This is a genomic window from Pseudoalteromonas sp. MEBiC 03607 (assembly GCF_004792295.1).
GTDB lineage: Bacteria > Pseudomonadota > Gammaproteobacteria > Enterobacterales > Alteromonadaceae > Pseudoalteromonas > Pseudoalteromonas lipolytica_C.
Genome location: NZ_SRRY01000001.1, coordinates 2,855,172 through 2,970,514, shown reverse-complemented (window position 1 = coordinate 2,970,514; position 115,343 = coordinate 2,855,172). Strand labels below are relative to the sequence as shown.

At 40.7% G+C, this 115,343-nt stretch carries 101 protein-coding genes and 19 tRNA genes (2 of these 120 cut by a window edge); 62 read left to right on the top strand and 58 right to left on the bottom strand.

Going from position 1 to position 115,343, the window contains the following annotated elements:
* Together E5N72_RS13660 and E5N72_RS13655 are read left to right on the top strand one after the other, a co-directional pair.
* Positions 1-1,896 carry the 3' portion of a PilC/PilY family type IV pilus protein gene (locus E5N72_RS13660; RefSeq protein ID WP_135925575.1) on the top strand. Its footprint begins 1,278 nt before the window's first position, so the window shows 1,896 of its 3,174 coding nt (coding positions 1,279-3,174); its start codon lies beyond the left edge, outside the window; it ends in the stop codon at positions 1,894-1,896.
* 166 nt (positions 1,897-2,062) lie between these two features.
* Positions 2,063-2,512: a type IV pilin protein gene (locus E5N72_RS13655; RefSeq protein ID WP_135925573.1), complete on the top strand. Its 450-nt coding sequence runs from the start codon at positions 2,063-2,065 to the stop codon at positions 2,510-2,512.
* A 5-nt stretch (positions 2,513-2,517) separates the two neighbouring features.
* Here E5N72_RS13655 and E5N72_RS13650 read toward each other — a convergent pair whose 3' ends face one another.
* Together E5N72_RS13650 and E5N72_RS13645 are read right to left on the bottom strand one after the other, a co-directional pair.
* Entirely contained in the window at positions 2,518-3,054 is a 537-nt protein-coding gene (locus tag E5N72_RS13650) for a GspH/FimT family pseudopilin (protein ID WP_135926297.1), read from the bottom strand.
* Between the two features lie 69 nt (positions 3,055-3,123).
* The gene (locus E5N72_RS13645; protein ID WP_135925571.1) at positions 3,124-3,708 is read right to left on the bottom strand and encodes a GspH/FimT family pseudopilin; all 585 of its coding nucleotides are present in this window, start codon (positions 3,706-3,708) and stop codon (positions 3,124-3,126) included.
* A gap of 138 nt (positions 3,709-3,846) precedes the next feature.
* On the opposite strand from E5N72_RS13645, the gene E5N72_RS13640 reads away from it, so the two are divergent.
* Positions 3,847-4,185 carry a P-II family nitrogen regulator gene (locus E5N72_RS13640; protein ID WP_135925568.1) on the top strand — a complete coding sequence of 113 codons (339 nt, stop codon included), beginning with the start codon at positions 3,847-3,849 and terminating at the stop codon, positions 4,183-4,185.
* A 328-nt stretch (positions 4,186-4,513) separates the two neighbouring features.
* Here E5N72_RS13640 and E5N72_RS13630 read toward each other — a convergent pair whose 3' ends face one another.
* Positions 4,514-5,272 carry an outer membrane protein assembly factor BamD gene (locus tag E5N72_RS13630; RefSeq protein ID WP_135925563.1) on the bottom strand — a complete coding sequence of 253 codons (759 nt, stop codon included), beginning with the start codon at positions 5,270-5,272 and terminating at the stop codon, positions 4,514-4,516.
* Between the two features lie 138 nt (positions 5,273-5,410).
* On the opposite strand from E5N72_RS13630, the gene rluD reads away from it, so the two are divergent.
* The 3 genes from rluD to clpB all read left to right on the top strand — a co-directional run bounded on the left by rluD (position 5,411) and on the right by clpB (position 9,790).
* Complete coding sequence (gene rluD / locus E5N72_RS13625; RefSeq protein ID WP_135925561.1) at positions 5,411-6,388, top strand: 23S rRNA pseudouridine(1911/1915/1917) synthase RluD; 978 nt, start codon at positions 5,411-5,413, stop codon at positions 6,386-6,388.
* Positions 6,389-6,393: 5 nt separating this feature from the next.
* Positions 6,394-7,116: a peptidoglycan editing factor PgeF gene (gene pgeF / locus E5N72_RS13620; protein ID WP_135925559.1), complete on the top strand. Its 723-nt coding sequence runs from the start codon at positions 6,394-6,396 to the stop codon at positions 7,114-7,116.
* 97 nt (positions 7,117-7,213) lie between these two features.
* Positions 7,214-9,790, top strand: coding sequence for an ATP-dependent chaperone ClpB (clpB, locus tag E5N72_RS13615; RefSeq protein WP_135925557.1), 2,577 nt, complete (start codon positions 7,214-7,216; stop codon positions 9,788-9,790).
* Between the two features lie 59 nt (positions 9,791-9,849).
* Here the strand turns inward: clpB and E5N72_RS13610 are convergent, their stop codons facing one another.
* Positions 9,850-11,397: a PAS domain-containing methyl-accepting chemotaxis protein gene (locus E5N72_RS13610; RefSeq protein WP_135925554.1), complete on the bottom strand. Its 1,548-nt coding sequence runs from the start codon at positions 11,395-11,397 to the stop codon at positions 9,850-9,852.
* Between the two features lie 393 nt (positions 11,398-11,790).
* Between E5N72_RS13610 and gshA the strand changes: the two genes are divergently transcribed.
* Positions 11,791-13,365 (top strand): glutamate--cysteine ligase, encoded by a 1,575-nt coding sequence (gshA, locus tag E5N72_RS13605; RefSeq protein ID WP_135925552.1) that lies wholly within the window; start codon positions 11,791-11,793, stop codon positions 13,363-13,365.
* A gap of 136 nt (positions 13,366-13,501) precedes the next feature.
* A complete protein-coding gene (locus tag E5N72_RS13600; RefSeq protein ID WP_135925550.1) occupies positions 13,502-14,110 on the top strand; it encodes a hypothetical protein in 609 nt (202 codons plus the stop codon).
* Positions 14,111-14,157: 47 nt separating this feature from the next.
* Here E5N72_RS13600 and E5N72_RS13595 read toward each other — a convergent pair whose 3' ends face one another.
* From E5N72_RS13595 to ccsA, 3 genes are all read right to left on the bottom strand, one after another.
* Positions 14,158-14,997 carry a mechanosensitive ion channel domain-containing protein gene (locus tag E5N72_RS13595; protein ID WP_135925547.1) on the bottom strand — a complete coding sequence of 280 codons (840 nt, stop codon included), beginning with the start codon at positions 14,995-14,997 and terminating at the stop codon, positions 14,158-14,160.
* A 167-nt stretch (positions 14,998-15,164) separates the two neighbouring features.
* The gene (locus E5N72_RS13590) at positions 15,165-16,433 is read right to left on the bottom strand and encodes a CNNM domain-containing protein (protein WP_135925545.1); all 1,269 of its coding nucleotides are present in this window, start codon (positions 16,431-16,433) and stop codon (positions 15,165-15,167) included.
* Between the two features lie 61 nt (positions 16,434-16,494).
* Positions 16,495-17,298 carry a cytochrome c biogenesis protein CcsA gene (gene ccsA, locus E5N72_RS13585; protein WP_135925543.1) on the bottom strand — a complete coding sequence of 268 codons (804 nt, stop codon included), beginning with the start codon at positions 17,296-17,298 and terminating at the stop codon, positions 16,495-16,497.
* Between the two features lie 242 nt (positions 17,299-17,540).
* Here ccsA and ffh point away from each other — a divergent pair, with 242 nt between their 5' ends.
* The 6 genes from ffh (at position 17,541) to tyrA (ending at position 22,530) form a co-directional block, all read left to right on the top strand.
* Entirely contained in the window at positions 17,541-18,917 is a 1,377-nt protein-coding gene (gene ffh, locus E5N72_RS13580; RefSeq protein WP_135925540.1) for a signal recognition particle protein, read from the top strand.
* A gap of 243 nt (positions 18,918-19,160) precedes the next feature.
* Positions 19,161-19,409, top strand: coding sequence for a 30S ribosomal protein S16 (gene rpsP, locus E5N72_RS13575; protein ID WP_036967110.1), 249 nt, complete (start codon positions 19,161-19,163; stop codon positions 19,407-19,409).
* Positions 19,410-19,426: 17 nt separating this feature from the next.
* Entirely contained in the window at positions 19,427-19,960 is a 534-nt protein-coding gene (rimM, locus tag E5N72_RS13570) for a ribosome maturation factor RimM (protein ID WP_135925538.1), read from the top strand.
* On the top strand, positions 19,960-20,727 hold the full coding sequence (trmD, locus tag E5N72_RS13565; RefSeq protein WP_135925535.1) for a tRNA (guanosine(37)-N1)-methyltransferase TrmD: 768 nt from the start codon (positions 19,960-19,962) through the stop codon (positions 20,725-20,727). Before rimM ends, trmD begins: the two co-directional genes overlap by 1 nt.
* A gap of 33 nt (positions 20,728-20,760) precedes the next feature.
* Positions 20,761-21,120 carry a 50S ribosomal protein L19 gene (gene rplS, locus E5N72_RS13560; RefSeq protein ID WP_054551733.1) on the top strand — a complete coding sequence of 120 codons (360 nt, stop codon included), beginning with the start codon at positions 20,761-20,763 and terminating at the stop codon, positions 21,118-21,120.
* A 276-nt stretch (positions 21,121-21,396) separates the two neighbouring features.
* Positions 21,397-22,530 carry a bifunctional chorismate mutase/prephenate dehydrogenase gene (gene tyrA, locus E5N72_RS13555; RefSeq protein ID WP_135925532.1) on the top strand — a complete coding sequence of 378 codons (1,134 nt, stop codon included), beginning with the start codon at positions 21,397-21,399 and terminating at the stop codon, positions 22,528-22,530.
* A 77-nt stretch (positions 22,531-22,607) separates the two neighbouring features.
* On the opposite strand, the gene nhaB is transcribed toward tyrA, so the two are convergent.
* Positions 22,608-24,188, bottom strand: coding sequence for a sodium/proton antiporter NhaB (nhaB, locus tag E5N72_RS13550; RefSeq protein WP_135925530.1), 1,581 nt, complete (start codon positions 24,186-24,188; stop codon positions 22,608-22,610).
* Between the two features lie 266 nt (positions 24,189-24,454).
* Here nhaB and fadR point away from each other — a divergent pair, with 266 nt between their 5' ends.
* Positions 24,455-25,168: a fatty acid metabolism transcriptional regulator FadR gene (gene fadR / locus E5N72_RS13545; protein ID WP_054561887.1), complete on the top strand. Its 714-nt coding sequence runs from the start codon at positions 24,455-24,457 to the stop codon at positions 25,166-25,168.
* 116 nt (positions 25,169-25,284) lie between these two features.
* Here fadR and bcp read toward each other — a convergent pair whose 3' ends face one another.
* Positions 25,285-25,764, bottom strand: coding sequence for a thioredoxin-dependent thiol peroxidase (bcp, locus tag E5N72_RS13540; RefSeq protein ID WP_135925528.1), 480 nt, complete (start codon positions 25,762-25,764; stop codon positions 25,285-25,287).
* A 10-nt stretch (positions 25,765-25,774) separates the two neighbouring features.
* Positions 25,775-26,308 (bottom strand): ACT domain-containing protein, encoded by a 534-nt coding sequence (locus E5N72_RS13535; RefSeq protein WP_135925526.1) that lies wholly within the window; start codon positions 26,306-26,308, stop codon positions 25,775-25,777.
* Positions 26,309-26,676: 368 nt separating this feature from the next.
* Between E5N72_RS13535 and bamC the strand changes: the two genes are divergently transcribed.
* Together bamC and E5N72_RS13525 are read left to right on the top strand one after the other, a co-directional pair.
* A complete protein-coding gene (gene bamC, locus E5N72_RS13530) occupies positions 26,677-27,738 on the top strand; it encodes an outer membrane protein assembly factor BamC (protein WP_135925523.1) in 1,062 nt (353 codons plus the stop codon).
* Between the two features lie 70 nt (positions 27,739-27,808).
* Entirely contained in the window at positions 27,809-29,176 is a 1,368-nt protein-coding gene (locus E5N72_RS13525; protein WP_135925521.1) for a YjiH family protein, read from the top strand.
* A 30-nt stretch (positions 29,177-29,206) separates the two neighbouring features.
* Here E5N72_RS13525 and E5N72_RS13520 read toward each other — a convergent pair whose 3' ends face one another.
* Together E5N72_RS13520 and E5N72_RS13515 are read right to left on the bottom strand one after the other, a co-directional pair.
* A complete protein-coding gene (locus tag E5N72_RS13520; protein WP_135925518.1) occupies positions 29,207-29,353 on the bottom strand; it encodes a DUF2897 family protein in 147 nt (48 codons plus the stop codon).
* Positions 29,354-29,392: 39 nt separating this feature from the next.
* Entirely contained in the window at positions 29,393-29,929 is a 537-nt protein-coding gene (locus tag E5N72_RS13515) for an acyloxyacyl hydrolase (protein ID WP_135925515.1), read from the bottom strand.
* Between the two features lie 238 nt (positions 29,930-30,167).
* Between E5N72_RS13515 and E5N72_RS13510 the strand changes: the two genes are divergently transcribed.
* Positions 30,168-30,761, top strand: coding sequence for an ABC transporter substrate-binding protein (locus tag E5N72_RS13510; RefSeq protein ID WP_135926296.1), 594 nt, complete (start codon positions 30,168-30,170; stop codon positions 30,759-30,761).
* Positions 30,762-31,009: 248 nt separating this feature from the next.
* Entirely contained in the window at positions 31,010-32,347 is a 1,338-nt protein-coding gene (locus tag E5N72_RS13505) for an ankyrin repeat domain-containing protein (protein ID WP_135925513.1), read from the top strand.
* Between the two features lie 86 nt (positions 32,348-32,433).
* On the opposite strand, the gene E5N72_RS13500 is transcribed toward E5N72_RS13505, so the two are convergent.
* The 5 genes from E5N72_RS13500 to E5N72_RS13480 are packed head-to-tail and all read right to left on the bottom strand — an operon-like array spanning position 32,434 to position 35,970.
* Complete coding sequence (locus tag E5N72_RS13500) at positions 32,434-32,889, bottom strand: DUF2069 domain-containing protein (protein WP_135925510.1); 456 nt, start codon at positions 32,887-32,889, stop codon at positions 32,434-32,436.
* Positions 32,886-33,440, bottom strand: coding sequence for an NAD(P)H:quinone oxidoreductase (wrbA, locus tag E5N72_RS13495; RefSeq protein WP_135925508.1), 555 nt, complete (start codon positions 33,438-33,440; stop codon positions 32,886-32,888). Before wrbA ends, E5N72_RS13500 begins: the two co-directional genes overlap by 4 nt.
* A complete protein-coding gene (gene arsC, locus E5N72_RS13490) occupies positions 33,440-33,787 on the bottom strand; it encodes an arsenate reductase (glutaredoxin) (RefSeq protein WP_135925505.1) in 348 nt (115 codons plus the stop codon). The genes wrbA and arsC overlap by 1 nt, the downstream gene beginning before the upstream one ends.
* A 55-nt stretch (positions 33,788-33,842) precedes the next feature.
* Positions 33,843-35,303: a M48 family metalloprotease gene (locus E5N72_RS13485; protein WP_135925502.1), complete on the bottom strand. Its 1,461-nt coding sequence runs from the start codon at positions 35,301-35,303 to the stop codon at positions 33,843-33,845.
* Between the two features lies 1 nt (position 35,304).
* Positions 35,305-35,970, bottom strand: coding sequence for a hypothetical protein (locus E5N72_RS13480; RefSeq protein ID WP_135925500.1), 666 nt, complete (start codon positions 35,968-35,970; stop codon positions 35,305-35,307).
* Between the two features lie 365 nt (positions 35,971-36,335).
* Here E5N72_RS13480 and E5N72_RS13470 point away from each other — a divergent pair, with 365 nt between their 5' ends.
* Together E5N72_RS13470 and E5N72_RS13465 are read left to right on the top strand one after the other, a co-directional pair.
* Entirely contained in the window at positions 36,336-37,403 is a 1,068-nt protein-coding gene (locus E5N72_RS13470; RefSeq protein WP_135925495.1) for an AI-2E family transporter, read from the top strand.
* A gap of 118 nt (positions 37,404-37,521) precedes the next feature.
* On the top strand, positions 37,522-39,777 hold the full coding sequence (locus tag E5N72_RS13465; protein WP_135925492.1) for an aminotransferase class V-fold PLP-dependent enzyme: 2,256 nt from the start codon (positions 37,522-37,524) through the stop codon (positions 39,775-39,777).
* 71 nt (positions 39,778-39,848) lie between these two features.
* Here the strand turns inward: E5N72_RS13465 and E5N72_RS13460 are convergent, their stop codons facing one another.
* The gene (locus E5N72_RS13460) at positions 39,849-40,880 is read right to left on the bottom strand and encodes a LacI family DNA-binding transcriptional regulator (RefSeq protein WP_135925490.1); all 1,032 of its coding nucleotides are present in this window, start codon (positions 40,878-40,880) and stop codon (positions 39,849-39,851) included.
* Positions 40,881-41,228: 348 nt separating this feature from the next.
* On the opposite strand from E5N72_RS13460, the gene pgi reads away from it, so the two are divergent.
* The 5 genes from pgi (at position 41,229) to E5N72_RS13435 (ending at position 50,183) form a co-directional block, all read left to right on the top strand.
* Entirely contained in the window at positions 41,229-42,875 is a 1,647-nt protein-coding gene (pgi, locus tag E5N72_RS13455) for a glucose-6-phosphate isomerase (protein ID WP_135925487.1), read from the top strand.
* A 280-nt stretch (positions 42,876-43,155) separates the two neighbouring features.
* Positions 43,156-44,628, top strand: a complete 1,473-nt coding sequence (gene zwf, locus E5N72_RS13450) for a glucose-6-phosphate dehydrogenase (protein ID WP_135925485.1) — start codon at positions 43,156-43,158, stop codon at positions 44,626-44,628.
* Between the two features lie 5 nt (positions 44,629-44,633).
* Positions 44,634-45,344: a 6-phosphogluconolactonase gene (gene pgl, locus E5N72_RS13445; protein WP_135925482.1), complete on the top strand. Its 711-nt coding sequence runs from the start codon at positions 44,634-44,636 to the stop codon at positions 45,342-45,344.
* 653 nt (positions 45,345-45,997) lie between these two features.
* A complete protein-coding gene (locus E5N72_RS13440) occupies positions 45,998-48,595 on the top strand; it encodes a TonB-dependent receptor (RefSeq protein WP_135925479.1) in 2,598 nt (865 codons plus the stop codon).
* 76 nt (positions 48,596-48,671) lie between these two features.
* Positions 48,672-50,183, top strand: a complete 1,512-nt coding sequence (locus E5N72_RS13435) for a tryptophan halogenase family protein (protein ID WP_135925476.1) — start codon at positions 48,672-48,674, stop codon at positions 50,181-50,183.
* A 38-nt stretch (positions 50,184-50,221) separates the two neighbouring features.
* On the opposite strand, the gene E5N72_RS13430 is transcribed toward E5N72_RS13435, so the two are convergent.
* The gene (locus E5N72_RS13430) at positions 50,222-50,932 is read right to left on the bottom strand and encodes a DUF6445 family protein (RefSeq protein ID WP_135925474.1); all 711 of its coding nucleotides are present in this window, start codon (positions 50,930-50,932) and stop codon (positions 50,222-50,224) included.
* Positions 50,933-51,175: 243 nt separating this feature from the next.
* On the opposite strand from E5N72_RS13430, the gene E5N72_RS13425 reads away from it, so the two are divergent.
* Positions 51,176-51,880: a SapC family protein gene (locus E5N72_RS13425; RefSeq protein ID WP_135925472.1), complete on the top strand. Its 705-nt coding sequence runs from the start codon at positions 51,176-51,178 to the stop codon at positions 51,878-51,880.
* 124 nt (positions 51,881-52,004) lie between these two features.
* Positions 52,005-53,039 carry an isoaspartyl peptidase/L-asparaginase gene (locus E5N72_RS13420; protein WP_135925470.1) on the top strand — a complete coding sequence of 345 codons (1,035 nt, stop codon included), beginning with the start codon at positions 52,005-52,007 and terminating at the stop codon, positions 53,037-53,039.
* Positions 53,040-53,095: 56 nt separating this feature from the next.
* Here E5N72_RS13420 and queF read toward each other — a convergent pair whose 3' ends face one another.
* Positions 53,096-53,941, bottom strand: coding sequence for an NADPH-dependent 7-cyano-7-deazaguanine reductase QueF (gene queF / locus E5N72_RS13415; protein ID WP_135925468.1), 846 nt, complete (start codon positions 53,939-53,941; stop codon positions 53,096-53,098).
* Between the two features lie 59 nt (positions 53,942-54,000).
* Here queF and syd point away from each other — a divergent pair, with 59 nt between their 5' ends.
* Positions 54,001-54,546: a SecY-interacting protein gene (gene syd, locus E5N72_RS13410; protein WP_135925466.1), complete on the top strand. Its 546-nt coding sequence runs from the start codon at positions 54,001-54,003 to the stop codon at positions 54,544-54,546.
* A 55-nt stretch (positions 54,547-54,601) separates the two neighbouring features.
* Here syd and E5N72_RS13405 read toward each other — a convergent pair whose 3' ends face one another.
* The 3 genes from E5N72_RS13405 to E5N72_RS13395 form a co-directional block, all read right to left on the bottom strand.
* On the bottom strand, positions 54,602-55,375 hold the full coding sequence (locus E5N72_RS13405; protein ID WP_135925464.1) for a Zn-ribbon-containing protein: 774 nt from the start codon (positions 55,373-55,375) through the stop codon (positions 54,602-54,604).
* Positions 55,375-55,641 (bottom strand): hypothetical protein, encoded by a 267-nt coding sequence (locus E5N72_RS13400; protein WP_054553723.1) that lies wholly within the window; start codon positions 55,639-55,641, stop codon positions 55,375-55,377. Before E5N72_RS13400 ends, E5N72_RS13405 begins: the two co-directional genes overlap by 1 nt.
* Positions 55,642-55,842: 201 nt before the next feature.
* Positions 55,843-56,073 (bottom strand): DUF2789 domain-containing protein, encoded by a 231-nt coding sequence (locus E5N72_RS13395; protein WP_135925461.1) that lies wholly within the window; start codon positions 56,071-56,073, stop codon positions 55,843-55,845.
* 147 nt (positions 56,074-56,220) lie between these two features.
* Between E5N72_RS13395 and E5N72_RS13390 the strand changes: the two genes are divergently transcribed.
* Positions 56,221-56,868, top strand: coding sequence for a GNAT family N-acetyltransferase (locus E5N72_RS13390; RefSeq protein WP_135925458.1), 648 nt, complete (start codon positions 56,221-56,223; stop codon positions 56,866-56,868).
* Between the two features lie 688 nt (positions 56,869-57,556).
* On the opposite strand, the gene E5N72_RS13385 is transcribed toward E5N72_RS13390, so the two are convergent.
* Together E5N72_RS13385 and E5N72_RS13380 are read right to left on the bottom strand one after the other, a co-directional pair.
* Entirely contained in the window at positions 57,557-57,856 is a 300-nt protein-coding gene (locus E5N72_RS13385) for a DUF3301 domain-containing protein (RefSeq protein ID WP_063706982.1), read from the bottom strand.
* The gene (locus E5N72_RS13380; protein WP_135925456.1) at positions 57,857-58,885 is read right to left on the bottom strand and encodes a DUF3549 family protein; all 1,029 of its coding nucleotides are present in this window, start codon (positions 58,883-58,885) and stop codon (positions 57,857-57,859) included.
* Positions 58,886-59,011: 126 nt separating this feature from the next.
* Here E5N72_RS13380 and E5N72_RS13375 point away from each other — a divergent pair, with 126 nt between their 5' ends.
* The 11 genes from E5N72_RS13375 (at position 59,012) to msrB (ending at position 69,507) form a co-directional block, all read left to right on the top strand.
* Positions 59,012-59,326, top strand: a complete 315-nt coding sequence (locus E5N72_RS13375) for a YqcC family protein (RefSeq protein WP_135925454.1) — start codon at positions 59,012-59,014, stop codon at positions 59,324-59,326.
* A 1-nt stretch (position 59,327) separates the two neighbouring features.
* Complete coding sequence (gene truC, locus E5N72_RS13370) at positions 59,328-60,101, top strand: tRNA pseudouridine(65) synthase TruC (RefSeq protein ID WP_135925452.1); 774 nt, start codon at positions 59,328-59,330, stop codon at positions 60,099-60,101.
* A complete protein-coding gene (locus E5N72_RS13365) occupies positions 60,088-60,534 on the top strand; it encodes a flavodoxin (RefSeq protein WP_135925442.1) in 447 nt (148 codons plus the stop codon). The genes truC and E5N72_RS13365 overlap by 14 nt, the downstream gene beginning before the upstream one ends.
* Before the next feature lie 117 nt (positions 60,535-60,651).
* A complete protein-coding gene (locus E5N72_RS13360) occupies positions 60,652-61,383 on the top strand; it encodes an RNA methyltransferase (protein ID WP_135925440.1) in 732 nt (243 codons plus the stop codon).
* A gap of 60 nt (positions 61,384-61,443) precedes the next feature.
* Positions 61,444-64,845 (top strand): AAA family ATPase, encoded by a 3,402-nt coding sequence (locus tag E5N72_RS13355; protein WP_135925438.1) that lies wholly within the window; start codon positions 61,444-61,446, stop codon positions 64,843-64,845.
* Between the two features lie 36 nt (positions 64,846-64,881).
* Positions 64,882-65,607 carry a cell division protein ZipA gene (gene zipA / locus E5N72_RS13350; RefSeq protein WP_135925435.1) on the top strand — a complete coding sequence of 242 codons (726 nt, stop codon included), beginning with the start codon at positions 64,882-64,884 and terminating at the stop codon, positions 65,605-65,607.
* An 82-nt stretch (positions 65,608-65,689) separates the two neighbouring features.
* Positions 65,690-67,711: an NAD-dependent DNA ligase LigA gene (gene ligA / locus E5N72_RS13345; protein WP_135925433.1), complete on the top strand. Its 2,022-nt coding sequence runs from the start codon at positions 65,690-65,692 to the stop codon at positions 67,709-67,711.
* Positions 67,704-68,048, top strand: coding sequence for a DUF3392 family protein (locus E5N72_RS13340; RefSeq protein ID WP_135925431.1), 345 nt, complete (start codon positions 67,704-67,706; stop codon positions 68,046-68,048). The genes ligA and E5N72_RS13340 overlap by 8 nt, the downstream gene beginning before the upstream one ends.
* Positions 68,045-68,533 carry a DUF2919 domain-containing protein gene (locus E5N72_RS13335; protein ID WP_135925429.1) on the top strand — a complete coding sequence of 163 codons (489 nt, stop codon included), beginning with the start codon at positions 68,045-68,047 and terminating at the stop codon, positions 68,531-68,533. The genes E5N72_RS13340 and E5N72_RS13335 overlap by 4 nt, the downstream gene beginning before the upstream one ends.
* 9 nt (positions 68,534-68,542) lie before the next feature.
* Positions 68,543-68,995 (top strand): hypothetical protein, encoded by a 453-nt coding sequence (locus tag E5N72_RS13330; RefSeq protein ID WP_135925427.1) that lies wholly within the window; start codon positions 68,543-68,545, stop codon positions 68,993-68,995.
* 68 nt (positions 68,996-69,063) lie between these two features.
* Entirely contained in the window at positions 69,064-69,507 is a 444-nt protein-coding gene (gene msrB, locus E5N72_RS13325) for a peptide-methionine (R)-S-oxide reductase MsrB (RefSeq protein WP_135925425.1), read from the top strand.
* Here msrB and E5N72_RS13320 read toward each other — a convergent pair.
* The 10 genes from E5N72_RS13320 to E5N72_RS13275 all read right to left on the bottom strand — a co-directional run bounded on the left by E5N72_RS13320 (position 69,504) and on the right by E5N72_RS13275 (position 75,843).
* A complete protein-coding gene (locus E5N72_RS13320) occupies positions 69,504-71,453 on the bottom strand; it encodes an ATP-binding protein (RefSeq protein ID WP_135925422.1) in 1,950 nt (649 codons plus the stop codon). The genes msrB and E5N72_RS13320 overlap by 4 nt on opposite strands.
* Positions 71,454-71,455: 2 nt before the next feature.
* Positions 71,456-72,826 (bottom strand): extracellular solute-binding protein, encoded by a 1,371-nt coding sequence (locus tag E5N72_RS13315; RefSeq protein WP_135925420.1) that lies wholly within the window; start codon positions 72,824-72,826, stop codon positions 71,456-71,458.
* Between the two features lie 7 nt (positions 72,827-72,833).
* Positions 72,834-74,468 (bottom strand): tetratricopeptide repeat-containing response regulator, encoded by a 1,635-nt coding sequence (locus E5N72_RS13310; protein WP_135925417.1) that lies wholly within the window; start codon positions 74,466-74,468, stop codon positions 72,834-72,836.
* A gap of 479 nt (positions 74,469-74,947) precedes the next feature.
* Positions 74,948-75,023, bottom strand: a tRNA-Val gene (locus tag E5N72_RS13305).
* A 177-nt stretch (positions 75,024-75,200) separates the two neighbouring features.
* A tRNA-Val gene (locus tag E5N72_RS13300) sits at positions 75,201-75,276 on the bottom strand.
* A gap of 52 nt (positions 75,277-75,328) precedes the next feature.
* Positions 75,329-75,404: transfer RNA gene (locus E5N72_RS13295), tRNA-Val, on the bottom strand.
* A gap of 39 nt (positions 75,405-75,443) precedes the next feature.
* Positions 75,444-75,519 (bottom strand) — tRNA-Val (locus E5N72_RS13290).
* A 36-nt stretch (positions 75,520-75,555) separates the two neighbouring features.
* Positions 75,556-75,631: transfer RNA gene (locus tag E5N72_RS13285), tRNA-Val, on the bottom strand.
* 23 nt (positions 75,632-75,654) lie between these two features.
* A tRNA-Val gene (locus E5N72_RS13280) sits at positions 75,655-75,730 on the bottom strand.
* A 37-nt stretch (positions 75,731-75,767) separates the two neighbouring features.
* A tRNA-Val gene (locus tag E5N72_RS13275) sits at positions 75,768-75,843 on the bottom strand.
* Positions 75,844-76,499: 656 nt separating this feature from the next.
* Here E5N72_RS13275 and E5N72_RS13270 point away from each other — a divergent pair.
* The 13 genes from E5N72_RS13270 (at position 76,500) to E5N72_RS13210 (ending at position 84,550) form a co-directional block, all read left to right on the top strand.
* A tRNA-Ala gene (locus E5N72_RS13270) sits at positions 76,500-76,575 on the top strand.
* Positions 76,576-76,614: 39 nt separating this feature from the next.
* Positions 76,615-76,690, top strand: a tRNA-Glu gene (locus E5N72_RS13265).
* Positions 76,691-76,817: 127 nt separating this feature from the next.
* Positions 76,818-76,893: transfer RNA gene (locus tag E5N72_RS13260), tRNA-Glu, on the top strand.
* Between the two features lie 78 nt (positions 76,894-76,971).
* Positions 76,972-77,047, top strand: a tRNA-Glu gene (locus E5N72_RS13255).
* Between the two features lie 78 nt (positions 77,048-77,125).
* Positions 77,126-77,201, top strand: a tRNA-Glu gene (locus tag E5N72_RS13250).
* A 78-nt stretch (positions 77,202-77,279) separates the two neighbouring features.
* Positions 77,280-77,355: transfer RNA gene (locus tag E5N72_RS13245), tRNA-Glu, on the top strand.
* Positions 77,356-77,433: 78 nt separating this feature from the next.
* A tRNA-Glu gene (locus tag E5N72_RS13240) sits at positions 77,434-77,509 on the top strand.
* Positions 77,510-77,767: 258 nt separating this feature from the next.
* A tRNA-Glu gene (locus E5N72_RS13235) sits at positions 77,768-77,843 on the top strand.
* A 220-nt stretch (positions 77,844-78,063) separates the two neighbouring features.
* Entirely contained in the window at positions 78,064-79,011 is a 948-nt protein-coding gene (locus E5N72_RS13230) for an HlyD family efflux transporter periplasmic adaptor subunit (RefSeq protein WP_135925415.1), read from the top strand.
* Positions 79,008-79,934 (top strand): ABC transporter ATP-binding protein, encoded by a 927-nt coding sequence (locus E5N72_RS13225; protein ID WP_135925412.1) that lies wholly within the window; start codon positions 79,008-79,010, stop codon positions 79,932-79,934. Before E5N72_RS13230 ends, E5N72_RS13225 begins: the two co-directional genes overlap by 4 nt.
* Before the next feature lie 2 nt (positions 79,935-79,936).
* A complete protein-coding gene (locus E5N72_RS13220) occupies positions 79,937-81,085 on the top strand; it encodes an ABC transporter permease (protein ID WP_135926295.1) in 1,149 nt (382 codons plus the stop codon).
* Positions 81,086-81,152: 67 nt separating this feature from the next.
* On the top strand, positions 81,153-82,316 hold the full coding sequence (locus tag E5N72_RS13215) for an extracellular solute-binding protein (protein WP_135925409.1): 1,164 nt from the start codon (positions 81,153-81,155) through the stop codon (positions 82,314-82,316).
* Positions 82,313-84,550 (top strand): ATP-binding protein, encoded by a 2,238-nt coding sequence (locus E5N72_RS13210; protein ID WP_135925407.1) that lies wholly within the window; start codon positions 82,313-82,315, stop codon positions 84,548-84,550. Before E5N72_RS13215 ends, E5N72_RS13210 begins: the two co-directional genes overlap by 4 nt.
* A 14-nt stretch (positions 84,551-84,564) precedes the next feature.
* Here the strand turns inward: E5N72_RS13210 and gloA are convergent, their stop codons facing one another.
* Together gloA and E5N72_RS13200 are read right to left on the bottom strand one after the other, a co-directional pair.
* Positions 84,565-84,963 carry a lactoylglutathione lyase gene (gloA, locus tag E5N72_RS13205; protein ID WP_054553771.1) on the bottom strand — a complete coding sequence of 133 codons (399 nt, stop codon included), beginning with the start codon at positions 84,961-84,963 and terminating at the stop codon, positions 84,565-84,567.
* 219 nt (positions 84,964-85,182) lie between these two features.
* On the bottom strand, positions 85,183-87,090 hold the full coding sequence (locus E5N72_RS13200; protein WP_135925404.1) for an aminotransferase class V-fold PLP-dependent enzyme: 1,908 nt from the start codon (positions 87,088-87,090) through the stop codon (positions 85,183-85,185).
* A gap of 249 nt (positions 87,091-87,339) precedes the next feature.
* Between E5N72_RS13200 and E5N72_RS20755 the strand changes: the two genes are divergently transcribed.
* A complete protein-coding gene (locus E5N72_RS20755) occupies positions 87,340-87,663 on the top strand; it encodes a hypothetical protein (RefSeq protein ID WP_240704526.1) in 324 nt (107 codons plus the stop codon).
* Between the two features lie 6 nt (positions 87,664-87,669).
* On the top strand, positions 87,670-88,875 hold the full coding sequence (locus tag E5N72_RS13195) for a serine carboxypeptidase (protein WP_240704525.1): 1,206 nt from the start codon (positions 87,670-87,672) through the stop codon (positions 88,873-88,875).
* 120 nt (positions 88,876-88,995) lie between these two features.
* Here the strand turns inward: E5N72_RS13195 and nth are convergent, their stop codons facing one another.
* From nth to E5N72_RS13135, 12 genes are all read right to left on the bottom strand, one after another.
* Positions 88,996-89,628, bottom strand: coding sequence for an endonuclease III (gene nth, locus E5N72_RS13190; protein ID WP_054553695.1), 633 nt, complete (start codon positions 89,626-89,628; stop codon positions 88,996-88,998).
* 38 nt (positions 89,629-89,666) lie between these two features.
* Positions 89,667-90,365 (bottom strand): electron transport complex subunit E, encoded by a 699-nt coding sequence (locus E5N72_RS13185; RefSeq protein WP_105175132.1) that lies wholly within the window; start codon positions 90,363-90,365, stop codon positions 89,667-89,669.
* On the bottom strand, positions 90,365-91,000 hold the full coding sequence (rsxG, locus tag E5N72_RS13180; RefSeq protein WP_135925401.1) for an electron transport complex subunit RsxG: 636 nt from the start codon (positions 90,998-91,000) through the stop codon (positions 90,365-90,367). The genes E5N72_RS13185 and rsxG overlap by 1 nt, the downstream gene beginning before the upstream one ends.
* Complete coding sequence (gene rsxD, locus E5N72_RS13175) at positions 91,000-92,055, bottom strand: electron transport complex subunit RsxD (RefSeq protein WP_135925399.1); 1,056 nt, start codon at positions 92,053-92,055, stop codon at positions 91,000-91,002. The genes rsxG and rsxD overlap by 1 nt, the downstream gene beginning before the upstream one ends.
* Positions 92,052-94,625 (bottom strand): electron transport complex subunit RsxC, encoded by a 2,574-nt coding sequence (rsxC, locus tag E5N72_RS13170; RefSeq protein WP_135925397.1) that lies wholly within the window; start codon positions 94,623-94,625, stop codon positions 92,052-92,054. The genes rsxD and rsxC overlap by 4 nt, the downstream gene beginning before the upstream one ends.
* Positions 94,626-94,633: 8 nt before the next feature.
* Positions 94,634-95,188, bottom strand: coding sequence for an electron transport complex subunit RsxB (rsxB, locus tag E5N72_RS13165; protein WP_054563643.1), 555 nt, complete (start codon positions 95,186-95,188; stop codon positions 94,634-94,636).
* A 1-nt stretch (position 95,189) separates the two neighbouring features.
* The gene (gene rsxA, locus E5N72_RS13160) at positions 95,190-95,771 is read right to left on the bottom strand and encodes an electron transport complex subunit RsxA (protein WP_135925394.1); all 582 of its coding nucleotides are present in this window, start codon (positions 95,769-95,771) and stop codon (positions 95,190-95,192) included.
* A 177-nt stretch (positions 95,772-95,948) separates the two neighbouring features.
* Complete coding sequence (locus tag E5N72_RS13155) at positions 95,949-97,892, bottom strand: EAL domain-containing protein (protein WP_135925392.1); 1,944 nt, start codon at positions 97,890-97,892, stop codon at positions 95,949-95,951.
* Positions 97,893-98,075: 183 nt separating this feature from the next.
* Positions 98,076-98,152: transfer RNA gene (locus E5N72_RS13150), tRNA-Asn, on the bottom strand.
* A 29-nt stretch (positions 98,153-98,181) separates the two neighbouring features.
* A tRNA-Asn gene (locus tag E5N72_RS13145) sits at positions 98,182-98,258 on the bottom strand.
* A 19-nt stretch (positions 98,259-98,277) separates the two neighbouring features.
* Positions 98,278-98,354: transfer RNA gene (locus tag E5N72_RS13140), tRNA-Asn, on the bottom strand.
* Positions 98,355-98,375: 21 nt separating this feature from the next.
* Positions 98,376-98,452, bottom strand: a tRNA-Asn gene (locus tag E5N72_RS13135).
* Between the two features lie 1,066 nt (positions 98,453-99,518).
* On the opposite strand from E5N72_RS13135, the gene E5N72_RS13130 reads away from it, so the two are divergent.
* The 4 genes from E5N72_RS13130 to E5N72_RS13115 are packed head-to-tail and all read left to right on the top strand — an operon-like array spanning position 99,519 to position 104,480.
* Entirely contained in the window at positions 99,519-100,898 is a 1,380-nt protein-coding gene (locus E5N72_RS13130) for an MATE family efflux transporter (protein ID WP_135925389.1), read from the top strand.
* Positions 100,895-102,889 carry an excinuclease ABC subunit UvrB gene (gene uvrB, locus E5N72_RS13125; protein WP_135925387.1) on the top strand — a complete coding sequence of 665 codons (1,995 nt, stop codon included), beginning with the start codon at positions 100,895-100,897 and terminating at the stop codon, positions 102,887-102,889. The genes E5N72_RS13130 and uvrB overlap by 4 nt, the downstream gene beginning before the upstream one ends.
* A gap of 5 nt (positions 102,890-102,894) precedes the next feature.
* Positions 102,895-103,824: a class I SAM-dependent methyltransferase gene (locus tag E5N72_RS13120; RefSeq protein ID WP_135926294.1), complete on the top strand. Its 930-nt coding sequence runs from the start codon at positions 102,895-102,897 to the stop codon at positions 103,822-103,824.
* Entirely contained in the window at positions 103,824-104,480 is a 657-nt protein-coding gene (locus E5N72_RS13115) for a tRNA (adenine(22)-N(1))-methyltransferase TrmK (RefSeq protein WP_135925385.1), read from the top strand. The genes E5N72_RS13120 and E5N72_RS13115 overlap by 1 nt, the downstream gene beginning before the upstream one ends.
* Positions 104,481-104,495: 15 nt before the next feature.
* On the opposite strand, the gene E5N72_RS13110 is transcribed toward E5N72_RS13115, so the two are convergent.
* The 9 genes from E5N72_RS13110 to E5N72_RS13070 all read right to left on the bottom strand — a co-directional run bounded on the left by E5N72_RS13110 (position 104,496) and on the right by E5N72_RS13070 (position 112,554).
* Positions 104,496-104,738 (bottom strand): hypothetical protein, encoded by a 243-nt coding sequence (locus E5N72_RS13110; protein ID WP_058583760.1) that lies wholly within the window; start codon positions 104,736-104,738, stop codon positions 104,496-104,498.
* A 231-nt stretch (positions 104,739-104,969) separates the two neighbouring features.
* A complete protein-coding gene (locus tag E5N72_RS13105; protein WP_135925383.1) occupies positions 104,970-105,857 on the bottom strand; it encodes a DMT family transporter in 888 nt (295 codons plus the stop codon).
* 72 nt (positions 105,858-105,929) lie between these two features.
* A complete protein-coding gene (locus E5N72_RS13100) occupies positions 105,930-106,088 on the bottom strand; it encodes a DUF2496 domain-containing protein (RefSeq protein ID WP_135925381.1) in 159 nt (52 codons plus the stop codon).
* Positions 106,078-106,356: a late competence development ComFB family protein gene (locus tag E5N72_RS13095; protein ID WP_135925378.1), complete on the bottom strand. Its 279-nt coding sequence runs from the start codon at positions 106,354-106,356 to the stop codon at positions 106,078-106,080. Before E5N72_RS13095 ends, E5N72_RS13100 begins: the two co-directional genes overlap by 11 nt.
* A 47-nt stretch (positions 106,357-106,403) precedes the next feature.
* On the bottom strand, positions 106,404-107,297 hold the full coding sequence (locus tag E5N72_RS13090; RefSeq protein WP_205994319.1) for a histone deacetylase: 894 nt from the start codon (positions 107,295-107,297) through the stop codon (positions 106,404-106,406).
* Positions 107,294-107,902, bottom strand: coding sequence for a primosomal replication protein (locus E5N72_RS13085; RefSeq protein WP_135925374.1), 609 nt, complete (start codon positions 107,900-107,902; stop codon positions 107,294-107,296). Before E5N72_RS13085 ends, E5N72_RS13090 begins: the two co-directional genes overlap by 4 nt.
* The gene (locus tag E5N72_RS13080) at positions 107,903-108,679 is read right to left on the bottom strand and encodes a TSUP family transporter (protein WP_135925372.1); all 777 of its coding nucleotides are present in this window, start codon (positions 108,677-108,679) and stop codon (positions 107,903-107,905) included. It lies immediately after the preceding gene.
* Complete coding sequence (gene dinG, locus E5N72_RS13075) at positions 108,679-110,754, bottom strand: ATP-dependent DNA helicase DinG (protein WP_135925370.1); 2,076 nt, start codon at positions 110,752-110,754, stop codon at positions 108,679-108,681. Before dinG ends, E5N72_RS13080 begins: the two co-directional genes overlap by 1 nt.
* 87 nt (positions 110,755-110,841) lie before the next feature.
* Positions 110,842-112,554, bottom strand: coding sequence for a tetratricopeptide repeat-containing sulfotransferase family protein (locus E5N72_RS13070; RefSeq protein ID WP_135925368.1), 1,713 nt, complete (start codon positions 112,552-112,554; stop codon positions 110,842-110,844).
* Between the two features lie 68 nt (positions 112,555-112,622).
* Between E5N72_RS13070 and E5N72_RS13065 the strand changes: the two genes are divergently transcribed.
* Both E5N72_RS13065 and E5N72_RS13060 read left to right on the top strand, forming a co-directional pair.
* The gene (locus E5N72_RS13065; protein WP_135925365.1) at positions 112,623-114,971 is read left to right on the top strand and encodes a DNA polymerase II; all 2,349 of its coding nucleotides are present in this window, start codon (positions 112,623-112,625) and stop codon (positions 114,969-114,971) included.
* Positions 114,972-115,225: 254 nt separating this feature from the next.
* Positions 115,226-115,343 carry the 5' end (the start) of a TonB-dependent receptor gene (locus E5N72_RS13060; RefSeq protein ID WP_135925363.1) on the top strand. It continues 2,741 nt past the right edge of the window, so the window shows 118 of its 2,859 coding nt (coding positions 1-118); it begins with the start codon at positions 115,226-115,228; the stop codon falls past the right edge of the window.

Below are 115,343 nucleotides of genomic sequence, written 5' to 3'. Positions count from 1 at the left end.
AGCGTTCCTTATGCACAGGGAAGGCGGGTTATATTATCAAATCTAAAAGGGAATGTACTACGTCATTTTTCTGGTTGGAATGCAATAGATTACTACGGTAGTGTTGAAAAGGCAGCTGAAGCATTCGGTGTTAGTGGGGCAACCAGACAAGAGTTGTATGATCTTGCTTTCTGGTCGCGTGGTGTAGATGTAGATGATGAAGATAAAGATGGATCTACCAGTGATTCGCGTAATGACATATTCGGTGATCCATTGCATTCAAAACCTGTAACGATTGATTACGGTAATGATGATATCCGAATTTTAATTGGCACTAATGCTGGGTACTTGCATATGTTCCAAGATAAAAATGATGTATTAAGCGAAAGTTGGGCATTTATACCTAGAAGTCTATATAAAATTATTAAGCCGCTACGTGATAATCAAGCAGACACAAAAGTCTATGGTGTAGACGGACCTATCTCTGTTTTCTTTGATGATAAAAATGGAGACGGTGTTGTTAATGATAGTGATCGTGTTTGGGCATTCTTTGGTTTAAGACGAGGCGGTAATTATTATTATGGCCTTGATATTACAAATCCTAATTCTCCTAAATTATTGTGGGATGAGCCTATCAAAGGGGGAACTGGTGACTTTTTAGAGCTTGGTCAAACCTGGTCAAAGCCAATCGTAACCTACATTAATTTAGCAGGTTATGAGGACCGCCCTGTATTAGTTTTTGGGGGCGGATATGACACAAATAAAGATAATGTTTCGCGCTCCAATGATAGTAAAGGGCGGGGTATATTTATTGTTGATGCGCAAACAGGTAAGAAAATTTGGGCTCTGACTCCAACTGAAAATGGCTTTTTAGGAAAGCACAGCATTGCTTCTGATATTAGCATTCTTGATTCAGATTATGATGGCTATGTAGATAGATTGTATGCAGCGGATACAGGTGGAGATATATGGCGTGTTGATATGCCCTCAAATAACCCTAATGATTCACAAAAACCATGGACGCATTTTAAATTAGCGAGCCTAGGTGGTGCTTTGTCTACTCAAGATCGTCGTTTTTTCTATAAACCAATGATTGCTCGTACAATGTTCAGCAAAGTATCAGAAACCACTTTTGAAGGGAAAACGATTAAAACGCGAATTGATACGCCATTTGACGCAGTATTAATTGGTAGCGGAAACCGCGCTAAGCCTCTTTCTTCGACAGCCAACGATCAACTTTTTATGATCCGTGATATTAATACCGTGACAAAATCATTTAAAGGTGCTGATGTACCTGACGTGATCACTCAAGCAGACTTAATGAATGTAGATTCGGATCCTTTTGGCAAAGCTATTGACGATGTCGAAAAATTCACAGAACTAGAAGTAACGCTCGGGGAGTTTAAAGGTTGGTACTATAACTTGCCGGCTTCGGGAGAAAAGTCACTAGCTGCAAGTACGGTTATTGGTGGTGTAGCTTATTTTACTAGCTTTTCTCCTGCGACAGCCACTGCAAATCAATGTTCACTGACTGGTGGGTCTGGCGGTCTTTATGCTTTTCATTTACATTATGGCACCAAAGTCTATGACAGTTTAAAATTCACAACTTCGAACGATGTTCCAGACACGCCTCAACTTTATTTTGGCGTTGGTGATAGTTGTGTCGATGGAAATAGCGATGGTTTTTGTGATGACAATACTAGCGAAAAAGTGAGAGAACAAAGCCAGTTTTTATCGATTGGACCTGGAGTTAAGGGCGCTCAAAACCCATTCAAAGTACAAGAAATCTTAGGCCCTGGGTTAACAATTGAAAACGGTAAAATAAAACTTGTTAGTGATAAAGTGCCAATTGGTTTTGGTTTTAAAACCCAACAGATGTATATTTATAAACAAGAAAAACGTGATCTAACTTACTAGTAAAAATTAATTAATTTGATTATTCGCTGCAGTGCTAAAGTTTGATTATGGTTTTATTGCTACATTTTTTTACCTTTTAGAAAGGTATAAAAATAAAGTTAATTGCAATCATAAAAAACTGAACCTATTATAATCAAATGTATAGCGAGTCTTTGAGAAATATTTGATGGGTATAAAATATATAAGATCAAGAAAGAAAAATAAGCAGTTAGGTTTTACCTTAATTGAACTAATGATTACGGTTGCTATTTTAGGAATTATAGCAAGTATTGCGCTACCTAATTATTTCGAATATGTTAAGCGTGCAGCAAGAAGTGAAGCTGTTACTGCTTTATTAGATATAGCAAATAAGCAGGAGCAATACTTTGCGGATAATCGTCAATACGCTACCACATTTGATCAACTTGGCTTAAACGATACCACGGAAAATGGTTATTACCGGTTAAGGCTGGAAGTTAATAACACTGTCGGCCGCGCAGTTTTCTATGCATCAGCTATTGCAATTGCAGGCCCCCCTGCCAAAGATACTGAATGTACAAGATTAATAATAGACGACCGTGGTATTCAGCGTCATGGAGGCTCTGCAGCGTCTACTGATGTTTGCTGGGGTCGCTAATTAGCTTATTGCTGACATTTATCAGTATCTATTACTTTCACCCTGCCAACATTATTTACCGATATAGCAAGCCCACTTAGGCTTGCTTCTTTGTATTCAGGACAATAAACAAAAGTCCCATTATTGAGTCCCATCAGTCTTCCATTAGGTAAAAAGGTTAGTGCATTGCGTTTGTTATAAGTGAGCATATCAAGCTTATTGATTGCCTCAAACTGTACTATTTTAGTGTCATTACTATCAAACACGCCAATCTGTCCATGATCGATAAAGACAGTGAGTTTTTTATGCCAGAATTGATAGTTACACTGGTTATTGTGTAATGCACAAAACGTGACATACGCATTGTTTGCTTGTGCATTTAAGCGGCTAATAGCGACTGCGCGTTTAATAAGATGTATTTGATTATCTAGACGGTTTTGCGCTAAGAAAGGTTTTAAATCGAACAATGCAAGGTTTAAAAGTATCGAAATGATCGATACCACTATTAAAACCTCAATGAGTGTTGCGCCAAGTACTCGACGATAAAAGAGATGTGTCTTCATCCTTGAAGACTCCCTATTGATATATTTTATTTAAATATAGATGTACCTAAAATCATGTCAAGTGTTTATTTAATTACATTTGAGGTTTGTATCACCAAGATAAAACGCACTACCTGATTTGTTTATTAGAAGGGCTTTATTATTGTCATTATTATTAGGATTTGGACAGTATACAAAAGTTCCCACTTGAGTAAGTATACTACCACTGGTATCGAAAATAATTTGTTCGCCACCATTATAAGTGATCACATCCTTATTGCTAGGCGGAGGAAGCATCCTGTAGACCTCGTCACCATAATAAGGTTCGTACCATTGAATTACATTACGTGGAAATCTTTCTTTATCGTTACTAAACATAAAGATAACTTGTTCTTGTGCGTTATTTTTTGACAGAGGGTGGCAGATACTCACTTGGTCCCTTTTTATGCGGCTTTCCCAGCCCTTACATACAGTTACTTGGGTATCTGTACTAACAGCTTTAGCCCGGGCAAAACTAATTATCCGCTGCAAGTCGAGTAAGTAATTTTCTGCTCTATTTCTTTCTAATGTATCTGAGCTGTCCCATAACGCAATTGTGGCAACAATGCCGACAATCGCAACTGCTATCATTAATTCTAAAAGCGTGAAGCCTTTATGTTTCCTGTTGTTTTTCATTGCTTGTACCTCACTTACAAGTAGTTTAATAATAATATCACGCTTTGTTTATAGTGCACCTATTTGTTCAGTTTGTTTGCTATGCTGACATGGATTGTCTAAAATCGAGGCAAATATGTTTTAAACTAACTGGTTACTATGAAAAAAATAGAAGCAATTATAAAACCCTTTAAGCTTGATGATGTTCGTGAAGCGTTGTCAGATGTGGGTATCACAGGAATGACGGTTAGCGAAGTTAAGGGCTTTGGCCGTCAAAAGGGGCACACTGAGCTTTACCGCGGTGCTGAGTACATGGTTGATTTTTTACCGAAAGTTAAACTTGATATTGTACTTAGCGATGAAGATGTTGATAGAGCGATTGAAGTGATCGTTAAAACATCGCAAACAGGTAAAATTGGCGATGGTAAAATCTTTGTCACTGATGTGGAACGTGTAGTACGTATTCGTACCGCCGAAGAAGATGAAGATGCGATTTAATCAGTATACCCAAGCCACCTCAAGATGCAGAATTCAGCGATTCACAGGTGCTTAATATCAAGGCGTTACTTTGCAAGAATGGTAGTCCCTTTTAAGAAGTAACAACGATGAGAGTAAGTGCCTGTGAGCGCCCAAAGGGTTGGTTTAAAAGCGATTTATACTGCGTTATTGATTTTAACAATAGAACCACTATTACTTGCAATCAATGCCTTGCCTAAATCGCTTTTAATTCCAACTGAAACTCGCACCTTGAGGTGGTTTGGGTATATTCGATCGCAAACATTAAAAAAGGCGCCTATGGCGCCTTTTTTAATGTAAATGTGATGAATTAACGTTTATTCGCTTCACGCGTTGCTTTAGCGTGCGCGCTTAGCTCAGGTAAGCCGAGTTTGTCGTAACTTTTTTCCATGATTTCTAAAGCTTGATCTAAGTAGCTGCTTTGTGAGTAATGCTCAACTACATATTTGCCACGGTTAGCGGCAGCAAGATATGCTTCGCGTTCATAGTAATATTCAGCCACTTTTAACTCGTAGCGCGCCATTTTGTTGAGAAGCCACACTAAGCGTTTTTTTGCTTCTGGCGCATAAGCGCTATTGGGATAGCGTTTTAATAATGTTGATAAGTCAGTGAAAGCAACACGGGTACGATTTGCATCTCTATCCGCACGGTCTACGCCAAAATACTCTTGGAAAGCATTTTGGTCTGCTTTAATGTTCACTAAGCCACGCATGTAGTACATGTAATCTAAATCTTTGTGGTTTGGGTTCAAGCGAATAAAGCGGTCAATAGTTGCAAGTGCTTGTTCAGTATTACCTGCTTGATAGTGAGCATACACTAGGTCCATTTGTACTTGCTTTGATAGCGGACCAAAAGGATAGCGAGAGTCAATAGCACTCAACAACTCAATTGCTCGAGCGTATAAGCCTGAATCTAATGTTTGTTTCGCATCTTCATATAAAGCTTGCGCAGATTTATTAGGAACGCGTTGGATATCTTCTTGATCTGGTGCTGACGAGCAAGCCCCTAAACCAAGTACTGTAACTGAAAAAACAATGGCGAACGCACGTTTCCCTATTTTATTTATCATTTTATTTATTACCTTCGATGTCTTCGGCTAGGCCAACAGAGGAAAACCGAGTAAACTATACGTATTATACAATGCTTAATAAAGCGATTCTAACCCAGTCGAGCACAGCTTGCACTGGTAAATTGGGTAAAGTTACTAATGTCAGAGCAAATTTCTCTCCAAGCCGAGGTTCCAATAGACCTTGGCGGTAAACGTCTAGACCAAGTATTGGCGCAATTGTTCCCTGATTATTCGCGTTCACGGATAAAAACATGGATTTTGGATGACAAAATCACGGTAAACGGCGAAATATTGAACACGCCTCGCGAAAAATTACTCGGTGGCGAAATGGTCAGTGTAGAAACAACCATTGAGGCTCCTCGAGAATATAAGGCACAAAATATCAAATTAAACATCGTTTATGAAGACGATGATATATTAGTTATCAATAAACCGATGGGGCTAGTTGTTCACCCTGGTGCAGGTAACCCTGATGGTACTGTTTTAAATGCTTTACTTCATCATTACCCAGACATTATCAATGTGCCACGTGCCGGTATTGTTCATCGTCTAGATAAAGACACCACAGGTTTAATGGTGGTTGCTAAAACTATTCCCGCGCAAACACATTTAGTGACGGCATTGCAAAAGCGCGAAAACTTCACCCGTGAATACGAAGCAATTTGTAATGGCACTATGACTGCAGGTGGTATGGTTGAAAAACCAATTGGCCGTCATGCAACAAAGCGTACTCATATGGCTGTTCATGAAATGGGCAAACCAGCGATAACGCACTACCGTGTTGCAGAAAAATTCCGTGCTCACACGCGCTTACGTTTACGCTTAGAAACAGGTCGAACTCACCAAATTCGTGTGCACATGGCTTATTTGAATCACCCATTAGTTGGCGATCAACTTTATGGTGGTCGCCCGCGTCCGCCTAAGGGCGCAACACCTGAACTGTTCCAAATGTTACGCGACTTTAAACGCCAAGCATTACATGCAGTTAAGCTTTCTATCGCGCATCCAATAACGGGTGAGTTAATGACATGGCAAGCGCCAATTCCAGATGATATGGCAGCGATGACAGAAGCTCTTCGTGCTGATACTAAAGCAAACCCAAATATCGAGTTTTAAGCATTATGATCACACCAGCATGGACAGCCCCAAAAACTGTTAGCGCACTGAGTACCACCCGACAGGGCGGTGTATCCGTTGCACCCTTTGATAGTTTTAATATGGGTTTACATGTTGGTGATGATGAGCAAGCCGTACTTGCAAATCGCGCGTTACTTACAAATCAGCTGCCAAACCCTGCTGTGTGGTTGAACCAAACACATAGCAGCGAAGTGGAGGTGATTGATGAAAGGTCTGAGCTAAGTGAGTTGCGCTCTGCTGACGCACTTTATACTCGTTTAGTAAAACAACCGCTTGCGATAATGACCGCAGATTGCTTACCCGTACTATTTTGCTCGGCTTCGGGTAATGAAGTTGCTGCAGCACACGGCGGATGGCGAGGCTTAGCTCAGGGCATTTTAGCTAACACAGTGGCACATTTTAAAGCAAAACCAAGCGAGATAATTGTTTGGCTTGGCCCTGCTATTGGCCCATCACAATTTGAAGTGGGCCCAGAAGTAAAAGAATGCTTTTGTGAATTGAATCCTGAGCATCAAAGCGCATTTAAAGTTAAGGGCAATAAGTATTTAGCGGATATTTACCTGCTCGCACGTCAACAATTAACACAATTAGGTGTAATAGACGTTTACGGTGGTGAGCATTGTACCGTCACTGATAAATCACAGTTTTTCTCTTATCGCCGCGACGGGCAAACTGGCCGCATGGCTAGCTTGATCTGGCGCAATTAATACGCCTTTTTTGCGATTAAATTTTCTTCTTTACTTGAACAAATCACTAAGCATACCCATTAATTAAGCAATTAGATTTTTTAATAGGTAAACCCTTATGCGTTTAGATAGATTTACAAGTAAATTTCAATCTGCGCTTTCAGATGCGCAGTCATTAGCACTTGGGCGCGATCATCAATTTATTGAGCCTGTGCATTTAATGTATTCATTGCTTCAGCAAAATGGTTCAAGTGTGCGTGCACTACTTGCGCAAGCAGGTGTGAGTGCTGATGAGTTAAACACCAAGTTATCCCAAGAAATTGAGAAGCTGTTTAAAGTTGAAGGTATTGGTGGTGATGTTCAGCTGTCAAATAACCTGATTTCGTTAATCAACTTGTGTGATAAATATGCCCAAAAGCGCAAAGATAAATTCATTTCGAGTGAGTTATTTGTCCTTGCTGCGTGTGACGATAAAGGTCCACTTGGGGATATTTTCAAAGCACTGAATATTACTTCTAGCAAAATTGAAGCCGCAATCGAAGCTATTCGTGGTGGCCAAAAAGTTGATGATCCCAATGCTGAAGAAACCCGTCAGGCATTAAAAAAGTTCACCATCGATTTAACTGAGCGAGCAGAGCAAGGCAAGCTTGACCCTGTTATTGGCCGTGATGACGAAATTCGTCGCACTATTCAAGTATTACAACGCCGTACTAAAAATAATCCGGTGTTAATTGGTGAGCCGGGTGTAGGTAAAACGGCGATTGCTGAAGGTCTTGCGCAGCGAATTATCAATGGTGAAGTACCTGAGGGCTTAAAAAACAAGCGAGTATTATCGCTCGATTTAGGTGCGTTGGTTGCCGGTGCTAAATACCGTGGTGAATTTGAAGAGCGTTTAAAATCAGTATTGAACGAACTTGCCAAAGAAGAAGGCCAAGTCATCCTCTTTATCGATGAAATCCATACTATGGTAGGCGCTGGTAAAACAGATGGCGCTATGGATGCGGGTAACATGTTAAAGCCTGCACTTGCCCGTGGTGAGTTACATTGCGTGGGTGCCACAACACTTGATGAGTATCGTCAATACATCGAAAAAGATGCTGCACTTGAACGCCGCTTCCAAAAAGTATTTGTTGATGAACCGTCGGTTGAAGACACCATCGCAATTTTACGTGGTTTAAAAGAGCGATATGAGCTGCACCATTCAGTTGATATTACCGATCCCGCTATCGTTGCTGCGGCGCAGCTATCACATCGTTACATCAGCGATCGCCAATTACCAGATAAGGCGATTGATTTAATTGATGAAGCGGGTTCTTCAATTCGTTTGCAAATTGACTCAAAACCAGAGTCTTTAGACAAGCTTGAGCGTCGTATTATTCAGTTAAAACTGGAAGATAACGCGCTGGCGAAAGAAAAAGATGAAGCGAGCCAAAAACGCCGCACCGAAATGCAAGAGTTGATCACTGAACTTGAAGCTCAATACCGTGAATTAGACGAAGTGTGGAATGCTGAGAAGGCCTCATTGCAAGGCACGCAAGTAATCAAAGCTGAGCTTGAACAGGCGCGTCTAGATTTAGAAGTGGCACGTCGTGCCAGCGACTTACAACGCATGTCTGAGCTGCAATATGGTCGTATCCCTGAGCTTGAGCGCAAACTAGACCTTGCTTCACAAGCCGAAATGCAAGAAATGAGTTTGCTTAAAAATCAGGTCGGTGAGGATGAAATTGCGGAAATTTTATCGCGTTGGACAGGCATTCCAGTATCGAAAATGCTGCAAGGTGAGCGCGAAAAGCTACTGCAAATGGAAGATCAATTACACCACAAAGTGATTGGTCAAGATGAGGCTGTTGTGGCTGTTGCTAATGCAATACGTCGCTCTCGCGCAGGACTTGCTGATCCAAATCGCCCAATCGGTTCATTCTTATTCTTAGGTCCAACAGGGGTGGGTAAAACAGAGCTGACTAAAGCTCTTGCTAGCTTTATGTTTGACACCGAAGATGCCATGGTGCGCATTGATATGTCGGAGTTTATGGAAAAGCACTCGGTTGCACGTTTAGTGGGTGCGCCTCCTGGTTATGTCGGCTACGAAGAGGGTGGCTATTTAACTGAAGCTGTACGCCGTCGTCCGTATTCAGTTATTTTATTGGATGAGGTCGAAAAAGCGCACCCAGATGTATTTAACATTTTGCTGCAAGTCCTTGATGATGGTCGCTTAACGGATGGTCAGGGTCGTACCGTTGATTTTAAAAATACGGTGATCATTATGACCTCTAACTTAGGCTCAGATATTATTCAAGAGCAAGCCGGTTCAAATGATTATGCGACGTTAAAAGAAAAAGTAATGGGCGTATTGGTGAGTCAGTTCCGTCCTGAGTTTATTAACCGAATCGACGAAACTGTGGTATTCCACCCGCTTGCTAATGAGCATATTAAAGAAATCGCCGATATTCAATTAAGCAAGCTACGCGAGCGCTTAACAGAAAAAGGCTACATTCTTGAAGTAACGGATGCAGCATTAGATCGTATCGCTGAAAGTGGCTTTGATCCTGTTTATGGTGCAAGACCGCTAAAACGTGCTATTCAACACACCATTGAAAACCCATTAGCACAGCGCTTGTTAGGGGGCGATTATCAACCTGGTGCCATTATTGATATTGACGCCGATGAAAATGGCCTTGTTTTCTCAAGTCGTTAATATGCTTTAAAAGCAAAAAGCCGCATTAATACAATGCGGCTTTTTTGTATTAACTAAGTTTAAACCTTAAACGTTAACAGCATATCATTTACTTTGCGTGAACCTTCAACCAGCCCTGCAGCGTCTTTAGCGACGTTGTAGCTAAGTTTTAAGTTTTCCTCACTGTGTTCTTTGATGCTGTCGACATTTTCGCGAATATCAGCGCTCACAACTTGTTGCTCTTCAGCTGCTGTCGAAATTTCTGCAGCAAGACCTGAAATTTCATTTATTTGCGCAAAAATACTCGCTAACTCAGTTTTAGTATGGGCCGTTGTATTAACACAACTATCAGCTTGCGTTTTAGTTGACTGCATTACTTTCGACCAGCTAAACAAGGTATCTTGAATTTCTTTTATTGAGCTGTGAATTTGTGATGTAGCATTTTGAGTGCGTGATGAAAGCGCACGTACCTCATCAGCTACAACCGCAAAACCACGACCATGTTCACCGGCGCGAGCTGCTTCAATTGCTGCGTTGAGCGCTAATAAATTTGTTTGTTCAGCAATACCTTCAATCTCACTCATTACTTGGCCAATTTTGTCTGCTTCGCTGGCAAGAGAGTTAGCGGTGCTCGCTGCTTGCTCAACTTGGTTAGCCAGATCAGACACCATAGAGCTATTTTCTTCAATGTGAAGTTTTATATCATTACAGCTTTGGTACGTTGTATTGACTTTCTCAGCAGTGTGGTGAGTGTTTGCAGATATTTCACCAATAGTTGTACTCATCTGACTCATCGCAGCGGCAATATCACTTAAACGATGACCCTGTGCAGCAATTCCTTGCTCTGTTAGCGATGATTGCTTATCTAGGTTGGTGGCAATATCTTTAAATGAGTAAGTAGAGTCTTTAACACGGCCAAGTACGGTACGTAGCTTAGCAAATAACATTTGCTGATTATAAGTCGCAATACTAAATGGGTGGGAGCCCGAATACACATAACGAGATACCGAGTCAAACTCAGCACGCTGCTGTTTTAAATGGCTAGGCGTTACAATGAGTTCGTCATAATTGAGTGCAAAAAGTGCTGCAATGAGGGCAGCTGCAGCTAAGGCAACAATCCATGACGTAGTAAGCGCTAAAGCAACAATGCCAGCAACTAATAATACCGTAGAAAATGTTTGTCTTAGCGAAATATTTTCACGAAATGACGCGACAGACTTGCCGTTATTAATTTTAGTGTAAAGCGCCATTGCACGAGTTTTTAACTGTTCAGATGGTTTTGTTCGCACTGACTGATAGCCAACGAGCTGACCGTGTTCGTATATAGGTGTAACAAACGCATCAACCCAATAGTAGCGACCATCTTTACAGAGGTTTTTTACCATGCCACGCCATGAATGGCCTTGCTTTAGTTTTTCCCACATCTCTTTAAATGCCGCTTTTGGCATATCAGGGTGGCGTACTATATTGTGGTTTTTCCCGAGTAACTCCTCTTCGGTATAACCAGCAATGGTACAAAATTCCTTATTTACGTATGTGATGATGCCGCGTAAATCTGTTGTAGAGACAAGCTCTTGATGTTCGGAGTATGTCACTTCTTGATTGATTATTTCTTGCCCACGACGCATATGAGTCCTTGAAATGTACTTTTTTATGGTGTGCGGATTATAGTCTCAGAAAAATGTAAGGGAAGGGGGAACATATTGATAACTGTTAAAGTTTTAAAAATTTCACCTTTCCCTTGATCTAAAACAATATCTTGCGAGAATTATTGTGTTTAGCCTCACCTTTTCATATTAGGCAAAAGGTCTAATGTTCACAAGTTAGTGATAAAAATTATACAGATGAATAGATTTAGCATTAATTAAGTGCCACTAAAGCAATTGTATAATGCTATTCACAATGGCAAGATTGTGCTTCAAGTGGTGAGGTGGTAATTGAATGTTATTTTTCGCACTTGAGTAATTATTTTTTGCCCCCATACCCTTAGGATTACAGCCACGCGGCTCGAGGAAGCATTTTTGATAAAACATGATTTAAATAAAACGCTAGAAGCGTTAACGGCACAATTTCCTAACGCAATTAATGGGATTAAACGTGGTATCGAGCGAGAAGCATTAAGGATCAAACCAAATGGTGTTATCTCAGGGCAAGGTCATCCACAAGGCGTTGGTAGCGCTTTAACCAATGATCATGTCACCACTGACTTTTCAGAATCGTTATTAGAATTTATTACTCCAGTGAGCACCTCAGCCGAGGAAACCCTAGCTCAACTTAAAGACTTACAAAAGTTCACCTTATCTCAAATGGGTGACGAACTCCTGTGGCCGATTAGTATGCCATGCTTTATTGAGCACCAAGATGATATCGTACTAGCTCAGTTTGGTGATTCAAATATCGGCCGTATGAAAACTCTTTACCGAGAAGGGTTGAAAAATCGCTATGGTAGTATGATGCAAGCGATTGCGGGTGTTCATTTCAATATTTCCTTTCCTGAAAGCTTATGGCAAAGCCTGTATAGTTTAAACGGCAGCCAAGGCACACTTGCAGATTCAATTTCGAATGGTTACTTAGGGCTCATTCGCAACTTTAAGCGCGAGTTATGGTTAATTAGTTTCTTATTTGGCGCTTCGCCTGCGTTGTGTAATTCTTTCTTGCAGGGTCGTCAAACAGACTTACCGTTTAAGAAACTAGGTAAAGGCACACTTTATTTAGAAGTCGGTACGGCACTGCGATTAGGCAACCTTGGTTATACTAATAGCGCACAATCGTCTTTACGAGTTATGTACAATTCATTAGAAGAATATGTAGCAGGTTTAAAAGAAGCGATTCATACGCCATCAGACCTATATGGCCACCTTGATGACTACCGTAGTGAGCAGCCAAAACAACTGAACAAAAATATTCTACAAATTGAAAATGAATTTTACTCACCGATACGTCCTAAGCGTAATGCTGCCTCAGGAGAAACACCTACTGATGCCTTATTACGAGGTGGGATCGAGTATATAGAAGTACGCGCGCTAGATGTTAACCCATTCAGTGAAACCGGTATTGATTTACAGCAAATTCGCTTTTTAGACGTATTTTTGACCTATTGTTTATTGTCTGAGTCTCCAGAAATGGATTGGCAGGAACAAAAGTTAAGTACAGCTAATCTTGATGCGGTTGTAAATGAAGGCCGAGCCCCTGAGCTTACGTTGAATAAGCAAGGTGAAAAGGTTCTGCTTGTTGACTGGGCTGAATCTATATTTACTAATCTAGCTGCTGTGGCTAACTATATGGATAACGCATATGGTGTGAGCTATTACAGCGAAACAATCGCAGAGCTTGCAAGTTGGGTCAGAAACCCTAATAAAACTTTCTCTGGTCGGTATGTCAGCGCACTTGCAAAAGAAAATCAAGATAATGGTCTTTTTGCCTTAACACTTGCGCAAAAATATAAGCAAAACCATGTCGAGGCTGATTATCAATTTTATGATCATGCATTTTTGACTAAACAGGCATCTGATTCAGTGCTTAAAGAGCGAGAAGTAAAAGCAGCTGACAAGCTATCTTTTACTGCGTTTTTAGATGATTATTTTGCTAAAGCTTAGTAAGGTGAGTACATAAAAAAACGCAGCCTAGGGAGGCTGCGTCAAAGATTCTTCAGGGATGAAACAATGCTATACTGCTGCATTCATAAGTTCAGACTGACCTGATGAGAAAAAGTTCAGCGAGATACATAAAAAAATGAAAAAAAGTTTAATTATTTTATCGCTGGCCGCTTTAATGGCGGGTTGCGCAACGGCTCCTCCAGAGCAACCTCATGATATTTGTAAGATTTTTGAGGAAAAGCCTGACTGGTACTACGATGCGCGTGATGCGCAAGAAAAGTGGGGCTCACCTAAACACGTACTCATGAGTATGATGTATCAAGAAAGCTCATTTCGTCATGATGCAGCGCCACCTATGGAATATTTCTTATGGGTCATTCCTATTGGCCGAGCCAGTTCAGCGTATGGATACTCGCAAGCAAAAACGCCAACTTGGTCAGATTACATTCGCGAAACTGGGAATAGTGGGGCAGACAGAGACGATTTTGATGATGCGATAGACTTTATGGCTTGGTTTGTTTATAAAACTCATAAAGTAAACGGAATATCAAAATGGGACGCCTACGCGCAGTACTTGAATTACCATGAAGGGTGGGGCGGCTATAAACGCGGTACTTATAAAAGTAAAAAGTGGTTGATGAGTGTTGCCAATAAAGTAAAACACCGAGCTAGCCGGTATGGCGCACAACTTAAAAAGTGCGAAGCTGATCTAGATAAAAACTGGTTTGAACGCTTATTTAGTTAAGGTTTTCATATTAAAAAGCCCGCATTAATATGCGGGCTTTTTAATGGTTATTTACCAGGGAACTGGTGTATATGCACATCGCGTTGTGGGAACGGAATGGTAATATCTTCAGCATCAAATGCTATTTTCACACGTTCGTATAAACCAAAATAGACCGGCCAATAATTATCTGTTTCAACCCAAGCCCAAACGAGCATACCAATATGGCTCTCACCATGTTGACTGACATGTACAACCGGCTTTTTCTCTTCGATATTTTTCAAAACTAGATCATAGTCATTTAATACCTTCATTAACACATCACGGGCTTTATGTACGTCATCGCCGTAGCTGATACCAAATTCAATCGCAACCCGGTGTAATGGCTCTGAGAACTTATTCTTAACGCAACCATTTGAAAGAGTGCCATTAGGAATAATAATTTTTTCATTATCATAGGTCAGTAAAACGGTAACAAAAATTTGAATTTCAACTACTGTGCCCATATAGCCTTGGGCTTCAATAACATCACCCACTTTAAAAGGCTTAAAGAACAGGATAAGCACACCACCTGCAAAGTTAGCAAGACTGCCTTGTAAGGCCATACCAACGGCCAAACCGGCTGCACCAAGCATTGCAATAAATGAAGTCGTTTCAATTCCTATCATTGACGCAACTGAAATTAGCAGAAGTACTTTTAAAATGACCGAAATAAATGACACCAAAAAGTGTGTAAGTCCCACTTCAAACTTAACCTTGGTCATTGATTTTTCAGCCATATTTGAGATACGACCGATAAGCCACCACCCAACTATTAAAACAACAATAGCGAGAATGAATTTAGGTCCATAGAGTAGCAGTAGCTCAATTGCTTGATTATAAATGTTTTCGATCGATATTTCGTCCATGATTGCTCCTTATTAAATGCGGCAGTTAAATAGCTACTAATAGTAGCCGAAACACTAGCGGTTTGCGGGAGCGTACGTTGTAAATATGAAACTTCAGAAAGGAAATAAGAATTTAGATACAAAAAAGGAGTGGATGACCACTCCTTTTTGTTGAAAATTAATGATGATTAAGTAGTGCGCTTACTTGGCAGTACTTTAACAAGTTTAACCATGTTTTCTTTAACTTCGAGAACTTCGATTGGATAGCCAGCAATACGCAAACTGAGGTTTGAGTCTGGGATATCTTCTAAATATTCAACTATTAAACCACTTAGGGTCTTCGGGCCATCAATTGGTAGCTCCCAACCCATTTCTTTATTTAAATCGCGAATATTAGCACCGCCATCTACAAGTACTGAGCCATCATCTTGCTCGGTGACTTCCTCACTTGGTGTACGCGTTTGCGTTGTTGTGAAATCACCCACTACTTCTTCTAAGATATCTTCAAGTGTTACTAAGCCTTGAATATCGCCATATTCATCAACCACTAAACCAATACGCTCTTTCGATTGCTGGAACTTAAGTAGTTGCGTGTTTAGTGACGTGCCTTCAGGAATGAAGTAAATTTCACGAACTGCACGTAACAATGACGGTTTATCAAATTGTTCTTTAGTTAATAGGCGCAGTGCATCACGTGAGTGAATAAAGCCAACTGCATCATCAATTTGGTCACGATATAACAGTACGCGGGTGTGCTGTGCATGAGTAAGCTGGCGGCTGATAAGTTTCCAATCGTCATTAATATCAATCGCAACGATTTCGTTGCGTGGGATCATGATATCTTCAACCGTAACTTGTTCTAAATCTAAAATTGAAGTTAGCATGCTTTGGTGGCGGGCAGGTAAAAGAGCACCTGATTCGTTCACCACGGTTTTTAACTCTTCTTTACTTAGGCTATGTTCTTCAATTTGTGCTGTGGTAATACCAAACAAACGCAACATGCCGTTGGTCATCCAGTTAACGATAACCACAAATGGGAAAAGTATTTTTAACAGCCCTTTGAGCACGATTGAGCTTGGAAAAGCGACTTTCTCTGGATAAAGCGCGGCAAGTGTCTTTGGTGTTACTTCGGCAAAGATTAAAACAACCAGCGTTAGCGCGCCGGTAGCAATTGCGATACCAAGATCACCATACAGGCGAATACCAATGATTGTTGCAACCTGTGCTGCGGCAATATTAACTAAGTTGTTACCAATCAAGATCAGACCAATAAGTCTGTCAGGGCGACTTAACAGTTTGCTGACGCGCTTCGCTGCACGGTGATCTTCTTTAGCAAGATGACGCAGGCGAATGCGGTTAATTGACATAATCCCAGTTTCAGAACCAGAAAAATAAGCAGAAATAAGTATCAATAATCCCAATACAATAAACAGGGTACTAGTCGATATGTCGTCCAACGATGGATCCTTTTTTTATAAATCAGTGCATATTAAGCTAGAGACAGCTTGCTGAGTCAAGTTAAAACTTATTTAGAATCACTTCTTGAATGAAACGGCTGCCAAAATAAGCAAGTGACAAGACAAATGCGGCTATCATGATCGAAAACACAACAGGCTTACCACGCCAGCCTTTACGCAAATGTCCAACAGTGACCACAGTAAAAATCAACCAAGCTACTAACGATAACACTGTTTTATGGATAAACTCACTTGCAAACATCCCCTCTAAGAAGATAAACCCAGAAAGCAGTGCAAATGTAAGTAAGATAGTACCTAACGTCAGTAATTGGTACAGCTGACGCTCAACCACCATTAATGGGGGAAGATGGCTATGTACAATCGCCAAGTCTTTGCGTTTTAAACGTTTGTCGATAAAATAAAACTGCACAGCATATAAAGTGGCGATGATTAGTACACAGTAAGCTAATAGAGATAACGAAATATGTGTTACCAAGCCGAGCTCAACATTTATTGATTGTAAAATAACGTGATGTGGAATAAATAAGCTGGCGAGCGTTAGTATGGCTGCAAATCCGTAGACTACAGGTAATAAAAGGGTCGCAGGAAATTTAAGTGACACGGCCGTAACCGACACCACAATAACCCAGCAGGTCAATAAGGCAACGTTTACAATGCTTAGGTCTTGGCCATCAGCGCGAAAAACAGAGTTCACCAACAGTAGCATATGAGCAAGAATAGCAACGGTGCTCAAAATCACGGTGAGTTTCTGGCTTGGACCTTGTTTGTGAAAAAGGCGTGAAAGCACATGCGATGTCGCTAACACATAAAACAAACTAGCAATAATTGTTAAACTAATAATCATCGTATTATGGCCACTTAATTTATTCGATAAATCCTTGTCTCATTGATGCCATTGTATTTTATAGCAAGGCAAAAGCATAGAGTTTGTAAAAAGAAACTCAAACAGCGCACTTGAATACTGTATTGTCGGCCATCATTTACGGTATACTGCTAGGAATTAAATTTTAATATTGCCTTTATTGCCGAATAAACTGTATGTTTTACAAGCAATTTAGGTGAAACTCGTTTTATCGGAAACTTTACATGTTTGAGAATCTCCAAGAACGCTTAGGTAAAACCTTAAAAAATATCAGTGGCCGCGGACGCCTAACTGAAGACAATATTAAAGATACATTACGCGAAGTCCGCATGGCATTTTTGGAAGCGGACGTTGCCTTACCTGTTGTTCGTGAGTTCGTTAAGCAAGTTAAAGAACGTGCCGTTGGTGTTGAAGTAACGAAAAGCTTAAGCCCAGGCCAAGTCTTTATTAAGATTGTTCGTGAAGAACTTGAAAAAGCCATGGGCGAAGCCAACGAAGAGCTTAGCCTTAATGCACAGCCGCCAGCAGTAGTGATGATGGCAGGTTTGCAAGGTGCGGGTAAAACAACCAGTGTTGGTAAACTAGCTAAATTCTTAAAAGAGCGTAAAAAGAAATCTGTATTAGTTGTGAGTGCCGACGTTTATCGTCCGGCAGCAATCAAACAGCTTGAAACACTGGCTGATGAAGTGGGTGTTGAGTTCTTCCCAAGTGACATTTCACAAAAGCCTGTAGATATTGCCAACAGCGCTATTTCGCACGCGAAGAAGAAATTCATTGATGTGGTATTAGTCGATACCGCGGGTCGTTTACACGTCGATAACGACATGATGGACGAGATCAAAGCACTTCATAGTGCCATTAATCCAATCGAAACCTTATTCGTTGTTGATGCGATGACAGGTCAAGATGCGGCAAATACTGCAAAAGCATTTGATGAAGCACTGCCTTTAAGTGGTGTGATCTTAACCAAGACCGATGGTGATGCTCGTGGTGGTGCTGCCTTATCGATTCGTCATATTACCGGTAAACCAATTAAGTTTATGGGTGTGGGTGAGCGTACAGATGCACTTGAGCCATTCCACCCTGACCGTATTGCTTCTCGTATCCTAGGTATGGGTGATGTACTTTCATTAATCGAAGAAGTCGAGATGAAAGTAGATAAAGAGAAAGCTGCTAAAGTTGCCGAGAAAGTATTTAAAGGCGACGGTTTCACATTAGATGACTTTGCAGAGCAACTTCGTCAGATGAAGAACATGGGCGGCATGATGTCGATGCTTGATAAGCTGCCGGGCATGCAAAACCTTCCAGATGCTGTAAAAGGTCAAATGGGCGATAAAACTTTCGTGCAAATGGAAGCGATCATTAACTCAATGACACCAAAAGAGCGTGCACGTCCTGAAATCATTAAAGGCTCTCGTAAAAAACGTATTGCTGCTGGTTCTGGTACCCAAGTACAAGAGATCAATAAACTGCTTAAGCAATTTACGCAAATGCAAAAAATGATGAAGAAGATGAAAGGCAAGGGCGGCATGAAGAAAATGATGCGCGGTATGAAAGGTATGTTACCACCGGGTATGATGGGTGGCGGTCCTAAATTTTAATTGAGCTTATCATTGAGCGTGTACAAAAAAGGGGCATATAGCTCCTTTTTTTGTAGATAAATTATGCGTAGTTGTTAGCTGAGTGTAAGATTTAAAGCCCAGATCAGTGTTTAATCAACTAAACTTACATTTTGCAGCAGTTCTTACTTGCAATGTTGCAAAAAACTCGTACAATTCCCCAGCTTCCCGTACTGGGGAGTAAATCTTATTAATGAAAACAGTCAATCTAATGTAGAGGACGGTATGGTAACTATTCGTTTGCAACGTGGTGGCGCTAAAAAACGCCCTTTCTATCAAATTGTGGTTGCGGATAGCCGTTTCTCGCGTGACGGTCGCTTCATCGAGAAAGTAGGTTTCTTTAACCCAATCGCTTCTGGTCAGGAAGAAAAAGTACGTTTAGATTTATCTCGTGTTGAACACTGGGTAGGTCAAGGTGCATCTCTTTCAGATCGCGTAGCTAAATTAGTTAAAGACGCTCGTAAAGCGGCTTAATAGGCGTAAGAGTAACCATGAGTCAAGAGAACACCTCGTATATTACAGTAGGAAAGCTCGGTGCCCCGTATGGTATAAAGGGCTGGCTTAAGGTGCATTCATTTACTGATGATCCCGAAGGGATCTTCGATTTCAGCCCATGGTTGATAGGGCAACAAGGTAAATGGCAGACCTTAGAAGTGGTCGACTGGCGTCGCCACAACAAAGGCTTTATCGCTAAAGTTGCGCAAGTAAACGACAGAGACGAAGCAATGGCTTTGACCAATGTAGAAATTTCCGTGGATGCAGCGCAGCTTCCAGAATTACCGCAAGGTGAATTCTATTGGCGAGATCTCATCGGCATGTCAGTTGTAACCGATAAAGGCTACGACTTAGGCACTGTTGATGACCTAATGGAGACAGGGTCAAATGATGTTTTGGTTGTGAAAGCAAACAAAAAAGATGCATTTGGCCAAGCAGAACGTTTAATTCCTTTTTTAACAGACTCTGTTATCAAAGAAGTTAAACATGATGCAAGAGAAATTACCGTAGACTGGGATCCAGGGTTTTAATGTCACAAACAAGTTCACTATGGGTAGGGGTGATTAGCCTTTTCCCGGACATGTTTGATGCGATAACTACCCAAGGGGTTACAGGTCGTGCAGTTAAAAATGGTCTAATCGACTTTAATTGCTGGAACCCACGTGACTATGCAACTGATAAGCATAGGACCGTGGATGATCGCCCTTATGGCGGTGGTCCAGGCATGTTAATGATGGTTGAACCATTGAAACAAGCCATTCTTGACGCAAAAAAAGCGGCAGGTGATGGTGCAAAAGTAATTTATATGTCCCCGCAAGGGCGCAAATTAGATCAACAAGGGGCAAGCGAGCTTGCCAACTCAGATAAGTTGATTCTAATTGCCGGTCGCTATGAAGGTATAGACGAGCGAATTATAGAGTCGTATGTTGACGAAGAATGGTCAATAGGCGATTTTATATTAAGTGGTGGTGAACTACCCGCTATGACGCTAATTGATGCAGTAGCACGATTAGTACCAGGGGTGTTAGGGCATAACCAGTCAGCTGAGCAAGATTCATTTTCGGATGGCTTGCTTGATTGTCCTCATTATACACGGCCAGAGACATTGGATGATAAGCAGGTTCCCGCTGTATTACTCAGTGGTAACCACCAAGAAATTGCAAAGTGGCGTTTAAAACAATCACTTGGCAGAACTTGGCTTCGTCGTCCTGACTTGTTGCATAACCTAGCTCTGACTGAGGAGCAAGCGGCACTCCTTGCTGAATTTCAGCAAGAGTACCAACAAGCTTGTGGCTAGAAGACAGTTACACCTAGGAAAGTGAGAAATATAATGGCAAAAGTAAACCAAAATATTATTAAAGCGCTTGAAGAAGAGCAGCTTAAAACAGACGTACCAGCATTCGGCGCTGGTGATACAGTAGTTGTACAGGTACGTGTAAAAGAAGGTAACAAAGAGCGTCTACAGGCCTTTGAAGGTGTTGTAATCGCTAAGCGTAATCGTGGTCTTCACTCAGCATTCACAGTTCGTAAAATCTCGAGCGGTGAAGGTGTTGAGCGTGTATTCCAAACGCACAGCCCTCTTATCGATAGTATCTCAGTTAAACGTCGCGGTGCTGTTCGCCGTGCGAAACTTTACTATCTACGTGAGCGTTCTGGTAAATCTGCACGTATTAGAGAAAAACTTAACTAATACGCGCTGTTTTACAACGCAAAATAAAACGGGTTGCAGCCTTAGGTTGCAACCCGTTTTGGTTTTTATAGCAAAAATATCTAGTTACGACTTTCAAATTTAGTTGCCAGCACTTCTTAATATCTCTTTCTAATTTAAATATTCCCTTGTGATTCAAGCCGTGTAGAAGTGTTAGGGCTTTGTGCTTTGCTGTTTATCCTGTTACTATAATTCGTATTGAAAGCTTTACTTTTTTGTATATATTTTTGTACGTTTTTGGGTTTGAGGTGTATTAACGTGGTAACAGTGAATGAGCTTGATGAATTAAGGACAGGAATTGACGAATGCGATGCGCAGTTAGTTTCCTTGTTGGCAAAAAGAAACAGTATAACGGCTAAAATTGGTGCAATTAAGCAGCAAATTGGCGCCCCTTTGCATGCGCCGGATCGCGAAGCTGATTTACTTGAAGCGCGAAGACAAGAAGCGATTGCACAAGGAGTTAACCCTGAGTTAGTTGAAGATATTCTGCGTCGTATGATGCGTGAAGCATATCAAAATCAACAAGGGAGTTTGGCTTGTTCAGCTCCTCAGTTATCTCCTATTGTGATTGTCGGTGGGCAAGGTGCGATGGGTCAATTGTTTGCACAACAATTCATTCGCTCAGGATACGATGTACGAATTTTAGATAAAGAGCAACAAGCCGAAAGCGAAGCGATATTAGCCGGTGCAAAACTTGTACTTGTAAGTGTGCCAATTAATGCACTTGAGCAAGTCGTTGCTGCATTACCAACACTTGATGATGACTGTTTATTAGTTGATATTACCTCAGTTAAACAAAAGCCTTTAAAAGCCCTCATGGCAGCTCACAGCGGCCCTGTGGTAGGTTTACACCCAATGTTTGGTCCAGATATTTCGCACTGGGTAAAACAAACGGTCGTAGTGTGTGAAGGGCGAAATCATGAAGTAGCAAAAGGGCTAATGGCACAATTACAGATCTGGGGTTGTCAAGTAGTTGAAATGGATGCCAAAAAGCATGATGAAGCGATGCAAATCATCCAAGTAATGCGCCACTTAACAACGTTTGTGTACGGACAATTCTTAGCTAAACAAAGCCATACGTTAGCAGAGCTACGTAGCTGCTCTTCACCTATTTATCAGTTAGAGTTAATGATGGTAGGGCGTTTATTTGCCCAGTCACCAGAGTTGTACTCTGACATCATGCTGGCGCAATTTGATGATGTAGAGCCGTTACTTGCGAGTTATCAAGACACCTTTGCAGACACTCTTGAGAAGCTAAAAGCTGGTGATAAAGAGTCATTAATAAATGCCTTTGCTAACGCAAAAGAATATTTCTCTGATGCAACTGCACATTTCTTAACACAAAGCCGAAGCTTACTTAATAAAGCAAACGATGCGAAAGTGTTAGATTAATAATTTTGTTTAATTAAACCAAAAGCCCGCATCAAGCGGGCTTTTTAGTTTCAAATGTGTTGTTGGCAATAATTGCCCTAATGGCCACCTAAGGAGCCTGGTAACGCACCTGTGTGGTGATTAATTAAACCCCATTGATACAGTAAATCAGTCATATCAGAAAGGCTGAATAAGGTCATGCTTAAACCGACAACTGTCAACACTATGGTATAAGGTAGCGCCATATAAACCATGCGCCCATAAGATAGCCTCAACACAGGGGCTAACGTTGAAGTAAGTAAGAATAAGAACGCAGCTTGTCCATTTGGTGTGGCAACACTTGGAAGGTTGGTACCGGTATTAATTGCTACAGCTAATAAATCAAACTGGTCACGAGTAATTTGACCAGCTTCGAGTGCAGCTGCAACTTCATTTATATAAACAGTACCCACAAACACATTATCACTGACCATCGACAGAATACCGTTGGCAATAAAAAACATCACAAGTTGCAATTGGCCTTCAAAGGTCAGAACCCAAGCAATTACGGGGGTAAATAAATGTTGGTCAATGATGACGGCAACAATAGAAAAGAATACGCACAACAAAGCAGTAAAAGGCAATGCTTCTTCAAAGGCTTTGCCAAGTTGATGCTCTTCTATAATTCCTGCACTGGCTGTGGCAAAAATAATTACAGACAAGCCAATTAGACCAACTGTGGCAAGGTGTAAAGCAAGGCCAATGATAAGCCAAACTGCAATAACAGCTTGAATAGCTAGGTTTACCTTATCGCGTGTTGTGCGTTTTTTCTCAAGCTTCTTCGCATGATCAGATAAAATAGTGTGAATCGGGGCGGGCAGTTTCGCACCGTAACCAAACGCTTTGGTTTTTTCCAATAAAATAGTTGTGGATATACCCGCAATCATAACCGGCAGGGTGATTGGTAACATGCGAAAGAAAAACTCGCCGAATAGCCAGCCAGCTCGCTCAGCAATAATTAAGTTTTGTGGTTCGCCTACCATCGTACACACTCCTCCTAAAGCTGTGCCTATAGAAGCATGCATTAATAAGTTACGGAGAAAAGCACGGAATTCTTCAAGTTCTTGACGATTGACCGGGCGTACTTGATTATCATCATTAATATCATGTTCACTACTTGAGTCCTTTCCCGAAGCAACTTTATGATAAATGCTGTAAAAACCCATCGCTACAGCAATGACAACAGCCATAACAGTTAGCGCATCTAAGAAAGCAGACAAAAAAGCTGCAGCAATCGTGAACGACAGCGACAATACAGTTTTACTTCGCACTGAAACAACAAGTTTTGTGAAGATATACAGAAGCAAGTCTTTCATAAAGTAAATACCTGCCACCATAAAGATAAGTAGCAAAATAACATCAATATTTTGTACTATTTCATGCTCAACTTGCCCAGCTGACGTCATCCCAATGAACATGGCTTCAATGGCAAGTAAGCCACCAGGCTGAAGAGGGTAACACTTTAAAGCCATAGCAAGAGTAAAAATAAACTCTAACACTAAAACCCAACCCGCAAGATAGGGGTTAAGTTGAAATAATATAGGGTTTATTAGTAAAAAGGCGACAATGGTGTATTTATACCATTGAGGCGAGGTCCCCAAAAAATTTTTAAAGATCGCTGGTAAAATCCGCTGCTGCATCGCTGTACCTTATTATTTGTGCTTGTTGTTATTTCAAGTTAACTAAGCTTAGAGCTTATTTGAATTGTTAACTAGGTATATTTACTATACTTAAAGTATTATTCTTTTGGTGTCTTATTGGGCCGAAAGGGCTTTATTTAGCTATAAATAATAGATTTTTATGCACACCGGACTTAGTTTACTTGTTAGTTGCGGATCATCTGGTACAATCAGTGGGTTGTTCGCACATTGCGATAATAAAAGTTGCTAACTCAAGTGGAAAATGAATGAGAATTTTTAAAGCGAAAAGCCCAGCAGGTTTTGCTGAAGAATACATTGTTGAATCTATTTGGAATGGTGACTTTCCGCCGGGATCGATTCTTCCGGCAGAACGTGAATTGTCAGAGCTGATTGGTGTAACACGTACAACCTTACGTGAAGTACTTCAGCGTTTAGCGCGTGATGGCTGGCTAACGATCCAACACGGTAAACCAACACGTGTTAATAATTTCTGGGAGACGTCTGGTCTTAATATCTTAGAGACACTCGCACGTCTTGATGAAGATAAAATGCCAGAGCTTACCGATCAGCTCCTTTCGGCACGAACCAATATCAGTGCTATTTACACGCGTGCAGCTATTAAATTAGCACCTGAGCGTGTAATTGAAATTCTTTCGCAGAGCGAAGAGCTAGAAGACAGCGCTCAGGCATTTGCTGATTATGATTACAAAGTTCACCATGAGCTTGCTGTGGCTGGTAATAACCGTATTTACGTGTTGATACTAAATGGCTTTAAAGGTTTTTACTCTAAAATTGGCTGTCACTACTTCTCTGACTCACGTACACGCGAATTAGCACGTCAGTTCTATAAAGACCTAACAGAACTTGCTGAGCGACGTGAACATGATGGTGCAATTTCGATGATGCGTAAATATGGCCATCAAACAGGTGAAATTTGGCAGCAAATTCGTGGCGATATGCCTGAAGACATCATGGATTAATAATCTGTTTTGCTGCTTTAAAATTACAAACCCAGCTCGATTGCTGGGTTTTTTGTACGTGAAGATAGTATTCTTAGCAAAAAGCGTTACCAAAAGTAACGCTTTTTGTTTAAAAATTAGTTTTGCGCGAGATAATCTAAAACAACCTGATGATGGTCTTTGGTTTTGAACTTATCAAACACGTGTTTGATTTTACCGTCTTGACCTACAAGGAAGCTAATACGATGAATTCCTTCGTATTCTTTACCCATAAACTTCTTATAGCCCCATATACCAAAAGCATCTGCAATGGCATGATCTTCATCAGCTAATAAATCAAAGTTCAGCTCTTTTTTGGTTTCAAAGTTTTTTAAACGCTTGATTGGGTCTGGACTGATACCAACGATACGGGTGTTAAATTTAGCAAGCTCAGCTTTTTCGTCACGTAAGTTCTCTGCTTGTACAGTACAACCTGGTGTTGATGCTTTCGGATAAAAATAAACCAGTACTTGCTGCTCTTTTAATAAATCGGCTAACACGATTGTTTCATCGTTTTGATTTTGTAGACTAAAAGCAGGGGCTGTGTCACCTGCTTGTAGAGGATTAATTTTTTTCATACTGTGCTCCTTAACGAATGCGTCTAAAGATATAATCTACGTTCAAACTACGAGAAAGATCTTCAAAGCTCACTTTAAAATTATCAATATCAACGTCGACAGGGATATTAAACTCTAGTTCACAGCGCATTTTTAGTTCATTGTCTTCTTCATAAGTGTCTGACTTAAGTGAACAAATGCTGATGTTGTTGTCAGCAAAAAAACGAGTAACTTTGCTTAATGTACCCGGAGTGTCGATACCCGTATATTCAAGGGTGTAACCGGCACAAAATTCACATGCAATATGACTTGCTGTGCGTTTCATCATGGTTAATAAACCAAGTTCCATTCCTTTTGTAGGCAAGGTATGCTCGATTCGGCTAATTGCAGACATATCGCCTGCTAATAACATAATAAAAGTAAATTCATTACCCAAGATAGCAATGCGACTGTCAATAATATTGCAATGACAATCACTCACTAGCTGAGTTAATTCGCTAACGATACCGGGCCTGTCTTCGCCAATCGCTGTGAGCACTATCTGATGATTTGAAAAAGCAGTCATGGAATTTTAAGTACCTAGTAATTAAATAATACCAATGGGTATAAGCCAATAAGCCTTGATTTCACGTGAGTTTAATACTGCACGGCGGCGAAGTTTACCATAATTAACATCATTAACGGTAGCTGCGATTAATTAAGCCGTTAATAAAGTGTGCTCTTTCTTGTTTTTAGGGGCATCAGAAAGTACCATAGTTAAAATTTTGCAAGGCGATAAGTAAACATATACATGACGCGTTAACCCAAATTGCTCGGGTTATTTGCATAAAAACAATAAATGTAAAGTTATAAATGATTTTACAGTGAACCAAATCGGCATTACCCACTCATATATTTGTTAAAAAATTAAGGGTTTGCTAAGGAGAAATATCTGTGCAGTATTGGATCTCAAAGGCGCTTGCTGTAAGCGTAATGGTAAGTTTAACAGGATGCAGTGTGTTCACTGATGAAGCACACCATAAGCGTAATTATCGTGCAAATGAACCGGTCAAAGCGCCAGCAGGCCTTGCGCAACCGACTCAAGATCCGACTTACAAAATGGATGTTGCACAATACGACAACAACCCTGAAGCAAAAAATTATCGTCCGCCAGCACAGGTTATTACCATCGCGCAAGGAACTTGGGTGGAAGAAGGTGATAAATTAGCTCGGGTTTATTTTGATAAAAATGATGGTATTGAAGATCTAGATACATTCATTTGGGACTCTATAAAAGCGGTATTAGCAGAGAAAAACACTTCTGTAGAAAAAGCTGACAAAGCAACAAATAGCATCGAAACAGGCTGGTATACAATTATTAAACCTGAAGATGGTTGGTTTTGGGAAAGTGAAAAAGAAGTATCTCAACAACGCTTTTTATTTACAATTGAAGAGAAGTCGCATCAACGTACAGCTTCTTTAACCTCAAAACTTGTTGATTATAAAAGCGGTTCACAACAATTGACGCCACTTTTACAGCAACAACTAGAAGTGCGTGCTCTTAACCAGATTATTGCTGAGTTTGATTACCGCTACCGTCAGTTAGAAGTGGAAATGCGTAAGCAACAAGGCATTATTTCTCTTGAAATGGGCTTTGATAACAAAGGCAACGCTGCGCTTGTAACTGAGCAAGAATACAGCATGGTATTCGATCGTTTTTCTGGTTTCTTAGAGCGTTTATCTTTCACAATTGTTGAGATTGACCAAGAGCGTGGTTTGATCACTGCTGATTATAAAAAGCCAGAGTCAAGTGTTTGGGATTCAATTTGGGGCGAAGAAGTTGCTGAGTTACCAATTGAAGATGGCCAGTACCAAATTCTCGTTAGCCGCACTAATGATGGTGGTACAAGTTTAACTTGGATGGATTCGCAAGGTGCTACGCTAGAGCCTGGTACAATGAATGACCTACAACAAGCATTAGAAAACGCGCTGCGTCAGCGTGGAATTAATATTTAATAATTAAAAAAATTAAACCACCACAAAAAGAGCCTAGCCGCTCTTTTTGTGGTTTCTACAGGTTGAAAATATGTCTAACTTAAACGCAACAAATCGCATCGACATGCGAACCTTGTTCACCTTTTTCGTTCCTTCACTTATAGGTGTCTTCTTATTCATGACGCCGGTACCCATAGGTGAAGCAATGACCATCCCAATTGCTGTTATGGCAAAAGCAGTGCAACAATGGATTGCACCTTTTGCACTGGGTTTGATTACCAGTATTGTTTGTATCACCGGTATTTTATCTTTAGTGATAAAGCTGTTTAAACCACAGCCATTACTTAAGTACTTTATAATTAAACATTTATTTGATGTTAGTTGGCTTTGGCTGAGTGTTCGATTACTGGGGATGGTATTTATTATTCTGACCTACACAAAACAAGGGCCAGAAATGATTATTTCCGGTAATACCGGTGCATTGGTGTTAAACGACTTATTGCCCGTGTTGTTTTCTGTGTTTGTTTTAGCGGGATTATTATTACCGTTATTATTAAACTTCGGTCTACTTGAGCTAGTGGGTACCTTATTAACTAAAGTGATGCGCCCACTTTTTGGTGTGCCAGGTCGAAGTGCAGTCAACTGTGTGGCATCTTGGTTAGGTGACGGTAGTGTGGGTATTTTGATGACCGCTCGTCAGTATGAAGATAAACACTATACACAACGCGAAGCTGCCATTATTGGTACCACTTTCTCAGCTGTATCAATTACCTTTTGTTTAGTTGTTATTGGTCAAGTAAAGCTTGAGCACTTATTTGCACCGTTTTATTTAACTGTATGTTTAGCCGGTTTAGTGGCAGCACTAATTGTGCCTCGTTTACCACCATTACGTTTTAAGAAAGATTTATATTTTGATGGTAGCGAGCCCGATAAAGATGCTGAGTTGGTACCTGAAGGTAAAACCTTAATTTCGCATTCGTTAGATGTCGCATTCGCTAAAGCGCGCACTGCGCCGGGCTTTGTAGGTACAGTTAAAGAAGGTCTGCACAACGCATTTGATATGGTATTCGCAGTATTACCTGTGGTTATGGCGGTGGGCACATTTGCTCTGATCATTGCTGAATACACGCCGATATTTGAGTATATGGGTAAACCATTTGTACCATTTTTAGAGCTTCTTCAAGTACCTGAAGCCGAAGCTGCAGCACAAACTATTATGGTTGGTTTTGCAGATATGTTTATTCCATCAATTCTTGCTGCAGGTAGTATCGAAAGTGACGTTACACGTTTTATTATTGCAGCAATGAGTGTAACGCAATTGATTTATATGTCTGAAGTCGGTGCTTTGCTTTTAGGAAGTAAAATTCCGGTAAATATTATTGAGCTATTCTTCATCTTTATTTTGAGAACCTTAGTGACATTACCGGTTATTGTCTTAATGGCACATTGGCTAGTATAAATAAGCTAAGCCTTTTTAAAAAAGCCCTGATTATTCATCAGGGCTTTTTTTATCTTTACCAGTCTCATCTTTAGGTACCTTGAAGTCCATTTTCGCAGCATGTTTTAGCAACATAAGGTTACCAATTACTACACCAAATACCGCAACAAAAATGCCTATAATTTGCCATGTTTCCATCTTGAAATCCTGTAAATATATGCAGCACAATAGTAGCACTTAAAATCGTTTGGCATAAGACAGTGAAATAAAATCAAGTCCAGGGTTAGGGCTTTTAAATCCGGCGTTGGAATAGTGTAAATACCTGAGTGCTAAGCTTGTGTTGTTTCCTAGGTCTGCCACTAATCCTAATCTGTCCTCAAACTGGTAGTGAGTACTAACATTTTTGCCTGCAAAATGGGTGTCATCCAACAGTGAAACCCCAATACCAAACTCCACATGAACAGGTATGTTTTTCACATTAAACGCCGGGTATTGGATCACTGGAGAGATAGCTAACACGATATTCGTTTGATGTCTGTTGTCTTTGCCATACTGCCAAACATTAAAGCTTGATTCGAAGTATACCCGAGCATGTTCAAAAGGCAGTTTTTCGTTTGGTAAATGGTATTGATAGGCAAGCTTTAACCCTTTCACATCGCCTTCACCTTGAATATAATCAATGGCATAGCCATGATTTTGGGCGGCATCAATCGATGGTGCTAATAGTAATGCTGTGCTTAGTGCAAGTGCTTTTAGTGGGTGTTTTAATTTCATATCGGTAATTCTTACTATGACTTTGAGCAAGTAGATAGGGGTGGTGACATTGCTTTTTCAATGTGCGTAAACACACAGAACTTGTGCATATTCTCGCTTTTTTAAGCAATCCATTGAAAAACTTGGTAAAAACCGATTGATGCCAATTTGGCATTAAAACGTTGACGTATTGTTTCTTTTTTTGTGGTTTCAATATCGGTATATTGGCGGAAATTTTCAATCACAAGCGAATACGATGATGACCAAATTAGTTAACTCACTTTTGCTAATTGCAACGTTACTTACTACAAGCGTGTTTGCTAGCGAAGACCGTTCGCCAAAGCAATTGTTAGAGTCAGTCACAGCAGACTTATTTGTTGATATTGCTAATGTAAACTCCAAAGGTGACGCTAGCACTGAGGCAATGGCTAGTATTGTTGAAAAACGTTTGCTGCCCCATATGGATACCAAGTTCGTATCATATAAGTTGTTGGGTAAACACATAAAAGGGTTACGCCGTGAGCAAGCAATCGATTTTATCGCAGCTGTAGAGCATTACTTAACAGTAACTTATGCGGGTGCATTGATGAAATACACTGGGCAAAAAGTAGTGTTCGATCCATCACAGTTGATAGATGACGGATATGCAACGGTAAAAACTCAGATCATTGATGATAATGCGCCGACTATTGATTTACACTTTAAACTTCGCCAAGGTAAAGACAAGCAATGGAAGGTATACGATATTGTTGCTGAAGGTATTTCTTTATTAAGTGCTAAGCAAAAAGAAGTACTTCAACGTATCAGCCAAGTGGGCATTGATAAAGTGACTCAAGAGTTAGCAAGTAAGTAGCAGTCTCCAACCAAGCAGTGAGTATTACCAATGTACCACTGCTTTTCTATTTTCTTTAAAAATCACCTACTTTGCGCTAGCACCAATTGCCCTCTGTGGTAGAATCAAGCTAGTTTTTTCATCTTGAAGTATCGAATTAGATACTCGTTGTTTTGTTTCATTATTAAGCTCAGTGTCAGTTAGTTTTTGCTATAACGTAGAGCTTAATAAGTCACCTAATAATGCGTGAGCGGAGTTGTGTTGTTTTAATGGAAAATGTACTAATTTGGCCAAAGGAGTACCCGTTACTGATCAAAGGATTAGCTGAGCAAAACGGGGCTTATATTTTAGACGCTTTAGAAGCTTGGCCTGCATGTCGTTCAACCAATGAAGATGATGGTGTCTGTGCAACAGTCCTTCCGCCTATTTATTATCTTTCTTGGTTAACTCCACTAGATCCATTCGAAGAGTGCTATTTTCAACATATTTCTGAGTTTGACGAAGCTGCATTGAACTATATCAATGCGATGAAACAGCACTTTTTAGAAAATGAATATACTCCTGAGAGCTTAGTGCTGATGTTGTGCCAGCGTTTAGAAAAATACGCAAGTGCATTTGCCCAATCAGCGGTAAAAACGCCCATTACATTGATTCAACAGTTATTTAATCGCCGATACTTTACGGTTATTGAGCATGTCTTGGAGCAAGGGGCTAAGATGTCTGCAGAAGATGTGCTGACTCTTTGGACCGAAGTAGACTTTAGAGAACGTTTTAGCGGATTTATCCCTGACTCTGTGGCTGATTTAGAGCAGTTAACTGCGTTAGCCGCTGAAAAAGTTGCGCACGGTGAGGATTATTTCACGTTACTTAAATTGATCTCTCCGGATGTTGATTCGGTGTCTCTTTTAGAACAAGCATTGCTTGCTCACTTAAGCCATGAAAGCGCCAAACAAACCATGGCTAAGCGCTTTATTGAACAAGGGGCTACTGGCACCCTAGCTGATGAGAATGGTAAAACAGCTTTTATGTGGGCAACAGAGAAAGGGTATGTCAATGTTGTTGAAACCCTGCTTGAGCACCAAGATAAAACCATTCAAGACAATAAAGGCAACACAGCTCTTCATTACGCAGTGTTCGCTGAAAATGCGCCTTTACTCGTTTTGTTACTCAAAAATGGTTTTGACTTCAGAGTACGCAATAAAGATGGCTTAAGTTGTTATCGGTTAGCTGTGAGTATCAAAGCTGATAATTTAGTCAAGGTTCTTGAACATGACTTCGGGATTAAAGAGCTTTCGCCTGAAGGGCAGTTTGACCGCGTTAAAAAAGTGCACCTCTTGCACGCCATAGTTACCTTGCTATTTCCTGTGCAATTGTTTTTCTTCTTTGATGATAGTATTGCCATTAAAAGTGAGTTAACACTTAGCTTTACGTTGGTTTCTATTCTGTGCTTTTTCTTTGCTACCAGTTTGAAGCGATGCGCACTTTACCCGCATATACGCCATCCATGGGGACTTTTCTTATTAAGAATGTTCTCGTTACTTAGCTTAATCGGGCAAGTTGGTCTGGCAAGTATCGTCGCTTTAGCAACCTTAGCTGAGTTAGTCTGATTAGTTAACGATTAGCAAATATGACATAAAAAAACGGCAACCTTGGTTGCCGTTTTTTGTTTCATCTTTAGATAAAAGAATCGGTATTATTTATGGTGCTCGTGAGCGGCTTTTTCTTCAGCCAGCTCTTCTTTTAATTTACGTATCTTAAGACCAAGCTCTTGTCCACGGTGGCGTGCATAATAGGTACAGCCAATAAACATCAGACTGGCAAAGGTTAACTCAAGTAACACCCAAATCAGCTGCTCTTGTGCCACCCACAGTAATGTAAAACCATGGATAAAATAGAACATTACGATGAAGTTGGCCCATGCATAGGTATAAGGTTTATCTTGAATAATGCCTTTAAGTGGTAGCAGCAGGGGAAGTATATAAACTACAAAGATAAAGGCATTGCTATGTCCTTCTCTTGGGGCAATTAAAAACAACCAAATCGGCATCAAAACTAATAAGCCAATATAACCTATTAACGCAAAACGTTGAAATCGTTTAGTGATAGGCTTTTTGGCTACGGGCTGTTTTAATTCAGTGTCCACGCTCATTGTAATTTACTCGCAATTTGCGCCAAACGTTTTCCAACACTTTGGCATATTTTAATTTCGTCTTTACTTAATACATTGCTGTTGTTGCTACCAGCAACATGACTGGCCCCGTAAGGCGTTCCACCAGTTTCAGTTGCGAGTAATTCAGGCACCTCATAAGGCACACCGAGCAACATCATGCCGTGGTGTAATAATGGCAGCGATAGATTTAATAAAGTGGCTTCATTACCACCATGCATACTACTGGATGACGAAAACACACAAGCTGGTTTGTCGATTAATTGACCTTTTAACCATAAGTCGCTGGTGGTTTCCCAGAAGCTCTTTGCTTGTGAGGCCATCATGCCAAATCGTGTCGGGGTGCCAAATGCCAAACCATCGCAATTAATTAGATCATCTTTGCTGATCACAATATCGTGCGGCTGACGCTGCACAAATGTGCGTAGTAGGGCTGTAGCACCTTGCTGCTCAATTGACTCGGCTATCTCATGTGCCATAGCTTCCAAAGAGCCATGGCTTGAGTGGTATAGCACAACAATGTTTATAGCCATTAAAGTACGCTTAATACGTTTTCTGGTGGACGACCTAGAGCAGCTTTGCCATTGTTCTCAACAATAGGGCGCTCGATCAGTTTTGGATTGGCCGCCATCGCAGCAATTAACTTGTTCTCGTCTTGCTCGTTTTTCAGTTCAAGCTCTTTGTAGATATCTTCCTTTGTGCGCATTAACTCACGCGCTGAGGTAAAGCCTAGCTGTGTCACAAGCGTTGCAATTTGTTGTTCATTAAGTGGTGTTTTAAGGTATTCAACAACACTTGGCTGCACATTATTGCTTTCTAATAGGGCAAGGGTTTCACGTGATTTAGAACAACGAGGGTTGTGGTAAATAGTTACAGACATAGCGTGGTCTCTGATTTTAATAATTTGGCTTATTTTAGGGCAAGCAGTGCAAGACTTAAAGCCTCGCAAGCTCTTTTTGTAACTGTCGGTATTGCGTGAGTAGGGCTTTTAAGCGCTGCTGTTTTACTAACTCTTCGGGTTCAACAAAATTGAGCGCTTTTTGAATTTCATCGGCCGCTTTTAAATAAGCGCCATATTGGGCCAGTACATCTGCATGGGCTTCATGGTAGGAGGCCATGTTTTCTTGTTTTTTGTACACATCAGCAATGAGCTCTTTAGCAAGGTTGTGATCAGGCTTTGCGAGTAAGTAAGACTTTAAAATACGCTCAGCAACATCAAATTGTTTTGCTTCAATGGCGGCATTAGCGTAGTTAAGGGCGATAACCTGATTGTTAGGTCTGTCGATATCTAACTTAGCTAAAAACTCAACCGCTTCATCGGCTTTACCTTGGGCAATTAATAAGTCGGTGTGGGTATCGATATAAAATAAATTCTTTGGATCTTGCTCAAGCAGAGGATTAAGAATGCTGGCTGCTTCATCTAGCTTTTTTTGATCCAATAAACTAATACCCAATCCATATTTCAAGGCGGTGTCGTTATGTACGCTATTATCACGCATCAGCTTACGGAAAAGATCTTCTGCCGCTTTAGGTTTTTGGTGATACCTTGCTATAACTCTGCTTTTGGCTAAGTTGAAGTCGAGACTGTCTGAGTAATGTCTCTTTGGGTATTGCTCTGCACGTAACCGCACATCTGATACCCGGCTTTCGGGTAGTGGGTGGGTAAGCAAAAATGCAGGTGGCTTATATTTATAGCGAATTTGCGCAGCGAGCTTGGTTAAAAACTCGCTTGATTGGCGCGGATCAAACCCTGCATTGTTGAGAGTTTGCATGCCGATGCGGTCAGCTTCTTGTTCAGCTGCACGGCTATGAGTAAGTTGACTAAATGCGGCTTGAGTCTGGTTTGCTGAAATAATCGCTATCCCAGCATCAGGAGCAACAACGGTTGCTAATATCCCCGCAATCATGCCTGCAATAGTAAGTGCGCTGTTATCTTGCTGCTGCTGAATACGACGCGCTAAATGGCGCTGTGTGACGTGGGCAATTTCATGGCCGAGCACTGAGGCAAACTGACTTTCGTTGTCTGCTTGAGCGATGAGGCCTGTGTGAACACCCACATGACCCCCGTAAAATGCAAAAGCATTTATTTCTGGGTTGTTTATCCAAAAAAATGAAAAGGGAAAACGCACATCGTTTGCGTTAGCAACTAATCGACGACCTAATGTCGTTAGGTATTCATCAAGCACAGGATCATTGACGACGGGTGATGAGCCACGAATTTGCATCATCATTACTTCGCCTATTGCTTGCTCTTTTTCAATAGGCAAGGCTTGTAAAGCCGAGGTCCCTAAATCGGGCAGCTTAAAATTAGTTTGCGCCTTCAACGGCTCACTATGCAGTATCGAAAATGTTAGTAAAGCACTGCATAGTGTTATAAAGGCTGATTTTAGTCGCATCTTATTCCTTGTTGATTTGCTCACCTAACATGACTTTTGCTATGTCTATTTCGTCGCTGCATGCTCGGCTATCTTTTTCACACAATTGATAGAAATCTTTTATTGTGACTCCGTCTAGCTTAACAACGTTCAACTCCCGTTGTAAAAAAGTTATGATTTTATGTACGACTTTGTGTGCGTGTAAGATTAAGGCTTTATCAGCTTTATCGCCACGTTCAAAATAAAAAGCTATAAATTTGTGTAGTTGATTAAAGCGTATAAGGTTCCTCATTGAATGCGGATCCCAGACTCTAAACTCCATAAATCGATTGTCTTTGATGTATTGGTCAACAGTGACATCTTTAGCAAAGGGGTAGGCCCATAATTCGAAACCTCGATCGGTAAAGCTCTGGTGCAATGCGATGCGTGGCTTTTGCTCACAGACAATTTCACCCATGTCGGTTTCGTAGCCTCCTAGTAGCTCAAGGTTCCAATTTCTAGGATCTATTAATCTTTTTACCGCATTGTCAAAGCCATGATCTAAAATACCCTCAGATTCACTCACTGACGATGCTACCAAATGGTAAAATGGCGGCAACTCCCCCCAGTTTATTTGTTTTTTATACCAATTAATCTCTTTAAGAGTTGGATTCGCAGGCAATTGCGCTTTATTATGCGAGCCAGGCATCGTGTTTCCTTTACTACCAGTTATTGATTAAGGATAAACTATTGTTTTGCGTGTTTTAAGAAAAAAATGAGTTCTTCTCACTATAAAGGATTATTTTTCCAAGATGATGACATCTTATACTTATTATTCATATTAATAACGCAGTTGATTCGCTATGTTAATGGTTGATTTGAGGGACTATAAGTGCCCACAACAATTTATTCAGTTTAAATTAGGGTTAAATAAGGCACAATCTGTTAATCAACCCGTCACTTTTACATTTAATGCTGCACATTCTAGTGATGATATGCAGCGCTTTTTAGAAAAACATCATTACCATTTTGAAATTGACCTAGAATTAGGTGTGTTAACCGTGGAGCCCGTTTGTGTTTGAATATGTAAAAGCTTGGTACGAAAATAAATTTTCTGATCCCCATTCAGTAACCTTATTGTTGCTGTTAATTGCAACCTTTGCATTTTTCTATTTTTTTGGCTCTTTACTGGTACCTGTTTTAGTCGCACTGGTAATTGCTTATTTACTGGATTGGCCTGTAGCGCATTTAGAAAGGCTAGGTTTAAAACGCTTCACTGCCACAATTATTGTCATGTTAGTGTTTAGTGGCTTAATGATCACCATTATCGTCGGCATGGGCCCTGTGCTTTGGCAGCAAACCAGTAACCTTGTGCAAGAAACCCCTTATATGATTGAAAAAGGTAAAGCGCTGCTTTTACATCTTCCTGAGGATTACCCAAGTTTGATCACTGAAGATCAGGTTAAATCAATTGTTACCAGTGTTGAAACCAAAGCTATTGAGTTTGGTCAGTTAGTACTATCAGTGTCATTAACGTCTATAAAAGATGTGGCAGCTTGGTTGATTTATTTGATTTTAGTACCGCTACTTGTGTTCTTTATGCTTAAAGATAAGTTAGAACTTACACAAAGTGCTGAACGTTTATTACCTAAGCAGCGCCGCTTAATCATTCAAGTTTGGCAAGAAATGAATCAGCAAATAATGAATTATATTCGCGGCAAGGTATTTGAAATTTTAATTGTTGGTACAGCTTCTTTTATCGCCTTTGCCGTTTTAGATCTACGTTACGCGGCCTTGTTAGGTGTTTTGGTTGGTCTATCTGTATTGATACCCTTTGTGGGGGCGGCACTGGTGACTATTCCTGTGGCTGCGGTGGCGTTGTTCCAATTTGGTTTAGAAACGCAGTTTTGGACCATTCTAATCATCTATGGTGTAATTCAAGCACTTGATGGCAATGTGTTAGTGCCTTTACTTTTCTCTGAAGCTGTTGACTTAAATCCGGTGTTTATAATTGTTGCAGTGTTGTTTTTTGGTGGTTTATGGGGATTTTGGGGGGTGTTCTTCGCAATCCCGCTAGCTTCATTAGTAAAAGCACTTATAAATGCATGGTCATCTAAAAAAGAAGAGTTGATTGAGCGCTAGCTTAGTCTTAAAAAGTATAGAAAACGCACTTTACTGACTAATTGATTATTATAATTTAGCCGTGAAAACTGTAAAATAGGTTATAAGATATATCTTTTAGTAATATGGTGCGTTTTTCATGGCAAGTTTTTTCCTTTCTGACGATGCTAATCAACAAATTTATTTAGATGCGAATGCAACGACTCCTGTACTTTCTGACATTGCCGATGTTGTTTCGCACACGATGCAAGTTTGCTTTGGTAATCCATCGAGCTCTCACATTACAGGTATTCAAGCTAAACACCTATTAGAACAAACACGCACCAAAGCACGCGAAGTGATAGGTGCTACCGATGGCGATATTTTATTTACCTCAGGTGCGACCGAAGGTATTCAAACGGCGGTTGTTTCAACGCTTATTGCTGCTAAAAATCACCAAATCGAGAACCCTGTATTACTTTATGGGGCTACAGAACATAAAGCGGTGCCTAATACCTTAAAGCATTGGAATAATGTGCTTGATATCAACGCACGCGTTTTAGCTATTCCAGTTGATAAAAACGGTATTTTAGATCTTGAGTTTATTCGTGAACATGCTGCTAATGCATTGATGATCTGTACTATGGCAGTAAATAACGAGACCGGTGTGTTCCAAGATTTAACCGCCATTGAGCGAGTAATTCGCAGTGAGAACAATAATGTAGCCTGGATGGTAGATTGTGTTCAAGCATTAGGAAAAACCAATTTAGCACTTAGCGAAACAACGATAGATTATGCGCCATTTTCTGGTCATAAATTGTATGCACCGAAAGGTATCGGTGTGCTGTATATTCGTAAAGGCAGTGCGTACACACCATTTATAGCGGGTGGCGGCCAAGAAAGCGGAATGCGCTCAGGCACCGAGAACTTACCAGGTATTGCTGGTTTAAATAAACTGTTCTCACTATTACTTGATAAACAAAACCAGACATTTAAGCCTCTTGAGCAGTTGCATGATTATCGTAAGCAGTTACATGCAGCTCTCTTAGATACGTTTGGTAGTATTACTTTTAACCATAGTTTTGAGCATTCAGTGCCCACTACGTTAAACTTTGCAGTTGATGAACTAACCAGTAAAGAAGTGATGGACTTATTTGATGCTGCGGGCATCCGAGTAAGCGGTGGCTCTGCATGTAGCTCTGGTGCTAATCGCAGCTTTGTTCTTGATGCAATGGGCGCTAGTAATTGGCAAAGTGAAAATGCGATTCGTATGTCGTTTGGCCCAGCTGCAAGCCAACAAGAAATTGACTTTGCCTGTGAAAAAATCCGTTCTTTAAAACCGATTCTAGAAGCTAACTGCCTAGTTGTCTCTGATAGCACATCGCCTCAGCAAGAAGTCTGTGCGATTGGCTTAACACAGCTACGTCATCAAGCGGCATGTTGTTGGTTGTATGTTGATTGCGATAAAAACGCAGTGGTGATTGATCCTATCATTGAGCTTATCCCGCGCATGGCAAAAATTGTCGCGACACAAGGTCTAACAGTAAAAGCGATTTTAGATACGCATAATCACCAAGAGCGTTTATCAGCTCGTTGTTTACTAACCAAAGAGCTCGCAGAGCGTTATGTTGCCAATGAGATAGATGAACTTGGCTGGCCTAAAGATTCAGCAACCATCGAATTAAGCGATGCACGCTTAAGCAAAATAGCGACACCGGGTCACAGTGAAGACAGTGTTAGCTATTTATTAGCAGATACGCAAAGTGGTGAGGTCAGCTATTGTTTCTGTGGTGATTTAATCTTACCAGGTGGCTTAGGTAACACGGCAATTAGCGGTGGCGATGCAGCAAAAATGGCACAATCACTAAAACAGCTTGAAATGGCAATCACAGATTCAACAGTGATTTGTTCAGGTCATGATTATCAACAATGCTTTGCAATGGATTGGCACGCACAAAAAGCAACGACGCCATTATTAGCAAAACTATTAAATGAGCAAGTATCAGATGTTCAGTTTGTTGAGTTAAAGCAACAAGCGGATGAACAAAAGCATGCAGAGAGTCACTCTTTATGTGGCTATGTTGAAACACTTGAAAGTGCGCCGATGAAACAGCTAGCAGCAACCGACGCTAAAGCAATGTTAGACGACAAGGCAACTTACCTTATCGATACGCGCGAACCTTATGAACATGGTGCGAATAATTTAGCTGAGTTATTCACAGTTGCAGATAGCAAAGTGATCAACATTCCATTAAGCCGTATGGCTAATGCTATAGTCCAAGGGCAGCTTGATAAAGCACATAACTACATTTTGGTGTGTCGTAGTGGTAACCGTTCAAAACAAGCCGCAAACAATTTGTCGCAGTTAGGTTTTGAAAATGTGTATAACTTAAATGGCGGTTTAGCATTGTTTTGATTGGTATCAGAACAATTCATTCATCAAACAAAAAAGCCGCTAAATAGCGGCTTTTTCGTAACTTGAATAAATTAAGCTGAGGTTGGGCCTGAGCTTTCCCGTACCACTAATGAAGGGGTAAAGGTCGTGATGATGTCTTTATCTTGATTACGTGCACCACGGGTTTTTCTAAACAATAACCGAGCGGCATGCTGTGAAATCACATCATTCGCTTGATGGGCTGTTGTTAGTTTCGGCCAAGTTTGACGCGAGAATGGCGAGTCTTCGAAACCAGTGATAGAGAGTTGCTGTGGAATTTCAATGCCCATTAATCGTGAAGCAAATAACGCACCCGCAGCCATCTCATCGTTTCCGCCAAGTAAGGCTGTAATGTTTTTCGGGTTATTCTCACCAAGCAATGCTTTTGCACCTTCAACACCAGATTCAAAAGAATATTGGCCTTCGTAGATCAGATCATCATTCAATGGGATGTTGTGATCCCTTAGCGCAGCCTGATAACCCTCTAAGCGTTCAGTTGTTGATTTATGTTCTTTGTCGCCGCATAAAAAGCCGATATTTTTATGACCAAGCGAGAGTAGGTGAGCAGTAATTTCGTACGCTGCCGCGTAGTCATTTACATAAATACAGGTGTCTTGATCTTCCTCTGTAGGACGACCAGAAAGCACACGCACATAATGAATGCCCATTTCGTCAAGCATTTCTATGATACTGTTTTGCTCTGAAAGAGGTGGCGTTAATACAAGGCCTGCCAAACGCGAGCGCTTGATCATGGTTTTAAAGTCTTCTTGCATATTCGCATCAAGATAGCTGCATGGATGAATAACCAACTCATAGCCTTCTTCTTTGCAGCGTGATAGCACCCCATTTTGCATGTCGATAACATAGTATGCATTGGGGTTGTCATATACCAGACCAACAGTAAAAGACGATGTGCCTGCAAGGTTACGAGCTGCAAGGTTTGGCTGATAGTTCAACGTGTTTACAGCGTCCATCACTATGTCGTACGTTTTTTTTCTGACAGATGGCTCTTTATTGATCACTCGCGAAACAGTTTTCATTGAAACACCAGCGAGTTTGGCTACATCATTTATGGTTACTTTCATACAGTTACTTTATAGTTAGTTATATTTGTATTATAATAATATCGAAAAGTGTTCACCAGAGCGCTTTTTCTTAATAGGTACATTAATATTTAATATAAGTTAGTTAGTGTATCTAATGTTCTACCAAATTAGCAGTAAAATAATTGAGATAATTTTTATGATACCGGTGTCAAAAGAGAAAAATTGCGCTATTATCTCGACTATAAAATGTAAAAGTAGAACATTGACAGCGTTGTCATTTTAACTTAGTGTTAATTTTCATCGTGTTTTTAATTGCTGTCTTTATTCAACATTAATAAAAAGATAGTTAAAAATCAGTTTGTTGCAAGTTTTGAGGGGATTATATATATGAGCAGCCGTTCGCAATTAGCTAGTTGGCAAGCACTATCTGAAAGTGCCAAGAAGATGAAACAAATTCATCTTAAAGATTTATTTGCCAAAGATAGCACGCGTTTCGAGCAATTCTCAGCTCAGATCCCAGGCGTATTATTCGATTACTCGAAGCAACAAATTGATAAAACAGTTTTTGAACAATTAATCTCTTTAGCGAAAGAGTGTGACATTAGCGCATGGCGCGAAAAAATGTTCAGTGGTGAAAAAATTAACATTACTGAAGACCGTGCTGTACTTCATACTGCACTTCGTAACCGTGCTAATACAGCTATAATGGTTGATGGTGAAAACGTAACAGACGCAGTAAACGCTGAGCTTGCTAAAATGAAAGCGTTCGTTAGCAAGGTTCGCAGTGGCGAGTGGTTAGGCTACACAGGTAAAGCGGTGAAAGATGTCGTTGCAATTGGTGTAGGCGGTTCAAATTTAGGCCCGCAAATGGCAACTGAGGCGCTTGCAGCCTACGCTGATGACACATTAAATGTTCATTACGTATCAAATGTTGATGGTGTTCAGATTGCATCAGTTTTACAAGGTTTAGACGCTGAAACGACGTTATTTGTTATTTCATCTAAAACGTTTACAACATCAGAAACCATGACTAATGCTAAATCAGCGGTTGAATGGTTTTTGCAAACGGCACAGGCTCAAGAGCACATTGCTAAGCACTTTGTTGCTGTTAGTACAAATTTAGAGAAAACAGCAGCTTTTGGCATCGCTGATGAAAACGTATTCACAATGTGGGATTGGGTAGGCGGTCGCTTTTCATTATGGAGTGCGATAGGCTTACCAATTGCCTTGTATTTAGGCTTTGAAGCATTTGAAGAAATCTTAGAGGGTGCGTTTGAAATTGATGAGCATTTTAAAAATGCTGAATTTGAAAACAACGTACCATTATTAATGGCGCTTTTAAGTGTTTGGAATACGAGTTTCTTAGGTTATACGGCGCAAGCTATTTTACCTTACGACCAAGCATTACACATGTTACCTGCATATTTACAGCAAGGTGAGATGGAAAGTAACGGTAAGCACGTTACTTTTGATGGTGAAACAGTGTCTTACACAACAGTACCTATTATTTGGGGTATGACTGGTATTAACGGCCAACACGCATTTTACCAATGTCTGCACCAAGGTAATGTAATTGTACCAGCTGACTTTATTGCCTCAATTGAGCCGCAAGTAAATGTTGGTAAGCACCATGATATCTTATTATCAAACTTCTTTGCACAAACCGAAGCAATGATGGCTGGTGTTGATGCAGAGCAAGTAACTGCTGATTTAACCGCAAAAGGTAAATCTGAAGCAGAAATTGCAGAATTATTGAATCACAAGATTCATCAGGGTAATCGCCCAACAACCTCAATGTTATTAGACAAGGTTGATGCAAAAACAGTTGGTCGCTTAATTGCACTTTATGAGCACAAGATTTTCTGCCAAGGCATCATCTTAGAAATCTGTTCTTTTGATCAGTGGGGTGTAGAGCTAGGTAAAGGACTTGCTTCTAAAATTGAAGCTGAATTATTTGATGACACAGTAAGTCATCCGCATGACAGTTCAACGAATGGACTGATCGCTTACTATAAAACGCATCGTAAGCAGTAACTGATTCGCAGCAATAGCTGCAAAACGGATACCTTTGAACGGGTAGCGCTGGAGTTCTTAGGGCCTGTATTTTTGTGAGAGGATTTACAGAGCCCCTAAGACTCATTTACTTCAGCCAATACAAGAATAATGAGTAAGCTACTCACAAAACAAATTCAACAGGTTTTGTTAATGGAACTATCAAACAAAGCCAGATCAACCAGATAACAACGAGCATTGCCAAATTTCATGAGAGTCATGGAGTTTATTTATTCGGCATTGCCAATGTAGAGAGTGATATATGCTAAATCCATTTGATATCGTAATTTTTGGGGGCGGTGGTGATCTTGCGTTACGCAAATTGCTTCCTGCAATGTATCGCGCTTATCAAGAAGGTAATTTACCTCAAGGTTCGCGCATCCTTCCTACGGTACGTGACCAAAACAAATGCAAAGAATATATCGAGACGGCTCATAAAGCTTTGCAAGAATTTTTAGGTAAAGGCGAATACAACGCAAAAGATTGGAAAGCGTTTGCATCTTACCTAGTTCCTGTTGTTTCAAATGTTACTGAAGCCGATGATGACTGGGATAAGCTAAGAGATATTTTAAATGAACACGATGCTGATAAGTCTCGTGTTTTTTACCTTTCATTACCACCTGCAGTATACGGTAGCTGCTGTGAAATTTTATCTTCAAAAGGGTTAATCACAGAAACATCACGTGTAGTGGTTGAAAAGCCAATTGGTTACTGTGGTGAGTCAGCAGAAGCAATCAATGCGAAAATTGCTGAATACTTTAATGAAGAACAGATTTTCCGTATTGACCATTACTTAGGTAAAGAAACCGTACAAAACTTAATGGCACTGCGTTTTTCAAACTCACTGTTTGAAAACCTTTGGGATGCTAAGTCAATCGATAACATCCAAATCAGCTTATCAGAAACAGTGGGCCTAGAAAGCCGTGCTGGTTTCTACGATAAAGCCGGTGCATTACGTGATATGGTGCAAAACCACTTGCTACAGTTACTTTGCTTAGTAGCAATGGAATCACCAAATAAATTAAACGCAAACAGCATCCGTACTGAAAAGTTAAAAGTGCTTGAGTCGTTACGTCCATTAGTGGCTGAAGATGTTGATGCGAACATCGTACGTGGTCAGTACGTGCCAGGTAACTTAGACGGTAAAATCGTCCCTGGTTACTTAGAAGAATTAAACGAAGGTGCGAGTAAAACTGAAACATTCGTTGCTATTCGTGCGCATATTGATAATTGGCGTTGGGCTGGTGTGCCTTTCTATCTTCGTACTGGTAAGCGTATGAAAAAGCGTTGTGCTGAAATCGTTGTTGAATACAAAAAGGTTTCACACAATGTTTATACAGACAACGTAGGTAATATTGAGCCAAACCGTCTCGTTATTCGTCTGCAACCTGAAGAAACAATTCAATTAACATTGATGTCTAAGCGTCTTGATAACCTTGAGATGCAGTTAGAGCCAGTAACAATGAACATTGAGTTATCTCAGGCTTATAGTAATGGTTTCCATTCAGATGCTTATAAGCGCTTAATGTTAGATGCTGCGGCAAATAATCCATCACTGTTTATTCACCGTGATGAAGTGCGCCAAGCTTGGAAATGGATTGATCCAATTATTGAGCGCTGGCAAGAAAAAGGCGCCCCTTCGTTATACCGAGCAGGTACTTGGGGACCGGACGATGCTGATGAATTGTTAGAAGAAAACAATCATGTATGGTTTAACACAGGCGATAAGGCGTAATTAAGATGGCAACAATTGTTGAAAAATTCTTTGCAAACAAAGACGAATTAACAGCTGAGCTTTCTTCAAGCCTTGAACAAAGCCTTGTTGCTGGTATTAAAGAAGATGGTCGCGCGGTACTGATGGTATCGGGTGGCTCATCGCCGGCACCAGCTTATAAGCATTTATCAAACCTTGAACTTGACTGGGCAAACATTGATGTAGCTATGGTTGATGAGCGTTGGGTTGATGCTGATCATGAAAAAAGTAATGAAGCATTTATCAAAAGCACGCTGTTACAAAACCATGGCGCTGCAGCTAATTTCGTAACGATGAAAAATGACGCATTAACGGCTCAAAATGGTGTGGCTGATTGTGAAGCTGCCTATAAAGCATTAAAGCGTCCTTTTGATGTGACGATTTTAGGTATGGGTCCTGATGGCCACACAGCATCACTTTTCCCACACGCCGAAGGCCTTGAACATGGTTTAGCCACAGATGATTTAGTGTGTGCAATTAACGCCATTGAAAGTGATGTAACTGGCAAGATCACTGAGCGTATGACGCTAACTTTATCTGCAATCGCAGATTCTAAAGTTGTTAAGCTATTAATTAGCGGTGAAGAAAAACTTGCAGTATATAAACAGGCTAAAGAGGGCGGTGCAGTTGCTGACATGCCTTTGCGTGCAGTATTAAATCACCCACACATCAATATTGAAGTTTATTGGGCACCTTAATCGCCTAATCAAACCAACTTATCTAAAGCGAGCTTAGGCTCGCTTTTTTGTTGTTAAATATTCACTTTAAACAAACCATTTCGTATCAACGCACTTTCTTAAAATAGCGCCATAAAGTGTTAGACAAGTACAAAATGGCCCTATATAATTAAAATGACAACGCTGTCATTGTTATTAATTGTTATTCTCAAACCCCTTTAGCTTACTCTGCCCAGAAAAAGTTAAAAATAAATTGTACATGACAGAGTGCTTTTAGAAACAAGCTAGTTTCTTAAGCTAATCAACTGTTAGATAACAGTTTTTATATAACTTTTAGTTATGGTTAATAGTTGTACAGTGGCAACTTAAGCTTACAAAATTACACGTTATTTTTAGCTGTTTTCAAAAACTCATCCTTTTGGTCTTTTCATCTGTAATATCACTCATGCTATATTTGCGCCGTTTATTTGTAACAATTCTTAAAAACTCAATATTAAATATTAGTTATATCAATTACTTGATTATTTCGTTGTAAATTTTTTGCACAAATTAACCAAAAAGATGTAGCACAAATGTAATTTAGAGTGTATGGTTTGTTACTAGATGACAGCGTTGTCATCATCACTGGGCAGAAGTGATATAAAAAACCAACAAAATGATTCAAGGGGAATCCTGTGTTAGCTAAAAATTTTAAGAAAAGCTTATTAGCAGTTAATATCGGCCTCGTAATGAGTGCTGGGTTCACTGGCGCTGCATACGCAGCAGAAGAAACTAAAGTTCAAGAAGATGTTGAAGTAATTGAAGTTCGCGGTATTCGCCGTTCACTTGAAGCTTCAATGAATACTAAGCGCTTTGCTGACAGCGTTGTCGATGCTGTTTCTGCAGAAGATGTCGGTAAGTTTCCTGATAGCGATGTAGGTGAAGCACTTGGTCGTATTTCAGGTGTTGCTGTTAACCGTGCTTTTGGGCAAGGCCAGCAAGTGTCTATTCGTGGTGCATCTGCACAATTAACGCGTACTTTACTAAATGGACACTCAGTTGCTTCAACAGGGTGGTATGATCAACAGTCTATCGATAGAAGCTTTAACTACACATTACTTCCACCTGAAATGGTCGGTGGTATTGAAGTTTATAAGTCATCTCAAGCGAATCTCGTTGAAGGTGGTATCGGTGGTACGGTAATCGTAAACACTCGCAAACCTTTAGATCTTGACTCTAATACTCTTTTTGGAAGTGTAAAAGCTGACTACGGTACGATCTCAGAAGAAACAGATCCTGAAATCTCTGGTCTTTATAGCTGGAAAAATGATGAAGAAACGTTTGGTGCGCTTGTATCAGCAGCATTTTCTGAAACAAATTATCAACGCAATGGTATTGAGTCTTTAGTAGGTTGGGGTGACATTGTTCCTTCAACATTCCAACAACAACGTGAACGTACAGCTATTAACGCAGTGTTCCAATACCGCCCGACTGATGAACTAGAGTTAGGTCTTAACATAATGACTTTAGACTTATCAGCTGATAATGCTAACACGTCATTATTTGTTATGTTCCCTGATGACAAAGATGCAGCTTGTGAGCAAGTTAATGTTGATGGAACATGTACTTTCTATCGCCGTTCAGGTGATGGCGCAAATCCAGGTTGGGCACAAACTTGGGCTCGTGCAGGTTCAATGACTTCAGATACTTTTGACTTCGACTTTAAGTATTTAGGTGAAAACTTCGAACTTAAAGGTCGAGTTGGTAATACCCAATCTGAAGGTGGTACAGATTTAACAGCAAACTATGGTTTCTGGTTAGGCACTCCAGCAGACTATGCCGGCACCTATGATGCGACAGGCGATGTTATTGATATTAATGTTGCAAATAAATCATTCACGCCAGATGACTTCCAAGGACAATTATCTTCAGCAGGTTGGGCTCTTAAGAAACAGCCGAATACGGACGAAGAGACTTATGCACAGTTTGATTTAACTATCCCTGTAGATTTTGGCGCAATTACAGCTATTAAAACAGGTTTCCGTTGGGCTGATCATGAAGTTAAGCAAGAAACTTATACTGCAAACTTAGTTGACTCAATCGCTGCATACGATGCTTCTCGTTATTACTCAGGTACGGTGTCTTCTGGTGCAGGCTATACATTACCAGAGCCAAAGCTTGATCAAATGATTAGTGATGGCTACGCTGCTATTACCAGCTTCGATAATACATCTATCGCTTATAAATCTGGCTACGGTACGATTCAAGAAGAAAATATCTCGTTATACGCAATGGCTGATTTTTCAGCAGAAGGTATTCGCGGTAACTTTGGCCTAAGATATGTTTCTACAGATGCAGAGTCTGATTATTATGCATTAAATGCTAATGGTGACTATGGTAACGGCCTTAGCACTGAAAAAGCAGACTACAGTGAAGTATTACCAAGTGTTAACGTTGCGTTTGACCTAACTGAAGATATGATTCTGCGCTTCTCTGCTGCACAAGTTATCTCTCGTGCTAATTATGCGGATATGTTTGCAGCATCTTCGTTGTCTGGTTACGAAGATGGCACAATTGGTAATGAGGTAATTACTACAGGTAATATCGGTCTTGAACCGTTTAAGGCAACACAAGCTGATTTCGGTATTGAATATTACTTTGATGGCGACGGCATGATAAGTGCGGCTTACTTTATCAAGGATATTTCTTCATTTACTAAAGTTGACCAAATTCTGAATCAAAGCATAGGCATTGTAGACCCAGATTCAGGTGTTGATAACTGGACAGTTGCTACTAAAGGAACTGGTTCAGGTGGTGAAATTCAAGGTATCGAGCTGCAAATTCAAGATGGTTTTGATAATGGCTTTGGTTATCAAGCAAACTATACTTGGGTTGATTCAGAAGCGCCTGCAGAGAACTTCCCTGACCGCATCGAATTATTCTCTGACTCTTCAGAGCATACGGTTAACTTAGTTGGTTACTATGAAGCAGATTTCTATAGCGTACGTTTAGCGTATAACTGGCGCTCAGAGTATATGGTTCGTGAAGCACCTTACTTCTATGGTAACCGCGAGCATCAAGACTATGGTACGCTCGATCTAACAGCTAAGTTTGCTGTAACTGACTACCTAGACTTAACATTTGAAGCGGTTAATATCACTGAAGAAGATAGTATCCAAATTGGTACTGCTACAGGTGATGCTGAGGTTAAACCAGAGCTTCGTAACGGCTATCCAGCATGGAGCTTTGAAGGTGAAGCACGCTACAAGCTAGGTGTATCACTACGTTTCTAAGTTGATTTAGATAACGAAATTAAGAAAGCCCAGCTTGTACTGGGCTTTTTTGTGAGTAAAAAGTGGGCGAGTAAAAATGATAAAAAAAATCGCAATTGTTGGTGGCGGAACAGCAGGTTGGTTAGCTGCTAACCATTTGGGGCATGCGCTTTTACATAGTGGCATTGAGATCACGTTAATCGAGTCACCAAATATTGCCAGCATAGGTGTAGGTGAAGGAACTGTTCCTTCGATGCGCAACTCATTGCAAAAGTTTGGTATCAGTGAAAGTGACTTTATCAATGAATGTGATGTTACTTTTAAGCAGTCAATCAAGTTTGTAAATTGGCTAGATAAACACAAACATGGTGCTAACTTTTACCATCATTTATTTGATCATCCACATATATTCGGTGAGGAGTTAACGCAGCAGTGGCTTGCTGACGGTAACGGCAATGACTACGCTGAATTTGTTTCTAAGCAGCATGTGTGCTGTGAAAAAAATCTAGCGCCAAAAACAATCGCAACACCGCAATATGCCGGTATCAACGGTTATGCTTATCATTTTGACGCTAAAAAGTTTGCTTCATTCTTAGGAAGCCATGCCACGCAACATTTTTCCGTAAAACATCTTTTTGCTGAAATTAAAGATATAACCTGTGATCAGCAAGGCTTTATTACACATCTAATTGACTCAGAAGGTAACGCCTTAGAGTTTGACTTTATTATTGATTGTTCTGGTTTTTCGGCTGCCTTTATCGGGCAAAAACTAGGGGTCGGTTTTGTCGATAAATCAGATAGCTTATTAACCGACACCGCAATCACCTTGCAAGTGCCTACACAAAGTGAAGATGAAATACCGCCTTATACTATCGCCACAGCACACCAAGCTGGCTGGATCTGGGATATTGCGCTTACAGAGCGAAGAGGAGTGGGTTTTGTTTATTCATCTAAGTATATGAGCGATGAGCAAGCTAACGAAAAATTACATCGTTACTTAGGTAATAAATTTGAGCATTTAACGCCAAGAAAAATCCCGATGAAAGTAGGGCACAGAGAAAAAATGTGGCACAAAAACTGTGTTGCTATAGGGTTATCGCAAGGCTTTGTTGAGCCACTTGAAGCCACAGCTATTTTAATTGCGGACTTTTCTGCAGGGTTATTAGCTAAACGTTTTCCGCGCAGCCGCGATGACATTAAATTAGTTGCTGATGATTACAATCAGCACGTGAATTATGTATGGCAGCAAACCTTTGATTTTATAAAGATGCATTACTGTATTTCGGATAGAACCGATTCGGCCTTTTGGCGTGATAACAAGAAAACCGAGCAGCTATCAGAAAAACTAAAAAATAACCTAACACGTTGGCAGCGCTTTACACCGGTACGAGAAGACTTTGCCAGTAAGTTCGATTTATTCGACTTAGAAAACTACTTATACGTACTGTTTGGTATGCATTATGTACCAGCCAAGCAGCAATCTAAGCAGAACGACAATCAACACGTTGCTGAATTTAAACAGCAACGCGTCAAGCAGTTATTAAATGAGCTACCTAAGCACAGAGAGCTGTTAGATAAAATAAAGAAATTTGGCTTACAGAAAAACTAGTTTTCATTAACTGAGCTGGCTAAAAACCATTAGCCAGTTCAGTTAATTCTAAAAAACGAAGAGATAGATAAACGGCTGTTGTTAATATCATTGTTGTACTTTTTGTTATTAAAAAGAGCTGCGCTATGCAGTAGATTGCTCTTATAAATTACTAACCTATTTACCTTTGCTTCAATATTCACTACTTTTTCAAAAAGCTCTGTGGTTTCATTTAAATAGCCCTGATGAGTTGCGCTGTGCTTTTCAGTATCAGCAATCATTTTATGTACGCTATTTTGATTATCAGCTGTCACTTTAATGATGTTGTCAGGGCGGTATTTGTAAATGCCCGTACCACCCCATTCTTTAGCAGATAAATAATGCACTGCTGCAAATGTTTTATCGTCCGTCGAGTCAATATGTGGCATACGCTGTAAGGTATTTAGTTCGTCCGCATTTTGTGTAACTAATGAAAGCTTGCAGCGGTGTAGATATAAATTATTTTCACTGCTTGTAATTATCCCTTGCTCTAAAAGCTCATTAATTAACTGCTCAAAAGCACGATAGTAAGGCGCTGGCATTTCATCACGCTTACCGGGGTAGAGCGTTCCATCACTACCGAAAGGCTGGAAATAAGCTGTTTCTGTAGCAAATTGATAAATAGGCTCAAGGCTGTGTAAAAAGTCATCAATAATAATGACAGTCTCATTAATTTCAGCAATGAAAACGCTGCTTATTTTATAGTCTTTATTTAAATGATAGCCTTCCATTGTTTGCCTCATTATTTCCATAATTGTTGAATATACTAACAAAAATAGTGGCTTATGCGTGATAATATTTACTTGTTTATAGTTTGTTTTTTCATCATTTGGGATTGATTGGTAAGGCGGGTAATTTTGTTAATCTATAATGTACAAACTGCCACAAAATTTTCACTTCCTTTTTGTTGCCAAAACCTATAGGCTTTGGGCACTAACAGCAAAAACATATTATAAAATTAATGGAGCAGTATCATGGCGGAGCAACAAGTACAGCCTTTACATAACGAAAAACATGCCAACACTAAAATCCAAAATGGCATCAATATCGAGTTTATGAAAACTCAGCACTTAGTACCTGTGGTTGCACACGAATTTGCACGCATCGCAAATGAATTCCCAATGGCATTTGTTAAAAACAACGAATCAGGTCAATTCCAAGCAGTTGCGTTATTTGGTCTAGAGCCAGGCGAAAACCTTTTCATCCAAGATGGCAAATGGACTGCGGCATTTGCTCCAATGGCAATGACTCGTTATCCACTTGGTCTTGTTAAGCACCCAGAAGCTGACCAATTTGGTATCGTAATTGACGAAGCAAGCCCATTAGTAAGTGAAGAAGCGGGTAACGCACTTTTCGAAAACGGTGAAGAGACCGATTATCTTAAACGTCGTAAAGAAGCACTTGTTTCTTACATTGAGTTTTCGCAAGTAACAGAAGCATTTACTAAATTCTTAGCAGACAAAGAATTATTAGTAGCGCAAACGCTAACAGTAGAAATTAAAGGTGAGAAAAAAGACATCAACGGTATCTACCTTGTTGATGAGAAAAAACTTAACTCACTAAGCGATGAAGAGTTCTTAGAACTTCGCAAACGTGGCTACCTAGCACCTATCTACTCTTTCTTAACGTCTACTCACCAAGTAGCTCGTTTAGCACGTTTAAAAGCAGCGCAAGCTTAATTTTAAACTGCTGAAAAAAGCGCCATTAGGCGCTTTTTTTGTTTCTTTCATCGGTTAAAGCTTGAAATACAGCGCTGAATTATTCACATTGGGCTTACAAACTAAAATAAATATAAGTGCCCTTATGCTAAAAACATTACTTACCTCAGCCATTGCGCTTAGCGCATTATCATTTAGTACCCTAAGCCACAGTAGTGATCAACCTTTTGCTATCGCTATTCATGGTGGTGCAGGCACCATAGAAAAGAGTCGCTTCACACCAGAACAAGAAAAAGCCTATCGTGAAAAACTAAAAGAAGCAGTTGAAACCGGCTATGCGGTACTCGAAAAGGGCGGCGAGAGCTTAGATGCCATCACTGCGGCAATTAATGTGCTTGAGAACTCACCGTATTTCAACGCAGGTCGCGGTGCTGTGTATACTTATGATGGTGCTCATGAGCTTGACGCATCAATTATGGATGGCCGTACACGCCAAGCAGGTGCTGTTGCAGGGGTTAAACATATTGAAAACCCTATTAATCTGGCTCGCCTAGTGATGGAAAAATCAGTGCATGTCATGCTCAGCGGTCAAGGTGCCGAAGAGTTTGCAAAAACCCAAGGTATGCCGCTGGTTGAAAACAATTTATTCGATACAGATCATCGCTACAAGGCATTATTAAAAGCCAAAGAAAAACTCGATAAACAAAAAGTAACTAGCAAAGACTACCAAGCAGCACATAAAGCTCTGCCTGTTAATTACAAAATGGGCACCGTTGGTGCAGTTGCACTTGATAAAAACGGCAATATTGCTGCAGGTACTTCAACAGGTGGTATGACTGCAAAACGCTTTGGCCGTGTGGGCGATTCACCCGTGATTGGTGCAGGTACGTTTGCTGAAAATGAATCATGTGCAGTATCTGCGACAGGGCATGGTGAGTATTTTATTCGCTACAATGTGGCAGCTGATATTTGTGCTCGCGTAAAATACCAAGGTAAAACCATTGTTGAAGCGGGTAACGAAGTGATCCACGATGTATTAATGCCTATAGGTGGCACAGGCGGTGTGATCATCATTGATGCTAAAGGGAACATCAGCTTGCCGTTTAACACCGCTGGTATGTATCGTGCGAGTAAATCAAATACATCACCAACGTATGTGGGGATTTTTAAAGACGAGTAATGAATCTTCAGACAATAAAAAACCGAGTTGAACTCGGTTTTTTATTGTCACCAACGTTATTGGCGATTAATTTTTACCTTGAAGGGAGTTTCATCTTGATTAGTTGAGCGGTAAGGGTTGATATCTAAACCGCCACGGCGTGTATAACGCGCATACACTTCTAACTCTTCGAGGTTTAACTGTTGCATTAAATCGCAGTAAATACGCTCTACACATTGCTCATGAAACTCGTTATGAGTACGAAACGAAATTAAGTATTTTAATAAGGCTTCATGGCAAATTGCTTGGCCTTTATAACGAATAATCACACTCGCCCAATCTGGCTGCGAGGTGATCAAACAGTTCGATTTTAGTAAATGGCTGTGAAGGGTTTCTGAGACAACCTCATCACCATTATGGCGAAGTGAGGTTGCATCAATATCATAGCTGGTGATTTCGATATCGAGATCATCAATACACTCACCCGGTAACGCTGTAAAAGGTAAACAGTTGAAATCGTCTGCTTGGTATAAGGTAACTAACACCTGTGCATTTACCGCATCTGATAAGTCTTTGCTAAGCACTTGATGTACGTCTTCTAGCGTCTCAAAGCGTGTCTGATTAAAGCTATTCAGATACAACTTGAATGACTTAGACTCAATGATGTGACTGCTTTGGCAAGGAAATACAAAAGTAGCCACAGCGACCATTGGCTTACCCTTGCTATTTAGCCACGATAATTCATAGCCAGTCCAAATATCTTGGCCTTTAAACGGTAAGTTATCTTCGCTAACACCTAAAGCATCACGGTTTAGTTTGCGGGCAATAGGAAACAACAAACTTGGCGTATAGGTATCAACATATTCTGTGCTTTTACCAAGAACACTGTCTTTTAGTTCGGTTGAGTTGCTGTAATCTGTCATCTTTACACTTTTGTAGTTACAATGTTGGCATTATACCTAAAGCCAATGAGTTTCGCAGTATGTCTGTTTCTATAAAACTAGATAAGTTACATCAAGCATTTAGTGAAAAATGCCTAGAACGCACAGGAAAACTTCCTGTTATTGAACATGATACAGCATGGCCAAGTCCATGTGAGCAGGGCGAAGTTGATGAGCAGGGGCTTATTCAGTGGTGTCCAGTCCCACAACAACCTGCCGGCAGTTTAGATGACCTCGCCAAGGCGCTCGAGTTATCTTTTCCTGAAGACTTAAACCCCTTATTTGGTCATCTTTATGCGGGTAACTTGTTATTGAATGTTGATGATCATCACATTGAATTGCTACAAGCATGGAATGAAGATGATTTTAGCCGCTTACAGCAAAATATTACGGGTCACGTACTGATGAAGCGTAAGCTAAAGCAGCCAGAAACCGTGTTTATAGGCCTAACAGAGCAAGATGATCTGCTTATTACTGTATTAGTCGAAAGCGGTGAGGTTTGTTTAGAGTACGTGGGTAAAAAACCGCATCATGTATTAGCAAATAGCATCAGTGAGTTTTTAGATAAAGTAACGGTATATGCTTAAAAAGTAAAAAGGGGCGATTGCCCCTTTCGTGTATCTGGTTATTGCCTATATTTGGTTATTGAAAGTCCCACGAGATATTCGAAACAATCCCACAAGGCTCACAACGAAAATCAAATAAGCCAAACCATGGCTCAGGTAATTTCCACTCGCCATCGCAACTTGGGCAGCGACGTTTAAGCTCTGACTCTTTATCAACGCCACCAACACGGTATAAATAGTAATAAACCGGCTTCTTGGTTAGAAAACTAATACGCTTAGTGATATCGCGACCACGGCGATATAAGTCACTATTGATGCTAGTTAGCTCTTCAAGCGCAGGAAATTCACAACGGGTTGCACCATTGATCTGAATTTGATCGCACGCTTGCCAGTCTTCTTGCCATTTTATTAGTGTTTTATAATCGCCATTGGCAATGGCCGGAATGCGAAATAACGGCACAGGTAAAAAGTCATCACCACAATAGAGCGGGCTACAGGTATGCACATACGTAGTGTATAAAATATAGCACGACGGATCATGACACATGTCAGCGCCATTTGAGTGAATATCTTGGCCGACCACTTTAACTTTTGGTGCAAGTAAGCCCGCGGTGTGTAATTGCTCAATACTGTGCTTTACAAACGGACTATGATTGAGCGGATGCATCGCATCTTCGGTCGGGCACATCACACGGGTAATGAAAAATCCATCTTTTAAAACCGTTGGAAATTCATCACCAATGATTTGGCCGTTAAAACGAAGTGCATTAACTAGGCGGTTTATTGCCTGCTCAGCAAGCTCTAGGGTAGTATCTTGGTAGCAATCAAAAGTCAGATCGACAACAAACATTATTTTTTCTCAAGCAGTGCTAATAACCTGTCTAATTTAGCTTCAATACGGTCCAATTGACTTTCTTTTGGTGTACTCAGTTGTTCATTTGACGGGTTATTGATGAAGTTATTAATTGAATCCGGATTGTTTTTATATTGGCTAACCGCGGCGATGATCACAGGCATCGGCATAGGTTGTGTTAGCTTACTTTTGGTTAAGGCAACTGTTGGGGTTTTACCTTCGTCAAGAAGGGTTTTAATTGCATCAAATACAACGGCATTCATTTTTGTATAAACTCTTTAATAAAGACTAATACCAACTCGTAAAATTACATAATGAAATAAACGAGCAAGCATAAAAAACATCACAGTGTATGGCTGCGATGCGCGCGTATGGTAGCAATAATAGAGGTGTTGTGAAATTACTTTCCTTATTTGTGGCCGAAAAGCAGATGCAATTTAGGCCACAAATAAGCATTCATGTTTTTATTGACGCAGTCGCGCGTCTAATTCATCAATCACCTCACTCCAAGCCCCATCTTCAGCTAGCGATTCAGCTAAAAAATGCTGCTGAGATTCATCCCAGAATGGAGCATCCTGTAAGAGGGTGGTATCTGACAGTTGATGCGATGCTATGAAAGCATCTATTTCACTTTCTTTGCTTGGCAAACCAAGTTGTGCAAATAAGGTCGAAATGTCATGTTTTGTCGTATCCATAGTTCTGCTCCTTGTGTATGGCGATATTTATTACTGCTTGAACTTAATGATGATGAACCGCAGTTTAACTTACGCTGAATTTGTCTTTAATCGCTGTTAGGTATATACCTTATAGTCTAGTACGAAAATAATAAAACAAATAAAAGGATGAGTATTTTGACAGTTGCTGAACCCGAAACCTTAAGTGTGCAATACCTTAGTGCTGAAGACATCAGCACTGCCGCAAGCCTTATTTATCAAGCCTATCATGACGACCCTGTTCTTCAGAATGTACTAGGTTTTCAACAAGATAACCCAAGTAAATATGAAACTAAATTACGTGCTTTGGTACGTGAAGAGCTAGCAAGTTTCTGGCAAGAAAAACAGCCATTAATAGGTCTTTACTCGCAAAGTAGATTAAAAGCGATTGCCTGTGTATTTGATTCTGCAAGTGAACTACAAGCTGAACGATATTGGCATTGGCGCTTAAAATTAATGCTCAGTGCGGGTTATTTGCAGACTAATCAGCTTATAGAAAAAGAGCGAACTATCCGTGAAGCGCTTTCGAGCAAGGGCCATTATTTGTTTTTAGCCTTCATTGCCGTTGATCCACATTTTCAGGGGCAAGGTTTCGGCAGATATCTGCTACGAGGTCTTGATGATTTAGTTGAGTCAAGCAGTCAAACAAGTGGTTTAGCAGTATTTGTTACTCGCCCTGAGCAGCGCGAATTCTTTAGTTCTGAAGGGTTTGAGGTATTCAAAGCCCTAAGCTTTAACCAAGTCGAAGGAGACTTAATGTTTAAAGCAGTAAATTGACGAAAGGACGTTTTGGAAATAGTAATGTGAGATAAGTCTCACATTACTGTGCGCTTTGTCAGTTTAATGCCTTTAAATCTGTACCCAAAAAAGCTTATTCTAATGATTTTAAACGATTTATTATTTTTTGCATTTTTGTGACTAAGAAAAAATTCATTTTTATGCCTATCAAGATTTCCTCTTTTCTCTAAACTTAATCATGTCAAGAAGACACAGGTTCAATGATTGAACTGATGCCAAGGATTAGGATTATGGCAACAAAGCAAGATGCTTAGCAGGAAGCAAAGGGACAAGTGCTAGGGAAGCAAGGAAGAACTAGGATACTGCCAGGATGCAGTACGATCGCGGAGCGATTGAAAAGGCCTGACCAAAGGATGATTTAGCAGGAAGCTAAAGGAGCGTTTGGAAAACGAAGTGGATAGCCATTGATGGCAAGAGGACGGCACTAGGATGTGTTAAATGTTACAAGATGTAGCATGGTGGGTGTATCGGATGTATACCCGTTCAGGGGATAGATAAAAAGGCAGCTTCGGCATAAGTACGGATACTTAATCATGGAAGTAGCAAGATTGGGGCGTGGCTAATAGCTACGCCTTAGTTCTTTCTGGGGGTTATACTTCTCGCACCAACAATTACTTTGTAAAACTCGCAACTCGCAACTCGCAACTCGCAACTCGCAACTCGCAACTTAAATTTTGTGCGGCGGTATTACTACGCTTTTAAGTAATTCATTTTCCATGATCAAAACGCCTTGATACACGCTTTGCCCATCACTTGAGAACTCAAAAATAAACTCGCTTTTAATACCAGGTTTACCGCTTTTTAAAATGCCCACTCTGCGTTTATTGCAAGCAACACTCATCAATTGCACATTCAATTGCTCAATTTGTCTTTGTGCATGAAGGTTAGCTGCTTCGGCTACTTTTCTGTTTAACCAAAAAAAGTAGATGATGCTGCCAATGATGATGAGTGTCCACAAGCCTGCCATTTACGAGAATAACCTTCCAATTGCGCGAGCGAGTGTTTCGCTACGATTTTCTTTTCTTAATAAACCTAGTAGGTGAGGGCGAATACTAGGAATTGCAACTAAATCGGTGAAAATACTCACAAACAGTTGTTCAATCTCAGTATGGTGCGCACAGCAATCCATAAACACATGTAAGCGCTCTGGGTCTTCAAGGGTGCTAAAACAACGCCCTGCAATCGTTAATAGTACATCTGACTGGGTGTTCATATCAGAGCGCAATACAGCATCAACCAATTGCGCAGTTAAACCTTGCGCTGGTGTTTTTGATAAGCTTCTAAGAGCTGCAACAAGGGCGATGTCATCTTTTTGCTCTATCGCATTTAAACCATAGGCTAACAATTGCTCTGCAAACACGGGTTCGATTGCCACATGTTCAAGCATTGCACTCAGCGGCTGTAATACTTCGACTGGTAATTGCCCCCAAGCGGCTTGTAGATTTGCTAAATTGGTGTCGTTATCTAAACGCATCGCAAAGTCAGCAATACCTTGTACTGCAACACTTTGCCAATTATCAAAACCCAGTTTGCCTGAAAAATACAGCTGAGCATATTCGTAATACTGTGAAGCACTTTGCTTAAGTAAACATTTAACCTGCGCATTAAATGCTGCTAGCTTGTTAGCGTTTGGCGTAAATACATACGGGTTGTTATCAAGTTTGCCTTCGGCATTTTCGCCGGTAATTTCTGTACCAAGTGCTTCAATAACCATATTAGCGAAATGGTCGCGGCTTGCGCTTACAAGACGGCTTTGCTCATCAAGTGGGAATTTTAAAAACCATACATAAGGTTCTTTAGATGCTTTTACATCCCAAAATTGAATAGCAAGCCAAGCATGACCAGCAAGCGGGTATGGGTAAGGGATTTTTGTTTCTTCAATGGCAAGAAATTGTTTTTTGTCTAATTTCGTGATGTGTCTGCCAATATCGAAGGCACGCCAAGTGGTACCTGCTGCATCCAGAAGTTGCCCTAGTGTGGCGATCTGCTCAGTCATAAAATCTCAATTACCGTTATTAATCTATATCAGCCGCGAATTATACGCCATACCATGGCGCCTTGGAACAGGGTATACTAGGGTCTGTTTACCTTCCCTAAGTAAAAAGGTATTAAGAGTTTTACAATGCATCAACAGACTTTGGCGCTGCTGCGCGAATTAGAATCCACATTACAACGCCATTCACTTTGGCAAACAACAGCTATTGACCCAAGTGCGCTCAATTCTAGTGTACCGTTTTGCCACGACACTATGGCTTTTGAGCAATGGCTGCAATTTGTTTTTCTTGAAAAAATGCACGCTCTCATAGCACATGCTCAGCCTTTACCCCGTAATTTTGTAATTGCGCCTATGGCTGAAATGATGCTGGCACAACATAGTGGCGGAAATGATGTGATTGCCGTTTTACAAAAACTCGATCAACTTTTAAGTGATAACTAACATGCAAGAGATTGTTAAGCCACAATTTGACGAGTTAACGATTCTGTACCGCGATGAAAATTACATCGCGATTGATAAACCGTCAGGTTTATTGGTTCACCGTTCGTTCTTAGATAAACACGAAACCCAATTTGCAATGCAAATGCTGCGTGACCAAATTGGTCAACACGTGTTTCCTGTTCATCGTTTAGATAGACCAACGTCAGGCGTATTACTGTTTGCGTTAAGCTCAGAAGCAGCCCGTGACATGAACCAGTTATTTATTGATGGGCAAATTGAAAAGCGTTATTTAGCCTTAGTTAGAGGCTTTTTAAACGAATCAATCTTCTTAGATAAACCTTTAAAAGAAGAGCTTGATAAAATTGCCGATAAGTTTGCTGATCAAGATAAAGCGCCGCAAGAAGCACAAACGCAATTTCATTGCCTGCACCAAGCAAGCCTACCTATTCCAATTGGTAAGTACCCAACAGTTCGTTACTCGCTGGTGGAGTGTTTTCCAAAAACTGGCCGCAAACATCAAATTCGTCGTCATTTAAAACATTTATCATTGCCTATTATTGGTGATGTAAATCATGGTGATAATCAGCATAATCAATTTTTTAGAGAGCATTTTCAGCTTCGTCGTTTAATGTTATTTGCCTCTGAATTAAAGTTTGTGCACCCTTATAGCAAGCAACCAATAACAATTAGAGCGCCATTAGGCGATGCAATGTTAACGATTTGCCAGCAACTTGGCTGGCCAACAGAAGAAAAGGATTATTATGGCAACCATTAGTATTTTTGTCGGCAGTGTCTACGGCGGTGCTGAGCGTTTAAGCGAACAAGTTATTGAAGTTATTGAAAAGTCAGAGCATCAAGCGCAATTAGTTGAAAATGGCAGGGTTGATGACATGCTGGCTGCGTCACATATTTTGGTGATCACATCAACAACGGGTCAGGGTGATATTCCTGATAACTTAGTCGCTTTATATAGCCAATTAAACGATCAATTCCCTATGTTAACAGGCAAGCAATACGGCATTATTGCTATGGGCGACCGCAGTTATGGCGATACGTTTTGTGGTGCAGGTCGCAGCTTTGATGAGCTATTTCGCGATTTACAGGCAAAACCTGTTGGTCATCGTTTAGAAATTGATGCTTGCGAAGATTTTGAGCCTTGGCCTGTTACTGAGCCATGGTTAAATGAATGGCTGACGAAAATTAGTTAATGACTCTTATTAGCTAGTGTCTCTTAAAAGTGCTGATTGAATAAGCAATTGGCACTTTCCCCTTGGTTTTTCGAGTACAGAATCTGATATACTAAACCATCATTTTATGAGGCTGTTATGATTTCAAAAAACCAACTGAAACTAATTCGTGCATTAGGTCAGAAGAAATACCGTAAGCAATATAACCAGTACCTTGTTCAAGGCGAAAAAAATGTACTTGAATTACTAAACAGTGGTTTAAGTATTGCTCATATTTTTGCGACTCCTGCATTTATTTCTGCGCATCAAACAGCGCTTGCAGCCCATCAAGTCATTGAAGCAGATGAAGACAGCCTAACTAAAGCCAGCACGCTGGTGAGTAACAACGCCGCAATTGCCGTTGTTGATATGCCAAGTGAGCAAGCATTACCAACATCAGGACTTATTTTAGCCCTTGATGGAGTGTCGGATCCGGGTAATTTAGGTACCATTATTCGTGTTGCTGATTGGTATGGTATTAAGCATATTGTTACCAGCACAGACAGTGCGGATGCTTATAATCCGAAAACTATTAGCGCAACTATGGGGTCATTTGCTCGCGTGAGTGTCTCACAAACTGATTTAACCAGTTACTTACCAAGCCTAAAACTCCCAGTGTATGGTGCATTTTTAGAAGGTGAGAACATTCACAAAACTGCTCTTAAGCAAGATGCCGTATTACTCATGGGCAGTGAATCTCATGGTATTCGTGCTGATTGCGAAAGCTTAGTTACTGATAAAATCACTATTCCGGCTTATGGCCAAGCAGAATCGCTTAATGTAGCCATGGCAACGGGTATTATTTTAGATAATTTTAAGCGCCACGCTTAACCTTTTACCCTAAAGTGGGTTAAATTGAAGAATAACAATAAAAATCGGTAAAACAATTAGATGCGCTTAAGCACCATAAAATTAGCGGGTTTCAAATCGTTTGTTGAACCCACTAAGATCCCATTTCCTGATCAGATGACATGTGTTGTCGGCCCGAACGGCTGTGGCAAATCAAATGTCATCGATGCAGTGCGTTGGGTGCTAGGTGAAAGCTCAGCTAAAAACTTACGTGGCGATGCCATGACCGATGTTATTTTTAACGGCTCAACTAATCGAAAACCTATTTCACAAGCCTCTGTTGAGTTGGTGTTTGATAACACCAGTGGCCATTTACCGAATACCTTTGCTGATCGAAACCAAGTGGCGATTAAGCGCTTAGTGACCCGAGATGGTCAGTCAATTTATTTTCTAAATGGTAGTAAATGCCGTAAGCGTGATATTACCGATATCTTCTTAGGAACAGGTCTTGGCCCGCGCAGCTATGCGATTATAGAGCAGGGCATGATCTCGCGTTTAATTGAGAGCAAACCGGCTGACTTGCGTGTTTTTTTAGAAGAAGCCGCGGGAGTTTCAAAATACAAAGAGCGTCGTCGTGAAACGCAAACCCGCATTAAAAGCACCCGCGAAAACCTTGAGCGACTGCTTGATGTAAGGCAGGAGTTGCAAACACAGCTCGATAAACTTGCAGTGCAATCAGTCGAAGCAAAAAAATACCGAGAGCTAAAAGCCACTGAGCGCACCTTAAAAGGGCAAATTGCGGTTTTAAAGTGGCAGAAGTTACACCAACAACAAATCGATAAAGCTGAGCAAATCAATAAACTTAAAGAGCAAATCCAGTTCTTTAAAGAAGCGCATTCCGGCCATGATGATGTGTTAGCAAGTCTTGAAAATCAGGTGCAACTTGAGCAGCAAAAATTGCAAGATGCTCAGCAGGCTCAGCATCAAACACACACTGAGTTAACGCGCAAAGAGCAGCAACAGATTAGCCTAAAGCAGCAACAACAAACACTTAGCCAAAACCTTATCAAACAGCAACAACTGCAGTTACAAAACAAAGAGCTGCAAGAAGAGCAACATGCATCGGCTGTAATGTTACAAGAGCTGCTACAAGAAGCGATTGAGCAAAGTTTACTGTGCGCTGAGCAAGTTGCAGAGGTAGAGCAACAAGTTGCTGAACAACATCAGTATAAACAAAGTGCTGATGAGCAATACCAAAGCACCTTACAAAAGAATCAAACTCATGCTAGTGATATTACCGTTGCAAAGAGTCAACAGGCTCACTTTGCCCAAACTGTTGCGCAACTTGAATCTCAGCAGGCACAACTTGACGCTGAAATTAGTGAGCTTGAAGCAACTCCTGTTGCAGCGCAAATTGCTGAGCAACAACAGCATATTCAAACACTGACTAAAGAGCTTGCTCAGCAGCAAAGTGCGCTTAATAAGCTCACTCAGAATCTAGAACAAGCTGATAAAGAGCAACAGCATTTAGAGCAAGATTTTAGACGGGTTCAACAGCATAGTAATGAAAACAAAGCCAGTATTGCAGCGCTTAACTCTTTGTTATCAGAGCAAACCGACAGCGAAAGTGTCTCTCTATTGGTGCAGTTAAAGGTGGCTTCTGGCTTTGAGCCGCTAATTGAACAAGCCCTACTTGGCCTTGAGCATCTAAAGGTCAGTCAACATAAAGAGGCTAACAGTGTTTGGCCTGCTAATGAGTGTGCGGCTGTGCCAAAAGAGTCATTAGCTAATTATATCGAATCGGGTGCTTACCCTGATTTATTAGCACGGTTTGCATTTCAACCTTGTTTTGATGACGCTATTTTGGCGGATCCATATTGGCTGGCAGTGATTGATGAAGAAGGCTGTATTCATGGTCGTAACTTTCACACCGATGCCAATAAAGACGCCGACAATTCTTTGCTTTTAAAGCATGCTCAGCTTAGCGATGCACAGCAGTTAGATGAAGAGCTCAACGAGCAATTAGAAACCAAGCAGCAATTGCTAAACGAGCATCTAGCACATAAGAAAACGCTCATCGTTGACAAAGAGCAACACAGAGAGCGAATTCACCAAGCGGCTCAGCAGATTGCATCGGCTAGCACTCGACGCGATATGTTGCTTGAGCAGCAAACGCAGTGGCAAAACCAGCTTGTTAAGTTACAACAGCGTGAAACCTTACTGGCTGAGCAAAAGCAAAATGCCGATGAGCAGCAACAAGCCCAGCAGAGTTTACTTGAGCAATTGCTAGAGCAGCAATTAACGCTGGAAACAGAACTCGAGCAGGCTAAACAACGACAAACTGAGGCAAATAACAACTATCGCCAAGTTGCGTCTCAGCTTGAGCAATATAAAACGCAGGCTCACCAAGCAAATTTGGCTGAGCAAAAAGCTCGCAGTGAGTGTCAACTTAGCGAAACCAAATTGCAACACGCCAATGCCGCCCAAAGTGCTGCAAGTGAGGCTGTGTTAGAACTTAATGAGCAACTAGAAGAGTTAGTGATCCCGCTTGAAGAGGTGGCAGAGCAAATCATGCTATTGCTTGAAAAGCATCAACAAAGTGACGTTGAGCTGAAAAACTTGCAAGCGGCCTTGAGTCAAGCTAAAAAGGAGCTTGCTGATAAGCAAACAGCGCTGAAATCGTCGCAATCTGAGTTGGTGACGTTACAAGAGCAGTTGCAAGCATTGGCACTGGATGAGCAAAGTTTAATCGTTAAAGCACAAGCTGCTCTAGAGCCACTTGAAGAACTTGAACAAAATTTAAAAACAGTACTTGAAGAACTGCCTGACAGTGCCAATTTAAATAGTATGCAAGCTATGTTGACTAAAACCACCCAAGCTTTAAATGAGCTTGGCGCAGTAAACTTAGCAGCAATTGATGAATTTGAGCAGGCCAAGCAGCGTAGTGATTATTTAAATCAGCAGCTTGATGATTTAACACAAGCGTTAAATACCCTTGAAGGGGCGATTCAAAAAATTGACCGAGAAACAAAAAACCGTTTTAAGGCCACGTTTGAACAAGTAAATACAGACTTTGGGGAATTATTCCCGAAAGTGTTTGGCGGTGGTAGTGCCTACCTTGAATTGACCAGTGATGATCTACTCGAAAGTGGGGTAAGCATCATGGCAAGGCCACCAGGCAAGAAAAATTCGACAATTCACCTGCTTAGTGGTGGAGAAAAAGCGCTGACCGCATTATCATTAGTGTTTTCAATATTCAGGCTCAATCCAGCTCCATTCTGTATGCTAGATGAAGTGGATGCGCCATTGGATGATGCAAACGTGGGTCGTTTTTGCCGTTTGGTAGAAGAGATGTCACAATCAGTACAATTTATTTATATCAGTCATAACAAGATTGCCATGGAAATGGCAGGCAGATTGACCGGTGTAACTATGGCTGAACCGGGTGTTTCACGAATGGTTGCTGTAGATATAGAACAAGCTGTGCAAATGGCACATGCATAAATTTAGTTAGGCATATCAAATAATAAAGGTGAGGGGATGGCCGAAGAATTAAGATGGGCTTTAATCGTAATCAGTGTATTTGTCATTGGTGGTTTATTAATTCACGGCTTATGGTCGGTGCGTAAAAAAGACAGTCCAGATGCACCAGCGCAAGAACGGGTCGAACCGAATGAAACAACTTCTGAGATATCAGAGCCTGCTCCAGTTCAGTCGCAAGAACGTGACGAGCCTGAGTTTGGAGATTTAAGCTTTTCCGCGCAACATAATGATGAACCCGTTGTTTCAGATGAGATTTCAGAATCACCTGAAGCAGAGCAGACTGAAACTGACGAAGAGCAAGAAGCACAAGCTCCAACTGACTTCATTATTGTGCATTTGCAGATGCCTGAAGATGCAGTTATGAATGGCAGCCAGCTATTGCCAGCCGTTAATATGTTAGGCTTTAAGTATTCTGAAGAGGGCTTCTTTAACCGCCATTTAGACCCTGCTGGTACAGGTCCGGTGTTATTTCGTTTAGTGAATATGTATAACCCAGGTACGTTTGATATCGATAACATGGAACAGTTTAGTACCGCGGGTATCAGTTTATTTATGACCTTACCATGTGATGGTGACGGTTTAAGTGCATTTAATATGTTGCACAGTGCAGCTAAAAAGCTAGCTGATGAATTTGGTGCGACTATTTTAGATAGCAACCGTGAAGAGATGACGGTTGAAAGCGTACGTGAATATGTTGAGAAAGTTCGCAGCTTCTCAGCTTAATCGCACGCACAGATAATAAGTTTTAGGCCACTTGGCGTTAAGTCGTCTAAGTGGCTTTTTTATGTAGATTTTTGAGGTTTTCATGTCCAGCCCTATCTTTGAGCAAATTAGCCAACTTCGAGCCCAGTTAGAAGAGCATAACCATAATTATTATGTGCTGGATGCACCAAGCATTCCTGATGCTGAATATGACCGTTTAATGCGTGAATTAAGCGCTCTTGAGCAAGCTAATCCAGAGTTCCAAAGCCCTGACTCGCCATCACAAAAAGTTGGTGGTGCTGCACTTGATAAGTTTGAGCAAGTCACTCACCAAGTACCTATGCTGTCACTTGATAATGCGTTTTCTGAAGAGGAGTTTGCTGCCTTTAATCGCCGTATTAAAGAACGTTTAATGAACAGCAGTGAGTTAACTTTTTGTTGTGAGCCAAAGCTTGATGGTCTTGCAGTATCGATTATTTACCGTGACGGTGTGTTAGTGCAAGCAGCTACCCGTGGTGATGGCATGGTGGGTGAAAACATCACCCAAAACGTGAAAACAATACGTAATGTGCCGCTTAAGTTACGTGGCGATGACTTCCCGGCAGAGCTTGAAGTGCGCGGTGAAGTATTTATGGATAGTGCCGGGTTTGCCAAGCTTAACAGTGAAGCCGAAAAACGTGGCGAGAAAGTATTTGTAAACCCGCGCAATGCTGCTGCAGGTAGCTTACGCCAGCTTGATTCTAAAGTAACAGCAAAACGCCCGCTGATGTTTTACGCTTACAGTACAGGGCTTGTTGCGGATGGTCAGTTACCAGAAGATCATTACCAACAGCTTGCTAAACTGACAGATTGGGGTTTACCACTTTGCCCAGAAACTAAACTGGTTGAAGGACAGCAAGCTGCACTTGATTATTACCAAGACATTTTAGCACGTCGTAGTGAGCTGGCTTACGAAATTGACGGTGTGGTAATTAAAGTAAACGACAAAAAGCTGCAAGAGCGTTTAGGCTTTGTGGCACGTGCGCCGCGCTGGGCTATTGCCTTTAAATTTCCTGCACAAGAAGAAATCACACAATTACTTGATGTTGAGTTTCAGGTAGGTCGTACTGGCGCAATTACGCCTGTTGCACGTTTAGAGCCGGTATTTGTGGGAGGCGTGACCGTGTCTAACGCAACGCTTCATAACGGCGATGAAATTGCCCGTTTAGGCGTTAAAATTGGCGATACAGTAATTATTCGCCGTGCAGGTGATGTTATCCCGCAAATTACCCAAGTTGTGCTTGAGCGCCGTCCTGAAGACGCCAAAGATATTGTTTTCCCTGCTACATGCCCAATTTGTGAGTCACATGTGAAACGCATTGAAGGTGAAGCGGTTGCCCGTTGTACAGGTGGCTTAGTTTGCCAAGCGCAGCGTAAGCAAGCCATTAAGCACTTTGCGTCACGTAAAGCGCTTGATATTGATGGGCTAGGCGACAAGATTGTTGATCAGCTTGTTGATCGTGAGCTTATCAAAACACCTGCTGATTTATTTACCCTTAAACAAGGTCATTTTGAATCACTTGAGCGAATGGGCCCTAAGTCTGCTAAGAACTTAGTTAACGCGCTGCAAGAAGCTAAGCAAACAACATTAGCTAAATTCTTATATTCGTTAGGTATTCGCGAGGTTGGTGAAGCAACAGCGCAAAACCTAGCAAACCATTTTTTAACCCTAGAAAAAATCACCCAAGCAAGTGTTGATGCGTTAACTGAAGTAAGCGACGTAGGTGAAATTGTTGCCAAGCACGTTCGTGGCTTTTTTACTGAAGAGCATAATATGGACGTGGTTAACGCGCTAATTGAGCAAGGTATTAACTGGCCCGCGCTAACAGCCCCAAGTGCCGAGGCGCAGCCATTAGCGGGCTTAACTTACGTACTGACCGGCACATTGAGTGAGCTTAACCGTAATGATGCAAAAGCACGTTTACAAGCGTTAGGTGCGAAAGTGTCGGGCAGTGTTTCGGCGAAAACAGATGCACTGATCGCGGGCGAAAAAGCGGGCTCAAAATTAACCAAAGCACAAGATTTAGGCATTGATGTATTAACAGAGGCAGACCTCATTGCGCTTTTAAGTGAGCACAATGGATAGTTTATTGCAGGCATTGTCGTCAGTTGCTTTAACAATCGGCAGTTGGCTACAACCACACCTTTACAATATTTCATTATTGCTGGTGGTGTGTTTTATATCCTTGTATGCAAACGATATTATTAAAGTGACCAAGCGCTTTGTGGCGCGTCGTCACTTTATTATTCGTGTGCTTTGCTTTGTGCTGGTCACAGGGTTTGGTATGGGCTTACTTGTGGTGTCTGTGACGCCTTTTTTAAGTAAATTGCTAATGCTACTCGGTGTTAAATGGCTGGCGCTTACACTTACAGCAGCCTTTTTGGTACTTGGCATCATTGCTGATAAGAAGAACCAAATATGAATCGCTACGGCCCAGAATACTGGGATAAACACGGCACTTACCGGACGCCTGTGGCGTTCCACTTAACCTTACTTGTGCTTTTGCGTAGTTATTTTATTTGGCTGATGGCGGCGCTGAGTCGTCGCCCTGATCTAGATATCATGTCGTTGTTCTTTAAATCTAAAGCTGATTTTTTTATCGCTATTGCCATTGCTGCGATTGCTTTATTACCTGCGGTGATCTTTTGCTTGCGCCGGCCACAAGAAAACGCAGATAGTGCAAAACGTTTTGCGTCGATTTGGCGTTATATGCGCTGGCCATTAATTCTATGTGCAATCACAGATTTAAGTTGGTTAACCTATCAGGCTGCACACAGCCACTATCAGTTTTCGTTGTTCTTAGCTTGCCAAATGGTACTGGTGTTATGGGTACTGTTATATTTATTAAAAAGCAGATACTTGTCTGTCTTTTTCAATGATTGGCCAGATCCAATAGCAAAAAAATAGGGCAGCAAGATGTTGGCAATTAATAAGCTTTTAGCAAAAATCTCATTTACTATCGCATTCGTATTAATCGCTATATGGGTATTTACGCCACTTTGGCACAGTGCTGCATTTTCACTGTTTGTGATGTTATGGGGCTTTATAACACTATCAAGCATTTATCGAGTGACGCCGCTATTTGTAGCGCGTAACCCCATTACTGACTTATTAAAACGCGATGTTAATCAGCTAGCACTCATTAGCCTTTCTGGGCTGTTTGATTTTAAACGCAAGGCTGAGTTTGTGTTAATTGGTCAAATTAAGCAGATTGAAGTGGGTGAAGGTATTATCCATATTACTGACGTCAACGGACAAAAAAGCACAGCAGTATTGAGTGTTAGTAGTGACAAAATTAATAGCCATTTATCGCAACTGCTTTCTGAGCGCGAACGTGCGCAAATAGATATCCGTTTACAAGCGAATTAATGCCACTTGCTCTTGGCTGTGCTTGTGATGTACTGTGCAATAGTTGTATTCAACCTTGAGGGAGCACTATGTTAACTTGGCAAGATATTTTAGAGTTTGCCCATAACGGTAACCCAACACCTCCGCGTCGAGTCGAAAAGTCACCATCTGAGTGGCAAGCTGAGCTCGAACAAGATGCATTCTATGTTACTCGTTTAAAAGGGACTGAGCGTCCGCACAGCTCTGATTCATGTACGATATTTGAACCTGGTCAATATGCCTGCGTCTGTTGCAACAATTTATTATTTGATGGTGATGAAAAGTTCGACAGTGGCACTGGTTGGCCGTCATTTACTCAGCCTAGCAGTGTTGAAAGCATTGCTTATGTAGCTGACTCTAGCCATGGTATGCAGCGTATTGAAGCGATTTGCAATGTCTGTGACGCGCATTTGGGCCATGTATTTCCTGATGGCCCAGCGCCTAGTGGTCTGCGCTATTGCATGAATGCCATAGCGATGAAAAAACGTGATTAATCTAAATACTGTGCGATGATAAAAATAAGGTGCTCACGGTAAATTGGCTTGCTAATAATGTAGTCAGTCAAAATACTTGATTGCACCTTATCATCCCTTATCGCTGAAGCCGTTACCGCGATTATTGGAATATGTTTAAAACGATCATCACTGCGAATTAACTGGCTTGCCTCTAATCCACCCATTACCGGCATTTTTAAATCCATTATGATAAGGTCAGGTTGGTTTTGCTCAATTTTCATTAGAGCATCTTCACCATTAATAGCTGTATCTATCGTAAAGCTCCAGCGTGATAAGAAGGATTCTAAATATTCCCGGTTGTAAGGAATATCATCAACAATCAAAATGCGCGCTGGATTAAAATGATAGCTTGATATAGCAGGGTAATTACGATGTTCAACTTCGTTTTTAGATTCGGCTAATTCAACATTCGGTATCGACACAATAAATTCACTGCCTCGATCTTTTTCGCTGATCACCGATAACTCTCCACCCATTAACTTGATAAAGCGCAATGAAATAGCTAAGCCAAGTCCTGTGCCACCAAACTCAGAGCTACGTTGCCCTTGTACTTGCTCAAAATCATTAAAAATGAGCTCTTGTTGATCACTAGGAATGCCTTTACCTGTGTCTTTAACATGTACTTTAATATCAATATGGCTATTGTCATTATGCGCTTTAAAATCAAAAAACACTTTTACACTACCTTGCGAGGTGAATTTAATAGCATTACCGATTAAGTTTGTTAGTACTTGACGAAGTTTATTACTGTCTAGCAGCACAGGTGTTGTTAGATCAGGATGAGCAGTAACTTGTAACTCAAGATCTTTCTGAGCGCTTAATTGTAAGAACATCATGTTGAGTTCGTGACACATGGTAGGGATCTCAACTCGATCAATATCAAGTTGCATTTTACCGGCATCCACTTTTGATAAATCAAGAATATCGTTCAATACGTTAAGTAATGAGTTACCCGATATTGAAATAGCTTCTAGATAACGACGCTTATTTTTATCAGTTTCACTGTCTTGTAATAATTGGCTAAAGCCCAATACGGCATTAAGTGGTGTTCTTAATTCATGCGACATATTAGCTAAAAAGCGGCTCTTAGCTTGATTCGATTGCTCAGCTTGCTCTTTAGCATCAAGATACTCTTGGGTGCGTTTAGCAACGGTTTCTTCAAGTAAGCTATGTTGCTCATGCATACTATTGATTTGTTGCCTAACTGCAGCACGCATCATTTTAAAACCACTTGCAAGAGTACCAATTTCGTCTTGGCTTTTAATATTTATAGGGCAATTTAAATCACCTGTGGTCACTGCATGCGAAAACTCGACTAGCTGCTCAATGGGCTGCAAAATGATTCTTCGAATAATGATGTAAGCAATGATGAGCGCTGTGAGTAAGTATATCGCAAATAATGAAACAGCATTGCTGATGATAGCTTTTGTCTTTGCAGCTAAGTCAGTATCTGAAAAACTAACAATCACGTAGCCAATATTTTCGTTTTGGTAACTATTAATGGGGACCGAAACTACATATTGTTCATCCAGTGGAATGATTGTGTTTAGTGCAGGGTTCAATTGCTTCAGGATTTGCTGGTTAGTTTCTAAAGTATCAACCTTACTGTTATCAGGGTGTGCAGCAATAAAGTTATTTTGATCGATAAAGTAAATAGTTTTGAGATCATCAAATGTATTATTTTTTAGAATATTTTTTAAGGAGATACCTTGAACTTTCATCACCCAACTACCGACACTATTATCTTTCGTTAGCTTTTTTATCTCTGACAGCATAGGGGACACAATAGCATCTGCTTTTTCACTCATGTTTAGAAGTGTTTGTTCTTTTAACTCCATCACATGCAATGAGGTACTCGCCCCTAAAATGAGGGTAATGGTGAATCCGATTATCATCAGAATTTTGTGGGCAATGCTTATCCTCATTGCTAGTTTTCACTCCTTGACTTGAATGTGTGCATTGTTTCATTAATTTTTTTATCAGTTGTTTTAATTGTCTGGTTTATATCTGCACCATAGAATATTTGGCTAAATGCTTGCGAGATAATTTCACCAATGACAGGGAACTCTACCATTCCAGCTTGTAGGCGATCAGCTGTGGCATGATCAAATACCCACAACATTGTAGTATTAAACCCGGGTTTATTTACCAAGGTAAACAACTTTTCGTGCCACACTTTTTTTCTGGGAGGGGAGCCGCCAGTACTAAGTAGCGATGACGTTTGCTCGCTTGTCGCCCATTGAATAAAAAGCCAAGCCGCAGTTTTTTTGTTGGACTTGCTATTTATAGCAAACGCCCATGCCCAAGGAGAGGTTTCTCTTGCTATGGGACCTTTGGGCAAAGGGGCTGCTTCCCATTTATTCCAAATATTAGACTCTTCAGCTGTGTCTATTTCATTGTAAAAATGGGAAGCTAAAAATGCGGATGCCAGCTTACCTTGTTTAAATAAGCGGCGGATTTCATAAAAGTGCAGCAAGCGGCTATTATCAGGATTTCCATACCCTGTCGCTAAATCTCGGTACACTCTTAGACTCTGCGCTGTTTCAGTGCTATTAAACACAGACATATTTTGCTCATCGATAACTTGTGCCCCGTATGCACGCATTACTGGCAAAACTGTCCAGGTGTTTAGCCCCGCACCTGGCAATGTGCGCGCCGCAAATGCATGCATTCCAATAAGATCTGGCGTTGCATCAATAGCGCGTTGTAACTTTATCTTTGTAGCGTAGAGCTCTTCATAAGTATCAGGTACTTTAAGGTTAAACCGTTCAAATAGATCTTTTCTGTAAAAATAGATTGGCGCCGAAAAATCAAAGGGCAATGAATACAAAATATCATTGATCTTACATAGTGCTAAGCTTCGATCGCTAATGTCGTCTAGCTGATACCATGTTTTATCAGTTATCTTGGGATTATCTAAATAGGGCTGAAGAGGCTCTATCCAACCTTGGCTTTGCGCTTCTCCTAAAAAAGTAATTCCCATAGGCAATACATCGTACAAGCCTAAGCCTTCACTCAAATCTTGATGGCGGCGCGCTCGCATTTGTGATTGTTCTAAGGCATGAAAGCCAACCGAGATCCCCGTTAGCTGTTCAAATAATGGTATATAAGGCTTTAACGCTGTGAATGCTGGTTGTTCGTCTGCAAGAATATTTATATGACTTCCGGCTTCACTGCGCCAATCTATGTTTGCTTGTTGCCAGTAATGCAGTGTAGAGGAAGCAAAACTGTTGGCACTGTAAAAAAAAATCGCTGCTGTAATAAAAGGCTTGATAAGTTTTGACAAACGCGGTGCCATCTTTCGGTTACTCCGTTAACTTAATATTTAACTTATCAGCTTGTGCTTTAATTTTTTCAAATCGTATTGCTTGCTCATATTCGAGCTCTTGGCTAGCAAGTAAAGTAAAGCATTTTCTAGCAAGTGATAAATTAAAAGACTGGCCTTGATTATTAGTATCGAACAAACATTGTAATAAATTAAGTGCGATGCTGGCATTTTTGGGCATAACCCTAAATGCTTGCGTAAAGGCTTCAAGAGCTGTATTAAGTTGTCCTTTATTAAACTGTGTTACTGCATGGTTGTTAAGCTCTTTAGGGCCTAACTTGATATCTCGACGTTCTGTTTGTTGCTGTTGAATATATCTTAAATAAACAGGATCACTGACAGATGGGTGACGTTCGCAATGGTCAATAATTTGGTTAAACAGCCTTTGCGCTTTTTGATGAAAACCTAATTCATGGAATGCTTTGGCTTTGTCGAGGGCACCATCAACAGAACGAATTTGTGTATCACTCTCATCAAGTTGATTGATAAGCGCTTTTGCTTTTTGGTGTTCATCTTTTAAGTAATGTAATCGAGCATTTAGTACATCAATTTGAGTTTGATTATTACTATTGGGAAATTGCTTTTTTAAATCATTTAAATATTGATTAGTCTGCCTAGATATACGGTTTATCTGATCGCTTTGATCAGTCGTTAACGCAAAATCGATACCTGCGCGCGCCGCATTAAGGTAGATATCAGGATGATCATGAATAGAAAATTTTGCGTAAGTCGCAATATCTTTTTGTGTTAAATAGTTCTTTTCATAATCATGATTAAGTAAGGATACATGGCTCAAAGCTTTTTGACGGTTAATGTTACGTGGTGCAATATCAACAGCTTGGCTAATTAGTTGTTGAGCTTCATCATACTTATTAAGTTTAATTTCTAGTCGGCTTAGCAGGTCCAGAGCAACTAAGCGAGTTTCACTGCGTTGTAACATCGTTTTCAACATTCGCTGTGCAAGTGAATGCTCATTACATGCAATCAAAGCTTCAACTAAGCCTACCTTTGCCCAAGTGAATTTTTGAATATCAAGAACAGATTTAAAAAAGGTTTTAGCTTCTTCATTACGTTTTAGTCGAAGTAGGGCATCGCCTTTTAGTCTAAGTAAAATAGCACTAAAACTGTGGCTTTTGTTTTGTAATAATTCGTCGATCTTTTTTATTGCTTTTGAATCGTTCTCGTCATCAATAAGTTGATATACCTGATGTAAATTATTTTTTCGCATCAGTACTTTTTCGATACGATTTTTTAATTCATTGATAGTGAAAGGTTTAACAAGGAAATCATCAGGTTGTAGCTCTAAGACACTGTGTACAAGAGAGCCACTTGTTTCAGCAGAAATAAAAATAAAGCCTGTGGAGTTTTTAATTAGGCGCTTCATTTTCAGCTCTTCATATAGCTGATAGCCATCTTGTTGCTTACTCAGATTAAAAGAGCAAACAATTAGATCAAACTGCTCTATTTGGCACTGCTCTTTTGCTGAGTTGGCATGCTCTGCAAAACGTAACTGACGAAACCCCAACCCCTCTAATGATTGTTTCATATAGCTTTGAGCAAGTGGTTGCTCTTCGACTATTAAAATTTTAGCGTTCGAAAAAATCTTTGCAGGCATTAGACTTGCGACCGAGTGACATTAACAGTGACTATAATAAACAGTCTAGCTGCTGACAAGGCAAATTACAGCTTTTGCTGCTATTAAAAGTTTGGCTAAGGTCTTTGTCGAAAATGCGAGAAGTATGAAAGATCAGCTTTTAGGTATTTAGGCTTGTTGAACAGTGGGGGAAATTAAACCATTTGCCTATGTTTTATAGAAAGTGGCGATGCTTTTGAAATCTAAAGGTAGATAAGGAAGCCTTTAAAGAAAATGTTTATATGTGGTGGGTCGTACTGGACTTGAATCATCGAGCCTGTGTTTTGTAAAGAGTGGCGATGCTTTTGAAAATTAGAAATAAAATAAAGAAGATTTAAAGAAAGTATTTATGAAGTGTTTATATGTGGTGGGTCGTACTGGACTTGAACCATCGAGCCTGTGTTTTGTAAAGAGTGGCGATGCTTTTGAAAACTAGAGATAAAATAAAGAGGTTTTATATGTGGTGGGTCGTACTGGACTTGAACCAGTGACCCTCGCCTTGTAAGGGCGATGCTCTCCCAACTGAGCTAACGACCCACATATAAATTTTTCAGATTAAATGGTTGTTTTTACTGAACTTAACCACCGAGCCTTTTCGTTGTAAAGAGTTGCGATGCTCTTTGCTTCAAAAAGTAAATGGTGGGTCGTACTGAACTTAACCACCGAGCCTTTTCGTTGTAAAGAGTTGCGATGCTCTTTGCTTCAAAAAGTAAATGGTGGGTCGTACTGGACTTGAACCAGTGACCCTCGCCTTGTAAGGGCGATGCTCTCCCAACTGAGCTAACGACCCATATAATCTTTTTCTTCGCTACCATTTTTAGCTTTTTGCTTTAAAAAGTAAATGGTGGGTCGTACTGGACTTGAACCAGTGACCCTCGCCTTGTAAGGGCGATGCTCTCCCAACTGAGCTAACGACCCGCGAAGATAAATCTAAATGAAATACCATTAATTGAATAATGGTGGGTCGTACTGGACTTGAACCAGTGACCCTCGCCTTGTAAGGGCGATGCTCTCCCAACTGAGCTAACGACCCATTTAGATTTTTGTAATATGAAACACCATTTTAAAATGGTGGGTCGTACTGGACTTGAACCAGTGACCCTCGCCTTGTAAGGGCGATGCTCTCCCAACTGAGCTAACGACCCATATTACATGCAATATTTCTTAATGGTGGGTCGTACTGGACTTGAACCAGTGACCCTCGCCTTGTAAGGGCGATGCTCTCCCAACTGAGCTAACGACCCATTAAGAAATTAGATATGAAAACCATTATTTTAATAATGGTGGGTCGTACTGGACTTGAACCAGTGACCCTCGCCTTGTAAGGGCGATGCTCTCCCAACTGAGCTAACGACCCATATCTAAAAACAACGTATTGCTGCGTTGTTGTGGGGCGCTATTATAGATAGAGTTGTAAATGTGTCAACACTTGAATGAGTAAAAATGTGTTAGATGCAGCTTTTATAAACAATGACATGGCTTTTAAGCATTTTTTGGCGAACAAATATGCAATTTATATTCATAAGCTTATCTGTGGCGTTGTCATCGTTACTCTTTTTCCTCTAATTTAACTGAACTCGATGTTGTTTTAACGATGCTTGTCATTTTTTAAAACACAACTTATGTTGAATATTAAAACTGAATAACTAAATAGCTGGCAATTTTGCTGTGTTTAAAACCAAAGAGGGCGGGGGGCTCTCCGTTGGGATTTAACCGATAGTTTAGCTAACTTAAATTTGCATATAAATGTATACCTTTTGTAATGTTTAATATCACGTAATGTATACTTAAATCTCGGTATCAGTATTGATAATTGTAAAATTTAGTCAATTCCTTATTATACTGTTCGAAATGTCTGCGTAACGGATTGATATTTAGTCAGCTTGTTGAAATTTAAATCATTTAAATAAAGTTAGATAAAAAACTGTTGACTTTATTTAGGGGGCTGCATAGAATGCGCCCCGCACTCAGCGATACACAGCCAATATTAATTGGTAGTGTGTATGCAAAGTCGGGGCTATAGCTCAGCTGGGAGAGCGCTTCGCTGGCAGCGAAGAGGTCTGCGGTTCGATCCCGCATAGCTCCACCAAATTTGCATAGTGTTTGTCCTAGGGTTGCAGTTTTCTGCGTCCCCATCGTCTAGAGGCCTAGGACACCGCCCTTTCACGGCGGTAACAGGGGTTCGAATCCCCTTGGGGACGCCACTTACTTTTGTAAGTGAGCAATTGCCAAGAAGTTATATATGCTAGTCTCGAGTACTTGCATGTTGATTAAGTAACCTTAGCTCCGATATGAGTAAAACTATCACTTTGTCCTAGTGACACATTTAGTGTCCCCATCGTCTAGAGGCCTAGGACACCGCCCTTTCACGGCGGTAACAGGGGTTCGAATCCCCTTGGGGACGCCACTTACTATAAGTGTTGTGTTATTAAAAGCTCGCCTGAATCGAGTCTAACTATTCAGTTGTCCTAGTGACACATTTTGTGTCCCCATCGTCTAGAGGCCTAGGACACCGCCCTTTCACGGCGGTAACAGGGGTTCGAATCCCCTTGGGGACGCCACTTACTATAAGTGTTGTGTTATTAAAAGCTCGCCTGAATCGAGTCTAACTATTCAGTTGTCCTAGTGACACATTTTGTGTCCCCATCGTCTAGAGGCCTAGGACACCGCCCTTTCACGGCGGTAACAGGGGTTCGAATCCCCTTGGGGACGCCACTTACTATAAGTGTTGTGTTATTAAAAGCTCGCCTGAATCGAGTCTAACTATTCAGTTGTCCTAGTGACACATTTTGTGTCCCCATCGTCTAGAGGCCTAGGACACCGCCCTTTCACGGCGGTAACAGGGGTTCGAATCCCCTTGGGGACGCCACTTACTATAAGTGTTGTGTTATTAAAAGCTCGTCTGAATCGAGTTTAACTATTCAGTTGTCCTAGTGACACATTTTGTGTCCCCATCGTCTAGAGGCCTAGGACACCGCCCTTTCACGGCGGTAACAGGGGTTCGAATCCCCTTGGGGACGCCACTTATTCAAGTAGGTTATGTGTAGTAGGGTGGTGAACACCGCGCAATCTATGCACGACGTTATCAAGAGTACGAATCTCTTGGGGACCCCACTTATTAAAAGTGTTGTGTTATTAAAAGCTCGCCTGAATCGAGTCTAACTATTCAGTTGTCCTAGTGACACAGAAACTTTCTGTTTAAGCTAAGGCCATTCGCCTCGCAGGCTCGGTCTCATCTTACGCAGAAATAGCAAATCAGTGATTTGCAAACCAATTTCTGCGTCCCCATCGTCTAGAGGCCTAGGACACCGCCCTTTCACGGCGGTAACAGGGGTTCGAATCCCCTTGGGGACGCCACTTACGTTAAGTAAGTTAACGTGTTATCAAGATTATATTTTGTAATCTCATTTCAAGTAGAAAAAATCCTTTTCAAATAAATACTCTTTATTCTCCATATAACTTTACGATATAGACTACATATATTTCTAAAACTTTAATTCCTATTGATCACTTTTACTGATCATTTTAATACTTTATAGTATTTAGCAACTCATCAGCTAACCATAAGGAAATTAAAATGTTAGCTAAACGTGTTGTACTCATACTAATTTCTTTAGTCATTACAGCTTGCTCTGACTCAAATGAGGGACTGGCGCTGGGTACGCTTGAACGTGAGCGTGTGATCCATCCTGCAACGACTAACGAAATTCTGATAGAACTACCCGTTTCAGCAGGCCAGTTGGTCGAAAAAGGGCAGGTGATTGCAAAGTTTGATGCCGAACTTCAGCAAGCGATTGTCGCCAAAGCACAAGCACAACTAGCTCAAGCCACTGCATTTCTTGAAAAAACTTTGAATGGTGCTCGTCCCGAAGAAGTTGCTGCCGCATCAGCCAAAGTAGCAGCAGCCAATGCTGCATATACACAAAGCGAAGCTAATTTTCGCCGTGCAAAAACCTTAGTTAAAGATAAACTTGCAAGCCAAGAAACCTTAGACAGTGCAACCGCTGCACGAGATGAGACTTTTGCTAATTTAGAATCAGCAAAGCAGCACTTAAATGAGCTAACAAATGGTTCTCGCGTTGAAGATATTAATAGTGCAAAAGCGCAAGTTCAGGCGGCAGAAGCAGAACTAAAAGTACAGCAAAAATACCTCTCAGATCTGACAATTAAAGCCATGCGTGCTGGCAGAGTCGATAATTTACCTTGGCACGTAGGTGAGCGAGTTACCAAAGGCAGCCCAGTCGTTATTATTCAAGCAAATAGCGCACCTTACGCACGCGTTTATATCCCTGAACCATATCGTGCCAAGCTCAATCAGGGCATGACACTTACGGTTCGCGTCGATGGTATAGATAAAAATATTCAGGGCGAACTGACCTGGATTGCGACAGAGCCGGCGTTCACGCCTTTTTATGCCCTAAATCAAGAAGAACGCGCGCGATTAATGTATCTTGCCGAGGTAACACTACCCGCAAGTGAAAATAACTTACCGACAGGCGTACCTGCTCAAGTGGTTATGCCATGACTGAGTCGGTGATCCAGGCCAAAGGTTTGATAAAACAATTTGGCGATTTAAAAGCGATTGATAACCTTGATCTAGACATTGAACAAGGGCAAATTTATGGCTTTTTAGGCCCAAATGGCTGTGGTAAAACGACTGCAATCCGTATGCTTACCGGGTTATTGAAGCCAACTTCTGGTGATATCAATGTGCTTGGCTTGAGTCTGCCAAAAGATGCTGAAAAGCTCAGAACACAACTTGGTTATATGACGCAAAAGTTTTCACTTTATAGCGACTTGACCGTGCTTGAAAACCTCAAATTCATGGCTGCGCTTTACCCTTTAAAAAAACAGCAAAAACAACAAAGAATAGACGAACTACTTCACACCTACGGCCTTGATCAAAGAGCAAGTCAAATGGCCGGAAGTATGAGTGGGGGCCAACGACAGCGCTTAGCATTGGCTGCTGCAGTGATTAATAAACCAAAAATTTTATTTCTTGATGAGCCAACATCGGCAGTCGATCCACAAAATCGCCGTGACTTTTGGGAAACACTGTTTGATTTAAGTAATGCTGGTACCACCATATTAGTTACCACTCACTACATGGATGAAGCTGAGCGTTGCCATCGTTTAGCCATTTTAGAATCAGGTATTAAGCGCGCGGATGGCTCACCAAAGCAATTAATGACAGACATGCATGCTCATGTAGTAGAAATCGCAGGGGCGCAAACCAGAGAATTAAAAAAACAACTCGCAACAATTGACCATGTTATCTCGGCAACTCAGTTAGGTGCACAGCTGCGAGTATTAGTAAAAAAAGATGTTCAAGACCCCGTTGAGTTCATAAAACAGCAATCATTTTGTCAGGATACATGGCAAGTAAATAGCGTTCGCCCAAGCCTTGAAGACGTGTTTGTCACCTGTACAGGGCAGGGCAGACAATGAGCATTGTTACTTCATTAAGCCGGATAAAAGCAATTGTAAGCAAAGAATTATTACAATTACGCCGCGATAGAATGACCTTTGCGATGGTGGTGATGATCCCCCTTATCCAGCTGATTCTATTTGGTTACGCTATTAACACCAACGTGAAAGATATCCCTGTTGCCGTGGTCGATCATAGTAAAACCGCGCTCAGTCGCATTTTAGTACAAACAGTATCAGCCACAAATGTGGTTAAGGTGACAGATTATTACGACAGTATAGAGCAAGCACAAACAGCAATCGCCAGTGCGAAAGTCCGCGCCGTGTTCTTTATACCTCACGATGTGGCAAACCGACTTGCTCAGCACCCAACCGTTGGTTTTGGTTTACCTGATGGTAGTAATGAGTCGTTAGTCAGGCCAATTGCGCATTGGTTAGTTGATGGCTCAGATACAATGGTCGCGTCGAGCATAAAATCACTGCGCAATATGCCGCTTGCAGAGCTTCTCGATAAACCTGCGAATAGAACTTACCCAACCTTTGAGACAACCTTATTTTATAACCCAGAGCAGCGCTCAGCGGTTAATATTGTGCCAGGTTTAGCTGCTGTCATTTTAACCATGACGATGATTATGTTTACCTCTGCTGCCATAGTTAAAGAGCAAGAGCGAGGTAATATGGAGCTTTTAATCACCTTACCTTTAAGCTCACTTGAATTGATGATTGGTAAAGTAGTGCCTTATATCTTTATTGGTTTTATTCAGTTATTTATTATTTTAGGCATGGGCAAGGTCTTGTTTCATATTCCTTTTGGGGGTGGATTAGTTGCATTGGTTGTCGCAACCTTTGCTTTTATATGTGCCAGTTTAGTGCTTGGCTTAGTGCTTTCGACCATCGCTAAAAACCAGCTTCAAGCAATGCAAATGACAATTTTCATTCTTTTACCCTCGATTCTATTATCAGGTTTTGTATTTCCCTATGAAGGCATGCCAAAGGTTGCGCAGTGGCTTGCAGAATGCTTACCTGCAACGCACTATTTAAGGCTAATAAGAGGGATAGTGCTAAAAGAGGTTAACCTAATAAGCATGAGTAATGACTTAATTTGGCTTTCAGTCTTTACTATTTTGGGTTTAGCTGTGGCTGCATTTAGGTTTAAGAAAACCCTTGATTAAGCTAGGCAACTTACTGCATATGTGCTTAACTAAAGGGTAATTTCACTCTTTTTAAGTAGATGTTAGCGTGTGGCGAGTATTTTGGATGGCGATGCTAATAGTGACGTTTGATAGCTATTCAGCAACGATAAACCTAGCCCATACCATGAAACATGAACACTTTAACCAATTGCTTAGTGAGTTCGCAGAGCAAAGTGGTTTAACTGTTAATTCCGTCTTGGTTGACCAAAAAGAACTAAAAGTAAGGTTGGTACAAAATGCCAGTACCAGCACATCAACAGATGTAATTATTGTACCCGCTGATCATTTAGGCCTTGATAAATATGCCAACTATAGCGTTATCCCAGACTCACTCATAGCTGACACCACAGACAAGCGAACCTTAGAAACTGCAAAGCTAAACAATAAGCTCTTAGGTATACCCATCATTCAAGGCAATCACCTGTTACTTTTTTATAATAAGCAGTTTGTTAAAGAGCCAATAGAAAACTGGCAGGATATATATAGTTTCCAATCATCCTTGCCTGAAGAGGTTAAACTTGTTACATGGAGTTTTATGGAAATGTACTGGTTTATTCCGTTTTTATCGGCTTTTAATGGTGACCTAATTATAGATAATCAGGTTCAGTTAAACACCCCAGCAATGCAATCTGCTCTCAAATTTGTTTGGGATTTAAATAAACAAAACCTGGTTGATAGACAGTGCGATTACACTTGCTCAAATAATGCATTTAAAGCGCAGCAAGCCGCCTTCACCATTGATGGTGCATGGGCATTAAAAACGTATGAACAGACGCTTGGTGATAATTTAGGGATGCAACAGTTACCTAAACTCAATGGTGAGTATATGCAGCCTTATTACTCTACCTTTGTACTGGCGTTTCCAAACGATGGCTTAAACGGGGCAAATAAAGAAAGCTTATTTAAATTTGCTAAATTGGTTCAAGCAGAAAAATTCCAAACACTGGTTTGGCAAAAGCTTCAAGATATTCCAATTAACATTGAGGTTTTAAATAACCTAAAAGCACAACAAGGCACAGAGTTATCAACCTTAACTGATGCCATACAATTCACAAAACCTATGCCCTCTACCGCATCTATGATCATCGTGTGGGAGGTTTTGAATAAAGGCTTTATTCGTTATGGTAGTGGTGCCTTAACAGCTGAGCAAGCGGGGCTTTTTATGCAAGGGTTGGCAGAGCGCTCGATTGCCAATGAAGGGAATGAATGAGTAGTCCACGCTTTAGTCGCGCTTTGTTTATCAGTGTTTTACTACTGGTCATTATTCCCTTATTTATTCTTGCAGGTTTGATGATAGGGCGTTTCTATTTAAGCTCGATTGATCAAGCCAACACCAGTTTACAGTGGCAAGCTAGAAATAATGCGGCCAGCCTCGAGCAGCTACTATTCAAACTAGAGAAAAACAGTCAATTGCTTAGTAGCACTAAGGCGATTACTGAACTGCCCAATAAAGTGGTGTACTCACAGTTTGCGCTTGTGCTGCTAAAAGAGTTTGTTGCCCAAAATCCACAGATAAAAGCCTCGATAATAATTGATAATCAAGGGTTTATTGTTGAAGGTTATCCGATTAGCTCTTTAAATTTGAATTACAAACTCACAAAAAGTATTCTCGACAGCGCTCAAGCATCAACAGAGCAAAACACAATTCAAATTATCGATAATCCACAAGTCACTGAGCTACTCGCACCTCTACAGGCAACACAAAATGCCTTACTGGCTATTACATCTACCTTGCTACATGAGCAAGATTCTCTCAGTGAGCCAATAATTAAAACGGGCGTATTAGTATCTTTTGTGCCTTTATCAGAGGCGTTAAAGTGGCTTGCTATACATAATGAGCAACCGGTTTATCAAGCGGGTAAGCAAGTACAAATTTCAGCACAAGAAAACATTTTATATAGTGTGGGTGATGCTGGCGATTACGGCAAATTAATGGAGCAGGCCTCAATCAGTAATGTTTATTATAAAGGTAAGCTAACCAGTTTACAGTTCCAAATAAATGAAGCAAAAACTGCTTACACCAGCGCTGTAAAGCAAACGGCCATATTAGCAGGGTTGTTAATTGTAGGACTCTCTATCATTTCATTTTTCTTAGTGCGTTGGTTGACGGCACGACTCCATAACCCGCTAAATCGTATTACTGCTCTTAGCCGTGAATATGCATTAGGTAATTACAAACAAGATACAGACGATTTTCATTATCATGAGTTTAAAGATATTGCAGATTCGCTCAGCAGCATGGCTGATACCATTGATATACAAATTACTTCGTTGCAATTAGAAAAGCTTCGAGCTGAGCGTTCTGAGCAAGTTAAAAGCCAATTTTTAGCCAATATGAGCCATGAAATACGCACTCCGATGAATGGTATTGTGGGCTTTTTGCAGCTACTCAACAAAAGCACGCTAACACAAGAGCAAGCAGAGTTTGTAAGGCAAATAAATAACTGTAGTGATGTGTTATTAACCGTGATTAACGATATTCTCGACTTTTCAAAAATAGAGGCCAATAAAATAGAGCTCGAGTCGCGACAATGTGATTTAGTCGCGCTTTGCCATGACCTTATCTTACTATTTAAACCGAGTTGTGATGCCAAAGGGGTTGGCTGCCGGCTCGAGGTCTCCTCATTACAATCGCTGAATGTAGAATGTGATGAAATACGCGTCAAACAAGTGCTGATTAACTTGCTCTCTAACGCCGTTAAGTTTACCAATCAAGGGGAGATCGTTCTTTCGCTTACTCTGCAAAGCCGAGATGAACACCAAACAGCCGTTGTGTTATCGGTAAAAGATACAGGTATAGGTATCGCTGAAGATAAAATAACGGCCCTGTTTAATCCCTTTGTACAAGCGCAAAGTAGTACCACTCGTGAATATGGAGGGACCGGTCTTGGGCTTGCCATTAGTAAAGGAATGATTGATTTAATGGGAGGCACTATTGCTATTGTTAGTGAACTTGGTAAAGGCACCGAGTTTAAGATTAATGTTAATTTTAAATCACTAAACCCACAGGACGCTAACGCAAAAGTACACCAACCTGATGAAGACACTCAGTTCGATTTTAAAGCGGTCAGCAAGCCAATATTAATTGCTGAAGATAACCCGATTAACCAAATTGTTATTACTAAGTATTTAACTCAATTAGGTCTAAATTATGAATTGGCCGAAAACGGTCAAATTGCTTGTGAAAAAACTCTAACACAGGATTACGCACTGATTTTAATGGATATTCAAATGCCGGTGATGGATGGCTTAACTGCCAGCAAAAATTTACTTGCAAGGGCAGATTTTAATACGCCGATTATTGCCATCAGTGCCAATGCAATGAAAGACGACATCGAAACAAGCGCAAAAGTTGGTATTAGCGATCATATCGCAAAGCCAATTAATTTTGCTGAACTAGAAAAAGTACTCGCAAAGTGGCTATCTCAGCAATCGCTGAAATAGCCAGTATTTATATATCAAAAAGTGTTGTTATCTTTTTTCTGAATTAACTCAATCGCATAACCATCTGGGTCTTTAACAAATGCGATTTCAGTTGTGCCGCCTTTTACTGGACCCGGCTCTCGGCTCACATTACCGCCAGCAGCTTTAATGTCTTCGCAGGCTTTATAAATATCATCAAACTCGATAGCAATATGACCGTATGCATTACCCAAATCATAGCTGTCTGTATCCCAGTTATAAGTAAGCTCAAGCACAGTCGAATCTTTTTCGTCACCATAACCGACAAAAGCAAGGGTGTAGCGGTACTCTTCGTTGTCTGCGCGGCGCAGCTCTTTCATACCTAATACCTGCGTATAAAATTCAATTGATTTATCTAAATCAGCAACGCGAAGCATTGTGTGTAATAAGCGCATTTTAAGCATCCTCTTTCTTGTCTTTAAATTCGTACAATTCTAATAGCGCAGTATGGCTGTGCATTAAAATTATTGAAAATGGATTATAAGATATTTCGATTGCTTGCACAGTAGCATTGAGACAAAGCATAAAGCGTTTGCTATGAAAAGGGTGATGTTATGCAGCAATGAATAGGGATTGCTGCATAACAATGAGGTATTTGCTGTATAAGCGAAAGCTTAGCTTTTCACTTTACCTTTAAGTACATAAATTTCGCCATCAAAGCTCCCTTGAATTGTCAGACCTTGTCCCGCCAACTCTTTAAGGTATTCGATATGCTCATTAGTGATATGTTGCCCCGGCACTAACAGTGGGATACCAGGAGGATAAGGCGTGACTAATCCGGCACAAATTCGGTTGTTACTTTTACTGATCGGCACAGACTCACGTTCGCCATAAAACGCATCACTAGGAATACAGGCTAAGTCTATAGCGGGTAGATTCTCTGGTAAGCGTGTTCGTCTCATTGAAGTGGCGAGTTTTACTTTACCGCTATCGAGTTTCTTCAGCGCATTGTAAAGGCGAATGATCTTCGAGCGCGTGCCGCCAAGAGTCAGTAAAACTAAAATGGTGCTGTGCGTATATTTTTCGATTTCAAGGCCAATTTCATCTAATAGAAACTTATGAATATCCTTTAATGAATAAGGTAACTCACTAATATCGATGAGGATCTTCAGTGGGTCGTGACCCATGTTATCGCCACTAAAGTGAGGGAATATATCCATGAAATCTTGCTTATCGAGCACTTTTATATGTTTGAGTGAAGCCATTTGCTGCTTAAACTCTGCAACGTGATTCAGCAGGGCATTTAGTAATTTATAACCTTCCATTTCTAATTGCTTTTGGCATACATCCAGCGAAGCAATGAGTTGATATTTTGGAGAAGTACTGGCGTAAATACTGTAGATCTCACGGAAGAAATCGGCATCGAAATCAGGGTCGTTAACATGAATATAAGACGCCTGAGAGAACGCTGAAACCACTTTATGTGCCGAATGGGTAACATAATCTGCGCCAGCATTAATAGCCGAATAGTGTCGTAAGCTCGGGTGGAAAAGCGAGTAAGCAAACCACGCTTCGTCGATAAACACTTTAATACCGTGCTGATGTGCAAATTCCACTACTTGTTTTAAATCGCTAAGCAGACCATCGTAGGTACAGCCAGTTAAAACCAGTAATTTAGCATCGCTATTTTGTTCAATCGCCTGCTTGATGTCAGCCAGTGAAGGGGGCGCGAAGATACCATATTTAGGGTTTAAAATACTCGATAAGTAAATAGGTAAACTAGCCGATTGCAAAATGCCATAATGTACTGATTTATGGCAGTTTCGGTCGATGATCACCTTATCGCCTTTACGCAGTAAAGTTTGCAAAATAATCTTATTTGAAGTCGATGAACCATTGGTAACAAAGTAGGTATGTTTTACTTCAAATGTCGCCGCAGCTGATTCTTGAGAGCGGCCTATGGTGTTGGTGCTGTCAGACAGTGAGCCAAGCGAGTCGACAGAAACCGATAGGTCGCCAACAAATACGTTACGGCCATAAAACTGATAAAAGTCTTTAATATACGGAGAATTTCTAAAGCTAGCACCGCCACTGTGACCAGGCGTGTGCCATGAATCGTTCGATTCACCGACATAACGACGATAGGCGGTCCAAAATGGCGTTTCTGAACGGTCATCAAAGTCATTGATCATATAGCCCAAAATAGCTTCAGGGTCTGAGATGACTTCGTCCTTAAAAAAGAAAGACTCAATTTCTTCTGACTCGTTGACTATCTCCAAGCCTTTCGTATCGTCACCAATAACATAGACAGGCAGTTCTAGGCGTATGCCTTTTAATTGCTCGATAAAACGGCTATAGGTGCGCTCGCCATTATTCAATACATCCCAGCTAAGTACCACAGCTTGAATATCGCCATCTTCCTCTACACATTTCAACGCTTGCTTAAGCTCAATGCACTCAATAATGTCGATATCAACATCACTGCGCTCAAAATTAGGGATTGTTTTTGCTAGGTTCGTTGAAAGCTCTTGCAAAGTGGCTGGATCTTGCTCAATTAACAAGATACGAAGTAAAGGTAACATAGCAACTCTCATAAAAAATTTCACATTACTCAACAGCATAACGAAAGGATGGGAGCTTGTGAAATTAATACTTTGATATTTTTTGTCCCGATACAGATTATGCTTTTTTGCGTGTTAAACGCAGATAGTTGAAATTACATGTGCTTGCTGTAAAAGTAATCGCTCAAGTAAAAGGTTAATTGAGCACTGAGTGATAAAGCCACTTAAGCCAGATACAGATAAAAATAAGCCTGCTAGGGAGAATAAAACATGGCGTATGTTGCCAATTTCAAAACTGTAGTCATCTCGACATTGTTTGCGTTTTGTACGAATGCAGTTAATGCAGATGAAGTCTCCGATTCAAACAATAAAAAGTCGATACCTGAAGCCACTAAATTTGTGACCCAGCATAAAGGCACTTTCAATGGCAAAAAGCTAAAATACAAAGCTGTAGCCGGTGAAACTTATTTATTAAACAAAAACGAAGAGCCAACTGCTGCTATCTTTTCGTTTGATTACCTAGCTGCAGACGACAACAAAAATAGACCAGTTACATTTATCTGGAATGGTGGTCCGGGCTCATCGTCTAACTGATTACATATGGGTGCTTATGGTCCTAAACGAGTCGTGGTACCAAGCGATGCAACGGCTCCTGGATTGGCTCCTTACGAATTAAAAGATGCGCCTGAGACGATTCTTGATGTGACTGATATGGTGTTTGTTGACCCTGTTGGCACAGGTTACTCGCGTGCATTAGGTGAAACTGAAGGCAAGTCCTTTTGGGGCTTGAAAGAAGATGCATCTTCTATCGCTGATTTTATTGCCCAGTGGCTAACAAGAGAAAATCGCTGGAATGCACCCGTATTTTTATTGGGAGAGAGCTACGGGACAACTCGAGCGGCAGCGGTTTCTAAAGTACTTATGGATAAACACTTGATCAATGTAAATGGCATTATTTTTGTGTCGCAAGCTTTAGACTATCAAGGTTCAAGCCCTTATGTTGACGATAACATCATATCTTATATCACTTACATACCCACACTCGCTGCAACTGCTTGGTACCACAAAAAAGTAGACACATCAGGAGATTTTGCAGCATTTATTGATGCGAGCCGACAATTTGCAGTTGATGAATTACTACCAGCCTTATTTAAGGGTAATGCGCTTAGCAAAGCTGACAGAACGCAAATTGTTGACGGCCTTCACCGTTATACAGGGCTAAGTAAACAATATATTGAGCAGGTTGATTTACGTATTAACGCGTTCAGATTCGCTAAAGAGTTATTGCGTGATGAGGGCGTCGCAGTAGGCTTGCTTGATGGACGTTATAAGCTTGATGAACGAGACGATTTAACAGCGGCTCCTAAGCAAGATGCGTCAAAAGTTATTGGGCCTGCATATAAAGCGGCACTGATGAAATACATGCGTACAGATTTAAACGTACAGTGGAAAAGAAAATACTTAAACCCTGGCGATCCTGAGTTATCAGATAACTGGCGCTGGCGTACTGCTCCTGATGGACAAGGCTGGGAGCCTAGATACGTCAATACCGCGCCAGATTTATCTTATGTGCTTCGCAGTAATCCGCAAATGAAAGTGATGGTTGCCTCAGGGTATTACGATATTGTCACGCCATTTTTTGATGCAGAATACACCTTAAACAGACACGGTATATACGCTGATAAAATTGACTATCACTATTATCACGGTGGTCACATGATGTATGTTCACGAACCAGCAAGAGTATCGTTGTTAAATGATACGCGAGAGTTTATTAAAAAGCAGGTGAGCCAAAACCAGCGATAATGGCTAGGATTTTCGTGCCAAACCTTGTGTTTGGCACAATCTGCAAAATGAACTTACTGAGGTGATAGAAAAAGGTGAGCAACTTCACCTTAAAATTGTTAGCTTTAGAGTAGACTTTAACTACTCAGTCTTTTCCTTAAACTCACATAAGTCTTCGATAATACAGCTGCCGCACTTAGGTTTACGAGCCGTGCACACATAGCGGCCATGCAGGATTAACCAGTGGTGTACATCGACCTTAAACTCTTTAGGTACCACTTTTTCTAATTTTTGTTCAACAGCAACTACATCTTTACCCATGGCAAACTTAGTGCGGTTAGATACGCGGAAAATATGCGTGTCTACAGCAATTGTTGGCCAGCCAAAGGCACAGTTTAAAACAACATTCGCGGTCTTTCTGCCAACACCCGGTAATGCTTCGAGTGCTTCACGATTTTCTGGTACTTCTGAGTTATGTTTATTGACCAGAATTTCACACATTTTATAGACATTATTGGCTTTAGAATTAAACAAACCAATGGTCTTGATGTAATCACGAAGGCCTTCAAGGCCTAAATCAAGAATCGCTTGAGGCGTGTTAGCAACAGGGAATAGCTTACGGGTTGCTTTATTAACACCCACATCTGTAGCTTGTGCTGATAAGGTAACCGCAACTAATAATTCAAACGGGCTTGAGTATTCAAGCTCTGTTTCTGGGTGCGGATTTTGCTCACGTAGACGAGATAAAATCTCATAGCGTTTTTCTTTATTCATGGTGGCGTAAAGCACGCAGTGACGGTGCGTGCTCTCCTTTAAGTTAAACTTGTTACTCGGGCTCTTGGGCCTTTTTCTACTTCTGGAGTAACAACTTGCTTAGATTTTATTTGTGTATCAATGACATTTTTTGCAGCAATCAGTAAACCAAGTCCTAAAAAGGCACCCGGTGGTAAGATTGCTAATAAAAATTGGTTATCAAAACTAAATACTTCAATTCGAAGTGCTGCGGCCCATGGTCCTAATAATAAATCGGCACCATCAAACAGCGTACCTTGACCAATAAGCTCACGCATTGCCCCAAGCACCACTAAAACTAGCATAAAGCCAAGTCCCATCATCAGGCCGTCAAAGGCTGAAAGTGGCACTGTATTTTTAGAGGCAAATGCTTCTGCGCGACCGATAATGGCACAGTTGGTAACAATCAGTGGAATAAAAATCCCCAATGATTGATAAAGCCCAAATGTATAGGCATTCATCATTAGCTGAACTATCGTTACAAAGCCTGCGATGATCATCACAAAAACAGGAATACGAATATCTTTAGGCACCCAGTTTCGCACAATCGATACGGTGACGTTAGAACCAACCAGTACTAATAACGTCGCTAAACCTAGGCCTAATGCATTGGTAATCGTAGAAGTAACGGCAAGTAGCGGGCATAAGCCTAATAACTGCACAAGGGCAGGGTTATTAGCCCACATACCATCTTTAAATAAGGTTTTAACTTGGCTCATTACTTGGCTCCTTGACAGATGTTTGGTGCAGCAAACAGATTATCAAATTCAGCTTGGGCAAACAGCACAGCTTGTTTTACTGAGCCGACAACGGCACGCGGTGTAATGGTTGCACCTGTAAATTGATCAAATTGGCCACCATCTTTTTTAACAGCCCAGCGGCTGTCATCTTCAGAAAGTACATTTTGCCCTTTGAAAAGGGTGATCCAGTCTGATTTTTTGACCTCAACTTTATCGCCAAGGCCCGGCGTTTCTTCGTGTTTAGTGACACGAACACCCGCTATTTCACCATTAGCAAAAACCGCTGTTAATAAGTTGATATCGCCGCTATAACCACTTGGTGTTACATGGCGCATTACTAAAGCATACGGTTTATTGTCTTTGTAGGCGCGGTAAATAACTTGATCTGGACGTGGCCCAAGGCGCTCATCGGTGATCACAACACAATCTTTGTAAAGTTGATTGTCGTAATGATGGGCATCAAGTACTTGTTGCAGCTGCTCTGCAAGTTGTTGCTTTTCTTTCTCTTCAATACGATCAGCAGTCAGGCTATGAGTCAGGGCTACAGTGCCTGTGGTAATGAGCGCAAATGCGGTAAGAATAGCGCCATTTTTAGTCATTGAGGAAAGGATCATTATTTCACTCCATGGCCGTAAGTACGTGGTTGCGTATAGTAATCAATTAAAGGCACTGCCATATTTAATAGCAATACACTAAATGCCACTGCATCAGGGTAACCACCAAAAGTACGAATTAAGTAAACAAGTAGACCAATTAACGCGCCGTAAATTAAACGGCCTCTATTTGTTGTTGATGCAGAAACCGGATCGGTAGCAATAAAAAATGCACCTAACATGGTCGCACCACTGAATAAGTGAAATACCACGCCTGGCTCTGTGCCCGGGGCTGCGATATAACCAATACCACTGCACACTGCTAATGAGGCTAAAAAGCTCACAGGGATATGCCAATTAATGATTTTAGCTTTTAATAAATAAAGACCACCGACTAAAAAGCCGAGGTTAACCCAGCCCCAGCCAAGACCAAACCAGTCATTAAAAAGAGGCTTACTCATGCTCTCAGCCACCGTTAGGTGATGGGCGACATCTGTTTTAACGGTATCAAGCGGCGTTGCCATGGTTGTGCCATCAATCGCTACACGTAATTGATCAACACTAAAACCAGCGCTGGTAAAGCCATTGAAAATAACAGACAGCTGCTGTGAGAAGCTAATCGGAGATGCAAGTAAATCACTAACAGGTAACCAGCTTGTCATTTGCACCGGAAACGATACAAGTAGTAATACATAAGCTGCCATAGCAGGGTTAAATAAATTAAAGCCAAGGCCGCCATAAAGCTGCTTTACAATAACAATTGCAAACATACAGCCAATTACGATAATCCACCAAGGCGCTAGAGGTGGAATACTTAACGCCAGTAATACGCCTGTTAACCACGCACTGCCATCACTAAGTGTTGGCCAAACTTTGCGTTTACGAAGTAGTAAAACAGCGGCTTCACAGGCGCTAACTGTAATTAGCGCGAGAACAAGCTGAATTAAAACAGCGCTACCAAAGAAGAAAACTTGCGCGATTAAGCCTGGAATACACGCAGCAATCACTGTCATCATCAATCGGCTTAATGATTTATGGCTATGATTATGCGGCGAACTCGCCATGGTTAGTTTCATGACTTATCGTTTCCTTCTTGTTGTAACTTTTTTGCTTTAGCTTTTGCAATGGCACGAGCGACCGCTGCTTTTTTCTTTTCTTCGCTAGATTCAGGTTCATCAACCTGCGGTTTTGAATTAGCCTCATCGCTTGAAGCATCTAGTTGCTGTGATGAATCGTCACTCTGTGCTTGCTCTTTCGCGGCTTTTTTCGCTTTAGCGCGGGCAATAGCAGCGGCAACAGCAGCCTTTTTCTTATCTTCGCTAGACTCAGGTACATCAGATTGCGGCTTTGAATTAGCCTCATCGCTTGAATCATCAAGTTGCTGTGATGAATCGTCACTCTGTGCTTGCTCTTTCGCGGCTTTTTTCGCTTTAGCGCGGGCAATAGCAGCGGCAACAGCAGCCTTTTTTTTATCTTCGCTAGATTCAGGGGCATCAGATTGCGGCTTTGAATCAGCCTCATCGCTTGAATCATCAAGTTGCTGTGATGAATCGTCACTGTTTGTTTGCTCTTTAGCGGCTTTCTTCGCTTTAGCGCGGGCAATGGCGGCAGCAACAGCAGTTTTCTTATCATCTACTGGTGCGCTATCTTCTTCAGCTTCAGTTTGATTTTCAGCAGCTTGCGCCGCTTTTTTCGCTTTGGCACGAGCGATAGCAGCTGCAACAGCGGCTTTTTTGTCATCGACAGGTGTTGCTTCTTCTTCAGCTTCAGTTTGATTTTCAGCAGCTTGTGCGGCTTTTTTCGCTTTAGCGCGGGCAATAGCTGCAGCAACGGCGGCCTTTTTATCGTCTTTAGGTGCTGTGTCTGCTTCTGGGTTTTCTTCAGCGGTTTGTGCGGCTTTTTTTGCTTTAGCACGGGCAATGGCGGCAGCGACAGCTGATTTTTTATCATCTTTATCGACGCTTTCTTCACCTTGCTCTTGTGCTTTTTGCTCTTTGTATTTACGTGCTTGTTCTTTACGTGCTGCACGCTCTTTAGCTACTTCAGAGTTATCAGGCTCAAGCTCTGCACCTTGCTTTTTCGCTTTCGCACGGGCGATAGCAGCAGCGACAGCTGATTTACTGTCTTTATCATCAGATTTAGCTTTAACTCGGGCGAGTGCATCTGCCACTTTTTGTTTTTCGCCATCTGACTTAGCAGCAGGTTTACGTTTGTGGCGGTTTTGGCGCTCTTCTTGTTCGCGCTCTAAACGTTCTTTACGCGCTTCAAAACGTTCTTTTGCTCGCTCTGCTTTAATTTGCTCTGCTTGCTGCTCCTTTATTTCAGCTTTAGCAACGCGATAGTACTGCACCAAGGGGATTTCGCTTGGGCATACATAAGCACAGGCACCACATTCGATACAATCGAATAAATTGTGCTCGTTGAGTTTGTCGTATTCTTTAGACTTAGCAAACCATTGTAATTGCTGAGGTAATAATGAAGCAGGGCAGGCGTCAGCACAGGCACTACAACGAATACAGGCTTTTTCATCACCCGGCTCAGCAAGCTCTTGGTGATCTGGTGCTAAAATACAGTTTGTGGTTTTAACGACACCAATGCGCACGGTTGGTAAGGTAAAGCCCATCATTGGACCGCCCATAACCACACGTTGCTGTGGAACTGGCGAAAAGCCTTGGCAATCTAATAAATGTTTTATTTCGGTGCCTAGTAAAGCCCACACATTACCCTGTTTATGAATGGTGTTACCCGTTACTGTCACCACGCGTTCAATCAGAGGTTTACCTTCATTTACGGCTTGATTTACCGCAAACAAAGTACCGACATTTTGCACCAACATACCAATATCGGCAGGAATACTTCCACTTGGGACTTCTTTGCCCGTTAGCAGTTTAATTAGCTGTTTTTCACCGCCAGAAGGGTAAACCGTTGGCACTGTTTGCACTATGATGCTGTCGTTATGTTGTGCTGCTTGTTTCATGGCAGCAATAGCATCGGGTTTATTGTCTTCGATGCCAATAATCGTTAACTGTGGATTTAACAGCTGCTGCATTAATTCAATGCCAGCAATTATGCCATCGGCATGTTCGCGCATTAGCATATCATCAGCGGTGATATAAGGTTCACACTCAACGGCATTAACAATTAAAAACTCAATGGCTTTTCGGGTATCTGCTTTTACATAAGTTGGGAAACCAGCGCCGCCCATACCTGCAATACCGCTTTGGTGAATAATATCAACAAGCTCATCATGGGAAAGTGTTTTTGCATCAGACACAGGGTGAAGCTCACACCATTTATCTTCACCATCAGGTTCAATAATCACGCTAAGCTCAGGCAATGCTGATGGATGAGCAGATGGCATTGGGCAAATATCGCTAATAAGTCCAGATGTTGGTGCGTGCACAGGCACAGACCAATTACCGCTCGGTTTAGTTAATGCTTGGCCTTTAAGTACCTGTTGGCCTTTTTCAACAATTAGTTTGCCGTTAGCACCAATGTGTTGTTTTAAAGATACAACAAGCTTATCTGGTAGTGGCAGTCTTGCAATTGCGTGTGTTGTTGATTGCAGCTTTTGACCCGGTGGGTGAATGCCCCCAGGTATAGACCACACTTTGCCTTGTTTAATTTGATCTATTAACTTTTCCATCTGTGCTCCTAATCTACCTGAGTCACAGGGATTGCGTTTAATTGCCATTTCCAAGTTTGTTTGGTTTCTTTTACAGGCAGCATATCAATACAGTCTACAGGGCACGGTTCAACACATAAGTCACAACCAGTACATTCATCGATTAATACAGTGTGCATTTGGCGGGTTGCGCCGACAATCGCATCAACAGGGCAGGCTTGAATACATTTGGTACAACCAATACATTCATCTTCACGAATATAGGCAACGGTTTTAACAGGATCTGCTTGCTCACCGCCAGCCAGCGGTTTTGCTTCAACACCCATTAAATCAGCGAGTTTTTTTACCGTGGCTTCGCCGCCTGGTGGGCATTTATTGATTTCGTCACCATTGGCGATCGCTTCAGCATATGGACGACAGCCAGGGTAGCCGCATTGGCCACATTGTGTTTGCGGTAAAATGGTATCAATTTGGTCAACAATAGGGTTGCTCTCAACGCGAAAACGCACGGCGGCAAAACCTAAAATTAAACCAAATATTAGCGCTAATGAACCTAACGCTATCAAAGCATAAAACAAGGTCATATTAAAACTTCACTAATCCTGTAAAACCCATAAAGGCCATCGACATCAGGCCTGCGGTGATCATAGCAATTGACGCACCTTTAAATGGTGCAGGGACGTCTGCAGCTGCCAAGCGTTCACGTAAAGCTGCAAATAAAACCAGTACAAGAGAAAAACCAACAGCTGCACCAAAACCATACACAGCAGATTGCAAGAACGAATGATCTTCTTTGATATTTAGTAGAGCAACACCTAACACGGCACAGTTGGTGGTAATAAGCGGTAAGAAAATCCCTAATAAGCGATAAAGTGTCGGGCTGGTTTTTCTTACCACCATTTCAGTAAATTGCACGACTACCGCTATCACTAGAATAAAGCTCATAGTACGTAAAAAGGCGATATCAAGTGGAATCAAAATATAATGATTCACTAGGTAACTCGTTACAGAAGCTAGTGTAAGCACAAAGGTTGTGGCTAAAGACATACCGATCGCGGTATCTAACTTACCTGATACACCCATAAAAGGGCATAAACCTAAGAACTGTACTAAAACAAAGTTGTTGACTAGCACGGTGCCAATCAATAACAAGACATATTCTGTCATGCGTGCCTCACGAGTTTAAAATCGGCACTATTATCCTTTTTTCTGGGGGCTGACACAACACATCAGGGACGAATAGCTAAAATTAACAAAGCTGTTTATGATTAAACTGTTAAAGCAAGGTTAATGAATAGAATAGGCCCAAAAAACGTGTGGTTTTTTGGGCCATGAGTAGGGGGCTTAAATGTCTTTTGGCTTTTCGATGTAATAGCCTTGTACGCCATCTAAACATAAAGTTTCAATGATATGTTTCTCTTCTTGGCTCTCAACACCTTCTGCAAAAACACTCACGCCAATACGGTGAGCAAGATCAACCATTAAGCGCATAAAATATTGATTATTTTTATCTTCTTCAAGGCCGCGGGTATAACTTGCATCCATTTTGATGAAATCAGGTTTTAAGTCTCTAAAGAATTTAAATGACGTTAAACCAACACCAAAGCGCTCTACAGTGATACGCGCACCTACACGATGCACCATATCGATAAAGCGTTTACTTGCTTTAATATTTTGTTGTAAGCCAAACTCGCTTACTTCAAATATAAGCTTAGAGGCGATATTACTGTCTTTTAATAGGCGGCGCTCAAGCCAGATCACAAATTGATCATTATGGGCACTTGATGCAGTGACATTAATGCCAAAGAATTTCTCAGAAAAATTACGAGTCTTAATTTTGTCCAGAGTAGTATCGATAATCAATCGATCAATTTCCATTGCCATTTCTAGCTTTTCAGCCATAGCTAAAAATGAAGCCGTTGGTAATGTTTGGTTCTCAGCAGTTTTAAATCTTACTTGAATCTCAGCATAAGCTTTAACGCTCTTACCAACCGGCATAATATTTTGCATTACTAAATGTACACGTTTAGATTCAATAACTTCGTTAATCACTTTACGCCAGTTCTGGTTACCAAAACCTGCGCTAGCATTATTTACTAAGTCTGTTTCTCGTTGTACATGCCAAGCATTTGCTTGTTTTGACTGCGCCATACTCATTGCATTATCAACAACTGAAAGCAGCTCACCTAAAGGCTTACCTTTTTCATAACCAACGATACCTGTATTTGCTACAGAGCTTAATTCTTGGTTTTGTTGATATTGAGTGAAACGAGATTGTAGATTATCACCAAAGCGTTCAGCTTCTTTTAGTGGTGTGTTCGGTAAAACCACAGCAAAATCTGAGCTATTTAAACGAAAAACTTGGCTATTTGTGTACGTGCCACTGATATGTTTGATGATATCAGCAACACCTTTAACGTACTCGTCACCTTTCTGGTAGCCACGGGTTTGGTTTATTGCTTGTAACTCACTGCAACGCACCATGGCAAGCGAACCAAAAGTGCTTTTATCTGAGTTTTCAATATTTTTCTCGTAATACTCAACAAACATGTTGCGGTTACCTAAGTTGGTTACAACATCTTTGTACGCTTCTTTTTTAATATTTAATGCGTTATTTTGAATATCATCATGTTTTGTCTGTAAAAAGTGAGACAAACGATTAAACGAAGGGATTAAATCTTTACTTAGCTTTTTAATTCGCGACGTGTCTATCGCTTGTTCAAGGTCGCCACCTACCTGATTCTGGTTAATGTATATATCAACAATATCAGCAATAGTGGTGCTGATTTTACGATTAAGTCGCTTAAACATGCTCTTCATAAAGAAAATAGGGAGAAGGGCAATAAGACCAGAAACTAAGATAACAACGAACATCGCCTGCTGCATTAAATTGGCAAGGCTTTGTGCATTAATAGTAAATTCAACTTTTATATCAGAAGCATTGTTAACAGCAAATTGCGGACGGATAGAATTAAATGAACTGTTAACCATCTCTGCTAGAAGCGGAAGCGACTCTGATGATTGAACTGCTACAAGGGTTTTACCAGCGTGATCACGAAGAGTAAAGCTTGAAAAGATACTCGCATCAGCAAATGTACGTTGGATTTTCTCTGCAGATAAGTCATCCATTGTTAAGTCGCTAATGTATGAATTAACGGTCAGTTGTGCTTTTTTTTGCGTATCACTCACTGAGCTATCAAAACTAAGAGCAACTAGATAGCCACCTAAAACGGTAAACAGTAACCAAGATATAAGTTGTATAAATATTAGTTTTTTAAAACCAGCCATTTTTCTTATCTTTTAAAAGCGAAAAGGAAGGAATCAATTCCTTGATTCATTGCTGTAATAATTTTGCATCATATTCTATAGCAAAGTATAGAAATTACTTAAAGTAGAGTAGATTATATGCGCTTTAAAGTCTAATACAATCGAAGAATAGTTGTAGATGAAAGTTTAATAGATTCTTGGAGTTGGCTCCCCCTCCCCGACTCGAACGGGGGACCTGCGGATTAACAGTCCGTCGCTCTAACCAACTGAGCTAAGGGGGAACTAAATAGAGTAGTGTGGTGCTATGATTTGGCTCCCCCTCCCCGACTCGAACGGGGGACCTGCGGATTAACAGTCCGTCGCTCTAACCAACTGAGCTAAGGGGGAACAATCATATTCATAAACTTGGCTCCCCCTCCCCGACTCGAACGGGGGACCTGCGGATTAACAGTCCGTCGCTCTAACCAACTGAGCTAAGGGGGAATCGTTTATGGCTGAAAAACTTGGCTCCCCCTCCCCGACTCGAACGGGGGACCTGCGGATTAACAGTCCGTCGCTCTAACCAACTGAGCTAAGGGGGAAGCGTCATGCCTTTCAACGGGGCGAAATATTAATGACAGCATTGCAAAGTGTCAACATAAAAACTTCATAAATTCAAAAAAGAAGCTTATTCGATGTTTTTATGTTCGATCTGAGCAAAATATGGCTTGAAATCATGTTGGATAGCGCCATTCAGTTAAAGTTTTATGTCGCTAAAACGCTATCATTGCATTTTTTTTGAGCAGGCTTGTGGTTTTAAACGTCAAAAAAGTATTAGTTAAGATGTTTTTTACAATTTAACGGAGAAAATAATTACTTATCTAGTATTTGTATTTATCACAAAACGACAGTACTGAATTTTTAAACACCGGTATGTTTGTAACTGTATCGAGTCGTATTTTTTAGCTGTATTTATCTCACAGAAACGATAGGTTTTTTTGCCAATAAATAAATACGGCAGTTTAACAAAGCTTAGTTGGTGTTTTTTTAATCATTTAAATCAGTTGTTTAGTTTGAAAAAAAGCTACTGCATCCTTGTTTGTTGTTTTCATTTTTGGTTCAGGCTGTAGAAATTTTTGCTGATTTCTATTGCGGAACAATTAAAAGGCTTAAAATAATACACTTCAGTCTTTAAGCTTAACTCAAAGATCGATAGCTGTTAAAAGCCTTTATATTTGCGGCTTACAGAGAGTTATCCACGATTTCTGTGGATAACTCTGTTTATGAAACTTTAAGAACAGCGTTGATGCCAGAAATATAGGGCGCTGTAGCAATTTCAAGTATTTAATTCAGTTTTTTTAAATCTAATTAAATCAGTGGGTTAATATTTTTACCTGAAGCCATGCTGAATTGATTAGTAAAATTATTTGTGACGATGAAACAACAGTATTTAGTGTGTAAAAAAACAGCGATATCTGCCTTTTAATTGTAATAAAGATATTAATGATGTTTGTATTTTGTTTTTTATAGGGGTTAGTCACTATTTATCAATGAAAGCATCAAAATAAGGAGTTTTATCTATCTCGTTTGTTTCTTTTAATAAAGCATAGCTTGCAAGGCGAGGATGCTTTAAACTTACAAGCTAAGATAAAGAGGCAAAATATTCTTATGAGCGTGACACCGCAGAGCAAATCTAAACCTGATCTTTTAAACTCTCCCATTCTGCCGACCTTAAAGAAAATGACCATTCCGATGATTTTTGGAATGATTACACTAATGATGTTTAATTTGGTAGATACCTTTTTCATCAGTTTACTTGGAACTGAACCTCTCGCTGCGGTGAGTTTTACGTTTCCCGTGACGTTTACCGTTATCAGCCTTGCTATCGGTTTAGGAATAGGCACTTCAGCAGTTATTGCAAAAGCACTTGGCAGCGACAAGCTAGACGAGGCGCGCTTTGATGCAAGTATGTCATTACTTGTCGCTGTTGTTATGGTGTTTTCTTTATCGGTTGTCGGTTATGTATTTATCGAACCTATTTTTAAATTACTTGGGGCTGGGGAGTTAGTACTGCCTTTGATCCATGATTACATGAGTGTGTGGTTTTTAGGCAGTGTTTTTTTAATTACCCCAATGGTCGGAAACTCTGTGCTACGTGCCAGTGGCGATACTAAAACACCGAGCATAGTAATGGGTGGGGCGGGGCTCATTAATGCCATTTTAGACCCTATGCTTATTTTTGGCTTTGGGCCTATCCCCGCTTTAGGAATTCAAGGTGCAGCCATCGCAAGTGTCATAGCTTGGGCAGTGGCAGTAATTATCATCCTTTATATTCTTGCTGTTAAGAATGGGTTGTTAAGTTTGCATGCTGGTTCGCAAACGCCATTGAGCTCAATTCGAAAAGTCCTAAAAATTGGTTTACCTGCGGCTGGCGCAAATATGTTAACGCCAATTGCAATGGCTGTCATGACAGCATTAGTGGCTAAACATGGTCCTGAAGCCGTTGCGGCATTTGGTGTAGGAAGCCGAATTGAATCTATTGCAAGTCTTGTAGTACTTGCTTTGTCGATGACCTTGCCGCCATTTGTTAGTCAAAACTTTGGGGCGGGTAAGTTTGAACGTGTCAAAGAAGCCTACACAAAAACTTTAAAGTTTGTGATGATTTGGCAGCTCGCTATTTATATTTTACTGCTGTTAACCTCTGGTTTTATCGCTGATGTATTTGGTAAAGAGCAAGCAGTAATGGATGTGATTAAGCTATTCATTTATATTTTGCCGCTAAGTTATGGTCTGCAAGGAATAATTATCTTATCTAACTCTTCATTTAATGCCCTGCATAAGCCACTGAATGCACTGATTTTAAGTGTGGTTCGTCTGTTTGTTTTTTATGTACCTTTTGCTTATGTTGGCAGTGAAATTGCGGGTTTAAAAGGACTCTTTATTGGTGCAGCCATCGGTAATTTATTTACGGCAGTGGTAGCCTATAAATGGTTCATCAAAGAAGTTGATGGGTTAAGTGAGTCATATATGAAGGAGTGTCATTCATGAGCGACCATTTCCAACTAGTTTCTAAATTTAAGCCAAGTGGTGACCAACCAACGGCAATAGCACAGTTAAAAGATGGCCTTGAGGCTGGGCTTGCTCATCAAACATTATTAGGGGCTACAGGGACGGGTAAAACCTTCACCATGGCCAATATTATTAATGATTTGAATCGCCCAACCATTATCATGGCACACAATAAAACACTCGCCGCACAGCTTTATGGCGAAATGAAAGAGTTTTTCCCGCATAACGCGGTTGAGTATTTTGTATCTTATTACGACTATTACCAGCCAGAAGCTTATGTTGTTGCCAGTGATACTTTTATAGAAAAAGATGCGTCTATCAATGAGCACATTGAGCAGATGCGCTTAAGTGCTACCAAAGCGCTATTAGAAAGACGCGATACAATTATTGTGGCCTCGGTATCTGCTATTTATGGTTTGGGCGACCCTGACTCATATATGAAGATGATGCTATTGCTGAAGGTTGGTGAAACAGTTGATCAGCGCGATATGCTGCGTCGTCTTGCTGAGCTGCAATATACACGAAACGATATTGAATTTAGCCGTGGTACATACCGTGTTCGTGGTGAAGTAGTTGATATATTTCCGGCTGAATCTGACACTTATGCCGTTCGTGTGGAAATGTTTGACGATGAAATTGAGCGCTTAAGTATTTTTGACCCGCTTACGGGGGCTGTTGAAAAGCACATTGTGCGCGCAACTATTTACCCGAAAACGCACTATGTAACACCCCGTGAAAAAATTCTCGATGCCATTGATAAAATTAAAGATGAGTTGAAAGACCGCCGAGCTCAGCTACTTAGTGCCAACAAACTTGTGGAAGAGCAGCGTATTGCTCAGCGCACCCAGTACGATATTGAAATGATGACCGAGCTTGGTTATTGCTCAGGCATCGAAAACTACTCGCGTTACTTATCTGGTAGAACACCGGGCGATCCGCCGCCGACTTTACTTGACTACTTACCCGATGATGCATTGATGATCATTGATGAATCACACGTTACAGTGTCGCAAATTGGCGCTATGTACAAAGGTGACAGAAGCCGTAAAGAAAATCTTGTTGAGTATGGCTTTCGCTTGCCATCAGCATTAGATAACCGCCCATTACGCTTTGAAGAGTTTGAAGCTATCGCGCCGCAAACTATTTATGTGTCGGCAACGCCAGGTAATTTTGAGCTTGAGCGTTCATCAGGAGAAGTTGCAGAACAGGTTATTCGTCCAACCGGGCTTATTGACCCAGAAATTGAAGTTCGCCCCGTTGGTAGTCAGGTTGATGACTTACTCTCTGAAATATATAAACGAGTTGAAGTGAACGAACGGGTACTTGTGACCACTTTAACTAAGCGTATGGCAGAAGATTTAACTGACTATCTCAACGACCATGACGTAAAAGTGCGCTATTTGCACTCAGACATCGACACTGTTGAACGGGTTGAAATTATCCGTGATTTACGTGCTGGTGTATTTGATGTGTTAGTGGGCATTAACTTATTACGAGAAGGTCTCGACATGCCAGAGGTTTCACTGGTTGCGATACTTGATGCCGATAAAGAAGGTTTCTTACGTTCTACTCGTTCGCTTATTCAAACCATAGGTCGTGCTGCTCGTCACTTAAATGGTAAAGCGATTTTGTATGGCGACCGCATTACTAATTCTATGCGACAAGCCATTGACGAAACAGATCGCCGCCGCGAAAAGCAACAAGCTTATAACCTTGAGCACGGTATTGAGCCGCAAGCACTGGTGAAAAGTATCACCGATATTATGGATGTGGGTGAAGATGCAAGTCCTAAAGATAATCTTAAATTGGTGCGTAAAGAGTCTAAGAAAGTGCTCAGTGCAAAAGATATTGCCAGCCAAATCAAAGCCCTTGAAGCGAAAATGCATGCCTATGCCAGCGACCTTGAATTTGAAAAAGCGGCTTCTGTGCGAGATGAGATTCACGAATTACAACAACAGTTAATTAACTAAAGATGATGACAAACAATTTTTCTGCCATTTTAAATGCATTAGCAGAGGCGCCACTTGCCGCTAATGAATTATGCCGTGTATTTCATGGCCGTGGCCACTCAGTGGCTGAGCTGAGCCACATTAATTTGGATTTTTATCCGCCCGCACTCTTTTTAGTTTCATATGAAGAAATTGAAGAACAAGCACTTGCGCAATTAACAGATACCCTATGGCAATGGGCGCAAGAGAACGCGCCTGAGCTTGTTACTGCATTGGTATACCAGCAACGTAGCGGTATTAATACCCGTAATGCGCTAATGTTTGGCGAATTACCACAAGAACACCTTGTAAGTGAAAATGGCATTAAGTTTAAAGTTGATTTACTGAGTCGCCAAAATACGGGAATTTTCCCTGATATGCGCCGTGGCAGAGAGTTTGTTCAAGCCAATAGTAAAAACGCAAAAGTGCTCAATCTGTTTTCATATACTTGTGGTTTTTCTGTTGCAGCAATGCAAGGTGGTGCTGACCAAGTTATAAATATGGATATGAATAAAGGTGTGCTTCGAACGGGTAAACAAAATCATCAGTTAAATGGTTTTGAGCAAGGTGTTAGTTATTTCCCTCACGATATTTTAAAGTCATTCGGTAAGCTAAAGAAATCTGCGCCGTATGAATTGATCATCGTTGATCCACCTAGCTTTCAAAAAGGCAGCTTTATATTGACCAAGGATTATCAAAAAATTCTGCGTCGTTTACCCGAGCTACTAAATGAACACACCCAATTACTGCTGTGTGCGAATAGTCCTGAGCTTTCAGAGCAGGCGTTTAAAGATCTAATTAGCGATCATACGCAAGGGGCAATTAGCTTTGTTGAGCGACTCGCAGCTACCGATGGCTTTGTTGAAGTAGACAGTGATCGTAGTCTAAAAGCTTTAGTTTATAAAACAGCAAACTAATGGCACTGAGTAAACGACTATCAGCCATCGTTGATGTAGTTGATTCAGGTTATGACGAAATCTGGGACTGCTGCTGCGACCACGGTTTGTTAGGGATTGAGCTTTTACAGCAAGATAAAGCACAGTTAATACATTTCGTTGATATAGTGCCTGAGTTAATGCAGGCACTAAATGATAAACTAGAACGCTTTTGCAACGAAGAGCAACGCGGACGCTGGCAGGTGCATTGCCAAGATGTTGCAGCGATTACACCAGACCCACAAAAACGCCACCTAGTTATTATTGCAGGAGTAGGGGGAGAGCTGTTAGTACAGTTTTTAGCTAAGATTGTTAGCCAAAACCCAAATACTTACATCGACTTTATTGTTTGCCCTGTACATCACAGTTATCACGTTCGCAGTTATTTACAAACACTACAATTAGGGCTCGTGTCTGAGCAGTTGGTTTGTGAAAATAAACGCTTTTACGAAATCATCGTAATGAGTGCGTCATCATCGCAGCTCATCACCCGCATTGGGCAGCAAATGTGGCAACTAACAAGCAAAGAGCACCAAGCTTATTTAAAGCAGTTATGTGCTCATTACCAACGCATGTTAAATCAAGACGCCGATTATTATCAGCCAGTGCTTGAACAATACAGTGCATTATTATCTTAATTAGAGCTAACTTAATTAAAGTTTATTAATCTCTTGTTTTACGTTGTAGCTTGAATCGGTGACAATGGCTTCGAGCGTTTGCACACGCTCTCTTAACTCTTGCAGCTCTTTTGTCACTTCTGCTACATGCTCGTTCGCTTCTTTTGAATTTTTTAAGGTGCGTGATTTGAATTCGAGATGCTTTTTATACATATCATAAATCACCCCAGATCCCACAGATATCAGCACAATTAACACCACCATGGTAGTACCTGACATACACTTCTCCTTCCTTTTTAGTACCCAATACCAATTCACTATAATACTTAATCATTTTGAGTGATTAAACCTGTCGCTAACTGCGTTAAAAATTTCTCATTTAGAACAACTAAATAACGAAATTTTTGCCTTGTTATCAACGAGGTTTTATTGCCTCAAAATAGACTACTTAATTAAGCGAATTGGTATAATAGAGTATAGATTGTATTTAAAAATGCAATTTGCATTCTGTTACAAGGTGTTTCGTTTTAAAAACGGCTTGATACGGATAAAGCCAGTGACCAGCATGGTGCCTGCTATAACACACTGTGCGCCAAATAAGGTATTCGGCCCAATTTGTTCATCTAAAATTAGATTACCCCATATTATGCCAAATAGTGGAATCAAAAAGGTAACAGTCAGTGCTGAGGTTGGGCCAATATCATCAATCAAACGGAAAAACAGGATATATGCTACAGCAGTACACAGCACACCGAGTGCCACTACACCAAGCATAACTTCGTTACTTGGCATTTCTCTGGCAGGAATAATAAAAATAAGCGGGAGTACCATGATACTTGCCGCCCACATACTGCCATGCGCGTTATCAAAAGCAGACAACTTTGGTGCATGTTTGGTGTAATGGGATGCGATGGCATAACTGAGTGAAGCACACAGTGCAGCAACAATTGCCGTGATGGCTTGGCTGTCGATAGTGAGACTATTTTGCCCTACTAAAATGGCCACGCCCGTTAAACCTAACAGCAAGCCAAGCAGCATACTTTTAGTGGGTTTAGTTTTGCTCCAAATAATACCGACGATGGCACCCCAAATTGGGGTTGTTGAGTTTAATATTGATAAGGTTGAAGCGTTAATTGTTTGTGCTGCATAAGCAAACAATAAAAAGGGAATGGCGGAATTAAGCGCACCAATAATGAAAAAATGCTTTTTGTGAGTCGCGAAAGCCAGTTTCTTGCGTAAGTACAGCGCAAAAATAAACAGTGTTATTGCTGCAAAGCCGACTCTTAGCTCAATTAATACCGCAGGGCCTAAGCTATTAGCTGCCATGCGCATAAATAAGAAGGATGCGCCCCAAATAGCAGCAAGGATGAATAGGCGTAATAAACTTGGCAATGACATGGTTTTACATTCTTAATTTTTAAAACCTGAGCATAACAAATTTATGCCCCAATACTCGCCATTTTCGGACTATTAATCAGTTGATTGTGGAAGTTTTTTTTCGAAGTCAGATTTAACGATTTCTAATGCTGCTAAAACGTCTTCGGCAGGCACATCGTTTTGCTCTAAGAGCATAATGAGATCAACAGCGATTTTTATGTAGTCAGGAGCATTTTCTAAGTCACTGCTCATTCTGTAATTCCTTTTTTTTCGCAACTTGGCTGATGGCTACATCGATAGCTGTTTGTACGCGTTGCTCCATTTTTATTCGCTCTGTTTGTGGTAAATAAAATTCCATATCAACGTCATAGCGAATATAGCGAGCAGGTAATTGATTAAGTACGGTACAGCATAAATCCGCCATAATATCATCATTATACAACGAATCTAACTTGCGCTTAGCGATATCTTCAATAACAAGTTTTTCATAGTAATTGTGGATGTCATCATGCAATTTCATATACCAACAACCTAGTAGAAAAGTCATATTTAAGTGTATACCAAGCCTTAGAATAAATCGACAGCGGCTCTAAAAAGCTGACCATGAACATCAACCAAACGGCTTACATTTCGTTGATAGCCACCGCCCATGGCCGCAAAGAGTGGGATTTTTGCTTCCTTTGCTTGGCTTAATACTAAATGGTCACGTTGATACACGCCCTCTAAACTGACTTGAAAGTGTCCTAACTCATCATCCGTTGCGATATCTGCGCCGGCGTTATACAAAATGATATCAGGCTGGTGGAGTCTAATTGTTAAGGCTAATGCTTGATTTACTGTCTCAAGGTATTCAGCATCTGAGGTGCCATGCTCTAAAGCAAAGTCGTAATTTGATTGCTGCTTGATACGCGGAAAGTTTTGCTGGCAATGAATAGAGCAGCTAATTATTTGAGGGTGTGCTTGTGTTACTTCGGCTGTGCCATCACCTTGGTGAACGTCACAGTCAAAGATTAATACGGTATCGGCTTGTTCGCTCTCAATTAAGTGTGCTGCGGCTATTGCTAAGTCATTAAAAATACAAAAACCACTACCATAGCCCGTAAAAGCATGGTGATAACCGCCACTCAAGTTAAATGCAGCACCTTGTTGTAGTGCAAATTCAGCACCTTGAATACTTGCACCGACAGAATAAAGTGTTCGTTCGACTAAGGCTTCAGACCAAGGAAAACCCATTTTTTTTATCGCTTTGCTGTCAAGGCTACCTGTCAAAAAAGCGTCGACATAATCAGGGTCATGGCATAGAGCAAGCTGCGCGCGAGTAGCTTTTTGTGGGGTAATGAAGTGCTGCTCATCAATAAAGTCGCTAACAAGCTGCCTTAACATGCGATATTTTTCAATCGGAAAGCGGTGACGCTCGGGTAAAGCTAACGCTGAATAACTTGGGTGGTAGTAAAACATTATCTCAGCTGCTGTTTTTCTACTTGTTGAATTTTATCTTCTGTGGCTGAAATTGCTTTTCGACAGCGACCCAAGCGAGCGTGTAAAGCTAAGATCTCTTTATTTATTTCAGTGGCCTTTGCTGGGCTAGCTGCATCAAGTTTAAGCTTTCTTTCTTCAATCATTAAAACTAAGCGGCGCTCAAACTCATGGTTTTGCTTGAGCTCATCGTAAAGTTCATGTGAAGACTGCATGATCTTTTTAACTGCTTGTTTATATATTTGTGGCTTGCTCTTGGGTTTAAAACTGTATTTGTTCTCTTTTGCCCACACAGGTGTTGATTTAATAACATTAAAAACAGCCTGAACTTGCTGTGCAATTCGCTCTAAAGCATATTGATAAGCATGGCGATGTTCTGCTGGGGGCAGGTTAGCTAACTCTTCTTCTATTTCAGCTACATAATCTGCAAGTTTCATACTTTTAGTTGCAAATACCGCCTTATCAAACAAACTTGGTTGTGCCTGCATGTAGCGATTTTTAGCAAATAGGTTGCCGTTATCAAATTGGCTTGCTTGATGTTTAAGCCTAGATATTTGCTCGCATAGTTTGTCAAAAGCAGGAGAATGCATTTACAAATAAGCCTCATAGATTAACTTTAATGCTAACACTATAACCACAGTATTAAATACTGGGCGGATCATTTTACTACCAAATTTAATTGCTGAATGCGCACCTAACCAGGCACCTAACATCAAGAAAAAGCCCATTGTTATACCAAGCAAAAAGTTCACATGGCCCAGCGCAACAAAGGTGATCAATGAAATAAAGTTCGAAACAAAGTTCATTGAGCGAGCAAGCCCACAATTTAGCAATAAGCTCATCTTATATAATAGGCTATTTGAGGCAGTCCAAAAGGTGCCAGTCCCAGGGCCTGCTAAACCATCAAAAAAACCAAGGCCCAGCCCTTGTAGCCATTGTTTAATTTTGGTTTTGCCATCAAGCTCAGGCAATTCGTTATGCTCAGTCGTACTTAAACTGCCAAAGAGACTGTAACAAGCAACTAAAATAATCACCACCGGTAGTAATTTATTTAAAAACTCAATACTCAAGTAATCTACAACTAATGTACCTACAAGTGCCCCTATGGCAGTTGCTAAAATAGACGCAGCCCAAAACCGGGGGTTAAATAACTTTTTTCGAAAATATGTCACACTTGCAGTTAATGAGCCAAAACTGGCTGCAAGTTTATTGGTCCCTAGAGTGAGATGCGGTGGTAAACCGGCTGTCAATAAGGCTGGTACAGTTAGCATGCCGCCACCGCCAGCAATGGCATCAATAAAGCCTGCAGCCAGCGCTACTGCGCAAAGGAGTGCCCATGTTGTTGGATCTAAAGCTAATTCAAACATTAATAATCAATTTGTCTTTTAAAGGGTGGCAAGGTATCGAGCATGGCTTTGCCATATCGTTTGGTCACTAAACGGCGATCAAGAATAATAATTCGTCCTTGATCATTCTCTTTTCGAAGTAGTCTACCACAGCTCTGTACTAATTTCTTTGCTGCATCAGGTACAGTAATAGACAAAAATGGATTCCCCCCCTTACTTTGCACAAATTCAGCCTGCGCTTCTTCTATTGGTGAGGTAGGCACCGCGAACGGAATCTTTGTAATGACGAGATTTTCTAAGTATTTACCCGGTAAATCTAGACCTTCTGATAGGCTTTGTGTGCCAAATAAGTAGCTTGCGCGACCTAAGTCAACATTCGCTTTATGCTGTTTCAATAATGCTTCTCGAGACATTTCACCCTGAACTAATACGTCAATTCCTTTGCTGCGCAGTGCTTTTACTACGTGATCCATCTGCCAATAAGAAGCAAACAAGACTAAATTAGCTTTTTTATCATCAAGAAACTTAGGTAATTGTTCAGCCAAGTGATCACTAAAGGCTTTATCTGTTGGCTCGATGTGGCTTGCAGGAATATGCAGTGTTGCTTGTTTAGGATAATCAAACGGCGAGGGAACTTTGATGTATTTGACGCCTTCTTCTTTGGCAAGGCCGCATTCATAAGCAAAATGATCAAATGAGCCAAGTGCAGTTAAAGTAGCTGAACAAAGCACAGCACCAGCACATTGATTCCATAATTTATCTTTTAAGTAATAGCCAACCTCAATAGGGCAATCACTGAGTAAGTGGTCGTGATGGTTCTTATACTCTAGGCGTTTGATCCATCGAGCATGGGGAATACCTTCGCCTTTTGTTGCATAACTAAACCACAGCTTGTTTAATAACTCTAGACGGTTAATGTAATGACCACTTTCAGCCAAGATAGGATCAGCTACATAAGGTTTTATATCGCCATCGCTTACGTCTTGTACTAAGGTATCGTGCATTTTGTTTAGTGCTCTTAGAGCATCAAGAGTGGCATCGCTGATATCTTTAGCTTTAGCATGTAAAGATGCAGGGATCTCACCGTGCTCAAAACGATAGGTATCATCACTGTTGTAGTTAAAATCCGCATTATCAAGAATATCACGTACGACTTTTAAGTTTTTTGCAGCATCATTGATACTGTCACTGAGCTTAAAATTTTGCCCAATTGCTTTTTGTCCTACTAATACATTTGCCATTTTGCCAGCAAATTTAACAAGCTTGTCGAGCCAATCTATGGTGCCTTTGATTGTTGCTGCTGCAGATGAGAAGTCTCGGGTGATGTGAGCTAAATGGTGCGCTTCGTCAATTACGTAAATAGTATCGTCAGGCTCAGGAAGAATCTTACCACCACCGAGGTCTAGATCAGCCAGCAGTAAAGAATGGTTGATCACCAACACATCCATTTGCATAAGACGCTGACGCGCCATATGAAAAGGGCACAGCTGATGAGCACGCATTTGTCGTTGGCATGAGTGCTTATCGCAGGCTATTAAATTCCAAACTTTATCGGGGATAGTATCAGCCCAACTATCGCGATCACCTTGCCATTGCTTTTTTGAGTAAGCATCATAAAGTTGCTTTAAGCATTTGGTTTCCATATCAGAGAGCGGCGATGATAGGGTCGGCATAAACTCCATTTGCGTTTGGCTGTCGCCATTTACTGCCGCACTGAGTTTTTGCGCACATATATAGCGCTGTCGGCCTTTCACTAAATCAAACTTAATATCAAGGCCAGAGTGTTCTTTAAAAAACGGCAGTTCTTTATTGATTAACTGCTCTTGTAGGGCAACGGTTGCCGTCGAAATCACTAATTTCTTTTTTTTGGCCATCGCCAAAGGCAATGCACCTAAACAATAAGCCAGCGACTTGCCGGTTCCTGTACCAGCTTCAATAACACAGATGCGTTGGCTTTTGTGGTACTCGCCAGCCAGCGTTTTTGCTATTTCGGCAACTAAATAGTTTTGACTACTTCTAGGGCGGTAATCGGTGAGGTTATCAGCAACATGCTTATGAATTTGCCGAATTGTTTTTTTTAAAGAGTCAGAAAGCATGCCCAGATAACCTAAAGTATGTATATAATTACAGTAATGAATTTTAGAGATTTAACTGGGCAACTACAAGCGACTTGTTACTTTAATTTAGTCTAGCATTTTTAGCAGGGGCGCTAAGTGTTCTTGGTAGTGAGTCCACTGGGTTAATGCATCCTTATAGATCGGTTGTCTCACTTGCTCTGAACTAGGCGTCATCACTGGGCGTTGATTTTCGTAGAATTTCAAACAATTCTCGTGCATATCCAGTCCACAATAAGTAAGTAGTTGACTAATACAGCTGTCGAACTCATTAATTAGCTGTTGATAATCCACAGTGAACATACCATCTGGATATAGAGAATGCCAATGAGCCATAAGCTGGTGATAATCATTAATATACTGAGCAAGAGACGTGAAGTCATAGCTGTAGGCGTGTCCTTCAGAGAATAAGTGCTTGTATAAACTCCACGCAGTCGCAGCTTTATCTCTTTTTACTTCTATAATTTTTGCATTTGGAAATAATGTTTTAATCAATGCTACATGATGAAAGTTTATAGGCTGTTTATCGATGAAAACAGGGTTATTACCTCTCAGAGGTTTTATAAAGTTTAAGTAACGATTAGCATACTGGATCTTTTCTTCGTCAGATATCACGTCTAAACCATACGGAGTATCAGAGCGCTTTTTACTTTCCAGCTCTCTAGCAATCGCATTAATTTCTGTCAGTTCATAACTAGCATCTACATGCGGGTGACTCGCAAGGATTTGCTCAACTAATGTAGAGCCGCTGCGCGGTAAACTAACTATAAAAACCAATTGTAAGTCTTCTAAACAGTGATTTGTTGAAGGGGGTTGAGTCAAATACGTTTTGCAGCGATGGATAAAATTACTTGCTTGATATGGTGTGAGAGATTTTTGAATAGCGTTTGCTTTTTTTAGTGTATTAAAAGCTAGATCATAAAGTTCTTGCTGCTCATAAGCTTTCGCTAGTGCAAAATGTAATTGCGCGTCATTGAGATTATCTTGCGATTTATGTAATTGAGAAGATAAATATTGTATCTCAGACTCATCAAACAGGTATGATTTTAAATTAGCTAAATTCCAATAAGCTTCACCCAAATTACTATCAAACTCTAGTGCTTTTTTGTAATGAGCTATTGCCAGTTCAGTGTTTCCCTTAATTTTTTCTATATTTCCGATTCGTAAGTGGCATTGAGCCGGAAAGTAGTTTTCTTCTAAAAGCTTTTTATAAAGACTAGCAGCTTTGTTAAATTTCATAAGTTTTACATAAGCAGCTGCTGCTAAACTTTGTACTTGCTGTGAAGCCGTCGCTTGGATTTGTTTGTAAAATAAAATCAGTTGTTCGAATTGTTTGATGTTAAGTAAACATTGGCAAAAAAGAGCTTGTGCTGCTGGTTTTGAGCTATTCACTTCTAAATTATGTGTCGCTATAGCTAGGTATGCTTTATTATCCCCAACTTTATAAGCAATATTGGCTAACAATAAAAGTGCCCTAGCTTCATTTGGTACCAGCTGTAGTAAGTGTTTTACGATTTGTTCTGCTTGTTTTGGATTTTGCTTATCTAAATAATGCTGTGCTGTATCTAATTGATTGTTAAACCAAGCAATCATCTCATATTGTTTATTCGCGGCTTGAAATTTATCATGCTCATTTAATTGTTTATGAATAGCGGCTAATAACGCCCAGCCTTGGTGGTATTCAGGGTGTTGATTAAGTGTATTGAGAAGTAGTTCTTTTGCTCGCTGGGGATTAGTGTTTGCTAATTCTTTTGCGTTTTCAATCGCATCAATTGGGCTCATAATTGGCTCTTATAATTGTTTATAGTTAAGGTGTACTATACCTGTACTATGATAGATATTAGAAGTGTATGTATATAGATTCAGGTTTTATCCTTTCAAAAGAGGCCTACGATAGCGTAAAAGGTATAAGATTTGTACTTTGGCTTTGGACTGCTCAAGGACCATTGAAGGTTATTGCAAAAGAGCAAGAAGCAGTGTTTTTTATTCCTCAAAACCAGATTCCAATCGCGCAAAGACTATTGCAGCAGCATCATATAGACGTTCGGTTTGCTAATGCAGAGCTTAAAAATTTTCAATATCAAATGATGGCTTGTTGTTACTTTAATTCATTAAGGAACTACTATAAAGCCAGTAAAATTTTAAAAAATAATCAAGTTCAAACTTTCGAAGATGATATTCGCCCTGTTGATAGGTTTTTAATGGAGCGCTTTATTAAAGGTGCGGTATGGGTGAAGGGGCACTTACAAGTCCGCAAAGGCATTCGTATTCTTAATGATGCTCTTTTAAAACCAAATAGCAAATTGAAACCAAAGTTTTCGGTCTTATCTATAGACATTGAATGCAGTGGTGACGGTGTTCTCTATTCTGTAGGTTTAGTTGGTGATGGTATTGACAAAGTATTGATGATTGGAAGTGCAAAGCCAATAAAGGAGCCAGAATTTTGTATTGAGTGGTGTGCTGATGAAATCGATTTATTAACAAAGTTTTGCTCCGAGGTCCAAAATTGCGATCCTGATGTAATTATTGGTTGGAATGTAATTGATTTTGATTTTAGCGTTATTCATGTTCGTGCTGAGGCGTTAGGAATGGCACTAAAGCTCGGTAGGAATCAAGAAAACCTGCAATTAAAAACCGGGCATTTTACGCGTTTAACTATACCGGGTCGTGTTGTTATAGATGGTATCGATACGCTTAAAAATGCTACCTACCATTATGATAGCTTTAGTCTAGCTAATGTTGCTCATATAGAACTGGGTGAAGAAAAACTGATTACAACGGATAATCGCTTAGAAGAAATTGTACGCCAGTTCAATGAAGACAAGCTTTCTCTTGCTAGTTACAATCGGCAAGATTGTATTTTAGTCTTACGTATTTTTGAAAAGCTTAACTTGCTCGATTTTGCTGTTGTTCGAAGCCAGTTAACAGGTCTAGAACTTGAAAGAATGGGGGGGTCTGTTGCCGCATTTACAAATCTCTATTTACCACTATTACACCGAAGCGGATATGTTGCACCTAACTTAGGTGATCATGGCTTAACCTTTGATAGCCCCGGCGGGTATGTTATGTCGTCAGAGCCGGGTCTATACAAAAACATTTTAGTGCTCGACTATAAGAGTTTATATCCATCTATCATGAGAACGTTTTGTATTGACCCTCTAGGACTAATAGAAGGGTTAAAGAATCCGGAAAATTCAATACCAGGATTTAATCAAGCGTTTTTCTCTAGAGCGAAACATCATTTACCTGAACTAATAGATGAACTTGCAACCACAAGACAAGCAGCGAAAGATAATAATCAGCCTATGCTCTCTCAAGCTATTAAAATCATCATGAATAGCTTATATGGCGTTTTAGGCTCAAAAGGCTGTCGATTTTATGATCCTCGCTTATCCAGTTCTATTACTTTACGTGGTCATGAAATAATGCAAACAACCAAAAAGTGGATCGAAGAGTGGGGCTACAAAGTAATATATGGCGATACTGATTCAACTTTTGTGATGCTCGATAATGAATTAGATTACACAAGCTGTAACGAAATCGGTACGGAATTGGCAAGAAAAATTAACAAGCAGTGGCAAATCAAATTATGCCAAGAGTTTAAAATAGATAGTTTCTTAGAGATTGAGTTTGAAACTCATTATAGCCCATTTTTTATGCCAACAATTCGCGGTAAAACAATGGGTTCTAAAAAGCGATATGTAGGAAATGTAATTGAGGATGGAGCTAACAAACTTGTTTTCAAAGGAATGGAAACGGTACGTAGTGATTGGACTGAGTTAGCTCATAAATTTCAAAAAGAACTGTTTGAAATTTTATTTAACCAACAAAATAGTCAAGAACTAATAATTCAAGTTTTTGAAAAATATGTTAAAAAACTCTACAACGGCGATTATGACTCGATGCTGGTCTTCCGCAAACGGTTAGGGCAGCACTTAACCGATTACCAAAAAAATATTCCCCCTCACGTCAAAGCAGCTAAAAAGCACTTAGCTGTTAACCCTCACATTAGTTTCAAACGTGGGCAAATGATTGAATATGTTTACAGTACAAGTGGTGCAGAGTATTTCACTGGGCATCACAATTACGATTACACTAACTATGTTAACAAGCAGTTACGCCCCATCGCAGAGATGATCATTGACGACCTGGATAAGAAGTTATCATTGGTAAGCGACCGACAAATAAGGCTTTTTTGATCTTTTAACAATATTTTGACCTTTTCTTGCGATAGATGATCAAAAAACTGAGTTTAAATACTTGTTTGTATCTTTTTTGTTCATAAAAACAAAAAAAGTAAACTTTTTGCTTCTTCATTAAGATTTTGTAAACAAATGTCTGGATATTTTGTTTTATTTGTTTATTATTTGTTTGTCGCAGTCCTGATGCGTCACAAATAATAAACAAGCTTATGCTAAAAATAGCCACAATATAGTGGTCCAGGGAGAATCAAATGTTAAATAATAAAGTTTCAAAAGCAGTTCGCTTAGCACTTGCTTTTGGTACAGCTTCTACAGCTGCATTTTCTGCAAGTACATTTGCTGCTGAAGAAGAAGCGGTAGAAAAGGTTG

What these genes read in the sequence shown, in the direction of transcription:
- E5N72_RS13640 (WP_135925568.1), top strand. Translation starts at nt 3,847, where the DNA reads ATGAAAAAAATAGAAGCAATTATAAAACCCTTTAAGCTTGATGATGTT.
- E5N72_RS13065 (WP_135925365.1), top strand. Translation starts at nt 112,623, where the DNA reads ATGTATATAGATTCAGGTTTTATCCTTTCAAAAGAGGCCTACGATAGC.
- ligA (WP_135925433.1), top strand. Translation starts at nt 65,690, where the DNA reads ATGTCCAGCCCTATCTTTGAGCAAATTAGCCAACTTCGAGCCCAGTTA.
- E5N72_RS13380 (WP_135925456.1), bottom strand. Translation starts at nt 58,885, where the DNA reads ATGACTGAGCAGATCGCCACACTAGGGCAACTTCTGGATGCAGCAGGT.
- E5N72_RS13435 (WP_135925476.1), top strand. Translation starts at nt 48,672, where the DNA reads ATGATAAAAAAAATCGCAATTGTTGGTGGCGGAACAGCAGGTTGGTTA.
- E5N72_RS13085 (WP_135925374.1), bottom strand. Translation starts at nt 107,902, where the DNA reads ATGCATTCTCCTGCTTTTGACAAACTATGCGAGCAAATATCTAGGCTT.
- bcp (WP_135925528.1), bottom strand. Translation starts at nt 25,764, where the DNA reads ATGAAAAAAATTAATCCTCTACAAGCAGGTGACACAGCCCCTGCTTTT.
- rluD (WP_135925561.1), top strand. Translation starts at nt 5,411, where the DNA reads ATGTCAGAGCAAATTTCTCTCCAAGCCGAGGTTCCAATAGACCTTGGC.
- E5N72_RS13335 (WP_135925429.1), top strand. Translation starts at nt 68,045, where the DNA reads ATGAATCGCTACGGCCCAGAATACTGGGATAAACACGGCACTTACCGG.
- E5N72_RS13425 (WP_135925472.1), top strand. Translation starts at nt 51,176, where the DNA reads ATGGCGGAGCAACAAGTACAGCCTTTACATAACGAAAAACATGCCAAC.
- zwf (WP_135925485.1), top strand. Translation starts at nt 43,156, where the DNA reads ATGCTAAATCCATTTGATATCGTAATTTTTGGGGGCGGTGGTGATCTT.
- rplS (WP_054551733.1), top strand. Translation starts at nt 20,761, where the DNA reads ATGGCAAAAGTAAACCAAAATATTATTAAAGCGCTTGAAGAAGAGCAG.
- E5N72_RS13195 (WP_240704525.1), top strand. Translation starts at nt 87,670, where the DNA reads ATGGGTGCTTATGGTCCTAAACGAGTCGTGGTACCAAGCGATGCAACG.
- syd (WP_135925466.1), top strand. Translation starts at nt 54,001, where the DNA reads ATGTCTGTTTCTATAAAACTAGATAAGTTACATCAAGCATTTAGTGAA.
- E5N72_RS13200 (WP_135925404.1), bottom strand. Translation starts at nt 87,090, where the DNA reads ATGTTACCTTTACTTCGTATCTTGTTAATTGAGCAAGATCCAGCCACT.
- E5N72_RS13400 (WP_054553723.1), bottom strand. Translation starts at nt 55,641, where the DNA reads ATGAATGCCGTTGTATTTGATGCAATTAAAACCCTTCTTGACGAAGGT.
- E5N72_RS13360 (WP_135925440.1), top strand. Translation starts at nt 60,652, where the DNA reads ATGATTTCAAAAAACCAACTGAAACTAATTCGTGCATTAGGTCAGAAG.
- E5N72_RS13120 (WP_135926294.1), top strand. Translation starts at nt 102,895, where the DNA reads ATGACAAACAATTTTTCTGCCATTTTAAATGCATTAGCAGAGGCGCCA.
- E5N72_RS13420 (WP_135925470.1), top strand. Translation starts at nt 52,005, where the DNA reads ATGCTAAAAACATTACTTACCTCAGCCATTGCGCTTAGCGCATTATCA.
- E5N72_RS13505 (WP_135925513.1), top strand. Translation starts at nt 31,010, where the DNA reads ATGGAAAATGTACTAATTTGGCCAAAGGAGTACCCGTTACTGATCAAA.
- pgeF (WP_135925559.1), top strand. Translation starts at nt 6,394, where the DNA reads ATGATCACACCAGCATGGACAGCCCCAAAAACTGTTAGCGCACTGAGT.
- E5N72_RS13375 (WP_135925454.1), top strand. Translation starts at nt 59,012, where the DNA reads ATGCATCAACAGACTTTGGCGCTGCTGCGCGAATTAGAATCCACATTA.
- E5N72_RS13355 (WP_135925438.1), top strand. Translation starts at nt 61,444, where the DNA reads ATGCGCTTAAGCACCATAAAATTAGCGGGTTTCAAATCGTTTGTTGAA.
- E5N72_RS13115 (WP_135925385.1), top strand. Translation starts at nt 103,824, where the DNA reads ATGGCACTGAGTAAACGACTATCAGCCATCGTTGATGTAGTTGATTCA.
- ccsA (WP_135925543.1), bottom strand. Translation starts at nt 17,298, where the DNA reads ATGATTATTAGTTTAACAATTATTGCTAGTTTGTTTTATGTGTTAGCG.
- rsxC (WP_135925397.1), bottom strand. Translation starts at nt 94,625, where the DNA reads ATGGAAAAGTTAATAGATCAAATTAAACAAGGCAAAGTGTGGTCTATA.
- rpsP (WP_036967110.1), top strand. Translation starts at nt 19,161, where the DNA reads ATGGTAACTATTCGTTTGCAACGTGGTGGCGCTAAAAAACGCCCTTTC.
- E5N72_RS13480 (WP_135925500.1), bottom strand. Translation starts at nt 35,970, where the DNA reads ATGCCTGGCTCGCATAATAAAGCGCAATTGCCTGCGAATCCAACTCTT.
- E5N72_RS13485 (WP_135925502.1), bottom strand. Translation starts at nt 35,303, where the DNA reads ATGCGACTAAAATCAGCCTTTATAACACTATGCAGTGCTTTACTAACA.
- ffh (WP_135925540.1), top strand. Translation starts at nt 17,541, where the DNA reads ATGTTTGAGAATCTCCAAGAACGCTTAGGTAAAACCTTAAAAAATATC.
- E5N72_RS13520 (WP_135925518.1), bottom strand. Translation starts at nt 29,353, where the DNA reads ATGGAAACATGGCAAATTATAGGCATTTTTGTTGCGGTATTTGGTGTA.
- rsxG (WP_135925401.1), bottom strand. Translation starts at nt 91,000, where the DNA reads ATGATCCTTTCCTCAATGACTAAAAATGGCGCTATTCTTACCGCATTT.
- E5N72_RS13105 (WP_135925383.1), bottom strand. Translation starts at nt 105,857, where the DNA reads ATGTCATTGCCAAGTTTATTACGCCTATTCATCCTTGCTGCTATTTGG.
- pgi (WP_135925487.1), top strand. Translation starts at nt 41,229, where the DNA reads ATGAGCAGCCGTTCGCAATTAGCTAGTTGGCAAGCACTATCTGAAAGT.
- E5N72_RS13155 (WP_135925392.1), bottom strand. Translation starts at nt 97,892, where the DNA reads ATGGCTGGTTTTAAAAAACTAATATTTATACAACTTATATCTTGGTTA.
- nth (WP_054553695.1), bottom strand. Translation starts at nt 89,628, where the DNA reads ATGAATAAAGAAAAACGCTATGAGATTTTATCTCGTCTACGTGAGCAA.
- wrbA (WP_135925508.1), bottom strand. Translation starts at nt 33,440, where the DNA reads ATGGCTATAAACATTGTTGTGCTATACCACTCAAGCCATGGCTCTTTG.
- uvrB (WP_135925387.1), top strand. Translation starts at nt 100,895, where the DNA reads ATGAGCGACCATTTCCAACTAGTTTCTAAATTTAAGCCAAGTGGTGAC.
- E5N72_RS13110 (WP_058583760.1), bottom strand. Translation starts at nt 104,738, where the DNA reads ATGTCAGGTACTACCATGGTGGTGTTAATTGTGCTGATATCTGTGGGA.
- E5N72_RS13320 (WP_135925422.1), bottom strand. Translation starts at nt 71,453, where the DNA reads ATGAGGATAAGCATTGCCCACAAAATTCTGATGATAATCGGATTCACC.
- queF (WP_135925468.1), bottom strand. Translation starts at nt 53,941, where the DNA reads ATGACAGATTACAGCAACTCAACCGAACTAAAAGACAGTGTTCTTGGT.
- E5N72_RS13500 (WP_135925510.1), bottom strand. Translation starts at nt 32,889, where the DNA reads ATGAGCGTGGACACTGAATTAAAACAGCCCGTAGCCAAAAAGCCTATC.
- E5N72_RS13610 (WP_135925554.1), bottom strand. Translation starts at nt 11,397, where the DNA reads ATGCGTCGTGGGCAAGAAATAATCAATCAAGAAGTGACATACTCCGAA.
- E5N72_RS13080 (WP_135925372.1), bottom strand. Translation starts at nt 108,679, where the DNA reads ATGTTTGAATTAGCTTTAGATCCAACAACATGGGCACTCCTTTGCGCA.
- fadR (WP_054561887.1), top strand. Translation starts at nt 24,455, where the DNA reads ATGAGAATTTTTAAAGCGAAAAGCCCAGCAGGTTTTGCTGAAGAATAC.
- E5N72_RS13395 (WP_135925461.1), bottom strand. Translation starts at nt 56,073, where the DNA reads ATGGATACGACAAAACATGACATTTCGACCTTATTTGCACAACTTGGT.
- E5N72_RS13310 (WP_135925417.1), bottom strand. Translation starts at nt 74,468, where the DNA reads ATGCCTGCAAAGATTTTTTCGAACGCTAAAATTTTAATAGTCGAAGAG.
- E5N72_RS13645 (WP_135925571.1), bottom strand. Translation starts at nt 3,708, where the DNA reads ATGAAAAACAACAGGAAACATAAAGGCTTCACGCTTTTAGAATTAATG.
- zipA (WP_135925435.1), top strand. Translation starts at nt 64,882, where the DNA reads ATGGCCGAAGAATTAAGATGGGCTTTAATCGTAATCAGTGTATTTGTC.
- E5N72_RS13225 (WP_135925412.1), top strand. Translation starts at nt 79,008, where the DNA reads ATGACTGAGTCGGTGATCCAGGCCAAAGGTTTGATAAAACAATTTGGC.
- E5N72_RS13630 (WP_135925563.1), bottom strand. Translation starts at nt 5,272, where the DNA reads ATGATAAATAAAATAGGGAAACGTGCGTTCGCCATTGTTTTTTCAGTT.
- E5N72_RS13070 (WP_135925368.1), bottom strand. Translation starts at nt 112,554, where the DNA reads ATGAGCCCAATTGATGCGATTGAAAACGCAAAAGAATTAGCAAACACT.
- E5N72_RS13430 (WP_135925474.1), bottom strand. Translation starts at nt 50,932, where the DNA reads ATGGAAGGCTATCATTTAAATAAAGACTATAAAATAAGCAGCGTTTTC.
- E5N72_RS13365 (WP_135925442.1), top strand. Translation starts at nt 60,088, where the DNA reads ATGGCAACCATTAGTATTTTTGTCGGCAGTGTCTACGGCGGTGCTGAG.
- E5N72_RS20755 (WP_240704526.1), top strand. Translation starts at nt 87,340, where the DNA reads ATGGCGTATGTTGCCAATTTCAAAACTGTAGTCATCTCGACATTGTTT.
- E5N72_RS13100 (WP_135925381.1), bottom strand. Translation starts at nt 106,088, where the DNA reads ATGAGCAGTGACTTAGAAAATGCTCCTGACTACATAAAAATCGCTGTT.
- E5N72_RS13315 (WP_135925420.1), bottom strand. Translation starts at nt 72,826, where the DNA reads ATGGCACCGCGTTTGTCAAAACTTATCAAGCCTTTTATTACAGCAGCG.
- E5N72_RS13390 (WP_135925458.1), top strand. Translation starts at nt 56,221, where the DNA reads ATGAGTATTTTGACAGTTGCTGAACCCGAAACCTTAAGTGTGCAATAC.
- rsxB (WP_054563643.1), bottom strand. Translation starts at nt 95,188, where the DNA reads ATGACCTTGTTTTATGCTTTGATAGCGTTAGGTTCATTAGCGCTAATA.
- E5N72_RS13650 (WP_135926297.1), bottom strand. Translation starts at nt 3,054, where the DNA reads ATGAAGACACATCTCTTTTATCGTCGAGTACTTGGCGCAACACTCATT.
- arsC (WP_135925505.1), bottom strand. Translation starts at nt 33,787, where the DNA reads ATGTCTGTAACTATTTACCACAACCCTCGTTGTTCTAAATCACGTGAA.
- rsxD (WP_135925399.1), bottom strand. Translation starts at nt 92,055, where the DNA reads ATGAAACTAACCATGGCGAGTTCGCCGCATAATCATAGCCATAAATCA.
- nhaB (WP_135925530.1), bottom strand. Translation starts at nt 24,188, where the DNA reads ATGCAGCAGCGGATTTTACCAGCGATCTTTAAAAATTTTTTGGGGACC.
- E5N72_RS13595 (WP_135925547.1), bottom strand. Translation starts at nt 14,997, where the DNA reads ATGGACGAAATATCGATCGAAAACATTTATAATCAAGCAATTGAGCTA.
- rimM (WP_135925538.1), top strand. Translation starts at nt 19,427, where the DNA reads ATGAGTCAAGAGAACACCTCGTATATTACAGTAGGAAAGCTCGGTGCC.
- E5N72_RS13210 (WP_135925407.1), top strand. Translation starts at nt 82,313, where the DNA reads ATGAGTAGTCCACGCTTTAGTCGCGCTTTGTTTATCAGTGTTTTACTA.
- gloA (WP_054553771.1), bottom strand. Translation starts at nt 84,963, where the DNA reads ATGCGCTTATTACACACAATGCTTCGCGTTGCTGATTTAGATAAATCA.
- E5N72_RS13465 (WP_135925492.1), top strand. Translation starts at nt 37,522, where the DNA reads ATGGCAAGTTTTTTCCTTTCTGACGATGCTAATCAACAAATTTATTTA.
- E5N72_RS13185 (WP_105175132.1), bottom strand. Translation starts at nt 90,365, where the DNA reads ATGAGCCAAGTTAAAACCTTATTTAAAGATGGTATGTGGGCTAATAAC.
- E5N72_RS13655 (WP_135925573.1), top strand. Translation starts at nt 2,063, where the DNA reads ATGGGTATAAAATATATAAGATCAAGAAAGAAAAATAAGCAGTTAGGT.
- E5N72_RS13460 (WP_135925490.1), bottom strand. Translation starts at nt 40,880, where the DNA reads ATGAAAGTAACCATAAATGATGTAGCCAAACTCGCTGGTGTTTCAATG.
- E5N72_RS13230 (WP_135925415.1), top strand. Translation starts at nt 78,064, where the DNA reads ATGTTAGCTAAACGTGTTGTACTCATACTAATTTCTTTAGTCATTACA.
- E5N72_RS13525 (WP_135925521.1), top strand. Translation starts at nt 27,809, where the DNA reads ATGTCTAACTTAAACGCAACAAATCGCATCGACATGCGAACCTTGTTC.
- E5N72_RS13535 (WP_135925526.1), bottom strand. Translation starts at nt 26,308, where the DNA reads ATGACTGCTTTTTCAAATCATCAGATAGTGCTCACAGCGATTGGCGAA.
- rsxA (WP_135925394.1), bottom strand. Translation starts at nt 95,771, where the DNA reads ATGACAGAATATGTCTTGTTATTGATTGGCACCGTGCTAGTCAACAAC.
- clpB (WP_135925557.1), top strand. Translation starts at nt 7,214, where the DNA reads ATGCGTTTAGATAGATTTACAAGTAAATTTCAATCTGCGCTTTCAGAT.
- E5N72_RS13130 (WP_135925389.1), top strand. Translation starts at nt 99,519, where the DNA reads ATGAGCGTGACACCGCAGAGCAAATCTAAACCTGATCTTTTAAACTCT.
- trmD (WP_135925535.1), top strand. Translation starts at nt 19,960, where the DNA reads ATGTCACAAACAAGTTCACTATGGGTAGGGGTGATTAGCCTTTTCCCG.
- msrB (WP_135925425.1), top strand. Translation starts at nt 69,064, where the DNA reads ATGTTAACTTGGCAAGATATTTTAGAGTTTGCCCATAACGGTAACCCA.
- E5N72_RS13095 (WP_135925378.1), bottom strand. Translation starts at nt 106,356, where the DNA reads ATGAAATTGCATGATGACATCCACAATTACTATGAAAAACTTGTTATT.
- E5N72_RS13330 (WP_135925427.1), top strand. Translation starts at nt 68,543, where the DNA reads ATGTTGGCAATTAATAAGCTTTTAGCAAAAATCTCATTTACTATCGCA.
- E5N72_RS13385 (WP_063706982.1), bottom strand. Translation starts at nt 57,856, where the DNA reads ATGGCAGGCTTGTGGACACTCATCATCATTGGCAGCATCATCTACTTT.
- dinG (WP_135925370.1), bottom strand. Translation starts at nt 110,754, where the DNA reads ATGCTTTCTGACTCTTTAAAAAAAACAATTCGGCAAATTCATAAGCAT.
- E5N72_RS13600 (WP_135925550.1), top strand. Translation starts at nt 13,502, where the DNA reads ATGAAAAAAAGTTTAATTATTTTATCGCTGGCCGCTTTAATGGCGGGT.
- E5N72_RS13515 (WP_135925515.1), bottom strand. Translation starts at nt 29,929, where the DNA reads ATGAAATTAAAACACCCACTAAAAGCACTTGCACTAAGCACAGCATTA.
- pgl (WP_135925482.1), top strand. Translation starts at nt 44,634, where the DNA reads ATGGCAACAATTGTTGAAAAATTCTTTGCAAACAAAGACGAATTAACA.
- E5N72_RS13510 (WP_135926296.1), top strand. Translation starts at nt 30,168, where the DNA reads ATGACCAAATTAGTTAACTCACTTTTGCTAATTGCAACGTTACTTACT.
- E5N72_RS13340 (WP_135925431.1), top strand. Translation starts at nt 67,704, where the DNA reads ATGGATAGTTTATTGCAGGCATTGTCGTCAGTTGCTTTAACAATCGGC.
- E5N72_RS13405 (WP_135925464.1), bottom strand. Translation starts at nt 55,375, where the DNA reads ATGTTTGTTGTCGATCTGACTTTTGATTGCTACCAAGATACTACCCTA.
- truC (WP_135925452.1), top strand. Translation starts at nt 59,328, where the DNA reads ATGCAAGAGATTGTTAAGCCACAATTTGACGAGTTAACGATTCTGTAC.